At 42.1% G+C, this 115,343-nt stretch carries 101 protein-coding genes, 1 tRNA gene, 2 rRNA genes, 1 other RNA gene and 1 riboswitch; of the genes, 35 read left to right on the top strand and 70 right to left on the bottom strand.

What is annotated here, in order from left to right:
* Window positions 1-125 precede the first annotated feature (125 nt).
* The 4 genes from aceF to ampD form a co-directional block, all read right to left on the bottom strand.
* Window positions 126-2,003 carry a pyruvate dehydrogenase complex dihydrolipoyllysine-residue acetyltransferase gene (gene aceF, locus PPBDW_RS02380; RefSeq protein ID WP_036793235.1) on the bottom strand — a complete coding sequence of 626 codons (1,878 nt, stop codon included), beginning with the start codon at window positions 2,001-2,003 and terminating at the stop codon, window positions 126-128.
* A 12-nt stretch (window positions 2,004-2,015) separates the two neighbouring features.
* Window positions 2,016-4,682, bottom strand: coding sequence for a pyruvate dehydrogenase (acetyl-transferring), homodimeric type (gene aceE / locus PPBDW_RS02375; protein ID WP_036793234.1), 2,667 nt, complete (start codon window positions 4,680-4,682; stop codon window positions 2,016-2,018).
* A 77-nt stretch (window positions 4,683-4,759) separates the two neighbouring features.
* Window positions 4,760-5,533, bottom strand: coding sequence for a pyruvate dehydrogenase complex transcriptional repressor PdhR (gene pdhR, locus PPBDW_RS02370; RefSeq protein ID WP_036793233.1), 774 nt, complete (start codon window positions 5,531-5,533; stop codon window positions 4,760-4,762).
* A gap of 307 nt (window positions 5,534-5,840) precedes the next feature.
* Window positions 5,841-6,386: a 1,6-anhydro-N-acetylmuramyl-L-alanine amidase AmpD gene (gene ampD / locus PPBDW_RS02365; protein ID WP_036793232.1), complete on the bottom strand. Its 546-nt coding sequence runs from the start codon at window positions 6,384-6,386 to the stop codon at window positions 5,841-5,843.
* A 287-nt stretch (window positions 6,387-6,673) separates the two neighbouring features.
* Here ampD and nadC point away from each other — a divergent pair, with 287 nt between their 5' ends.
* The 9 genes from nadC to mutT all read left to right on the top strand — a co-directional run bounded on the left by nadC (window position 6,674) and on the right by mutT (window position 14,465).
* On the top strand, window positions 6,674-7,561 hold the full coding sequence (nadC, locus tag PPBDW_RS02360; protein ID WP_036796219.1) for a carboxylating nicotinate-nucleotide diphosphorylase: 888 nt from the start codon (window positions 6,674-6,676) through the stop codon (window positions 7,559-7,561).
* A 423-nt stretch (window positions 7,562-7,984) separates the two neighbouring features.
* On the top strand, window positions 7,985-8,398 hold the full coding sequence (locus tag PPBDW_RS02355) for a pilin (protein WP_036793231.1): 414 nt from the start codon (window positions 7,985-7,987) through the stop codon (window positions 8,396-8,398).
* A gap of 21 nt (window positions 8,399-8,419) precedes the next feature.
* The gene (gene pilB, locus PPBDW_RS02350) at window positions 8,420-10,105 is read left to right on the top strand and encodes a type IV-A pilus assembly ATPase PilB (protein ID WP_036793230.1); all 1,686 of its coding nucleotides are present in this window, start codon (window positions 8,420-8,422) and stop codon (window positions 10,103-10,105) included.
* A gap of 71 nt (window positions 10,106-10,176) precedes the next feature.
* Window positions 10,177-11,397: a type II secretion system F family protein gene (locus PPBDW_RS02345; protein ID WP_036793229.1), complete on the top strand. Its 1,221-nt coding sequence runs from the start codon at window positions 10,177-10,179 to the stop codon at window positions 11,395-11,397.
* 63 nt (window positions 11,398-11,460) lie between these two features.
* Window positions 11,461-12,336 carry a prepilin peptidase gene (locus PPBDW_RS02340; RefSeq protein WP_036793228.1) on the top strand — a complete coding sequence of 292 codons (876 nt, stop codon included), beginning with the start codon at window positions 11,461-11,463 and terminating at the stop codon, window positions 12,334-12,336.
* 3 nt (window positions 12,337-12,339) lie between these two features.
* On the top strand, window positions 12,340-12,945 hold the full coding sequence (coaE, locus tag PPBDW_RS02335; protein WP_036793227.1) for a dephospho-CoA kinase: 606 nt from the start codon (window positions 12,340-12,342) through the stop codon (window positions 12,943-12,945).
* A gap of 48 nt (window positions 12,946-12,993) precedes the next feature.
* Entirely contained in the window at window positions 12,994-13,731 is a 738-nt protein-coding gene (gene zapD, locus PPBDW_RS02330; RefSeq protein ID WP_036793226.1) for a cell division protein ZapD, read from the top strand.
* A gap of 7 nt (window positions 13,732-13,738) precedes the next feature.
* The gene (gene yacG, locus PPBDW_RS02325; protein WP_036793225.1) at window positions 13,739-13,939 is read left to right on the top strand and encodes a DNA gyrase inhibitor YacG; all 201 of its coding nucleotides are present in this window, start codon (window positions 13,739-13,741) and stop codon (window positions 13,937-13,939) included.
* Between the two features lie 118 nt (window positions 13,940-14,057).
* Window positions 14,058-14,465: an 8-oxo-dGTP diphosphatase MutT gene (gene mutT / locus PPBDW_RS02320; RefSeq protein WP_036793224.1), complete on the top strand. Its 408-nt coding sequence runs from the start codon at window positions 14,058-14,060 to the stop codon at window positions 14,463-14,465.
* A 236-nt stretch (window positions 14,466-14,701) separates the two neighbouring features.
* Here the strand turns inward: mutT and secA are convergent, their stop codons facing one another.
* The gene (secA, locus tag PPBDW_RS02315; protein ID WP_036793223.1) at window positions 14,702-17,437 is read right to left on the bottom strand and encodes a preprotein translocase subunit SecA; all 2,736 of its coding nucleotides are present in this window, start codon (window positions 17,435-17,437) and stop codon (window positions 14,702-14,704) included.
* Between the two features lie 447 nt (window positions 17,438-17,884).
* On the opposite strand from secA, the gene PPBDW_RS02310 reads away from it, so the two are divergent.
* Window positions 17,885-18,343: a DUF721 domain-containing protein gene (locus PPBDW_RS02310; protein WP_036793222.1), complete on the top strand. Its 459-nt coding sequence runs from the start codon at window positions 17,885-17,887 to the stop codon at window positions 18,341-18,343.
* Window positions 18,344-18,465: 122 nt separating this feature from the next.
* Here PPBDW_RS02310 and lpxC read toward each other — a convergent pair whose 3' ends face one another.
* The 17 genes from lpxC to rsmI form a co-directional block, all read right to left on the bottom strand.
* Window positions 18,466-19,383, bottom strand: a complete 918-nt coding sequence (gene lpxC, locus PPBDW_RS02305) for a UDP-3-O-acyl-N-acetylglucosamine deacetylase (protein ID WP_036793221.1) — start codon at window positions 19,381-19,383, stop codon at window positions 18,466-18,468.
* A gap of 223 nt (window positions 19,384-19,606) precedes the next feature.
* Entirely contained in the window at window positions 19,607-20,737 is a 1,131-nt protein-coding gene (gene ftsZ / locus PPBDW_RS02300; RefSeq protein WP_036793220.1) for a cell division protein FtsZ, read from the bottom strand.
* A gap of 32 nt (window positions 20,738-20,769) precedes the next feature.
* Window positions 20,770-22,026, bottom strand: coding sequence for a cell division protein FtsA (gene ftsA, locus PPBDW_RS02295; RefSeq protein WP_036793219.1), 1,257 nt, complete (start codon window positions 22,024-22,026; stop codon window positions 20,770-20,772).
* On the bottom strand, window positions 22,026-22,823 hold the full coding sequence (locus tag PPBDW_RS02290) for a cell division protein FtsQ/DivIB (RefSeq protein WP_036793217.1): 798 nt from the start codon (window positions 22,821-22,823) through the stop codon (window positions 22,026-22,028). The genes ftsA and PPBDW_RS02290 overlap by 1 nt, the downstream gene beginning before the upstream one ends.
* 273 nt (window positions 22,824-23,096) lie before the next feature.
* Entirely contained in the window at window positions 23,097-24,560 is a 1,464-nt protein-coding gene (gene murC / locus PPBDW_RS02285; RefSeq protein WP_036793215.1) for a UDP-N-acetylmuramate--L-alanine ligase, read from the bottom strand.
* 14 nt (window positions 24,561-24,574) lie between these two features.
* Window positions 24,575-25,639: an undecaprenyldiphospho-muramoylpentapeptide beta-N-acetylglucosaminyltransferase gene (gene murG, locus PPBDW_RS02280; protein ID WP_036793213.1), complete on the bottom strand. Its 1,065-nt coding sequence runs from the start codon at window positions 25,637-25,639 to the stop codon at window positions 24,575-24,577.
* A complete protein-coding gene (ftsW, locus tag PPBDW_RS02275) occupies window positions 25,626-26,939 on the bottom strand; it encodes a cell division protein FtsW (RefSeq protein ID WP_036793211.1) in 1,314 nt (437 codons plus the stop codon). Before ftsW ends, murG begins: the two co-directional genes overlap by 14 nt.
* Entirely contained in the window at window positions 26,939-28,276 is a 1,338-nt protein-coding gene (gene murD / locus PPBDW_RS02270) for a UDP-N-acetylmuramoyl-L-alanine--D-glutamate ligase (protein WP_036793209.1), read from the bottom strand. Before murD ends, ftsW begins: the two co-directional genes overlap by 1 nt.
* 1 nt (window position 28,277) lies before the next feature.
* Window positions 28,278-29,360 (bottom strand): phospho-N-acetylmuramoyl-pentapeptide-transferase, encoded by a 1,083-nt coding sequence (gene mraY, locus PPBDW_RS02265; protein ID WP_036793207.1) that lies wholly within the window; start codon window positions 29,358-29,360, stop codon window positions 28,278-28,280.
* Window positions 29,360-30,730, bottom strand: coding sequence for a UDP-N-acetylmuramoyl-tripeptide--D-alanyl-D-alanine ligase (gene murF, locus PPBDW_RS02260; protein ID WP_036793206.1), 1,371 nt, complete (start codon window positions 30,728-30,730; stop codon window positions 29,360-29,362). Before murF ends, mraY begins: the two co-directional genes overlap by 1 nt.
* Entirely contained in the window at window positions 30,727-32,250 is a 1,524-nt protein-coding gene (gene murE, locus PPBDW_RS02255; RefSeq protein WP_036793204.1) for a UDP-N-acetylmuramoyl-L-alanyl-D-glutamate--2,6-diaminopimelate ligase, read from the bottom strand. The genes murF and murE overlap by 4 nt, the downstream gene beginning before the upstream one ends.
* Before the next feature lie 8 nt (window positions 32,251-32,258).
* Window positions 32,259-34,001: a penicillin-binding transpeptidase domain-containing protein gene (locus tag PPBDW_RS02250; RefSeq protein WP_036793202.1), complete on the bottom strand. Its 1,743-nt coding sequence runs from the start codon at window positions 33,999-34,001 to the stop codon at window positions 32,259-32,261.
* 3 nt (window positions 34,002-34,004) lie between these two features.
* On the bottom strand, window positions 34,005-34,322 hold the full coding sequence (ftsL, locus tag PPBDW_RS02245; RefSeq protein WP_036793200.1) for a cell division protein FtsL: 318 nt from the start codon (window positions 34,320-34,322) through the stop codon (window positions 34,005-34,007).
* Window positions 34,319-35,266 carry a 16S rRNA (cytosine(1402)-N(4))-methyltransferase RsmH gene (gene rsmH, locus PPBDW_RS02240; protein ID WP_036793197.1) on the bottom strand — a complete coding sequence of 316 codons (948 nt, stop codon included), beginning with the start codon at window positions 35,264-35,266 and terminating at the stop codon, window positions 34,319-34,321. The genes ftsL and rsmH overlap by 4 nt, the downstream gene beginning before the upstream one ends.
* Window positions 35,267-35,280: 14 nt before the next feature.
* Window positions 35,281-35,739 (bottom strand): division/cell wall cluster transcriptional repressor MraZ, encoded by a 459-nt coding sequence (gene mraZ / locus PPBDW_RS02235; RefSeq protein WP_036793196.1) that lies wholly within the window; start codon window positions 35,737-35,739, stop codon window positions 35,281-35,283.
* A 270-nt stretch (window positions 35,740-36,009) separates the two neighbouring features.
* Window positions 36,010-36,398, bottom strand: an RNA gene (gene rnpB, locus PPBDW_RS02230) — RNase P RNA component class A.
* A gap of 154 nt (window positions 36,399-36,552) precedes the next feature.
* Window positions 36,553-37,413: a 16S rRNA (cytidine(1402)-2'-O)-methyltransferase gene (gene rsmI, locus PPBDW_RS02225; protein WP_036793194.1), complete on the bottom strand. Its 861-nt coding sequence runs from the start codon at window positions 37,411-37,413 to the stop codon at window positions 36,553-36,555.
* Between the two features lie 61 nt (window positions 37,414-37,474).
* Here rsmI and PPBDW_RS02220 point away from each other — a divergent pair, with 61 nt between their 5' ends.
* From PPBDW_RS02220 to PPBDW_RS02205, 4 genes are read left to right on the top strand one after another with little or no spacing between them, the layout of a single operon-like run.
* Window positions 37,475-39,322: a penicillin-binding protein activator gene (locus tag PPBDW_RS02220; protein ID WP_081045137.1), complete on the top strand. Its 1,848-nt coding sequence runs from the start codon at window positions 37,475-37,477 to the stop codon at window positions 39,320-39,322.
* Window positions 39,300-39,674 carry a YraN family protein gene (locus PPBDW_RS02215; RefSeq protein WP_036793192.1) on the top strand — a complete coding sequence of 125 codons (375 nt, stop codon included), beginning with the start codon at window positions 39,300-39,302 and terminating at the stop codon, window positions 39,672-39,674. The genes PPBDW_RS02220 and PPBDW_RS02215 overlap by 23 nt, the downstream gene beginning before the upstream one ends.
* 2 nt (window positions 39,675-39,676) lie before the next feature.
* A complete protein-coding gene (locus PPBDW_RS02210; RefSeq protein WP_036793190.1) occupies window positions 39,677-40,267 on the top strand; it encodes a phosphoheptose isomerase in 591 nt (196 codons plus the stop codon).
* Between the two features lie 3 nt (window positions 40,268-40,270).
* A complete protein-coding gene (locus tag PPBDW_RS02205) occupies window positions 40,271-40,813 on the top strand; it encodes a BON domain-containing protein (protein ID WP_036793188.1) in 543 nt (180 codons plus the stop codon).
* A 71-nt stretch (window positions 40,814-40,884) separates the two neighbouring features.
* Here the strand turns inward: PPBDW_RS02205 and sspB are convergent, their stop codons facing one another.
* From sspB to zapE, 8 genes are all read right to left on the bottom strand, one after another.
* Entirely contained in the window at window positions 40,885-41,391 is a 507-nt protein-coding gene (gene sspB / locus PPBDW_RS02200; protein WP_036793187.1) for a ClpXP protease specificity-enhancing factor, read from the bottom strand.
* A 2-nt stretch (window positions 41,392-41,393) separates the two neighbouring features.
* Complete coding sequence (gene sspA, locus PPBDW_RS02195) at window positions 41,394-42,032, bottom strand: stringent starvation protein SspA (RefSeq protein ID WP_036793185.1); 639 nt, start codon at window positions 42,030-42,032, stop codon at window positions 41,394-41,396.
* An 86-nt stretch (window positions 42,033-42,118) separates the two neighbouring features.
* A complete protein-coding gene (locus tag PPBDW_RS02190; RefSeq protein ID WP_036793183.1) occupies window positions 42,119-42,856 on the bottom strand; it encodes a cytochrome c1 in 738 nt (245 codons plus the stop codon).
* Window positions 42,853-44,118 carry a cytochrome b gene (locus PPBDW_RS02185; protein WP_036793181.1) on the bottom strand — a complete coding sequence of 422 codons (1,266 nt, stop codon included), beginning with the start codon at window positions 44,116-44,118 and terminating at the stop codon, window positions 42,853-42,855. The genes PPBDW_RS02190 and PPBDW_RS02185 overlap by 4 nt, the downstream gene beginning before the upstream one ends.
* Complete coding sequence (petA, locus tag PPBDW_RS02180; protein WP_036793179.1) at window positions 44,118-44,708, bottom strand: ubiquinol-cytochrome c reductase iron-sulfur subunit; 591 nt, start codon at window positions 44,706-44,708, stop codon at window positions 44,118-44,120. Before petA ends, PPBDW_RS02185 begins: the two co-directional genes overlap by 1 nt.
* A gap of 423 nt (window positions 44,709-45,131) precedes the next feature.
* The gene (gene rpsI / locus PPBDW_RS02175) at window positions 45,132-45,524 is read right to left on the bottom strand and encodes a 30S ribosomal protein S9 (RefSeq protein ID WP_036793177.1); all 393 of its coding nucleotides are present in this window, start codon (window positions 45,522-45,524) and stop codon (window positions 45,132-45,134) included.
* A gap of 15 nt (window positions 45,525-45,539) precedes the next feature.
* Complete coding sequence (rplM, locus tag PPBDW_RS02170) at window positions 45,540-45,968, bottom strand: 50S ribosomal protein L13 (protein ID WP_036793176.1); 429 nt, start codon at window positions 45,966-45,968, stop codon at window positions 45,540-45,542.
* Window positions 45,969-46,267: 299 nt separating this feature from the next.
* Window positions 46,268-47,404: a cell division protein ZapE gene (zapE, locus tag PPBDW_RS02165; protein WP_036793174.1), complete on the bottom strand. Its 1,137-nt coding sequence runs from the start codon at window positions 47,402-47,404 to the stop codon at window positions 46,268-46,270.
* A gap of 186 nt (window positions 47,405-47,590) precedes the next feature.
* Here zapE and zapG point away from each other — a divergent pair, with 186 nt between their 5' ends.
* From zapG to degS, 3 genes are all read left to right on the top strand, one after another.
* The gene (zapG, locus tag PPBDW_RS02160; RefSeq protein ID WP_036796216.1) at window positions 47,591-48,052 is read left to right on the top strand and encodes a Z-ring associated protein ZapG; all 462 of its coding nucleotides are present in this window, start codon (window positions 47,591-47,593) and stop codon (window positions 48,050-48,052) included.
* Between the two features lie 104 nt (window positions 48,053-48,156).
* The gene (locus tag PPBDW_RS02155; RefSeq protein ID WP_036793172.1) at window positions 48,157-49,527 is read left to right on the top strand and encodes a Do family serine endopeptidase; all 1,371 of its coding nucleotides are present in this window, start codon (window positions 48,157-48,159) and stop codon (window positions 49,525-49,527) included.
* Between the two features lie 133 nt (window positions 49,528-49,660).
* Window positions 49,661-50,737 carry an outer membrane-stress sensor serine endopeptidase DegS gene (gene degS, locus PPBDW_RS02150; protein WP_036793171.1) on the top strand — a complete coding sequence of 359 codons (1,077 nt, stop codon included), beginning with the start codon at window positions 49,661-49,663 and terminating at the stop codon, window positions 50,735-50,737.
* Between the two features lie 88 nt (window positions 50,738-50,825).
* On the opposite strand, the gene murA is transcribed toward degS, so the two are convergent.
* From murA to mlaF, 7 genes are read right to left on the bottom strand one after another with little or no spacing between them, the layout of a single operon-like run.
* Window positions 50,826-52,085 carry a UDP-N-acetylglucosamine 1-carboxyvinyltransferase gene (murA, locus tag PPBDW_RS02145; protein ID WP_036796215.1) on the bottom strand — a complete coding sequence of 420 codons (1,260 nt, stop codon included), beginning with the start codon at window positions 52,083-52,085 and terminating at the stop codon, window positions 50,826-50,828.
* A gap of 11 nt (window positions 52,086-52,096) precedes the next feature.
* Window positions 52,097-52,351: a BolA family iron metabolism protein IbaG gene (gene ibaG / locus PPBDW_RS02140; protein ID WP_036793169.1), complete on the bottom strand. Its 255-nt coding sequence runs from the start codon at window positions 52,349-52,351 to the stop codon at window positions 52,097-52,099.
* Window positions 52,352-52,370: 19 nt separating this feature from the next.
* The gene (locus tag PPBDW_RS02135; protein ID WP_036793167.1) at window positions 52,371-52,682 is read right to left on the bottom strand and encodes an STAS domain-containing protein; all 312 of its coding nucleotides are present in this window, start codon (window positions 52,680-52,682) and stop codon (window positions 52,371-52,373) included.
* 2 nt (window positions 52,683-52,684) lie between these two features.
* The gene (mlaC, locus tag PPBDW_RS02130; protein ID WP_036793165.1) at window positions 52,685-53,320 is read right to left on the bottom strand and encodes a phospholipid-binding protein MlaC; all 636 of its coding nucleotides are present in this window, start codon (window positions 53,318-53,320) and stop codon (window positions 52,685-52,687) included.
* Between the two features lie 14 nt (window positions 53,321-53,334).
* The gene (gene mlaD, locus PPBDW_RS02125; RefSeq protein ID WP_036793162.1) at window positions 53,335-53,811 is read right to left on the bottom strand and encodes an outer membrane lipid asymmetry maintenance protein MlaD; all 477 of its coding nucleotides are present in this window, start codon (window positions 53,809-53,811) and stop codon (window positions 53,335-53,337) included.
* A gap of 52 nt (window positions 53,812-53,863) precedes the next feature.
* On the bottom strand, window positions 53,864-54,646 hold the full coding sequence (mlaE, locus tag PPBDW_RS02120; protein ID WP_036796214.1) for a lipid asymmetry maintenance ABC transporter permease subunit MlaE: 783 nt from the start codon (window positions 54,644-54,646) through the stop codon (window positions 53,864-53,866).
* A 60-nt stretch (window positions 54,647-54,706) separates the two neighbouring features.
* On the bottom strand, window positions 54,707-55,507 hold the full coding sequence (gene mlaF, locus PPBDW_RS02115) for a phospholipid ABC transporter ATP-binding protein MlaF (protein WP_036793161.1): 801 nt from the start codon (window positions 55,505-55,507) through the stop codon (window positions 54,707-54,709).
* A gap of 529 nt (window positions 55,508-56,036) precedes the next feature.
* Between mlaF and PPBDW_RS02110 the strand changes: the two genes are divergently transcribed.
* From PPBDW_RS02110 to mgtE, 11 genes are all read left to right on the top strand, one after another.
* Entirely contained in the window at window positions 56,037-56,996 is a 960-nt protein-coding gene (locus tag PPBDW_RS02110; protein WP_036793159.1) for a calcium/sodium antiporter, read from the top strand.
* Between the two features lie 14 nt (window positions 56,997-57,010).
* Entirely contained in the window at window positions 57,011-57,982 is a 972-nt protein-coding gene (locus PPBDW_RS02105) for a KpsF/GutQ family sugar-phosphate isomerase (RefSeq protein WP_036793157.1), read from the top strand.
* A gap of 68 nt (window positions 57,983-58,050) precedes the next feature.
* Complete coding sequence (gene lptC / locus PPBDW_RS02100) at window positions 58,051-58,614, top strand: LPS export ABC transporter periplasmic protein LptC (protein WP_036793155.1); 564 nt, start codon at window positions 58,051-58,053, stop codon at window positions 58,612-58,614.
* Window positions 58,595-59,101 (top strand): lipopolysaccharide transport periplasmic protein LptA, encoded by a 507-nt coding sequence (gene lptA, locus PPBDW_RS02095; RefSeq protein ID WP_036793154.1) that lies wholly within the window; start codon window positions 58,595-58,597, stop codon window positions 59,099-59,101. The genes lptC and lptA overlap by 20 nt, the downstream gene beginning before the upstream one ends.
* 9 nt (window positions 59,102-59,110) lie before the next feature.
* Entirely contained in the window at window positions 59,111-59,836 is a 726-nt protein-coding gene (gene lptB, locus PPBDW_RS02090; RefSeq protein ID WP_036793152.1) for an LPS export ABC transporter ATP-binding protein, read from the top strand.
* 63 nt (window positions 59,837-59,899) lie between these two features.
* Entirely contained in the window at window positions 59,900-61,384 is a 1,485-nt protein-coding gene (locus PPBDW_RS02085) for an RNA polymerase factor sigma-54 (protein WP_036793150.1), read from the top strand.
* A gap of 32 nt (window positions 61,385-61,416) precedes the next feature.
* Complete coding sequence (gene hpf, locus PPBDW_RS02080; protein ID WP_036793148.1) at window positions 61,417-61,704, top strand: ribosome hibernation promoting factor; 288 nt, start codon at window positions 61,417-61,419, stop codon at window positions 61,702-61,704.
* A 2-nt stretch (window positions 61,705-61,706) separates the two neighbouring features.
* Window positions 61,707-62,156: a PTS IIA-like nitrogen regulatory protein PtsN gene (gene ptsN / locus PPBDW_RS02075; protein WP_036793146.1), complete on the top strand. Its 450-nt coding sequence runs from the start codon at window positions 61,707-61,709 to the stop codon at window positions 62,154-62,156.
* Between the two features lie 36 nt (window positions 62,157-62,192).
* Complete coding sequence (rapZ, locus tag PPBDW_RS02070) at window positions 62,193-63,044, top strand: RNase adapter RapZ (RefSeq protein ID WP_036793145.1); 852 nt, start codon at window positions 62,193-62,195, stop codon at window positions 63,042-63,044.
* Complete coding sequence (locus tag PPBDW_RS02065) at window positions 63,041-63,313, top strand: HPr family phosphocarrier protein (RefSeq protein ID WP_036793143.1); 273 nt, start codon at window positions 63,041-63,043, stop codon at window positions 63,311-63,313. Before rapZ ends, PPBDW_RS02065 begins: the two co-directional genes overlap by 4 nt.
* A 284-nt stretch (window positions 63,314-63,597) precedes the next feature.
* Window positions 63,598-64,959, top strand: a complete 1,362-nt coding sequence (mgtE, locus tag PPBDW_RS02060) for a magnesium transporter (protein WP_036793142.1) — start codon at window positions 63,598-63,600, stop codon at window positions 64,957-64,959.
* 87 nt (window positions 64,960-65,046) lie between these two features.
* On the opposite strand, the gene pmbA is transcribed toward mgtE, so the two are convergent.
* Window positions 65,047-66,390 (bottom strand): metalloprotease PmbA, encoded by a 1,344-nt coding sequence (pmbA, locus tag PPBDW_RS02055; protein WP_036793140.1) that lies wholly within the window; start codon window positions 66,388-66,390, stop codon window positions 65,047-65,049.
* A gap of 114 nt (window positions 66,391-66,504) precedes the next feature.
* On the opposite strand from pmbA, the gene yjgA reads away from it, so the two are divergent.
* On the top strand, window positions 66,505-67,029 hold the full coding sequence (gene yjgA, locus PPBDW_RS02050; protein WP_036793138.1) for a ribosome biogenesis factor YjgA: 525 nt from the start codon (window positions 66,505-66,507) through the stop codon (window positions 67,027-67,029).
* 85 nt (window positions 67,030-67,114) lie between these two features.
* On the opposite strand, the gene tldD is transcribed toward yjgA, so the two are convergent.
* The 24 genes from tldD to csrD all read right to left on the bottom strand — a co-directional run bounded on the left by tldD (window position 67,115) and on the right by csrD (window position 95,857).
* Window positions 67,115-68,563: a metalloprotease TldD gene (gene tldD / locus PPBDW_RS02045; protein WP_036793136.1), complete on the bottom strand. Its 1,449-nt coding sequence runs from the start codon at window positions 68,561-68,563 to the stop codon at window positions 67,115-67,117.
* 14 nt (window positions 68,564-68,577) lie between these two features.
* On the bottom strand, window positions 68,578-69,399 hold the full coding sequence (locus tag PPBDW_RS02040) for a carbon-nitrogen hydrolase family protein (RefSeq protein ID WP_036793134.1): 822 nt from the start codon (window positions 69,397-69,399) through the stop codon (window positions 68,578-68,580).
* A gap of 72 nt (window positions 69,400-69,471) precedes the next feature.
* Window positions 69,472-73,362 (bottom strand): YhdP family protein, encoded by a 3,891-nt coding sequence (locus tag PPBDW_RS02035; protein WP_036793132.1) that lies wholly within the window; start codon window positions 73,360-73,362, stop codon window positions 69,472-69,474.
* A 22-nt stretch (window positions 73,363-73,384) separates the two neighbouring features.
* Window positions 73,385-74,854 carry a ribonuclease G gene (gene rng, locus PPBDW_RS02030; RefSeq protein WP_036793130.1) on the bottom strand — a complete coding sequence of 490 codons (1,470 nt, stop codon included), beginning with the start codon at window positions 74,852-74,854 and terminating at the stop codon, window positions 73,385-73,387.
* A 12-nt stretch (window positions 74,855-74,866) separates the two neighbouring features.
* Complete coding sequence (locus tag PPBDW_RS02025; protein ID WP_036793127.1) at window positions 74,867-75,439, bottom strand: Maf family protein; 573 nt, start codon at window positions 75,437-75,439, stop codon at window positions 74,867-74,869.
* Window positions 75,440-75,541: 102 nt separating this feature from the next.
* A complete protein-coding gene (mreD, locus tag PPBDW_RS02020) occupies window positions 75,542-76,030 on the bottom strand; it encodes a rod shape-determining protein MreD (protein ID WP_036793125.1) in 489 nt (162 codons plus the stop codon).
* Entirely contained in the window at window positions 76,017-76,991 is a 975-nt protein-coding gene (gene mreC, locus PPBDW_RS02015) for a rod shape-determining protein MreC (RefSeq protein WP_036793123.1), read from the bottom strand. Before mreC ends, mreD begins: the two co-directional genes overlap by 14 nt.
* A 40-nt stretch (window positions 76,992-77,031) precedes the next feature.
* Window positions 77,032-78,075 (bottom strand): rod shape-determining protein MreB, encoded by a 1,044-nt coding sequence (gene mreB, locus PPBDW_RS02010; protein WP_036793121.1) that lies wholly within the window; start codon window positions 78,073-78,075, stop codon window positions 77,032-77,034.
* Window positions 78,076-78,190: 115 nt separating this feature from the next.
* Window positions 78,191-81,145 carry a DUF6701 domain-containing protein gene (locus tag PPBDW_RS02005; protein WP_036793119.1) on the bottom strand — a complete coding sequence of 985 codons (2,955 nt, stop codon included), beginning with the start codon at window positions 81,143-81,145 and terminating at the stop codon, window positions 78,191-78,193.
* Complete coding sequence (locus tag PPBDW_RS02000; protein ID WP_036793118.1) at window positions 81,145-81,585, bottom strand: pilus assembly PilX N-terminal domain-containing protein; 441 nt, start codon at window positions 81,583-81,585, stop codon at window positions 81,145-81,147. The genes PPBDW_RS02005 and PPBDW_RS02000 overlap by 1 nt, the downstream gene beginning before the upstream one ends.
* Window positions 81,575-82,336 carry a PilW family protein gene (locus tag PPBDW_RS01995; protein WP_054261969.1) on the bottom strand — a complete coding sequence of 254 codons (762 nt, stop codon included), beginning with the start codon at window positions 82,334-82,336 and terminating at the stop codon, window positions 81,575-81,577. Before PPBDW_RS01995 ends, PPBDW_RS02000 begins: the two co-directional genes overlap by 11 nt.
* Entirely contained in the window at window positions 82,336-82,935 is a 600-nt protein-coding gene (locus PPBDW_RS01990) for a type IV pilus modification PilV family protein (RefSeq protein ID WP_036793117.1), read from the bottom strand. The genes PPBDW_RS01995 and PPBDW_RS01990 overlap by 1 nt, the downstream gene beginning before the upstream one ends.
* On the bottom strand, window positions 82,932-83,381 hold the full coding sequence (locus PPBDW_RS01985) for a prepilin-type N-terminal cleavage/methylation domain-containing protein (protein ID WP_036793116.1): 450 nt from the start codon (window positions 83,379-83,381) through the stop codon (window positions 82,932-82,934). The genes PPBDW_RS01990 and PPBDW_RS01985 overlap by 4 nt, the downstream gene beginning before the upstream one ends.
* Before the next feature lie 95 nt (window positions 83,382-83,476).
* Complete coding sequence (locus PPBDW_RS01980; protein ID WP_036793115.1) at window positions 83,477-83,941, bottom strand: type II secretion system protein; 465 nt, start codon at window positions 83,939-83,941, stop codon at window positions 83,477-83,479.
* Between the two features lie 3 nt (window positions 83,942-83,944).
* Window positions 83,945-84,550, bottom strand: coding sequence for a prepilin-type N-terminal cleavage/methylation domain-containing protein (locus PPBDW_RS01975; RefSeq protein WP_243423000.1), 606 nt, complete (start codon window positions 84,548-84,550; stop codon window positions 83,945-83,947).
* Between the two features lie 272 nt (window positions 84,551-84,822).
* Window positions 84,823-86,043: a type II secretion system F family protein gene (locus PPBDW_RS01970; RefSeq protein ID WP_036793109.1), complete on the bottom strand. Its 1,221-nt coding sequence runs from the start codon at window positions 86,041-86,043 to the stop codon at window positions 84,823-84,825.
* Window positions 86,030-87,766 carry a GspE/PulE family protein gene (locus PPBDW_RS01965; protein ID WP_036793107.1) on the bottom strand — a complete coding sequence of 579 codons (1,737 nt, stop codon included), beginning with the start codon at window positions 87,764-87,766 and terminating at the stop codon, window positions 86,030-86,032. The genes PPBDW_RS01970 and PPBDW_RS01965 overlap by 14 nt, the downstream gene beginning before the upstream one ends.
* Before the next feature lie 3 nt (window positions 87,767-87,769).
* Window positions 87,770-88,843: a tetratricopeptide repeat protein gene (locus tag PPBDW_RS01960; protein ID WP_054261968.1), complete on the bottom strand. Its 1,074-nt coding sequence runs from the start codon at window positions 88,841-88,843 to the stop codon at window positions 87,770-87,772.
* The gene (locus PPBDW_RS01955; RefSeq protein ID WP_036793106.1) at window positions 88,840-89,688 is read right to left on the bottom strand and encodes an ExeA family protein; all 849 of its coding nucleotides are present in this window, start codon (window positions 89,686-89,688) and stop codon (window positions 88,840-88,842) included. The genes PPBDW_RS01960 and PPBDW_RS01955 overlap by 4 nt, the downstream gene beginning before the upstream one ends.
* Window positions 89,689-89,691: 3 nt before the next feature.
* Window positions 89,692-91,338: a pilus (MSHA type) biogenesis protein MshL gene (gene mshL, locus PPBDW_RS01950; protein ID WP_036793104.1), complete on the bottom strand. Its 1,647-nt coding sequence runs from the start codon at window positions 91,336-91,338 to the stop codon at window positions 89,692-89,694.
* Window positions 91,339-91,352: 14 nt separating this feature from the next.
* Window positions 91,353-91,676 carry a hypothetical protein gene (locus PPBDW_RS01945; protein WP_054261967.1) on the bottom strand — a complete coding sequence of 108 codons (324 nt, stop codon included), beginning with the start codon at window positions 91,674-91,676 and terminating at the stop codon, window positions 91,353-91,355.
* Window positions 91,669-92,307 (bottom strand): hypothetical protein, encoded by a 639-nt coding sequence (locus PPBDW_RS01940; RefSeq protein WP_036793100.1) that lies wholly within the window; start codon window positions 92,305-92,307, stop codon window positions 91,669-91,671. The genes PPBDW_RS01945 and PPBDW_RS01940 overlap by 8 nt, the downstream gene beginning before the upstream one ends.
* The gene (locus PPBDW_RS01935; protein ID WP_036793098.1) at window positions 92,307-93,776 is read right to left on the bottom strand and encodes a hypothetical protein; all 1,470 of its coding nucleotides are present in this window, start codon (window positions 93,774-93,776) and stop codon (window positions 92,307-92,309) included. The genes PPBDW_RS01940 and PPBDW_RS01935 overlap by 1 nt, the downstream gene beginning before the upstream one ends.
* A 137-nt stretch (window positions 93,777-93,913) precedes the next feature.
* A complete protein-coding gene (gene csrD, locus PPBDW_RS01930; RefSeq protein WP_036793093.1) occupies window positions 93,914-95,857 on the bottom strand; it encodes an RNase E specificity factor CsrD in 1,944 nt (647 codons plus the stop codon).
* 140 nt (window positions 95,858-95,997) lie between these two features.
* Here csrD and PPBDW_RS01925 point away from each other — a divergent pair, with 140 nt between their 5' ends.
* Window positions 95,998-96,897, top strand: coding sequence for a LysR family transcriptional regulator (locus tag PPBDW_RS01925; RefSeq protein ID WP_036793092.1), 900 nt, complete (start codon window positions 95,998-96,000; stop codon window positions 96,895-96,897).
* Between the two features lie 16 nt (window positions 96,898-96,913).
* Here PPBDW_RS01925 and PPBDW_RS01920 read toward each other — a convergent pair whose 3' ends face one another.
* Entirely contained in the window at window positions 96,914-98,383 is a 1,470-nt protein-coding gene (locus PPBDW_RS01920; RefSeq protein WP_054261966.1) for a phosphoethanolamine transferase, read from the bottom strand.
* A 139-nt stretch (window positions 98,384-98,522) separates the two neighbouring features.
* Window positions 98,523-99,092, bottom strand: coding sequence for a single-stranded DNA-binding protein (locus PPBDW_RS01915; RefSeq protein ID WP_036793091.1), 570 nt, complete (start codon window positions 99,090-99,092; stop codon window positions 98,523-98,525).
* A 683-nt stretch (window positions 99,093-99,775) separates the two neighbouring features.
* Here PPBDW_RS01915 and galU point away from each other — a divergent pair.
* From galU to PPBDW_RS01900, 3 genes are all read left to right on the top strand, one after another.
* Entirely contained in the window at window positions 99,776-100,642 is an 867-nt protein-coding gene (galU, locus tag PPBDW_RS01910; RefSeq protein WP_036793089.1) for a UTP--glucose-1-phosphate uridylyltransferase GalU, read from the top strand.
* A gap of 143 nt (window positions 100,643-100,785) precedes the next feature.
* Window positions 100,786-103,614 carry an excinuclease ABC subunit UvrA gene (uvrA, locus tag PPBDW_RS01905; protein WP_036793087.1) on the top strand — a complete coding sequence of 943 codons (2,829 nt, stop codon included), beginning with the start codon at window positions 100,786-100,788 and terminating at the stop codon, window positions 103,612-103,614.
* A gap of 74 nt (window positions 103,615-103,688) precedes the next feature.
* A complete protein-coding gene (locus tag PPBDW_RS01900) occupies window positions 103,689-105,434 on the top strand; it encodes a PglL family O-oligosaccharyltransferase (protein ID WP_036793086.1) in 1,746 nt (581 codons plus the stop codon).
* 53 nt (window positions 105,435-105,487) lie between these two features.
* On the opposite strand, the gene PPBDW_RS01895 is transcribed toward PPBDW_RS01900, so the two are convergent.
* The gene (locus PPBDW_RS01895; protein ID WP_036793084.1) at window positions 105,488-106,606 is read right to left on the bottom strand and encodes a pyridoxal-phosphate-dependent aminotransferase family protein; all 1,119 of its coding nucleotides are present in this window, start codon (window positions 106,604-106,606) and stop codon (window positions 105,488-105,490) included.
* Window positions 106,607-106,810: 204 nt separating this feature from the next.
* A riboswitch (Lysine riboswitch) is annotated at window positions 106,811-106,993 on the top strand.
* Between the two features lie 107 nt (window positions 106,994-107,100).
* Between PPBDW_RS01895 and lysC the strand changes: the two genes are divergently transcribed.
* Entirely contained in the window at window positions 107,101-108,474 is a 1,374-nt protein-coding gene (lysC, locus tag PPBDW_RS01890) for a lysine-sensitive aspartokinase 3 (protein ID WP_036793081.1), read from the top strand.
* A 67-nt stretch (window positions 108,475-108,541) separates the two neighbouring features.
* On the opposite strand, the gene metH is transcribed toward lysC, so the two are convergent.
* Window positions 108,542-112,210 (bottom strand): methionine synthase, encoded by a 3,669-nt coding sequence (gene metH / locus PPBDW_RS01885; RefSeq protein ID WP_036793079.1) that lies wholly within the window; start codon window positions 112,208-112,210, stop codon window positions 108,542-108,544.
* A 181-nt stretch (window positions 112,211-112,391) separates the two neighbouring features.
* Between metH and PPBDW_RS01880 the strand changes: the two genes are divergently transcribed.
* Window positions 112,392-113,675, top strand: a complete 1,284-nt coding sequence (locus tag PPBDW_RS01880) for a cation:proton antiporter (protein ID WP_036793077.1) — start codon at window positions 112,392-112,394, stop codon at window positions 113,673-113,675.
* Window positions 113,676-113,729: 54 nt separating this feature from the next.
* On the opposite strand, the gene metA is transcribed toward PPBDW_RS01880, so the two are convergent.
* From metA to rrf (PPBDW_RS01860), 4 genes are all read right to left on the bottom strand, one after another.
* Window positions 113,730-114,671 (bottom strand): homoserine O-acetyltransferase MetA, encoded by a 942-nt coding sequence (gene metA / locus PPBDW_RS01875; protein ID WP_036793075.1) that lies wholly within the window; start codon window positions 114,669-114,671, stop codon window positions 113,730-113,732.
* Between the two features lie 203 nt (window positions 114,672-114,874).
* Window positions 114,875-114,990, bottom strand: a 5S ribosomal RNA gene (gene rrf / locus PPBDW_RS01870).
* Between the two features lie 8 nt (window positions 114,991-114,998).
* Window positions 114,999-115,074 (bottom strand) — tRNA-Thr (locus tag PPBDW_RS01865).
* Between the two features lie 46 nt (window positions 115,075-115,120).
* Window positions 115,121-115,236 (bottom strand): 5S ribosomal RNA (gene rrf / locus PPBDW_RS01860).
* Between the last annotated feature and the right edge of the window lie 107 nt (window positions 115,237-115,343).

Genomic DNA, 115,343 nt, shown 5'->3' with positions numbered 1-115,343 from the left:
TCATCAAACTAATTAACAAGTTTACAGACCTGTTAACAACATGAGAAATAAATTACCGCAGCCTGTGAGCTAAACAACAATTCCATGCCTACTCAGGGTAGGCATGGCGTTGTGGATGTGAAACCTTATAGTACCAAACGGCGGATGTCTGATAGACAACCATTTAGGTAAGTAATGAAACGTGCACCTTCAGCACCATCAATCACACGGTGATCGTATGATAGTGATAATGGAAGTTGTAGACGCGGTTCAAACTCTTTACCGTTCCATACTGGCTTCATTTCAGACTTAGATACACCAAGGATACCTACTTCTGGTGCATTCACGATTGGTGTGAACGCAGTACCACCTAAGCCACCTAGGCTTGAGATAGTGAAACAGCCACCTTGCATATCAGATGCAGTTAGCTTACCAGCACGTGCTTTCTTAGAGATAGTCATTAGCTCTTCAGAAAGCTCGTAAATACCTTTCTTGTTCACGTCTTTAAATACAGGAACAACCAAGCCATTCGGGGTATCTACCGCGATGCCGATGTTGATGTATTTCTTCAGAATCAAGCTCTCGCCATCGTCAGATAGTGAAGAGTTGAATGAAGGGAACGCTTCCAATGCTTTCGCAGCAGCTTTAAGAATGAACACAAGTGGCGTGATCTTCATGCCAGAGTCTTTCTTCGCTTCGATAGCGTTTTGGTCTTTACGGAATGCTTCAAGCTCAGTGATATCAGCATTATCCCACTGTGTAACGTGCGGGATCATTACCCAGTTACGGTGTAGGTTAGCGCCAGAGATCTTCTTAATGCGAGAAAGAGGCTTAACTTCTGTGTCACCAAACTTGCTGAAGTCAATCTTCGGCCAAGGTAGTAGACCCAATGCTGCGCCGTCGCCTTTACCTGAAGCCGATGCTGCTGCACCAGACTCAAGACGCTTAAGTGCATCTTTAACGAAGCTTTGTACGTCTTCTTTAAGAACGCGGTTCTTACGGCCAGTACCTTTAACTTTCGCAAGGTTAACGCCAAACTCACGTGCTAGACGACGAACAACAGGTGATGCATGTGCATAATCGTTGTTTTCTTCAAAGTCGCCAGTTGTCGCGGCTGGAGCAGATGCAACTGGTGCTGAAGCTGGAGCTGCTGCTTGAGCTGGTGCTGCAACCGCTACTGCAACAGGTGCTGCGCCAGCAACTTCAAATACCATGATCAATGAACCAGTAGAAACCTTGTCGCCAGCGGCGATTTTGATTTCTTTGATAGTACCAGCGAAAGGTGCAGGTACTTCCATTGATGCTTTGTCGCCTTCAACAGTAATTAGAGATTGCTCTTCTTCTACTGTATCGCCAACAGCTACCATGATTTCAGTAACTTCAACTTCATCACCGCCGATATCAGGCACGTGAACATCTTTAGCTGCTGCAACAGCTGGAGCCGCTGCTACAGGTGCTGCTGCTTGCGCTGAAGCCGCTGCTGGTGCAGAGCCAGCAACTTCAAAGATCATCACAAGTGAGCCAGTTGACACTTTATCACCCGTTGCGATTTTGATTTCTTTTAGTACGCCAGCAAACGGTGCTGGTACTTCCATTGATGCTTTATCGCCTTCAACAGTAAGTAATGACTGCTCTTCTTCGATGCTGTCGCCGATAGCAACCATGATTTCAGTTACTTCAACTTCATCACCGCCAATGTCAGGCACGTGTACTTCTTTAAGTTCAGCCGCTGCTGCTGCAACAGGCGCAGCAACGGGTGCCGCTTCAGCGACAGGAGCTGCTACTGCAGCGCCTTCAGCTTCAAAGATCATGATCAATGAACCAGTAGATACTGTGTCACCAACAGCGATTTTAATTTCTTTAACAATACCCGCTTGTGAAGCAGGCACTTCCATTGATGCTTTATCGCCTTCAACAGTGATCAGTGATTGTTCTTCTTCAACCTTGTCGCCAACGCTAACAAGAATCTCAGTTACTTCAACCTCATCCGCACCGATATCTGGTACATTAATTTCGATTGCCATTATATTTGCCTCTTACGCGTATAGCGGGTTGATCTTGTCTGCGTCAATGTTAAATTTAGCGATTGCTTGAGCAACAACAGAATTCTCGATATCACCACGTTTTGCCAATTCAGAAAGTGCAGCAACAACAACGTAGCCTGCATTAACTTCAAAATGACGACGTAGGTTTGCACGGCTATCTGAACGACCGAAGCCATCAGTACCAAGTACTTTAAATGACTCTGAAGGCATGAACGCGCGAACTTGTTCTGCGTAGTTCTTCATGTAGTCAGTCGCAGCGATTGCAGGTTCAGTACCCATAACCGTTGTAATGTAAGCTACTTTCTGCTCAGCTTCAGGGTGAAGCATGTTGTAACGCTCTGCATCTTGACCGTCACGAGTCAATTCATTGAATGATGTTACTGAGTAAACATCAGATGCTACGCCGTAATCTTCACTTAGAATTTGTGCCGCTGCGCGTACTTCATTCATGATAGTACCAGAGCTCATTAACTGAACTTTAGACTTATCACCAGCGTAAGACTCAAGCTTGTAAATACCCTTACGAATACCTTCTTCTGCGCCTTCTGGCATACCAGGCATCGCATAGTTTTCATTCATTACGGTTAGGTAGTAATAAATGTTCTCTTGGTTCTCACCGTACATGCGACGAATACCGTCTTGCATGATAACCGCTAGCTCGTAAGCAAACGTTGGGTCATAAGAGATACAGTTAGGTACAGTGTTAGCCATGATGTGTGAATGGCCATCTTCGTGCTGTAGACCTTCACCGTTCAAGGTTGTACGACCTGCAGTAGCACCTAATAGGAAGCCACGTGCTTGTTGGTCACCTGCCATCCACGCCATGTCGCCTACACGTTGGAAGCCGAACATTGAGTAGTAGATGTAGAATGGAATCATTGGTAGATCGTTGGTGCTGTAAGATGTTGCAGCAGCAACCCAAGAAGCCATTGAACCTAGTTCGTTGATACCTTCTTGCAATACCTGACCTGAGTTTGCTTCTTTGTAGTAAGAAACAACGCCACGGTCTTCTGGAGTGTAAGTTTGACCCGCTGGGTTGTAGATACCCACTTGACGGAACAGACCTTCCATACCAAATGTACGTGCTTCATCACAAATGATTGGCACGATGTTCTTACCGATATTCTTATCTTTCAATAGAATATTTAGAGTACGAACGTAAGCCATAGTGGTAGAGATTTCACGCTTTTGCTCAACAAGCAATGGGGCGAATTCTTCAAGCTCAGGCACTTTAAATTCTTGAGTGAACTTAGGGTTACGCTTAGGCGTATAACCTAGTAGTGCATCACGACGAGCGTGCAAGTAGTTATACTCTGCAGAACCTTGTTCAAGCTCTAGGTAAGGCAATGATTTAATTGCTTCGTCAGAGATAAGGTCTTGTAGGCCTAAACGATCGCGTAGGTATTGAACATGAGTCATGTCCATTTTCTTCACGCCGTGAGCAATGTTTTTACCTTCAGCTGCTTCACCCATGCCGTAACCTTTAACAGTTTTAGCCAGGATTACAGTTGGTTTACCTTGAGTCTCTTTCGCATTCGTAAATGCAGCAAATAGTTTTGATGAATCGTGGCCACCACGTTTCAGTTCAAAGATTTGCTCATCAGTCATATCAGCAACAAGTGCTGCAGTCTCAGGGTACTTACCAAAGAAGTTCTCACGTACGTAAGCGCCATCTTTAGATTTAAATGTCTGGTAGTCACCATCGATAGTTTCGTTCATTAACTGAAGTAGTTTACCGCTAGTGTCTTTTGCTAGTAGTGAATCCCAGTTGTTACCCCAGATCACTTTAACCACATTCCAGCCAGCACCTTTAAATAGGCCTTCTAGCTCTTGAATGATCTTACCATTCCCCATAACTGGGCCATCTAGGCGCTGTAAGTTACAGTTGATAAGGAAACATAGGTTATCTAGCTTCTCACGTGCAGCGAAAGAAATCGCACCGCGTGATTCTGGCTCATCCATCTCGCCGTCACCTAGGAACGCGTAAACACGTTGCGCTGAAGTGTCTTTAAGACCACGGCCTTCTAAATATTTAAGGAAACGTGCTTGGTAGATCGCAGAAATAGGACCTAGACCCATAGATACCGTCGGGAACTGCCAGAATTCAGGCATTAACTTAGGGTGTGGGTATGAAGGAATACCTTTGCCATCAACTTCTTGACGGAAGTTATCAAGTTGCTCCGCAGTCAAACGACCTTCAACGAATGCACGAGAGTAGATCCCTGGAGAGATGTGACCTTGGTAATAAACCAAATCGCCGCCATCAACGTCATTAGGTGCACGGAAGAAGTGGTTAAAACATACTTCATAGAAAGCAGAAGCTGACTGGTAAGAAGCCATGTGGCCACCTAGGTCTAAATCTTTCTTTGAAGCACGCAATACGATCATGATTGCGTTCCAACGGATAATAGAACGGATACGACGCTCTAGCGTAATATCACCTGGGTATGCAGGCTGTTGCTCCGCAGGAATCGTATTAATGTAATTTGTGTTGATGCCAGTGGCCATATCAACGCCATCTAAACGTGCTTTGTCCAATACTTGCTCTAGTAAGTACTGGGCGCGTTCAACACCTTCTTCACGGACTACTGATTCAAGAGCTTCTAACCAATCTTGAGTTTCCAGTGCATCCACGTCACTCTTCATGACTTCAGACATGCGATCTATCCTTTCGTTATAATCTACTAAACTAACAATGTCGCGACTTGCAAATGGCCTTTGGCTGATAAAGAACCCTAGTCAAGCCCGTCCTTGCGTTGTTGAATTCGACGGAGAGAGCGTTCACGTCTGCTATCTTCTCGCGATAAATCCAACAAAGTCTCCTCAATGTAAGCCAAATGTGCGTGGGATGCTTCACGTGCCTTTTCAGGCTGTTTAGAAACAATCGCCTCAACAATATTGGCTCGATGCTTACTAACCTTATCCACCACCTCTTGACGACGATTAAGGTGTTCAAAATTCTGTAGTACGTTTTGTTCCAACAACGGCGCTAAACTGCGAATAATATGGAGTAACACCACATTATGCGCTGACTCTGTGACCGCAATAAGATATTGCATCACCGCAGCTGCTTCGGCGGCTAAATCGCCTTGCTGTTGGGCTTGTTGAATGCACACATGACAATCTTTAATTCGATTAAAATCATCATCATTACCACGCAGGGCCGCATAATATGCCGCTAATCCCTCTAGCGCATGGCGCGCTTCGACTAAATCTAATTGTGTTTCTGGGTGAGCGGCCAATAAATCTAATAGCGGCTCAGAGAAACTTTGCCACAAATCATCGGTGACAAATGTGCCACCACCTTGACGACGGGTCAGTAAATGTTTGGCTTCTAAGCGTTGAATCGCCTCTCGAACCGAAGGACGAGAAACATCAAATTGTTTTGCCAATTCGCGCTCTGGAGGCAATTGTTGTCCGGGCGATAATGTCCCCTCGACAATCAAACACTCAAGCTCTTGCTCGATAGCATCACAAAGTTTAGGTTGGCGAATACGTTTATACGTCATTATGATTAACGCTTCTTATAGTCAATCTGATTCATAACAAAACTAACAATACGGATAATTGGTATTACCAATTTACTGACGAGGAAAGTTTACAGAAATAATCGCGAAAGTCCACATTCAACTTGATTGAAATCATAGAATGCGGCTCGTTTAACAAAAAACACACATCAACATCAACTAACGCCAACAAACGTAATTAGATTAAGATACAGTCAGTACTTGAAAACAACCTTTAACCAACCGAAGCAAACCTTTGCTTTGCTTGTTTTATCAACAATATAATCAATAATTATGAATAAATAACCGCTTACAGCTGACTTTTATAACTCAGCCAATTAAACACTAATCCCGGATCTGTTTTACGCCCAGGCGCAATAAATTCATGCCCCGTTATTCGCTGGCGAGTAATAGCAGGATAATGCTGCATAATTTTTTTACTGAGTGCCGTCAGCGTCTGATACTGATTGCTGGTAAAGGGTAAATAATCGCAACCTTCAAGCTCAATCCCAATCGAGTAGTCATTACATTTATCTCGTCCTTCAAAACAAGAAACACCGGCATGCCATGCTCGAATATTAAATGGCACAAACTGAATAATACTGCCATCACGGCGGATCAAACAGTGAGCCGAAACGCGGAATTGATGAATTAATGCGAAATAAGCATGTTCATTCGGATCAAGCTGACCAGTAAACAATTGCTCAATGTAAGGCCCACCAAACTCCCCCGGTGGTAAGCTGATGTTGTGTACCACTAACAATGAAACTTCATCATCAGGGCGCGGATCACAAAATGGCGATGGCACTTGCTTTACGTTATCGAGCCAATGGTCGCTGTTAATAGTTAGGATCATATCAACCTCAGAGTAAAAAATAGGTATCGAGTATCGAGTATCGAGTATCGAGTATCGAGTATCGAGTATCGAGTATCGAGTATCGAGTATCGAGTATCGTAGAAAAAACTAAAACTATCCCCTTGTAAATAGTGACGGAAAAAAATATTCCACACCGTATCCCGCTCTTCCTCGTCCCTGCTTTCCCTCGCCCCTCGAAAACTGAATCTATTCCCTGTATGCTTTGGTTATCACTCGCGGTAACTCGATTACCGGCAAACTCATGCAATGGATACGACATGACAGCTATGGAACATAAACACGACAGCACCGCCCGCCTCACTTACCTTAAACAACAACTGCCACTAGAAATCACCCGTGCTGTTGCTGATACCCTACGGGAAGATTTAGGCGGCGAGATCGATGCCAGTCGCGATATTACCGCGAATTTAATTGCTGCTAACAGTATCAGTACCGCCACCATTATCACCCGTGAATATGGAGTGTTTTGTGGTCAATTATGGGCAGATGAAGTGTTTACTCAATTAGGTGGCGAAGTGGTGATTGAGTGGCATGTTAGCGATGGCGAAGTGGTTAAGCCTAATCAAGTTTTGTGTACTCTCACAGGGCCGTCGCGAGTGCTGCTAACTGGCGAGCGTAATGCGATGAACTTCATTCAAACCTTATCAGGCTGCGCGACCTTAACCGCAGAATATGTTAATCAACTGGTTGGCACTAACACCCGTTTACTCGATACCCGCAAAACGGTTCCCGGTCTGCGCAATGCGCTTAAATATGCGGTCAGTTGTGGTGGTGGTTTTAATCACCGCATTGGGGTATTTGATGCGTATTTAATTAAAGAAAATCACATCATGGCTTGCGGTGGCATTGATAAAGCCATTGCCACAGCTAAACAATTAAATCCTGGCAAACCGGTTGAAGTTGAAACCGAATCATTAGCCGAATTAGAACAAGCAATAGCCGCTGGCGCCGATATTATTATGCTGGATAATTTTAGCCTAGAGATGATGCGTGAAGCAGTAAAGATCAATGCTGGTCGTGCCGCGCTAGAGAATTCTGGCGATATTACCCTGAGCAATATTCGTGAATGTGCGTTAACTGGGGTGGATTATATCTCGGTTGGCGCATTGACTAAGCATGTGCGAGCAATGGATTTATCGATGCGGTTTAAATAGGACATAGGTTTCGAGGGGCGGGGTTTCTAGCTTTCGAGGAAGATCAATTTTTCTTACACCAGCCCCGTCATTCCCTACAGTGAGGTTACGAGCGAGATAGGGAATCTACTCACCGCGCGCTGTGACGTTAATATTTTCACTGACGTCTTTAAGGCTCAATCACGTGGTGAGTAGATCCCGAATAGTTCGTACCCCACTTCCGGGATGACGGATGGAATATTCCCTCATCAGCTCTTCCCTTGTTCTGCGCCCCAACTCCCGCGCTATTTTGCAACTTATGCAACAACCCCATAAATAATTCAACCTGTGCCGAGCAATCCTTTCCACCTTATTCTATCAATATCCTAAGCCTTTTATCCTACAGTCATTGCACTATCCCTTTTTGATTCGCAGCCGGCGAATTACACTTTCAAGGAATGGAAAATGAACAAGCAACAAGGCTTTACCCTGATTGAATTGATGATCGTAGTGGCGATCATTGGCGTGTTATCGGCAATTGCAATTCCTGCTTATAAAAACTACGTTACAAAATCGGAAGCATCTTCTGCTTTAGCTACAATAAAAGCACTTGTCACACCAGCTGAACTCTACATTCAAGAGACTGGCGATATAGAAACAGCAACATCAATAGCCTCAGCAGCAGGCTCTACATCTACCGCAAATTCTCTAGGGACAATAAGTTTTTCAGCTGTAAATACGATCAAATTTTTATTTAATGACACTAGCTCTCTTAATGGTTCATATTTAACATTAGCAAGAGATTCTGATACTGGTTGGACATGTACAGCAACAACAGTCGGAACAGCAACAATCCCAAAGATCGATGGCTGTCAGTAATACGACAATATAATCATAACCATGCAAACCAACCTCGCCTCGATCCTATTCCAAGCGGAGTTAATCAGCCGCGAACAGGAACAGCAAATCGTCGAGTCAGTAACGGCGGAAAGGATCAATGTCCCGACCGCCATTACGCGTTTGGGGATCATGGCAGATGATGAATTAGCACGTTCGCTATCGCACCTGTTCAACCTCGATCGGGTTGATGCCCACCACTATGACTTTCAAGGTTGTTGCCAAAGTGTCTACCAACGTGAGTTAGTCTTGCGCCATCGCGTATTACCACTGGCACAAGATAATAACACCCTGTTTGTTGGTCTGAGCGATCCTACCAATGTCGATGCTCAAGATGAGTTTCGCTTCGCCATTGGTAAGAACGTTGAACCATTATTATTAGATAATAAGCAGCTTGAATCCGCGATTCGGCGAGTTTATGGCAGTGACATCGGTGATGTTAGCCATAGCCGTCAAATCAGCGATGAAGATCTGGGGAACTTAATTGATATTCACGATCTGGAAATCGATGATGGTACGGATTTAAGCCAAGATAGCGCCCCTGTCACTCGCTATATCAACCAAGTCTTAATGGATGCCCTGCGACGTAAAGCATCTGATATTCACTTTGAACCCTATGAAACCAGTTATCGAATTCGCTTTCGCTGTGACGGTATATTGCACCAGCATTTAACCCCACCTTCAAGTTTATCGCGGCGGTTATCAACCCGTTTAAAAGTGATGTCAAAACTCAATATTGCCGAGCGTCGTCAACCACAAGATGGCCGTATCAAACTTAAGCTCTCGGAATCGCTGGCAATCGATCTGCGCGTATCGACACTGCCCACCTTGTGGGGAGAAAAAGTAGTACTGCGTATTTTAGACAGCTCCAACGCCAGCTTAAATATTGATATCTTGGGTTATAGCGACGCCCAAAAGCAGGCCTATTTAACCGCGCTACAGCGCCCGCAAGGGATGATTTTAATGACCGGTCCAACGGGCAGTGGTAAAACCGTGTCGTTATATACCGGCTTAAGTATTTTAAACACCGATGAGCGCAATATTTCCACCGCCGAAGATCCGGTAGAGATCAACCTCCAAGGGATTAACCAAGTGCAGATCAATAATCTTGCCGGACTTGGATTTGCAGCAGCACTACGATCTTTTTTGCGCCAAGATCCAGATGTGGTGATGGTGGGTGAAATTCGGGATTTAGAAACGGCGGCCATTGCAGTAAAAGCGGCGCAAACTGGTCACTTAGTATTATCGACCCTGCATACCAATTCAGCCGCGGAAACCATTACCCGCTTAACCAATATGGGGATTGAAGATTTTAACCTCGCCTCATCATTAAGTTTGATCATTGCCCAACGGTTAGCACGACGTTTATGTCACCACTGTAAGCAACCACATCTACTTGATGATCTCACTTGTGAGCGACTAAAGCTCCCCATCAACACCCGCGTTTATCAAGCTCATAAAGAAGGCTGCGATGATTGTAATAAAGGCTATGTCGGTCGAGTGGGTATTTATGAAGTGATGCCATTTAGTCGCGAAATTGCCGCAGCCTTAATGCAACACGCCACCAGCTTACAGTTAGAAGATATTGCTGCCAGCCAAGGCATGCAGCGGTTACGAGAATCAGGGATAGATAAACTGGTTGCAGGCATTACTAGCCTCACTGAATTACAGCGAGTATTGCAACTTTAACTTAGCCCGCAATACAACTTGGGTATTAACAGTAATACCTTTTTCTATCATCCAATTAAAGAGAGTTGATTATGGTTGCTGCCACTAAAATTCGTTACTACCAATGGCGTGGCATCAATCAAGCCGGACGTAAAGTCTCTGGTGTCACTATGGGATATCAAGAACAAGAAGTGCGCTACCAACTCACAGAACAAATGATCAATGTTAAAAAGATCAAGCGCACTAGACCTGGAACATTAAGCCGACTGCGTAACCAAATGAAGCCTGAAGATATCACTATGGTAACGCGCCAGTTATCAACCATGGTGGAGTCAGGCGTACCAATAGTACAAGCATTAACCTTAATGGCTAACAGCCACCATAAAGCAGAAATGCGCGCCACCTTAACTCAAATAACCACTCAAGTTGAAGCAGGATCATCGCTCTCTAAGGCAATGCGATCCAGTTCACCATTGTTTGATAAATTCTATTGCGACTTAGTTGATACTGGCGAGCAAACCGGTCATTTAGGGCAAGTGTTCGCCCGTATTGCGGTTTACCGTGAAAAAGCCGAAGCAATGCGTAAAAAAATCATTAAAGCGATGATCTACCCATCAATGGTATCGATCACCGCAGTGTTAGTTACGGTACTAATGTTGGTGTTTGTTATCCCTCAATTTGCGGCTATTTTCAGTGGTTTTGGTGCTGAACTGCCGTGGTTTACTCGCCAAGTGATGAAAGCTTCTGATTTTCTGGTTAACTACGGCAGTTTCCTTGGGATTGGAATAGTAATGGTGGTACTGCTGTATCGCTATTGTTATCAACATTATTACCGCTTTCACTATCGTGCTGACAAGCTCAGTCTTAAAATACCGCTGTTAGGTGATGTGTTACTTAAAGCAACTATCTCTCGTTTTGCTCGCACCCTTGCCACCACCTTTAATGCTGGCATTCCATTATTGACCGGGATTCAATCAGCAGCCAAAACCAGTAATAACGTTTATATCGAACAAGCGATTGATGAGGTCTATAACGGTACTGCGGCAGGAATGCCGTTATATTTAGCCTTACGTCAAGCTGATGTTTTTCCAGAATTAATGCTGCAAATGGTAATGATTGGTGAAGAATCTGGCGCACTTGATGATATGCTAAATAAAATGGCACAATTATACGAAGATGATGTCGATAATACCGTCGATAACCTTGGTCAAATTCTGGAGCCATTTATTATCATCATTCTTGGTACCATTATCGGTGGTTTATTAGTCGCGATGTACATGCCTATCTTTACGCTGATGAGCGTTATAGGCTGATCACAACTCAATCAATAACCATGACGTTAAAGGTTAATACATGCATTTTTTAGAGAACACTTCATGGCTGTATTGAGTTATTACCCGTGGTTATATCCACTATTTGCAACAATATTTGGTTTATTGATCGGCAGCTTTCTCAATGTGGTGATTTATCGACTACCTATAATGATGGAGCGCCAATGGCGTCAAGAATGTCATGATTGTTTTCCTGAATTGGATAATCCTCAGCATCATGATCCCGCCCCGTTTAACTTAAGTGTCCCCCGTTCACGGTGCCCACATTGTAATCATGCCATCAGTGCGCTGGAAAATATCCCTCTAATTAGTTGGTTAGTATTAAAAGGCAAATGCCGCGAGTGTCAGGCACCGATCAGTAAACGCTATCCTGCAATTGAGCTACTCACCGCCATCATTAGCTTAACGGTCGCGCTGGTGTTACCGCCGACATGGTGGGCTGTTGCTGTTCTCGGCTGTAGCTTTGCACTTATCGCACTGACATTTATTGATATCGATAAAATGCTACTGCCGGATCAAATCACGCTGCCATTAATGTGGGCTGGTATTTTATTAGCCGTCATCGGTATTAGTCCGATTTCATTAACCGATTCGATTATTGGTGCGATGACGGGTTACTTATCGCTATGGTCAATATTCTGGGCGTTTAAATTACTGACTAAAAAAGATGGCATGGGTTACGGTGATTTTAAGCTGTTAGCCGCTATCGGCGCCTGGGTTGGCTGGTCATTATTACCGTTTGTGGTGTTGCTTTCTTCACTTGTTGGTGCGATATGCGGCATTATCATGCTACGAATCAAGAATGAAGATCAACAAACGCCATTCTCTTTCGGACCATACCTTGCTGTCGCTGGCTGGATTGCTATTCTATGGGGCGAGCCAATCTTACATTGGTATGTTACTTCATATTTAGGATTCTAATTAATGGCAGTTGTGATTGGTTTAACGGGTGGAATTGGTAGTGGTAAAACAACGGTGGCTAACTTATTTGGCGACTATGGGATTGATTTGATCGATGCTGACATCATTGCCCGTGAGGTAGTGGCCATCGGCAGCATCGGCTTAGCACGCATCACTGAAAAATTCGGTGATAGCATACTACTTGTAGACGGAAATCTTGATCGAAGCCAATTAAGAGCGGCTATATTTAGTGATCCACACCTCAAAAACTGGCTCAATCAACTGCTTCATCCATTGATCCGTGAAAAGATGTTAGCTGATATAGATCGCGCTCGTTCACCGTATTGTCTGCTTATCGTGCCGTTAATGGTAGAAAATAATCTTCAAACCATGACCGATCGATTACTGGTGGTTGACGTTGACCAACAAACACAGATAATGCGTACCCAACAGCGTGACAATGTATCGCTTGAGCAAATAAAAAGTATTCTTTCAGCGCAAGCATCACGCCAGCAACGGCTCGATGCCGCCGATGATATCATTTGTAATAACGGTGATAATCAGGCACTGTTGACTCAAGTCGCTCAGCTACACCAACATTATCTCGCTCTCGCACAGGCCGCGAAATAACGCTCAGCGTGCATTCATTATTCTTTTTGGCTTCCACTGGTTTCCGTTATGCAAATACATCGCTATGAACATCCACTGAATGAAAAAGTGCGTATTTATCTTCGCCTAGAACACTTACTTAAACAATTACATGACAGCAGCGAACTTAGCGATCCATGGCAATATACGATTTTCTTTAATGCCTTATTTGATCTGCTGGAATTGATTGAGCAAATCCCGGTTAAAACCGATCTCGCCAAAGCACTCGATAAACAGAGCACTAAATTAAAAGCATGGTTAGATTATGATGGTGTTGATCCGACTGCGATTGAATCATTACTCAGCGACATGAGTCACGCTCAGAAAAACTTATTAGCTGCACCACGTTTAGGCCAAAGCCTACGTGAAGATCGTTTTCTAAGCTCTATTCGACAACGGTTCTCTATTCCTGGCGGCACCTGTAGTTTTGATCTGCCAGCGTTACATTACTGGCGTCAGTTACCACTTGAAGAACGTCAACAAACCACCCAAGCGTGGCTTGATCAATTATCTGAAGTTGATCAAGCATTAAGCTTATGGCTACATTTGGTTCGCCAATCTGCTCAATATCAACCGCAGTCTGCACATAATGGTTTTTTCCAAAATGATGCGAGCTTATCGTGTTTACTTAGAATTGAAATCGATGCAAGCTATGGGGTTTATCCTGTGGTATCAGGCCATCGTAGCCATTTCTCTATTCGGTTTTCGCCTTATGAAGATGGTTCGACAGTGGCAACGAATATCGACTTTAAATTAGCTATTTGCTGAGGTGACTATGTCGCAATCTCAACCTACTGTGGTGAAATGCCCAACGTGTAAAACTGATGTGGTCTGGGGCGAACAAAGTCCGTATCGCCCTTTCTGCTGTAAACGCTGCCAATTGATTGATCTTGGTGAATGGGCAGATGAAGAAAAATCCATTGCTGGCGCACCAGATATGTCAGATGCCGATGGTTGGTCTGAAGATAATTACTAAATCTTCCTAGTGCTATTTAGTAACCTATTGCTAATAAGGGCGAGTCAATGTTCACATTAGCTCGCCCTTTTTTAATGACTAAATTTTTAATAACTCGATTTTATTCAGGTACTGACTTATGACCAAAAAACGCATTTGGATCGCTGCGGGGATCATTTTAAATTCAGAGCAAGATCAGATCTTTATCACTCGTCGTGATGCCAATGCTCATCAAGGTGGGTTATGGGAATTTGCCGGTGGTAAAGTGGAGGCTAATGAAACCGCAGAGCAAGCAGTAATACGTGAACTTAATGAAGAAATTGGCATTCAAGTTACCACGCTAGCACCGTTAATTAGCCTCGCCCATGATTACCCAGATAAAGCGTTACAGTTCGATTTCTTTGCTATTACGGCATTCACCGGTGAAGCCTGCGGTAATGAGGGTCAAACTGGACTGTGGGTAGCAATTAATGAGCTTAATCAATATCCATTTCCTGAGGCGAATGCGGCTGTGCTGGCGAAGATAGTTGAGGTGTATGGGGGATAACTTATTCCATCATCCCGAAAATTGAGGCACGAAATTATTCGGGATCTACTCACAACGAGCTTGAGCCTAAAAGATACCAGAAATAATATTAACGCTACGGCGTATAGATAGTAGATTCCCTATCTCGTTCGTAACCTCGCTGTAGGGAATGACGGTAGTTTTCTTACACTGAAAATAATAACCATAAAAAAAGGTCGCTCTAGGGCGACCTTTTTTGTTACAGCTTAACGGTTATCTTAGTCGATCTTACCGTGACACTGCTTGTATTTCTTACCAGAACCACATGGACAAGGCTCATTACGGCCGATCTTACGCTCTTCACGTTCAAACGTACCTTGATGGCTATCGTCTTCTGCTTGAGATGATTCATCGACAATCTGGTTATCGGCGTTCTGATGTTGGAATTGTTGACGACGTGCTAGCATTTCAGCCATTTGACGACGCTCTTCTTCCATACGATCAACTTCTTCCTGCTGCTGTACTCGTACCTTACTTAAGATAGAGACTACATCACTCTTCAAGTTATCTAACATCTCTTCAAACAGTTCAAACGACTCGCGCTTGTACTCTTGCTTAGGGTTCTTTTGTGCATAACCGCGTAAGTGAATACCCTGACGAAGATGATCCATCGCCGCTAGGTGTTCTTTCCATAACGTATCAAGGTTTTGCAGCATTACCGTTTTTTCAAAGTTACGCAGTACTTCCGCACCAACAACTTGTTCTTTCTCACGGTAAAGCTCAAACGCTTGTTCGATAATTCTCTCACGTAACGCTTCTTCATAAAGCTTATCTTCAGTATCTAACCAATGCTTAATCGGTAGTTCTAAATCAAAGTCTTCTTTTAGACGCGCTTCTAGGCCTTCAATATCCCACATTTCTTCTAGTGATTGCTGTGGAATATAGTTATCAATAATTGCATTCAACACGTCTTCACGGTTGTGCTCAATCATCTCACTGATATCGTTAGCATTCATTAGCTCATCACGTAGTTCATATACTACCTGACGCTGATCGTTAGCCACATCATCAAATTCAAGCAATTGCTTACGAATATCAAAGTTACGTCCTTCAACTTTACGTTGCGCGTTCTCGATAGCTTTTGATACCCATGGGTGCTCAATTGCTTCACCTTCTTCCATACCTAGCTTCTTCATCATGCCTGAAACACGATCAGAGGCGAAGATACGCATGAGGCCATCTTCCATTGAAAGATAGAAACGTGAAGAACCAGCATCACCTTGACGACCAGCACGACCACGTAGCTGGTTATCGATACGACGAGATTCATGGCGCTCAGTACCAAGAATGTGCAAACCACCTGATGCTAATACTGCATCATGCTTAACCTGCCAATCAGCACGGATCTTAGCAATTTGCTCTTCAGTTGGGTTGCTAAGTTTTTCAACGTCTGTTTTCCATGAACCACCCAACATAATATCGGTACCACGACCGGCCATGTTGGTTGCGATAGTTACCGCGCCTGGCGCACCCGCTTCAGCGATAATATCAGCTTCTTTTTCGTGGAATTTAGCGTTTAGTACGTTGTGCTTGATACCGGCTTTTTTAAGTGCGTTTGATAGCATCTCTGATTTTTCAATCGAAACCGTACCCACTAGACATGGCTGACCATTTTTAACACGCTCAGTAATATCTTCACTGATCGCTGCGAATTTCTCCGCTTCAGTCATGTAGACTAAATCGCCATTATCGATACGTGCCATTGGACGGTTAGTTGGGAGTACTACCGTATCTAGGTTGTAAATAGATTGGAATTCAAACGCTTCAGTATCAGCTGTACCTGTCATACCAGATAACTTCTCGTATAGACGGAAGTAGTTCTGGAAGGTAATAGATGCCAAGGTTTGGTTTTCGTTTTGGATCTTAACGCCTTCTTTTGCTTCAACAGCTTGGTGAAGACCTTCAGACCAACGACGACCTGGCATAGTACGGCCAGTATGCTCATCGACAATGATAACTTCATCATCTTGCACGATATAATCGACGTCTTTTTCAAATAACACGTGTGCACGTAAACCGGCATTAACGTGGTGTAATAAACTAATATTAGCCGGAGAATATAGAGTGTCATTCTCAGCCATAATGTCATTTTTGATCAACAATTCTTCGATGAATTCTTGACCCGTTTCAGTAAAGTGCGCTTGCTTAGACTTTTCATCAACGGTGTAGTGACCTTCACCACGGTAATCAGCACTGTCTTCTTTATCTTGACGCACCAACAACGGGATCAGCTTGTTCACTTTGATGTACATTTCAGAGCTATCTTCAGCAGGGCCAGAGATAATCAATGGTGTACGCGCTTCATCGATTAGAATCGAGTCAACTTCATCGACAACCGCAAAGAAACGCTCACGCTGGACGCGATCTTCAGGGCGAAATGCCATGTTGTCACGCAGGTAATCAAAACCAAATTCGTTATTAGTTCCGTAAAGTATATCTGCTGCGTAAGCTTCTTTCTTCGCTGGCGGAGACATATTCGGTACGTTAACACCGACAGTCATGCCAAGGTATTCAAATAATTCGCGGTTAGTTTCGGCATCACGCGCAGCAAGATAGTCGTTCACAGTAACAATGTGAACACCTTTACCGGTTAAAGCATTAAGGTATGACGGCAATGTTGCTGTAAGAGTTTTACCCTCACCGGTACGCATTTCGGCAATTTTACAGTCATTTAAAACCATACCGCCAAGTAGCTGCACGTCAAAGTGACGCATGCCATAAACACGTTTTGATGCTTCACGAACAGTCGCGAAGGCTTCTGGTAGTAGTTGATCTAGCGTTTCGCCTTGATCTAAACGCTCACGAAATTCAGCTGTTTTTGCTTGCAGCTCATGATCTTGTAGGCTTTCAAACTGAGGTTCTAGCTTATTGATTTGATCAACAATTTTGCGCATACGACGCAGAGTGCGGTCGTTACGGCTACCGATAACTTTAGTCAGTAGTTTTGATAACATGGTGATGCCGTTTTCTCTTTGTTATATCAGCGTTTCTATTGCTGAATCGCTTAATTCGGGTTTCATTCCTTGGGGGACCTAAGCCATCCCTATCCCACAGGAATCGTCACAACGGTGACTAAGAGGTTAATCTAAAACATGTAGTAACTGATATTGTGTCGCGATAGTTGCTTTTCAAGGGCTATCATTACTATCCTAACAAAAAGCACCTTGCTCAATGCTAAACTAATACCCTTTTATTGCCATCTCAGCTAAAAAGACAATGGTCACTGACGCTTGGCAGACATATCACTCAACATATATTAACCTATACATCTGATATGATAAGTCATATTAATGTCATCGCCTATGATAAAAGCCACAGCAACGGTTTTTATCTGTGAAAAATTAAGATCGTATCCGCAAAAGTCACATTTTTATTCTGTTGAATATTCAGGAACTAAAATCATGAGAGATCATCGCCCGCAAACCCCTGCTCATCTGCTCGATAGTGATGGTCTAACGTCAATTCAACAACGCGCAGCTGCACTTAGCCAACTAGATACCGCAGTAAAAGCCCATCTAAATTGTGCCGAGCATTGTCGAGTCAGTAATTATCGCCAAGGAGTGCTGATCATTGAAACCGCATCGGCGGCGTGGTCAATGCGACTTAACTATGAACGCTACCAGTTAATGACTAAATTACGCGAAAAATTATTACCAAAATTACGCGATATCGAAGTGAAGGTAAATCCAGCACTAGCAGCAGTTGCAATTCGTAAACAAGATAAAATCCCTGACATTATTCAAAAACCGATCAGTGATGTAGCAGCACAACACTTGTTGGCAACAGCAGCTAATGCACCAGACAAAGTCAAAGCCTGTTTAGAAAGGTTGGCTAAATTAGCCCAAAAGAAAAAACACTAATGCATCTAAAGATAATCAGTTAATTGAGCATATTGCGATCACATCGCTAAGTGATAAACAACAGCTACAAAAACGCCGAACATAAATGCTCGGCGTTTTTTAATACAAGGCAATTGCGTGATTTACGCTAACACCATACCCGGTTGAGCAAAAGTGACTGGCACTTCACGCTCATCTTCAAAAGTCGACCACTCATAGGCTTCTTGGTCAGCCAATACTGCGCGCAGTAGTTGGTTGTTAAGCGCATGACCTGATTTATAAGCGCGCATCTCACCAATGATGTTATGACCACACATGTAAAGGTCGCCAATGGCATCCAATACTTTGTGAGTAACAAGTTCATTATCAAAACGCAAACCATCATCGTTCAGGATACGGTAGTCGTCCAATACAATTGCGTTATCAAAGCTACCACCAAGACACAGGTTTTGTGACTGAAGGTATTCGATATCACGCATGAAACCGAAAGTACGTGCGCGGCTAATCTTTTTAACAAAAGACTGGCTTGAAAAATCTAACACTAGACGCTGCTGATCTGAATCAATCGCAGGGTGGTTAAAGTCGATAGCAAAATCGAGACGGAAACCGTTATAAGGCACGAGTTCCGCCCACTTGTCGCCATCTTCAATGCGAACAGGCTTTTTAATACGTAAAAAACGCTTTGGCGCATTTAGCGTATCAATACCTGCTGATTGAAGCAGGTAAATAAATGGGCTTGCGCTACCATCCATAATAGGAATTTCAGGTGCATCAACTTCGATAATCACGTTATCGATACCCATACCGGCTAGTGCAGCATTCAAGTGCTCAACAGTTGAAATGCGCACGCCTTGTTCGTTAACAAGAGCTGTACATAACATGGTATCGCGCACTGAGTCTGCATTTGCAGGAAAATCCACAGGTGGATTAAGGTCAGTACGGCGATAAATCACGCCAGTATTTGCGGCTGCAGGACGCAGAATAAGCGTCACTTTACGTCCAGAGTGGAGGCCCACACCAGTCGTCTGCACAATGCTTTTAAGTGTACGTTGTCTGATCATCTGCTTTATATCTCAACGGTTAAACAAACTTTTGCTTGCAAACTAATTAGGTGAATAGAAACTATTCGCAACACCAAAATGGCGAATCGAACACTTATCATACCATAACCTAAAAAATATCCAAATAATTAACTGCGGGTGAAACAGCGCATCTTTTGTGGTGAAACAAAAGATGCAACTCTTACTTAGCTAAATTAGCTACCACAATCAATATGATGGCTATTTAGTCCGCTTGCTTACGCAAGAATGCTGGGATATCTAAGTAGTCATGATCAGCACCCTGAGATTTAGCTTGTGGTGTTTCAACAGGCTTTTCTTCAGCGATCGCAGCAGGTTTTTCCTGTGCAACAACAGGTGCTGGCTTAGATGACGTTACTAATGTGATATCTGGCTTGCACTCTTTACCAATGCCCGTTGCAACTACAGTTACACGTAGTTCATCAGTCATATCTGGGTCAAGTGAAGTACCAATAACCACGGTAGCGTTATCAGAAGCGAATGCTTTAACTGTGTTACCCACAGTTTCGAATTCGTCAAGACGCATATCCATACCAGCAGTGATGTTAACTAATACACCACGTGCGCCAGCTAGATCGATATCTTCTAGTAATGGGCTAGAAATTGCCATTTCAGCAGCTTCTTCAGCACGATCGTCACCAGCAGCAACACCACTACCCATCATTGCATGACCCATTTCCGACATTACGGTACGTACGTCCGCAAAGTCGACGTTAATCATGCCTGGGCGAGTGATTAGCTCAGCAATACCTTGAACGGCATTCTTAAGTACGTCGTTTGCTTTCGCAAAGGCATCGAGTAATGTGATACCACGACCAAGTACTTTAAGTAGCTTTTCGTTAGGAATCGTAATTAATGAATCAACATGCTTAGAAAGCTCATCAATACCTTGCTCTGCAAATGCCATACGCTTCTTACCTTCGAAGCTAAATGGTTTAGTCACAACAGCAACAGTAAGAATACCAAGCTCTTTAGCCACTTCAGCAATGATTGGCGCAGCACCAGTACCGGTACCACCACCCATGCCCGCTGCAATGAAGATCATGTCAGAGCCTTCAAGCTCTTTCTTGATTGCTTCACGATCTTCTAACGCTGAATCACGACCCACTTGTGGGTTTGCACCTGCACCCAAACCTTTAGTGATATCACCACCGATTTGAATAACAGTACTTACGCTTGTTTTACGAAGAGCTTGTGCATCAGTGTTAACACTAATGAACTGCACGCCTTCAATAGACTCACGTACCATGTGATCGACTGCATTACCGCCGCCGCCGCCAACGCCAATGACCTTAATTACAGCTTCATCAGACATTTCCATCATCGGTTCAAACATTTGTTCTCTCCGTTATCCTGTTCGCATCAGGTTTAAAAATTCTTTTCGAACCAACCACTGATTCGTGAAAATATCCCCGTTACCGAGCGTTTCGGTTCTGGTGCATTTTCATCAAATGATTGACTATCCTTTCCGTAGTGCAGTAATCCTACTGCAGTTGCATAAGGTGGAGACTGAACATAGTCAGTCAATCCACTCAGCTCAAGAGGCTGACCGATACGTACTTGATTGCGGAAAACCCGCTCAGCACATTCAGTTAAACCTTCCATCTGTGCAGCGCCCCCGGTAAGGACGATGCCTGCTGCTAGGTGGTGTTTAACACCAGCCTCTCGCAATTGATCTTGTACGGTTAGTAATTTTTGATTTACTAACCCTAGCAATTCACTATATCGAGGCTCTATCACTTCTGCTAGTGTTTGACTTTGCAAGCTCCTCGATGGACGACCACCCACACTGGGTACGTCTACCTTAGCATCTTTGCTCACCAACTCACTTAATGCACAACCGTATTTCACTTTAATATCTTCAGCGTCACCCGGCGGTGTACCAAACGCATAAGCAATATCACTAGTAACTACATTACCTGCATACGGAATCACTTCCGCATGACGTAATGCACCACCAGACCAAATAGCAAGATCCATTGTACCGCCGCCAATATCGACTACGCATACGCCGAGCTCACGCTCATCTGGGGTCAGTACAGCATGGCTTGCGGCTAACCCTGAAAAAATCAGATGATCAACACTTAAACCACAACGCTCTACTGCTTTAACGATGTTGCGCGCCATGTCGTTATGACAAGTGATCAAGTGAACACTTGCTTCCATACGAACACCTGATAAACCAACTGGGTTTTTAATACCCTCTTGGTAATCAATCGCAAATTCTTGTGGAATCACATGCAACGTACGTTGCTCATCGCTTATTTTTACTGATTTCGCCGTATGAATAACATTATCGACGTCATCTTGAGTCACTTCTTTATCAGAAATCGGCACCATGCCTTTTTCTGTTTGGCAACTAATATGTTTACCTGATAGCGACAAACACACGGAACCAATTTGGCAATCAGCCATGAGTTCAGCCTGATCAACAGCACGCTGAACTGACTTCACTACTGATTCAAGGTCATTAACCCCACCTTTATCCATTCCGCGTGACGGGCTGCTACCTACACCAATAACATTAACATTGCCATCGGGTAGGACCTCCCCAACCAAAGCACAAACTTTGGAAGTGCCGATATCAAGACCAACTATGAGTTTTTTATCTGCAGCCTTAGTCATCAGTGCACGCTCTTATTTTTTGTCGACGCATGATTATCATACTCCGACTTTGTTTTCCAACCCACAGCTGCGCCAGTATCATAACGCAAATCTACATAATCAATCGGTTTATCCTGCTTCAATAACTCAGGATAAATCTCGATAAAACGTTTTATACGTTGCATTCGAGCTTCATGCCCTAATTGAAGTATAATTCCATTTTTTAATACCACGCGCCAAGAACGACGTTCATTAAATGCTAATGACGCAATCCCAAAACCCGCTTTTTTCAGTACCGGACGCATTTCACGCAATCCAGCTAAAACTTCTTGGCTAGTGCCTTTCGGACCAATCAGGTTCGTTAACCCTAATCCTGCAACTTGTAATGCCGGCGCCTTAAAAACATCGCCAGCACGGTTAACTAGATAAGTTCCGTTCCATTCAGCGATAGGCTGATTTTCAACCAAAAACACTTTAATAGTATTCGGCCACTGTTTACGTACAGCAGCTTGAGCAACCCAAGGCAATGCCTCTACGGATGCTTGAATACTATTCACATCTTGGGTCATAAAAGTGCCCAGATGGTGAAGATTTAAAATTGACTGCCTAACATCATCTTTAGTCAGATAATGCAGCTGCCCTTGAATTACTAAATTTGACAATGGTAATCGATTTGCATCTGTCATCCAGTCTTTAGTAGCACTGACAAGCCAAACCGTAAAACCAATGACAAAGATAAAAAACGCTAATCCACCCCAGCGTTTTAAGCCACGAGGAGAGGATGATATATGCTCTTTATTTACGACTTGTTCAGTCATCGCGTGTCTATTTACCTTACCATTTCAGCCAAACCATTCCATAAAGGTATTTTATGATGGTGCGCTCAATCAGGTATAACGAGCAAAGTTAAACGATTATACCGAGCAACTCGACCCACTCCAACACTCATGAGGCGTTTTCCGAGCATAACCTGACAATAAATTTATCTATTTGTCGAGAAATCGCAAAAAATAGCGATCACTGGCGATGGAATATCCAATTTACAGCCAGTGATCAATAGTTACGACATCATCAGTAACAAATAATGCCCTCTAGGCATCATTCTGCATAACCGCGATATTCAACTGTAATTCAGCTAATTGGCGGGCTATTTTGCCAACATCGCCTGCACCTTGTGTCAGAACTAAATCATCATTTTGGATAATATTGGCTAAAATTGCAGGCAGATTCTCTGCTTGCGGTACAAATATAGGATCGATTTTAGCTCGAGAACGAATAGTACGACATAATGAACGGCTATCCGCACCAGCAATTGGGGTTTCACCAGCCGCATAAACATCAAGCATCACTAGCACATCAACTTGTTCTAGCACATTAGCAAAATCATCATATAAATCACGAGTACGGCTATAACGGTGCGGCTGGAATACCATTACTAAACGCTTATTCGGCCAACCAGCACGTGCGGCTTGAATCGTCACATCGACTTCACTCGGGTGATGACCATAATCATCCACCAACATCACGTTACCATTGCCAGTTTCAAACTCACCAAGGTGATCAAAGCGACGCCCCGTACCTTCAAACTCAATTAAAGCACGCATGATGGCATCATCACTAACACCTTCTTCAGTCGCGACAGCAATAGCAGCAGTCGCATTAAGTGCATTGTGTTTTCCCGGAATATTAAGGGTAATATTCAACGCTGGTTTGTCATTCCGCAGTACCGTGAAGTGACCTTGCTGACCAGTTTGAGTATAGTTAACTAATCGCACATCAGCATCTTCGGCAAAACCATAAGTCAACATTGGGCGACCAACACGTGGTAATAATTCACGCACCACAGGATCATCAATACACATCACAGCTAAACCATAAAATGGTAAGTTATGGATAAAATCAATGAAGGTCTGCTTGAGCACTTCAAAGTCACCACCATAAGTATCCATATGATCAGCTTCTATGTTAGTGACCACACACACCATCGGTTGCAAATGTAAAAACGAGGCATCACTTTCATCAGCTTCAGCAATTAAATAACGACTACAACCTAAGCGAGCATTAGTACCTGCACTTTTAACTAGACCACCATTAACAAACGTTGGATCAAGCCCAGCTTCAGAGTAAATTTGAGTAGCTAGAGCGGTAGTCGTCGTTTTCCCATGAGTACCCGCAATCGCAATACCATGACGATAGCGCATTAACTCAGCCAACATTTCAGCACGACGTACTACAGGAATACGTAATTCTGTTGCAGCTAATAATTCAGGGTTTTGCTTGTTGATAGCGGTTGATGCCACCACCACACTAGCACCAGTAACATTTTCAGCCGCATGACCAAAAAAGATCTCAGCACCTTTCGCTGTCAGACGATTGGTTACCGCATTAGGTGCAATATCTGAACCACTAATACGATAACCTTCATTTACTAATACTTCTGCGATGCCGCTCATGCCTGCACCACCAATACCAACAAAGTGAATACGTTCGACTCGGCGCATCTCGGGCACCATAGTTCGAATCTTTGCTAATTGCTGGTTATCCAGTTTACTCATCACTTTGTTCCTGTTTAATTCTTTGCTAGTGATTTGATCACATCAGCGACACGTTGGTCTGCGTCAATGATAGCAGCATTGCGCGCCGCACAAGCCATGTGCTCAAGCGCAATACGATTTAATAAATTAATTTGTTGAGCTAAACCGTCAACAGTTAATTGTGGTTGCTCAATCATTTTAGCTGCGCCACAAGCAACTAAATGTTCAGCATTTAATGCTTGCTGACGATCTTTGTGCATAAACGGAATAAAGATTGCTCCTACTCCAGCAGCCGATAGCTCTGAAACGGTTAATGCGCCTGAACGACAAACCACTAAATCAGCCCAGCCATAAGCAGCAGCAACATCATCAATAAACTCAGTCACCTTATGTGGTGTTTGAGTATCTTTGGCATAGGCCTGTTCAGTCGACTGCTGATTACCTTTACCAGCTTGATGCCAGATAGTCACATGCTCACCTAAGATTGCGGCAACTTCAGGCATAGTCTGGTTTAAAATACGTGCCCCTTGACTCCCCCCCATAACCAAAATGCGAATCGGTCCACTACGTTCAGCAAAACGTTGTTTAGGGTCAGCCAATAATGTCACATCTTCACGAACTGGGTTACCGACGACTTGCTTGTCTTTAAATGCGCCAGGGAAAGCTTGCAACACTTTACTGGCAATTTTCGCTAGCCATTGATTGGTTAAACCTGCGACTGCATTTTGTTCGTGCAGTACCACCGGAATACCAAGCGACCAAGCTGCTACACCACCGGGACCACTGACATACCCCCCCATGCCAAGCACCACATCAGGCTGCCATGCTTGCATGTATTTACGGGCTTGAAAAATCGCTTTGATAATTTTAAATGGTGCGCCGAGTAACGATACAATACCGCTGCCACGTAGGCCTTTTACTTTAATAAAATCAATATCAATACCATGCTTTGGTACTAACTCCGCTTCCATGCGATCCGCTGTGCCTAACCAGCGAATTTCCCAACCTTGTTGCTGTAATTGACGTGCAACTGCAAGTCCAGGGAATACGTGACCACCAGTACCACCAGCCATCACTAATAAACGTTTATTCTTTGTCATTAGAATGCTTTTTATCTTGTTCTAGTTGTGAATGATCAGCAGTTGCTAGGCTCTGTAAACCTAAAGATCCTTGCTCAACCGCTACTTCCATATTATCTAATGCTTCATCATCAACATCAGCCGGTTGCTCTGATGAGAATTTAGCGGCAACCCGTTGTTCAAAATCAATACGAATCAAAATCGCCACGGCGGCAGCCATAATAAATAAGCTCGAACCACCATAACTGATCAAGGGTAACGTTAAGCCTTTAGTCGGTACAATACCTGCCGCCGCACCAACGTTAACTAAAGTTTGGAATGCAAACCAAATACCAAATCCAGATGCCAGATAGCCACCAAAAAGCAAGCCATCTTCAAGACATTTGCGGCCAATCATGATCGCTTTAAACACTAACGCAAATAACAGCGTTAATACCACGATAACGCCAATCAAACCTAATTCTTCGGCTAACACGGCAAACACAAAGTCAGTATGTGCTTCAGGAAGGTAAGCCAGTTTTTGAATCGAGTTACCTAAGCCTTGACCAAACCAGTCACCGCGGCCAAATGCCATTAATGACTGGGTTAACTGATAGCCACTACCGTACGGATCTTGCCATGGATTTAAGAATGAGGTGACTCGTCGTAGACGATAGGGCTCAAATACGATCAACATCGTAATCCCTCCCATCGCGAGTCCAATCATGACTAAGAACTGCCATAACCGAGCACCAGCAAGAAACAGCATCCCAATCGTACCAACGAACATTACTACAAACGATCCTAAGTCAGGCTGTTGTAGTAATAGAAATCCCATAATACCAAGTACGGCAATAGGTTTAAGAAAACCAGCGACACTGCCTCTAACTTCTTTATTTTTACGGACTAAATAACCAGCCAGAAACACAAATAACGATAGTTTAGCGACTTCAGCAGGCTGCAAGTTAAACACTCCAAGTGGAATCCAACGTGCAGCACCATTAACCGAACGACCGATGACCAATACCACGATCAATAATAAGATCGAAGTGAGTAACATCGGTACGCTATATTTTTCCCATTTTGTTAATGGAACTTGCATTACAATCGCTGCAATCACTAATGAACACGCGAGAAAAAACGCATGTCGAAGTGCAAAGAAGAAAGGAATACCAGTAAGACGAGTAGCGACAGGTATAGATGCTGAGGTAACCATGACTAAACCAGTAATCATTAAGGCGATTGCTATCCACACTAATTGGCGATCATACAGAATCGGTTTAGCTGGCTTTAAAAACCAGCCTGACACTACCGATAATCCGTTACGGGCCATTTTAAACATTACATATTTCCTGAGACTGAATCTTGAAGCCGAATGGCTTGTTCAACAAAAGCATCACCGCGTGCCATAAAGTTGGCGAATTGATCCCAACTGGCACATGCCGGTGATAATAAAACCATATCGCCAGCGTGTACTGTTGCTGCTGCACGATCCATTGCTTCACTCATGGTGTCGACATTTATCGCATCCTCTACGAGTTCGCTAAATAAATGGCCATCACGCCCAAAACAATAAAGTTGTACATTTAAGTCAGCAAGAACAGGTTTAAGTTCACTGAAATCAGCACCTTTACCATCGCCGCCCATTAATAAATGCAGTTTACCAGCCAGTTGCAAGCCGGTTAATGCTGCCACAGTGCTCGCAAGATTGGTGGCTTTAGAGTCATTAACCCATTTAACACCATGCTGATTAACCGCAAGTTGGCAACGATGGGCAAGGCCGGTGTAACGACGCATTGCTTGGCAAGCAGAGTGGCGATCAATACCAACCGCATCAGCTAACGCTAATGCCGCTAAACAGTTAGCCACATTATGACGCCCAACTAAAGCGATCTCACTAACTGCCATCAATGGCTCACCCGCTATAGCGAGCCATTCCTCACCATCTACGATCACTAAACCATAATCGCTACTATCAAAACCAAAACTGGTCATGTTACCGCTAAATAACGGTTTAGTCGCGAGATCATCACGGTTATAAACGGCTAATTTGGCATGATTAAAAATGCGCATTTTAGCGTTACTATAATCCGTTAAACCGCCAGGATAGCGATCCATATGATCTTCAGACAGATTTAAATATACCGCCGCTTCAAGCACCAACGATGAGGTAGTTTCTAACTGAAAACTTGATAGCTCTAACACATAAAGATCATGATCCTGTGCCAGCATATCAAGCGCTGCAAAACCAATATTACCGCCAACACCAACATTAATGCCGGCTTCTTTAGCCATTTCACCGACTAAACTAGTAACAGTACTTTTGCCATTAGAACCAGTGATTGCAATCACTGGTTTATTAACCGCGCGTGCAAATAACTCAATATCACCCACCAGCTCAATCCCTGATTGAGCTGCTAATAATAATTCTGGCGTGGCTAATGCAATCCCAGGGCTCGCGACAATCAGATCAGCATCTAACAGCCACTGTAAGTTCCACTGCCCGGCACATAAATCAACACCAGCGGGCAATTGATCTTGGCCTAGTGGGTTATCACGAGTATCAATCACTTTAATATCCAGTGATTGCGGTAATCGTCCTAAATGGTGAACTACTGACAGACCAGTCATTCCAAGTCCAATCACCACAACCTTATTGATACCTACCAAGCCATTCATGTTAACGCACCTTCAATGTTGCTAATGCAATCAATACCAGCATCAACGTGATAATCCAAAAACGGACAATAACACGTGGTTCTGGCCAGCCTTTTAATTCATAGTGATGGTGAATCGGTGCCATTCTAAAGATACGTTGGCCACGTAATTTAAATGAGCCAACTTGTAAGATTACCGACACCGTTTCCATCACAAACACGCCACCCATGATCACCAATAAGAATTCTTGACGAACTAACACTGCAATCGTACCTAGCGCACCACCTAATGCTAATGAGCCGACATCACCCATAAATACTTGCGCAGGATAAGTGTTAAACCATAGGAAACCTAAACCTGCACCAACAATAGCTGTACATAGAATAACCAATTCACCGGCATTACTTAGGTAAGGAATATGCAGGTATTCTGCATAGTTGTAGTTACCAGTAGCCCACGCAATAAAAGCAAAACCTGCGGCAACCATTACCGTCGGCATAATTGCAAGACCGTCTAAGCCATCGGTTAAGTTAACCGCATTACTGGTACCAACAATCACAAAATAGGTCAGTACAATATAAGACAAACCTAACTGCGGCATCACATCTTTAAAAAACGGCAATACTAATTGCGTTGCTGCGGTATCTTTGCCGTAAGCATAAAGTGCAAAAGCAACCACGAGGGCGATAGCTGATTGCCAGAAATATTTCCAACGAGCAATTAAGCCATCAGTATTTTTATGTACGACTTTGCGATAATCATCAACAAAACCCACCACACCATAGCCCAGCATAACTACCAAAACAGCCCATACATAAGGGTTGCTAAGATCACACCACAGCAATACGGTTAAGGTAATTGCAGCTAAAATCATCAAGCCGCCCATGGTTGGCGTACCGCGCTTACTGAAATGTGACTCAGGGCCATCATGACGCACAACTTGACCAATTTGCAGCATCTGCAATCGAGCAATCATTCGAGGGCCTAACCACAACGAAAACAGTAGCGCCGTTAAAATACTCATGATGGCGCGGAACGTCAGGTATTCAAACAGACGGAAAAAAGGGATTGAGGACTGAAAGTGGTCAGCTAACCAGTAAATCATTATTTATCTTCCTGCAAGGCAATAATAACGTCTTCCATATGTGAACTACGCGCACCTTTGGCAAGCACAGTCACTTGTGAAGCATGTTGTTGGTGTAATTGTTGTTTAAGTTCATCGATCAACGCAGTTTTATCGCTAAAATGCTGACCATTATTTAATTCACTGACAACAGCACTGGCACGACCAAATGTCATCACACCATCAAACTGTTTATCGCGTGCATATTCGCCCACTTCTCGGTGTAAACTCTCACTTTCGTCACCAAGTTCAGCCATATCACCGAGAATAAAGTAGCGCTTACCACTGAAACTATGTAGCACATCAATCGCTGCTTTCACAGAAGCAACACTGGCATTATAGGTATCATCGATTAACCGTAACCCTGAACGTGGTTCAGAGATCGCTAACCGACCTTTAACATTAGTCACGGTTTCTAAACCCTGTTTTACCTCTGTTAAGCTGGCACCTAATGCCATGGTTAATGCCGCGGCTGCCAATGCATTACTAACATTATGAATGCCAGCTAAGGTTAACTTGATATCAATAGCACCCATCGGGGTTTGCATGGTAAAACACGCTAAACCTTGCTGGTTAAGATTTATCTCAGTCGCAAAATAATCAGCGCTATTCATCGTTGCCGAAAAGCTGACTACATTGTGGTTAGATAACGTTGGCTGCCACATTGCAAGTTGATTAGAATCAAGATTTATCACCGCCTGCCCTTGTGCGGCTAATCCTTCAAAAATTTCACCTTTGGCTTTAGCCACCCCGAGTAATGAACCAAATCCCTCAAGGTGAGCGGCAGCAAGATTATTAATCAAAGCCACATCAGGTTTAACTAACGCAGTCGTGTAAGCAATTTCGCCTAAATGATTAGCACCAAGCTCAATCACGGCATAGTTATCGGTAGGAGTTAAACGCAATAATGTTAATGGCACCCCTATATCATTATTAAAGTTTCCCGCAGTTGCTAACACTTTACCTTTGGTCGCTAAAATTGCTGCAGCCATTTCTTTAACGGTGGTTTTGCCACAACTTCCCGTTAATGCGAGGGTTTTTAATCCATACTCAGCCGTCATTTTAGCTTTTAACCATGCGCCTAACTGACCTAAAGCTTGATGAGTATCAGCAACCACTAATTGTGGAATATCTAATCCTAATGGCTTACTGACTAATAATGCTTTAGCACCGTTTTCAACCGCTTTGTGACAAAAGTCATGGGCATCAAAACGCTCACCAATAAGAGCAATAAATAAGGTATTATCGCCGATCACGCGAGTATCAGTTGATACCGCAGCAATCTCAATATCCTCACCAATTAACTCTGCGGCTAATACCGATTGTAAGTGACTCAGTTGAACCTTGATCATGGAAGTTCTCTAAATAATGCGGCCACAGTTTCGCGGTCTGAATAGTGGATCGTACGATCTGCAAGAATTTGGTAATCTTCATGGCCTTTACCTGCGACCAAAATAATATCATTAGCCTTCGCATGCGTAAGTGCATAAGCGCACGCTTGAGCACGATCATGAATGATCGTAGCAGCCGTCGCGACGGTTAATCCTGCTTGCATATCGAGCATAATTTGCTGTGGATCTTCACTGCGAGGATTGTCATCGACTAAAATAATATGATCAGCATACTGTTCTGCAATTGCAGCCATCATTGGTCGTTTACCGCTATCACGATCACCACCACAGCCAAATAAACACCACAGTTGACCATCACAGTGTACACGTAATGCTTGCAGTGCTTTGTCGAGCGCATCAGGGGTGTGCGCATAATCAACGACCATCATTGCTTTATCAGCTTGTGGTGCCTGAAAAACTTCCATACGGCCAATCACAGCTTGTAAGCGTGGTGCAACGGCTAACAGTTGTGGTAATGAGTGCCCACTAACTAATAACGTTGCCAATGCCAACAATAAGTTAGTCGCATTAAATGAACCCACTAATGGTGCGGTAAAGTTACCATTACCCCAGCTTGATTCGAAACAAATCGTCACACCTTGAGTACTAAAGTCGACGGCAGTCGCCCACAATTTTGGTCCAGAGTGTGCTACCACAGCCTCAGCATTCATCGCGACTGCAACCGCTTGTGGTAAATCAGCTAACCATTGCTGACCAATAGCGTCATCGGCATTAATCACCGCTACACCACTGTCATGTTCAGTAAATAAGCTTTTTTTCGCCGCTGCGTAATGAGCCATATCACCATGATAATCAAGATGATCACGACTCAGATTAGTAAAGATACTGGCAACAAAATGTAATGCACTAACACGGCCTTGTACTAAACCATGAGAGGACACTTCCATCGCAGCAAAATTAGCACCTTGAGTAACTAATTCCGCTAACGTTTGTTGAACTTCAATCGCACTACCGGTGGTGTTTGCCGCAGGCTGAAGATCGGTTAACAAACCATTGCCTGTCGTCCCCATCACACCAGCACGATAACCAATTAAATCAGCCCACTGTGCCAATAATTGGCTAATGGTCGTTTTACCATTGGTGCCCGTTACTGCATACAATTTAAGTTTACTATCAGGCTCGGCATAAAAACGCCCAGCAATAGCAGATAACTTATGGCCTAGATGGTGTAGATAGATAATGATGATCCCATCTTGAAACTGGATCTCTCCATCACTAGCAACACCTTCAGCTTCTGCAACAATGGCGCTCGCACCAGCTGCAATAGCATTGGCAATAAAACGACGCCCATCGACTGTATGGCCATTAACCGCGGCAAATAAACATCCTGCCGTTACTTGGCGGCTATCCAATGTCATCGTAGTTAACAACAATTGTGCATATTCAGCTGGCACATTTTTGGCTGTTAACCAAGGCGCTAACAAAGCGCCTAATTGTACTTCCTGCTTAACCAATGCCATGATCACACTCATTTATCTATTTTTAGCGTATCAGCATCTGGCGGCACGTTTAGGATCTGTAGTGCACCACCAAGTACTTTTGATAAAATTGGCGCAGCAACTGCACCACCATAGAATTTATCACCTTTAGGCTCATTCACCATTACCACTATCGCTAAGCGCGGATGACTGATCGGAGCCACACCAACAGTATATGAGAAGTAATCATTACCGTAACCACCAGCAATCGCTTTCTTCGCAGTACCGGTTTTAACACCAACGCGATAGCCTGGAACAGCAGCACGCCAACCACCACCACCACCGGCTTTATCGGTAACAGACTCAATCATCAACAGAATTTTCTTAGCAATTTTAGGATCGAGTACTTGCTCTCCCGGAACCACTTTTTCTGTTTTTAAAATTGATAATGGTCGTTTAATACCGTAAGCACCTAAGGTAGTGTAAGCATGCAGTAATTGAATTGGCGTTAACGAAATACCGTAACCATAAGCCAAGGTAGCGCGCCCAATATCTGACCAACGATAACGGTTAGGGAAGTGACCCGTCGTTTCACCAATTAAGTTGATCCCTGATGGCTCATCAAAGCCAACTTTACGGTAGGTATCAAGAATGTCTTCGACTGGCATTGCTAACGATAATTTACTTACACCGATATTACTCGATTTCTGTAAAATACGTTGTACGGTCGCTAGTGGTTCAATTCGTGATACGTCAGTGATCACTTTGCTACCTACACGGAAATGCTTACTTTGCGGAATATTAATTAGCGTATGTTCATTGACGACACCATTTTTGAGTGCGGTATAAACCACAAATGGCTTCACCGTTGAACCCGGTTCAAAAGTATCGGTGATCACCCGATTACGCATTTTATATGGCTGACGATCATTACGATCATTGGGGTTAAATGATGGCGCATTAACCATTGCGAGAATTTCACCAGTACGCACATCTGAAATCGCAATACTGACCGAAGTGGCAGGAATATCCATCACCCCTTCTTTCGCGGCACGATAAGCAATCGCTTGAATGCGCTGATCAATACTTAACTCTAACGGTTTACCTGGCTGACGGCTTTGCTGAGAAATATTTTCGACTACTCGACCATAGCGATCTTTACGTACAGTACGGCGTCCCGGCTCACCCGTTAACCAACCATCATAGGTTTTTTCGATACCATCAAGTCCATGACCATCAATACCAGTAAAACCGATTAATTGGGCACTAACTTCACCAGAAGGATAAAAACGACGTGACTCAGCTCGTAAGCCAATACCTGGTAATTTTAATTTCTCGACGTAATTAGCCATCGGTGGGCTAACTTGGCGCGCAAGATAAATGAATTTTCGATTTTTATTTTTTTCGAGTCGTTGCAGCAGTTTGGTGCGGTCAAGATCAAGCACATCGGCAAGCGCATTCCAACGCTTAGTTTCACTTAAACCACCGTGTTTAAAGATCTCAACTGGGTTAGCAAATACTGCCTGTACTGGCACACTAACGGCAAGTTGCTCACCGTTACGATCGGAAATAATACCACGTGCGGAAGGCATTAATTGCACTCGCAACGAACGGGCATCACCCTCTTGAATAAGACGGCCTGGTTCAAGCACTTGAATATAGGCAGCACGAGCAATTAGGCCAAAGAAACCTAATAAAATAAAACCACAGATGATCATAAAACGCCATTTTAAAAATGGCGTGCTCTTAGGACTAACCTTGGTATTTTTATTTGAACGATTAAATAATTTCATCTTTTAATGTATAACAATTTCATTATCGACAGATGGACGTTGCATTTTGAGTTCAGTTTCAGCTAATCGTTCAATACGACTGTGCTCTGCAAGTGAGTTTTCTTCAAGGATCTGATTTCGCCACTCGACATCATAGTTCTCACGTTGCATTAGCAATTTTTCTTGCTTGGCAATTAATTGACGAGATTCATGAGTAACATAAACAACAGATAAGGCAGATATGAGGATAGTAAAGGCTAGAATCAGCGGTACCAACCCGACCGTGACGAGGTCTCGTCCGATCAGGCTAGCCAGATTCATTGAAGATTCTGTTGGTTTCATAGACGCTCGGCCAAACGTAATACTGAACTACGAGCACGGGTATTATAACCAAGTTCATTTTGTGACGGTTTAATTGCTTTACCTACAGGTTTCATATCAGCACTACCAAGTGCTTTAATTTGATCTTCTGTCAATGGTAAGCCCGCGGGCACATCAGGCCCTTTACTTTGCTTACGGATAAAGCGTTTTACCATGCGATCTTCCAATGAATGGAAACTAATCACAGATAAACGGCCACCAGCAGCAAGCGTGTTCATTGCACCATGCAACGCAGTATCAATCTCTTCTAATTCGCTATTAATATAAATACGAATAGCCTGGAAGCTGCGGGTCGCAGGGTGCTTATGTTTATCTCTAAAAGGAGAGACTTCAGCAATAAGACTGGCCAATTCACGCGTACGTGTTAATGGCTCTTTCTCTGGGTTTTCACGATGTTCAACAATACCGCGTGCAATACGCTTAGCGAAACGTTCTTCGCCAAACTCTTTCAGTACCCATGCAATATCATCAGCATCAGCTTCTGCTAACCATTCAGCAGCAGACATACCTGAAGTAGGATCCATACGCATATCCAATGGACCATCACGCATAAAGCTAAAACCGCGTTCAGCATCATCAAGCTGTGGTGACGAAACACCTAAATCAAGTAGGACACCGTCAACACGACCAATAAGATCACGTTCTTGCATGTATTTTTCCATGCCAGAAAATGGGCCATGAATAATTTCAAAACGTGGATCATCAATTTTTTGTGCTTCTGCAATCGCTTGAGGATCGCGATCAATACTATAAAGGCGACCATTGTCACCCAATTTTGAAAGAATTAAACGGCTGTGACCGCCGCGACCGAAGGTTCCATCAATATAGATACCATCGGGTTTAATGGCTAACCCGTCTACTGATTCATTAAGTAAAACGGAGACGTGCTCAAATTGCTCAGACATAAATATAATTTCAGCTAAAGTGAAAGCTCACTAAGGCGCGGGGAAGATTCCGGCGCATCCTCAGCCTGAAGGTCGATATCATGTTCGATTTGCTGTTGCCATAAAGGCGCAGACCAGATTTCAAATTTATTTAACTGGCCGACGACCATAATTCTATTCGCTAACTGAGCATATTGTCTTAACGTCGGTGGAATTAATATCCTTCCCTGCGCATCCAATTCACATTCGCTAGCATGCCCAAGCAATAATCGTTGCAATCGGCGCTCTGCGGGGTGAAGGCTGGATAGACGTACTAATTTAGCTTCAATTCGTTCCCATTCATCGATGGGATATAGCAACAAGCAACAAAACTGGTGATCGATAGTACAAACAAAGTGTCCCTGACATTGCTCAATTAATGACGCTCGGTAACGCTTCGGCATTGCCCAACGACCTTTATCATCAATAACAACGTTAGTGGCACCTCTTAACATTTGGGGATCTCGGTTGAATTACACGATAAAAGAGTACGTTAATTACTCACTTTAGCAGAATAACAACAAAGATAATAAGACAACACCACTTTTCCCCACAAATTCCCACCACAAAGTGTACGTATGAGACAAAAACGATGTCAAGCAATTGGCTGTAATTCAGACACACTTCTAACAGTGGCGAATAAACCTGATTGCGAAATGTAATTTTGGCGGAAAATAAAACGAAAAAAAGGTGGTGCTTGTAATCAAACACCACCTTCTCTAAATGTAGGGAGTCGGTCGATAAGCCGGGTTTTGTTCCGCTTTCGCGGCGGCAATCATTCGTCTAGGTCTGCAATCGCTCACAGACTCAAGCAACCTACCCGTCCCCAACGCGGGCCGCGCCATTAGGGACCTATTTGGTCTTGCTCCGGGTGGAGTTTACCCTGCCACAAACTATTACTAGCCGCGCGGTGCGCTCTTACCGCACCCTTTCACCCTTACCTGTGCACCATTGCAAGCAATGGGCCATCGGCGGTTTGCTCTCTGCTGCACTTGTCGTGGGCTTGCGCCCCCCAGACGTTATCTGGCACCCTGCCCTGTGGAGCCCGGACTTTCCTCCCCTCCATTGATTTCCCGAAGGTTACCAACGAAGCAGCGATTACCTGACCAACTCCGCCGTGAATTGTATAAGACTACGCTCACAGTTACCAGTGAAAAAATCACCAAAGTTACAGCTTGAACAAAAAACCAACGTCTGATTTTAATTCGTTGATAAAAACCACGCCCTCGTCTCAAGTCAGCAAATTAACTGGCGTAAGCTAGGTCGCTTTACTCAAGATTTTCAAGACCCCATTTATACAAGGCATTTTTCTTGGCACCATGAATTTCAGCGGTTAGTGCTGCTGCTTTTTTAAGAGGCAACTCTTTAGCCAATAATGTTAGCGTCCGTAAAACCTCACTAGGCAGATCATCTTTCTGAGCACGATGACCAGCCACTAAAATTACCATCTCGCCACGAACACGATTACTGTCCTCAGCTAACCAGTCAATCAACTCGCCAAGTGGTGCGCCATGGATAGTTTCATAAGTTTTTGTTAACTCACGCGCTAATACTACTTGGCGATCAGGGCCAAGCACGGCTAACATATCACTTAGGGAATCATTAATACGATGTGGCGACTCATAAAAGATCAATGTTCGTGCATCGTCGGCTAATGCTTGAAAACAGTCGCGGCGACCTTTACTTTTTGGAGGAAGAAAACCTTCAAAACTGAAACGGTCAGAAGGCAAACCTGAACCACTCAACGCTGTAATCACAGCACATGGACCTGGTAATGGCACAACTTTAACACCCGCATGACGACAGCGATTAACAAGATGATACCCTGGATCACTGATCAGCGGCGTACCAGCATCTGATACAAGCGCGATGCTAGTACCTGCCTGAAGTTTCTCAATCAAAAAGTCAGCTTTTTGCTGTTCATTATGATCGTGAAGCGCAAAGGTGCGGGTCGAGATAGAGAAATGGGACAACAATCGCGATGTATGACGTGTATCTTCAGCAGCAATTAAATCTACGTTTGCTAATACGTCTAATGCACGCTGCGTTATATCAGCAAGATTACCGATAGGTGTCGGTACGATGTATAAAGTTGCGACATCTACCATGCCTGAATTGCTCTCACTCATTTGTCTAAGATCTCATCTGCAATTAATATCAAGAGTAATTTGTCACAGTTGAATAAATTCAATGCCCAATTTTACCCATAAGCGTAAAAGTGTATCACGACTGATGGCGCCTGTAGCCCTTGCTGTTGCTTTAGCAGGGTGTAGCACGCCAAACCTGTACAACCAGCAGGTTCCATTAACGGATATCACTGCGGTAGCCGCTCAAAGCTCAGCCGCCTATTTAAATAAAGTTAACACCAGTGATGGCGCAGAGCGCATTAACTGGGAGATCATGGCTGTTAAAGCGATGATCCTCGAAAATAAATGGCAACAAGCCGATCAATGGATTGCTAAATTATCTCAACAATCTATGAGCCCAACCCAAATTGCGGAGTGGCAACTCGCACGCGCAATGGTACGTGAGCATCAGGGTCAACCACAAGCGGCACTGAACAGCTTAAACTTTCAGCCATCGTGGCAACTAACCAAGAGCCAGTATCAACGTTATTACACTTTACGTGCAAATCTGTTGGAGCAGTTAAACCATCCGTTCCAAGCAGCACGTGAACGTACTAAGCTTGATTACTATTTAGAGCAAAGTCAAAAAGCCGCTAACTGGCAGCAAGTTTGGCATGATCTGTCTGGTTATACTAATGCTCAATTAGGCAGCGTTAAGCTCACCGATAATGATAGTGTCCTGAAAGGTTGGGTTGAACTCGCAATGTTGAAAAACAATGCGGCGATGCAGCCAATGCAACTAAAACAAGCACTTGAACAATGGCTACATCGCCATCCTTATCATCCCGCAAATCAATATTTACCGGCAGAGCTAAAAGCGTTAATCGACATGAAAGCGATTAAGCTGGATAATATCGCCTTATTGTTGCCACTCTCAGGTCGTTTTGCAGCTCAAGGTAAAGCCGTTCGTGATGGTTTTATTAATTCGATGATGGATGATAAAAATCGCGATGCGGATAGCGAGCTCAATATTTACGATACTGAAGCACAATCAATGCCAGATATCATGGCGCAGCTACAGCATAACGGTACTCAGTTTGTTGTCGGCCCGCTACGTAAAAATGTTATTACTGAGTTTCAACAAGACAATACCAGCCATATCAATATGCTGGCATTAAACATGCCACCACAAATCAGTAATAACAAACCCAATGCTTGCTATTTTGCTTTATCACCAGAACAAGAAGCACAGCAAGCCGCAGAACGTATTTACGCCCAAGGGCACCGCAATCCAGCGATATTAGTGCCATCTAATGGCTTCGGTCAACGAGTTGCACAAGCGTTTAACCAACAATGGTTACAGCTTGATAATCAACCAGCGCTAATCGTTAATTTTGGTAGCCGCGCTGAGATACCTCAGCAAATTAAAAGCGCTTTTACCAGCGGTGCAGGCAGCCATGTTGATGCTATTTATATGGTCGCCAGTCGTAACGAAGTAATGATGCTAAAACCTTTCATTGAAGCATCAATGCCTCCAAGTGGCGATCCAGCCCAAATATACGCAAGCTCACGCAGTAATCCAGATAGTCACAATACCAATCGTGAATTGCGAGGTATCGAAGTCAGTGATATTCCATTACTCATCAACCCACAACCGGGTTATATGGAACGCTTTAATCAACTGTGGCCAAATCAAGGTAATACCAGTATTCGTTTACATGCATTTGGCATGGATGCTTACTCAATAGCTAAAAAGTTACCTGAGATGCGTGCAAATAGTGATTACACCGTACAGGGTGAAACTGGACAATTATCCGTGAATAACTACTGTGTTGTTCAGCGTCAAATGGATTGGGGGAAGTTTAGTAGTCAAGGTATAACGCCGCTAACTGCAACGCATACGCCAACGGCACCTATCTCTAGTGCAGCTGATAATATTACTCTTATCAATGGTGAGACTTCTGCCCAATAAACGTCAAATTGGCCAAGCCTATGAACAAATGGCGGAACAATTTTTGTGCCGCCATAATTTGACGCCTATTGCACGAAATTTTAGCTGTCGCAGTGGTGAAATTGATTTAATCATGCGACAAGGTAAATGTTTGGTGTTTATTGAAGTAAAATACCGAACCCAAGCTCACTATGGATCAGCCGTTGAAGCGGTAAATTGGCGTAAACAACAAAAACTCAAACGCGCAGCTTTTTTTTGGTTACACAAAAATGGCTTCTCAATTGAGCATAGTCAATTTCGCTTTGATGTGATTGCTATCCAAGGTCATCACCACCACATTGAGTGGTTTACTAACATATTAGTTGAAGGTTAGTCATGCTAGATAGCATTCGAGAAAGTTTCACCGAAAGTATCCAAACCCAAATAGCTGCTGCTGAAGCACTGCCAGATGCAATTTCAAAAGCTGCTCAAGTGATGGTTCAAAGTTTATTAAATGGCAATAAGATTTTAAGTTGTGGTAATGGTGGTTCAGCAGCCAATGCCCAACAACTAGCCTCATGCCTAATCAATCGTTTTGAAATTGAACGTCCGAGCTTACCCGCATTAGCATTAACGGCAGATACTACCGTGTTAAGCGCCATAGCCAATGATTACCACCATGATGACGTTTTTTCAAAGCAAGTCCGCGCCTTAGGCCAAGCCGGTGATATTTTATTGGTACTATCCACAAGCGGTAATAGCAAGAACATCATTAAAGCGATGGAAGCTGCGCTAACTCGTGATATGAATATCATTGCCTTAACAGGTAAGGATGGTGGCGAAATGGCGGGATTATTAGGCGTACAAGATGTTGAAATTCGTATTCCATCCCAACGAACAGCTCGTATTCAAGAAGGCCATTTATTAACAGTCCATTGCCTATGCGATTTAATTGACCAAGTTTTATTTCCTCATCACGAAGGCTAACCGATGAAGTGGTTATTGGCGTTACTCATTATTTCGAGCTTATCACTCTCTGGATGTTCTGTTTTTTCAACCCAAGATCCACGCAATAACACCCAGCACTGGCAAGATCAAAAAACGGAAATGGATATTGCAGGTATTGCCCACACTCGTAAATATACCAAACAATTGAGTATTGATAGTGTTGCCTTAGACGGTACAGTATTGCTCGTTGGTCAAGCAACATCACAACCACTAAAGCAAGCATTTGTTACTCAAGTCCGTGCTATTAGCGATGTGAAGCGTATTTATGATCAAATCCAAGTACGGCCATTATTAACCATGACGAGTATCAGTAACGATGCGTGGTTAACCACTAAAGTGAAGTCGCAACTGATTGCCAGTAAACAACTAACCAATGTGGTCATTAAAGTGATCACTGAAAATAAACAAGTGTTTTTATTGGGTTATGTCGGACCAGAACAGGCTGCGATAGCCGCTAATATTGCTCGGAATGTTTCAGGTGTTAAACACGTTATTACACTATTTGAAAAACCACTTACCAGCTAATTAGTTCGCTTATTTGAGTCATAAAAAAACGCAGCCAATGGCTGCGTTTTTATTTTAGCTAATTGCCAATGTTATTTGACAACGCGTAAGCTTGGACGACCACGAGGACGTGGTGGCTCATCATCAGGCTCATCACCTTCAGCCGCTTCTGTAACGACTGCAAATGGTGAAACTGTAGGAGACACTACATCATCAGTGTTGTCGTCTTCTAACGCATGCTCATCATCATAGATAGGTGTTTCAGTATCATATGCAGCTTCTGGCTCGAACATTGTTCCTGCGCCGTTTTCACGTGCATAAATAGCTAAAACTGCATACATAGGTACGATAACTGAATGTGGGCGTCCACTAAAGCGAGCACTAAAGCTGACAGCTTCATTGCTCAGTTCGAGGTTACCCACTGCCATAGGGGCAATGTTAAGGATGATTTGACCATCACTAACAAACTCCATTGGCACCTTAACCCCAGGTAAAGTCGCATCAACGACTAAATGTGGTGTTAGGTCATTATCAACCAACCAATCATAAAACGCGCGCAACAAATAAGGGCGGCGCGGCGTCATATTTTCCATATCCATAATTACTGGCCAGCTAAACGCATTTCACGTTCAGCTTCAGTTAATGATGCAAGGAATGAATCACGTTCAAATACGCGAGTCATATATGCCTTCACTTCTTTAGCGCCAGTACCACTTAGCTCAATACCCATTTCAGGCAAACGCCATAATAGTGGAGCTAGGTAGCAATCAACTAAGCTAAATTCATCACTCATAAAGAATGGGTATTCAGCGAATACAGGTGCTAATGCTAATAGCTCTTCACGTAATTGCTTACGTGCTTTATCAGCTTCATCAGCATTGCCTGAGTTAATCTTGTCAGCTAGTGAGTACCAGTTACGCTCAACACGGTACATCATCAAACGACTATTACCACGAGCAACAGGATAAACAGGCATTAGAGGTGGGTGAGGGAAACGCTCATCCAAGTACTCCATGATAATGTTAGCTTGGTATAGCGCTAATTCGCGATCAACCAATGTTGGAACTGAACTGTATGGGTTCAATTCTAACAGATCTTCCGGCAGGCTCATTGGATCAACCAGCTCAATTTCAACACTAACGCCTTTTTCGGCTAGTACGATACGCACCTGATGGCTGTAGATGTCTGAAGCATCAGAATACAGAGTCATCACAGAGCGTTTATTGGCAGCAACAGCCATCAACCCCTCCAGTATATTTCAATACACAAAAAGCAATGGAGGCTCAAGCCCCCATTGCGAGATTCTTAACCCACTAGATTACCTTATCAGTGGACATCACGCCAATATTCTTTCTTCAACAATACTGTTAATACTAAGAATACACCAATAAATCCCATAACCCACAATCCTAAACGCCGACGCTCAAGCTTCATTGGCTCGGCGGAGTAATCTAAGAAATTCACCAAATCACGTACCGCAGTATCATATTGCTGTGGATTTAACTCACCGCTGCCATCGGTTTCGATCCCCATTAATACTTGAGTAGGACTACCATCGATCATCTGAGTCTCATAGATCCTACGTGGCACCCCTTGTAATTCTTCCAGTACATGTGGCATACCTACACTTGGAAAAAGGCTATTGTTGACGCCAAATGGACGGCTAGGATCAGCATAAAAAGAATGTAAATAAGTATATAGCCAATCAGTACCCCGCACTCTGGCAACCATCGTTAAATCGGGTGTAGGGGCACCAAATGAAGCCGCAGCATATTGCTCCGACATCGCATTGGTCATTAAATCACCGATCTTAGCATTAGGATTAAACATCAAATGCTGCTGCATTAATTCCAATGGAATACCTAAATCAGTAGCAACTCGCTCATAACGTTGATATTGAGTTGAATGACAACCAGCACAATAATTGGTAAATAATTGCGCTCCACGCTGTAAAGAGGCTTGATCTGTTAAATCATTATTCGCCGCTTGCAAACGTACATTTCCACCACCTGCAAATGCTAATGTCGGCACCAAAACCAGTAGTGTTACAATCCATTGCTTCATTTGAATGTTACCCTCTCTGGTAGCGGTTTAGTCGCTTCATTTTTACTGTAGAAAAACAACACAATAAAAAACATAAAATAGGTAAAGCTAAATATTTGAGCTAACAAGGTGAACATAGGAGTGACAGGTAAAGATCCAAGAATACCCAAGCCTATAAAGCTAATCGTAAATTGAACCAAATTAGCCAAGTGCCATTTACTGCGATAACGGAACGAGCGCACATTGCAGCGATCAAACCAAGGTAATAAGAATAAAAACACAATTGCAGCCCCCATTGCTGCAACACCCAGCAGTTTATCGGGTACGGCGCGCAAAATGGCATAAAATGGGGTGAAATACCAAACGGGGGCAATATGTTCAGGGGTTTTCATCGGATTAGCAGCTTCAAAATTTGGCGCTTCCAAAAAATAACCACCCATTTCAGGGGCAAAGAAGATCACATAACTGAAGAAAAGCGCAAACACTGCCACTCCAATTAGATCTTTAACGGTGCCATAAGGATGAAAAGGGATTGAATCAATAATGTCATATTTTTTGGTATAGTCTTCGTGAAAAGTAAACTGAGTCTGATAGTCATCCCCTTTACTGCCTTTAGGTAATTTAGTATCAATACCATCAGGATTATTTGAACCAACCTCATGCAGCGCTAACACATGCAATACCACCAACAATAGTAATACTAAGGGTAGCGCTATCACGTGTAAGGCAAAAAAACGGTTTAAGGTGGCTCCAGAAATAACATAATCACCTCGAATCCATAAGGTAAGATCATCACCAATCACAGGGATCGCACCAAACAGTGAAATGATAACTTGTGCTCCCCAGTAAGACATTTGTCCCCATGGCAACAAATATCCCATAAAGGCTTCAGCCATCAACACCAAAAATATCAGCATGCCAAATAACCACAATAACTCCCGTGGTTTTTGGTAAGAGCCATAAATTAAGCCACGGAACATGTGTAAATATATCACCACAAAAAATGCTGAAGCGCCGGTAGAATGCATATAACGCAGTAACCACCCATATTCAACATCTCGCATTATGTATTCAACCGAAGCAAAGGCACCTTCTGCTGATGGCACATAATTCATGGTCAACCAGATTCCAGTAATAATTTGATTGACTAGCACTAACATCGCTAACGAACCAAATACATACCAGAAATTAAAATTCTTTGGCATTGGATATTGAGACAAGTGCTTACGGTAGGCATTGATCACCGGTAAACGTTTATCGATCCAATCAACTAAACCCGCCATTATACCGTCTCCTTATCAAGCCCAACCAAAATGGTGTTATCGTCTAAGAATTGATACGGTGGAACCACCAGATTAAGAGGAGCAGGTACACCAGCAAATACCCGCCCTGCCATATCAAATGTAGAACCATGACATGGACAAAAAAAGCCAGCAGCAACGCCACTGACTTGATCACTAAAGCTATTCGGTAAATATGTCGGCGAACAACCAAGATGAGTACAAATACCCACTGCTAAAAAGATTTCTGGCTTTAATGAGCGATGTGAATTTTGCGCATAAGTGGGTTGTTGTGGTTCATCAGAGGCCGGATCACGAAGCTGATCATCGTGAGAGGCTAATTGCTGTAATACCGCTTGGCTGCGACGAACAATCCATACTGGTTTGCCGCGCCATTCAACACGGATCATTTGTCCATCGGCTAATTTACTGATATTGACTTCAACGGGTGCGCCTGCTGCTTTCGCTTTCTCGCTGGGATTCCATGATTTAATAAAAGGCACAGCAATTGCAATCGCACCTATACCTCCAACGATCGAGGTTGTTGCCGTTAGAAAGCGACGTCTTCCATTACTTATTCGCACATTGCTCATCCATTTTCTCCAATAGCTCCTGCTTGGATTTTTATATATCCCTAGCGCTTAGATGCAAACTTAGCTAAACATACCGTAGCAACAATATTGCTACAGTTTTAAATTATCGCCAACATTTAAAGAATAAGTAAAGGTCAATATATTCACAAGTTCAAGCTATTGTTTAGCCGCAAATATTGGATATATACCGTTTTTCATTATTATGCATCAAGGTTTATCGAAAAAGACGAAGTTAGATGCGAGATGCGAGATGCGAGATGCGAGATGCGAGATGCGAGATGCGAGATGCGAGATGCGAGATGCGAGAAAATAACCAATTGAAGCTAATGAGTACCTCTATTGGAAAAAAGGCCAAAAAAAAGCCCAACCCGAGGGCTGAGCTTTTCTGTACACAGTAACCAGATAAAATCTGGAAGCGAAATATTAACGCTTAGAGAACTGTGGACGACGACGTGCTTTACGTAGACCAACTTTCTTACGCTCAACGCAACGAGCGTCGCGAGTAACGTAGCCAGCTGCACGTAGAGCAGGACGTAGAGTTTCATCGTATTCCATAAGAGCACGAGTGATACCGTGACGGATAGCACCAGATTGACCAGTGATACCACCACCTTTAACAGTGATGTATAGGTCAAAATTCTCAGTCATACCTACAAGCTCAAGAGGCTGAAGAACTACCATGCGCGCTGTTGGGCGGCTGAAGTACTCTTCGATGCTACGCTTGTTGATTACGATGTTGCCAGTACCCGGTTTGATGAAAACGCGAGCTGCTGAGCTTTTACGGCGACCAGTGCCGTAGTATTGATTCTCTGCCATTGTCATAATTCCCAATTAGATGTCTAGTACTTTAGGCTGTTGTGCAGCATGGTTGTGCTCAGTACCTGCGTAAACTTTAAGCTTACGGAACATAGCACGGCCTAGAGGACCTTTTGGAAGCATGCCTTTAACAGCAGTTTCAATAACCATTTCTGGTTTCTTAGCAATTAGCTTATCAAAGCTGATTGACTTAAGGCCGCCGATGAAGCCAGTGTGGTGATGGTACATTTTATCTGTACGCTTATTACCAGTTACTGCTACTTTCTCAGCATTGATAACTACAATGTAGTCACCAGTGTCAACGTGCGGAGTGTACTCCGGCTTATGCTTACCACGTAGACGAGAAGCGATTTCAGTTGAAAGACGACCTAGAGTTTTACCTTCAGCGTCAACAACATACCAGTCACGTTTTACAGTTTCTGGTTTAGCAACGAAAGTTTTCATGCTAATTAATACCCATTATTTAAATAGTTTCACTTACTAGAACCATCAAATGATGATTCCTCTGTTAAGAGCCCAGTCATCACCCCTTCGAGTGGGTGGCACTCCTGGCTTTCGCCATACAGGTACGGTGGGTCGCAAGATTATAGAGAAGGGTGTGGAAAAAATCACCTTTTTTCCCAAAAAAAATGGTTTTTTTTCATATCCACGGTCATTAATTGCTAATTAGACCAATAAATCACAACTTAAAGTGTGCTAATCATACTAAAAGTGCAATAGACTTGAGTAATTCACAGCAATAATTAATCAGTTAGATGTGCTCTTGCTAAATATTGCTCACTTTGCATTTCAATTAAGCGTGAACAACAGCGCTCAAATTCAAATAACAATCGTCCTTCAGTATAAAGCTCAATTAATGGCACCGCCGCAGAAATAATCACCGTCACGTTACGCTCATAAAATTCATCGACCATGGCAATGAAACGCCGTGCGGCATCTTGCTCTTTCATCACCATCACATCTGCGATAAGCACGGTATGATATAACTGTGCAATTTCAATATAATCATTTTGACTACGCGCAGTTTGACATAGTTGATGAAAACTAAACTGCACCACCCCGCTAGCCTCTCGTTGAGTCGTTATTGGACGCTGATTAATAATAATATCTTTAGCGTAATACCGCGGTTCAAAGGTCAGTTGCTCAAAATAACGCGCTAAATTAGCATCCGCTTGTGGTCCTAATGGCGAATAGTAAATTTCAGCCTGTGCTAAAGAACGCAACCGGTAATCAATACCAGCATCAATATTAACCACCAGACAATGTTGTTCAATAAGAGCGATTGCAGGCAGAAAACGTGCACGTTGCAAACCATTTCGATATAAACAATCAGGCGCGATATTCGATGTCGCGACTAAAGTGATTCCCCGTCTAAACAACGCATCAAGTAAAGTAGCTAAAATCATCGCATCGGTAATATCACTAACAAAAAATTCATCGAAACAAATAATGTCAGTTTGTTGTTTAAAATTATCAGCCACATGCTCTAACGGATTTTCAGTCCCATCAAGCAGTTGCAACTGCTGATGAACCCGATACATAAAACGATGAAAATGGATCCGCATTTTTCGTTCTATTGGCAAGCAGTCATAAAAGGTATCAACCAAATACGTTTTCCCGCGCCCAACCCCTCCCCAAAAATACAATCCCGTTACTGGCACGATATCTGCTTGAGTGGTTGTGGTTTGAAATAATGTTTTAGTCGCCGACCATAATCGTTGCCATTCGGTTGTGGCAGGTAATGGGGCAACTGGCGCTATCAACCTATGGTATAAATCATTTAAATGAGTGACGGCCTGAGCCTGAGCAGGGTCTGCAAAAAAATCGAGACGTTGTAGATCTGCATGATATTTATTAAGCGGCGTCTGCTGCTGATTCATTTGAGGTTGTCCCTTTTTATCTTATTTGCCATAAAATTAGAGCATAAATAGTCACAATAGATGATTGAATTTGTTCCATGCGTAACCCGCTCAAGGTATAGTAATAGCGTTATTACCTATTAATAAACAGCACTCTGACTGAAAAAACACGTATTAACATCAAAATCACAAGGAATTATCATGGCTATGAGTTGGATTATTGCAGCTGCTATTTTTATTGCCGGAATCTTTATTGGTTCCATCGTAAGTCGCTTAACCAATAAAAATCAAAATCAACAAATATCATTAAAAAAAGATCTTGATAAATCAAAGTACGAGCTAGAACAATATCGACAAGAACTTGTTGATCATTTTGCTCGTAGCGCAGAGTTATTAGACAACGTATCTAAAGATTACAGTAAACTTTATGAGCATATGGCGAAAACATCTGCAGAGCTTATGCCTAATTTACCAACCCAAGATAACCCATTCGCACAACGAATAACCACCTTGGAACAAGTAAAGAATGACAAGCCAATTGAAGATGAAGTCATGGATCATCAACCGCGTGACTACGCAAATGGTGCCACAGGTCTCTTCAGTGATAAAGCAACTACCGTTAGAGAAGATGAAATTGCTACCCCTGAGCAGCAAGTAAAAGTCAGCTAACATTTAATCACCATATCAATACCTCCACCACAAAACATCACGGTAGAGGGAACTTAATTCCAGTTAACAAGTCATACTTTAACTTGTTAACTTGGAGTTAAATCATGCGTAAAAAAAATCTTTTCCTTATTAGTGCATTAGCTTTAACTGTTAGTGCTCTTTTATCACCAATCGCTGCTAATGCCGCATTACCAATAGCGGTAAATAGTCAACCACTACCCAGTCTTGCTCCCATGCTTGAACAAGTAACGCCTGCTGTTGTGAGTATCGCAATTGAAGGCAAACAAGTTTCAAAGCAACAAATTCCAGAAGCCTATCGCTTTTTCTTTGGCCCTAATTTTCCAGCCGAGCAAGTTCAAGAACGCCCTTTTCGTGGCTTAGGTTCTGGGGTTATTATTGATGCAGACAAAGGCTATATTGTTACCAACCAGCATGTTATCAATAACGCTGATAAAATAATGGTTCAACTTTATGATGGTAACGAAGTAACCGCGAAATTGATTGGTAGTGATAAATTATCCGATATCGCCTTGCTACAAATCGATACTCCACAAAAACTAACGGCTATAAAATTAGCCAATTCTGATAAGTTACGTGTGGGAGATTTTGCGATTGCAATTGGTAACCCTTTTGGCCTCGGACAAACTGTCACCTCCGGTATTGTATCAGCGTTAGGGCGTAGTGGTTTAAACCTTGAAAACATAGAGAATTTCATTCAAACAGATGCCGCAATTAATAGCGGTAACTCTGGTGGCGCACTGATTAACCTTAATGGCGAACTGATCGGTATTAATACTGCAATACTGGCTCCAGATAACGGTAACGTTGGAATTGGGTTTGCTATCCCTGCCAATATGGTTAATAACCTTACCGCGCAAATTATCAAATTTGGTCATGTGCAACGCGGTACATTAGGTGTACAAGGACGTGAACTGACCGCAGAATTAGCCAAAACATTTGGTTATGACACCAATCAAGGTGCGTTTGTAAACCAAGTAATGCCAAATTCTGCCGCACAAAAAGCAGGTCTAAAAGCAGGTGATATCATTACCACAGTTAATGGCAGTCCTATTCGTTCATTCAGTGAGTTACGCGCAAAAATAGCCACATTAGGTGCCGGTAAAACCCTGACACTGCAAGCAATGCGCAATGGTAAATTACAACAATTTACCGTCACTCTGAGTGCTAGCGCTGATAGTATCGTCAAAGCTGATGATCTTCACACTAGCTTAACTGGCGCCCAACTCACAAATGTTACTGTTAACGGTAAGGCCCGCGGCGTTGAAGTTAGCCAACTCACTAAAGGATCGTTAGCTGCACGTTCAGGACTACTCAAAGGTGACATTATTATTGGTCTCAATCGAACTGCAATTAATAACCTCGGCCAACTGCGTAAAGCTCTAGAGCATCCACCTAAAGTCATCGCGCTCGAAATTCAACGCAGTAATAATGTGCTGTATATTATCATTCGTTAGCCATAATTAGCGCTCACTGAGCTGATATTACTGCTTGGCTTTAACGGTGATAATCAACGTCAAAGTTGGTCTCACTCCAGAGGGGTGCTATTCTGTTAGCACCTTTTTATTACCCATTTTATAAGGACTGTTAATGCTGGCATTTATTGGTCGCTCTATTCTCCTCGGCCTTATCACTGCTATTATTGTGCTCATTGCCGTCCCTGATTTACGTCCGACGACGCCAGCGTCCTTATCATTACCCGATAGCGGTTCAACCCCACTTTCTTTTAATTATGCGGTTCGTCGTGCCTCGCCAGCAGTGGTTAATATTTATAATCGTCGTTATGACAATAATAATAGTGAAGAGCGTGAATTACGTACCCAAGGGTTAGGATCTGGCGTTATCATGAGCGATAAAGGCTATATCGTTACTAACTACCATGTTGTTGCTCATGCTGATCAAATTATTGTGGCCTTGCAGGATGGACGAGTACTCAATGCCCAATTAATTGGCTTAGATCAGCTCACTGATCTCGCAGTATTAAAAATCAATGCCGATAACTTGCCAGTGATCCCGGTTAATCCCCAATATAAAGCTGCCGTTGGCGATGTGGTACTGGCAATAGGCAACCCTTATAACCTTGGCCAAACCACTACTTTTGGAATTATCTCAGCCACAGGACGCTCTGGCATGAGTTTCTACGGCCCCCAAGATTTCCTCCAAACAGATGCTGCAATTAATAAAGGCAATTCTGGTGGCGCATTAGTCAATACACGTGGTGAACTAGTTGGCATTAATACCGCCTCTTTCCAACAAGCAACCAATATTGAAACTTATGGTATTTCGTTTGCGATTCCCTATCAGCTGACGATTAAGATCATGCAAAAATTGATTGCTGATGGGCGAGTTATTCGAGGTTGGATTGGTATTCAAGGTCGTGAAATCAACCCACTAATGGCACGACTTTATGACGTCGCTAAAGTCAATGGCATCATTGTTGATGGTCTAGATCCGACAGGCCCGGCATCAAAAGCTGGATTTAAGAAAAATGATATCGTGATTGAGATAGCGGGTAAGGAAGTGACTAATGTACAAAGTGTACGTGATATCGTGACTGATATTCGCCCAGGTACCCATATTCAAGTGAAGATATTACGTAATGGCAAACCACTGATGATTCCCGTTACCGTTGCGAATAGGCCACCAATGGCTAATCCGCCTAAATAAGTTCCTATCACGGTACGATTAACCAAAAAACGGCAATAAAAAACCTCGCATAATGCGAGGTTTTTTTATTGCTTAAAACGATAAGTGCTTATTCAGAGATACGCTCGATATTCATACCTAACGCACTGAATTTTTGCTCAATAAATTCGTAACCACGATCGATATGATAAATACGATCAACGATAGTTTCGCCTTTAGCAATACTACCAGCAATCACTAAACTCGCAGAGGCACGTAAATCAGTCGCCATGACTTGAGCGCCACTTAAACCATCAGTATCGCCACAAATCACAGTATTACCTTCGATTTCAGCGTGAGCACCCATACGGATCAATTCAGGAATATGCATAAAACGGTTTTCAAAAATCGTTTCAGTAATAATGCCTGTACCTTTAGCCATTAAATTTAATAGCGAGAATTGGGCTTGCATATCTGTCGGGAAGCCTGGGTGTGGTGCAGTGCGAATATTAACCGCTTTAAGCTCGCGATCCGTCATATCAAGACTGATCCAATCACTGCCAGTTTCAACTAATGCACCCGCTTCATCTAGCTTAGCAAGTACTGCTTCAAGTAATTCAGGCTTGGTATTGCGACATACAATCTTGCCACCAGATACCGCAGCTGCAACTAAAAAAGTACCCGTTTCAATTCGGTCAGCAACCACTTCATGATAGCCGCCAGCAAGACGTTCAACACCTTCAATGGTGATAGTTGCAGTACCAGCACCAGTAATTTTAGCGCCAATCGCATTTAAGAATGCAGCAGTATCTTCAATCTCTGGCTCACGGGCTGCGTTTTCAATCACAGTCGTGCCTTCAGCTAATGTTGCCGCTGACATAATCGTTACAGTTGCGCCAACACTGACTTTATCCATAACAATATGAGCGCCTTTAAGACGACCATCAACAGAGGCTTTAACATAACCTTCATCTAATGTGATAACAGCACCAAGTTGCTCAAGACCTGCAATATGTAAATCAACTGGACGTGCACCAATAGCGCAACCACCAGGTAATGACACTTGACCTTGACCAAAACGTGCCACTAATGGACCTAATGCCCAAATAGATGCACGCATGGTTTTCACGAGATCATAAGGGGCACAGAATTCATTAACATCACTCGCGTCGATATGAACCGAAGCACCATTACGGGAAACTTTCACGCCTAAACGCGACAGCAATTCCATGGTGGTATCAATATCACGTAACTGAGGTACATTAGCAATCTCTACTGGACCTTCAGCAAGTAACGCTGAGAATAGAATAGGCAATGCTGCATTTTTAGCACCAGAAATAGACACTTCACCGCTTAATGGGCCACTGCCCTGAATACGAAACTTTTGCATCATTTAGCTCTCTATAACGACATTAATTTTTTATCACGCGCCCATTCTTCAGGCGTAAATGTTTTAATACTTAACGCGTGAATGTCGTTTGCTGCAATACGATCCATTAATGGACCATAAATTGTTTGTTGTTTTTTAACACGGCTCATACCGTCAAATAAGGTACCCACTGCGATCACTTGATAGTGGCTACCTTCACCTTTAACGATGATTTCATCAACGTCTAAAGCGCTTTCTAGAATTTGTTTAATTTCAGAGATTTCCACAAGCTATCCTCTCTACAGCTTACTCCATGCAAGCTGCTAACATTGGTTCGATATGGCTTAAGCGAAACAGCGTCTTAAGCTGCTGAGGTACATTATGTAACATCACACCACTTCCCGCTTGCTCAAGTTGCTGGCACAAATGTAGCAACATTACCATGCCTGCGGAGTCAACTCGAGACAAGTCAGCAAGATCGATGGTTAAGCGCTTATTATGTGGCATCCATTGGTGTCTTTGACGCCAAAAATCAGGCACTGTGTCACGATCTAATACCCCTGACAAGCGGTATTGCCCTTCCACAATGACCTGCCAACAAATCTTATCAACAGCCATGGTTAGTTGTTCTCTATTTGGATCGGTTTCGCCGCCAAATCACGTAAACTTTGCGTCACAGCATCAATACCTTTGGTACGTAGCTGACCACTCCATTCACTTTGTTTAGTTGAAAGCATACTGACACCTTCAGCTACCATGTCAAATCCCTGCCATTCTTTGGTTTTTTTATTCAAACGTAATTTGAAATCAAGACGAATAGGCGGACGTTGTGGATCAACAATATCAACTCGAACAGAAATAATACTCCGATCAGCAGGTACTGGTTTTGGTGATTCTAATTCGATTTTTTGATCAGTATATTGAGTAAGAACTTGTGCATACGACGCAACTAAGTAATCAGTAAAAGCAGCAGTAAATGCATCACGTTGCTCAGCAGTTGTATTACGTAAATTAGAGCCTAATACTTTGTAAGCTGCATAACGGGTATTAATATATGGTAATAACTCTTGCTTAACGATCAGCCGTAATTCTTCTGGATTCGCTTTAATTTTTGTTTGTTCGGCTTTTAAGGTACCAAACAAATGTGCAGATACTTTATCCATCATTTGATAAGGGTTAGTCTGATCAATCGTCGCCGCTTGTGCTAGCATTGGTACTGCCAATAAACACAGCATTAAGCCTCGTACAAATTTCATAGTGGTTCTCCTCATTATTTCTTATCGCCGCCAAGGCTATACAGCACTTGACCAATCATATCTTCTAATACTAACGCGGATTTAGTGTCTTCAATTAAATCACCGTTATGTAGCATCTCAGTATCAGTATCTATAAACCCAGGACGAATACCTAAATACTGCTCCCCCAATAACCCTGAGGTTAGGATCGACGCAGAACTCGTTTCAGGGAAATACCCAAACTTTTTATTGATTTCTAAAGTCACAATCGGCACGTAAGTTTGCTTATCTAACGTAATCGCTGTTACTTCACCGACAGTAACGCCACCAACCTTGACCGGTGAACGTACTTTCAAACCACCAATATTGTCAAAATGGGCTTTGAGGGTATAAGTTTCTGTACTACCGAAACTTTGTACGTTAGCGACTTTAAACGCTAACACTAATAAGGCACTAATGCCGGCTAGCATAAATACGCCAACCCACAACTCTAATCGTCTATTTTGTTGCATTGTCTTTATCCATGTAATTTATGCCGTCGTATGCATGCGGCTAAGTGAATGTTTAGCTACCAAACATTAATGCTGTTAACACAAAATCAAGTCCCAGTACCGCCAATGATGAATTAACTACTGTACGAGTTGTTGCACGGCTGATCCCCTCCGACGTGGGTACGGCATCATAACCATTAAAGACTGCAATCCAAGTTATCACGATGGCAAACACGACTGACTTGATAATGCTATTACCAATATCAGTACTGAAATCAACAGATGATTGCATCACTGACCAGAAGCTACCGTAATCAATACCTTTCCAATCAACACCAACTAACTGTGCACCCCAAAGTCCAATTAAAGAGAACATCAGCGCCAATAATGGCATTGAAATTACCCCCGCCCAAAAACGTGGTGCAATCACTCGACGTAGTGGATCGACGGCCATCATTTCCATGCTCGATAATTGTTCTGTGGTTTTCATCAGTCCAATTTCAGCGGTCAATGCTGAGCCTGCTCGACCTGCAAATAACAAGGCTGTGACCACAGGCCCCAATTCACGCAGTAATGATAATGCCACCATTTGCCCAAGGCTAGTTTCGGCACCATAACCCGCTAGCACCAAATAACCTTGAAGGCTTAACACCATACCGATAAATAATCCCGAGACTAAAATAATCGCCATTGATAACACCCCAACTGAATACAGTTGTTTGATTAATAACGGCAACATTTTTTTCGGTTGTGGCTTACACACTAACGCGCCATATAACATCAAGCTTGCACGCCCGCATGCTTGACACTTTTCAATGGTCGCTCGTCCCAATCGGGAAATAGCATCAATAATCATTTTTTGCTCATATTCTTTGTTGTAATAGACTGATGCCATAACGACGATCAGAGCCACACATTAACCAAACAAATCATCACTTAATGGCTGTGCTGGAAATTGAAACGGCACAGGACCATCCGCATCACCATCTAAAAATTGACGTACCTGAGGATTAGTATCTGCACGTAATTGATTCGGTGTCCCACTGCCAATGATCTTAGCACCGGAGAGAATATACACATGATCAGCAATACTCATCACTTCAGGCACATCGTGCGATACGATTACTGAAGTAATATTTAATGCTTGATTAAGATCGCGGATTAATTTGACCAATACACCCATAGTAATCGGATCTTGACCAACAAAAGGTTCATCGTACATCATCAAATCAGGATCAAGTGCAATCGCACGAGCCAATGCCGCTCGACGTGCCATACCACCAGATAACTCATTGGGCATTAATTGTGCCGCACCACGTAACCCTACCGCTTCTAATTTTAAGAGCACTAAGGTGCGTAGCAAATCTTCAGGTAACTGAGCGTGTTCACGTAATGGAAACGCGACATTATCGAACACTGTCATATCAGTAAATAATGCCCCTGATTGAAATAGCATACTCATTCGTTTACGCGCTTGATAAAGTTCACTGCGACGTAATGTTGGTATATTCCATTGATCAAACCACACCTCACCACTATCAGGCGCAATCTGACCGCCAATTAAACGTAATAAGGTGGTTTTGCCGATCCCTGACGGCCCCATAATCGCGGTAACTTTTCCGCGTGGAATATCAAGGCTAATATCATCAAAAATAACTCGGCTTCCTCGAGAGAAGCTCATATTTTTAATCGAAACAAGTACATCATCATTGAGCATTATGTTTACGTTACCTCTAGCTAACTAGCTTGCGTAAGCGATGAATATTGATGTTATCTGACACAATTGTGTTTCATATCTCTTCATAATAACCACCTGAAAAACAATCAGTAGGTATTATAAAAATAGAGCGCCGATGATAGGAGGAATTAACTATCAACTCAACCTAAGCGCGGTATTATCACGCTTTAATGACGGATTTTTATCAAAAATAAAACATTTACTATAAAAACGGCACTAACAGCACGATTTCAGCCTAAAACAAATCACAGCGATTGTAATTTTGACACAATAAAACATCGTTTTAATAGTGTAAATAGTCAAACTGCTATTTCTCGCCTTAATTGGTTGTGATTCAGTGATGGTTTACCAAGATCGTTACTATAAAACCGCCTCAAGATGATAATTAGTATTGGCTTATGCTTCCCTTTTGCATGAGTTAACGTCAAAATTAGCAACTCAAATTGGAAATATTTCATCAATTGACTGAAATTCGCTCTTTAGCGAGTCGTACTGAAAAGGAATTAACATGCTAGAAGCCATTGTGTTGCTCTGTATCGGATTAGCTTTACTGGTTTGGAGTGCCGATAGATTAGTATATGGTGCGGCGGCACTAGCAAAAAACTTTGGTGTTGCACCGCTTGTTATTGGTATGACAATTCTAGCTATGGGATCATCTGCACCAGAAATGATGGTATCAGCTACCGCAGCCCTTGCTGACAAAACCGATACTGCAGTTGGTAACGTGTTAGGTTCAAATATTGCCAATATCGCGTTAATTCTCGGTATCACCGCAATAATCAAACCATTGTGCATTAGTTCAACCATTATTCGCCGCGAACTACCAATAATGCTTGGGGTTACGGTTATCGCTGGTGCCGTTCTATGGGATAATTATTTAAGCCGTAACGAAGGTATTATCTTAGCAGTACTGTTTGGCCTGTTCTTAATCGTAATGCTAAAAATCAGTCGTGGCAGTAAAAGTGATCCTTTAGTAGAAGAACAACAAGCAGATATTCCAACTGGGGTGAGCAATACTAAGGCTATTATTTGGGTTTTTATTGGCTTAGGTCTCTTATTATACTCTTCAGATATGGTGGTTGAGTCAGCAGTTACTATCGCTAAATACTTCGGCATGAGTGATTTAGTGATTGGCTTAACGATTATTGCTGTCGGTACCAGCTTACCAGAACTTGCCGCCTCAATTGCGAGTGTCTTTAAGGGCGAAGATGATATGGCAGTTGGTAATATTATCGGCTCCAATATTTTTAATATCTTAGCAGTAATGGGCATTCCCGGATTACTGAATCCATCCGCATTAAGTCCACTGGCTATGAGCCGTGACTTTTATGTTATGTTGGCTATTTCAATTTTATTACTGCTAATGGCACTCGGTAAACGACGCCAAATTAGCCGTATTGAAGGCGGAGTATTAGTGGTTTGCTTTATTGCTTATCAAGCATTCTTGTTTCTTAATATTGCCGCATAAAGGAGTTTTTTCTGATGTCTGGTCAATTTGATTTTTGCAGCTATGGTAAAAAGGTACTCGATACTGAGTTACAAGCCCTTGAAAAAATCCGTCATTATATTGATAACAGCTTTAGCCAAGCTTGTGAGTTAATCTTACATTGCCAAGGGAAAGTTATCGTGATGGGGATGGGGAAATCAGGTCACATTGGGCGAAAAATAGCAGCAACATTGGCCAGCACAGGAACCCCTGCTTTCTTTGTTCACCCTGGTGAAGCCAGCCATGGTGACTTAGGTATGATTAAAAAAAATGATGTCGTGATTGCGATTTCTAATTCAGGTGAAGCGACTGAAATCCTCGCTTTATTGCCCGTCATTAAACGGCTTGGTATTGCGATGATCAGCGTAACAGGTAAACCCGAATCTAGTATGGCAAAGATGGCGCAAGTGCATCTTCAAGTAACGGTAGATAAAGAAGCTTGCCCACTAAATCTAGCGCCAACCTCTAGTACTACAGCCACGCTGGTTATGGGTGATGCGGTCGCAATTGCAGTTATGGAAGCGCGCGGCTTTACTGCTGATGATTTTGCACTTTCTCACCCTGGCGGTGCGTTAGGTCGCAAATTATTACTTCGCATTGCAGATGTTATGCATAGTGGCGAGTTGCTACCTATGATTGAGGAGCATGCCAGCATCAAAGATGCGTTGTTAGAAATATCACACAAAGGCTTAGGCATGACGGCAATTGTTGATCATAACCAACAATTACGTGGTATTTTTACTGACGGTGATTTACGACGCTTACTGGATAATCATGTTGATATTCACAACACCAGTATTGGTACGGTGATGTCGAGTAATCCACGAACTATTTCGCCACAACTATTAGCCGCAGAAGGGCTAAAATTAATGGAAGATAACAAAATTAATGGCTTATTGGTGACCGAAAATAACCAATTAGTTGGGGCGCTAAATATGCACGATTTGCTTAAAGCCGGTGTCATGTAACGCTATCATAAAGCGTATACCTATCTAGAAACTATCGGTAACATCTAAGACAATAAAGGCTTAAGTCTATGACTTTTAAAAAGCTACTCTATGTACTGCTAATGATTATATGTGCATGGCTCAGCTACTATCTACTTGAACAACATTGGCGACAAGATGTCCAAGTAACACCTAATGACGAAAAACCGATGTTTATTGGTAATAAAGTCAGTAACACTAGTTTCAATTTGAAAGGCGTACGCCAATATCAAATTGATGCTGAGCACCTCGAGCATTTCAACGTTAGTGGCATCACTACGTTCACTAAACCAGTGCTATGGGTATTTAAGCAAGGTCAAGATGCTGAGTGGCGAGTAAGTGCTAACAACGCCAAACTAGAGTCAGATAAAATCTTACACCTTCAAGGTAATGTGCGTATTTTTAACTTATTACCTGATTCAGATATTCAGGTTATTAAAACAAATAATCTACGCTTAAATTTAGTTAATAAAGATTTTGATACCAATGATCATGTCACTATCAATGGCCCTGTTTTTCAAAATGAAGGCGATGGCATGAAAGGTAATATGGATCGTAATGTGGCAACTCTCTTAAAAAATGTAAAAGGTAGATATGAACCGACTAAAAATTAGTACTCTACTATGCTTGTTGTGTATCAGTGCACCAACATGGGCTATGAAAAGTGATACCAAGCAACCCATTTATATTGATTCAGACAGTCAACAAGTTGATATGCCGAATAATATTGTCACTTTTATCGGTAATGTTAAGTTGCGCCAAGGTACGATTGATATTCGCGCCAATAAAGTTGTTGTGACTCAACCAAATGCTAAATCCAAGCAGCAAACGATCATGGCATATGGAAAACCGGCAACTTTCCATCAAATAATGGAAGACGGTAAACCTCTTGATGGTGAAGCGCTTACGATGCGCTATGAAACAGCAACTGAACGCCTAAAAATGACAGGGAAAGCTCAACTTAATCAAGATGGTAGCAATATTAAAGGTAATATTATCACCTACAATATTCGTGACCAACGCCTAGTAGCAGAAAGCGGCAACAAAGAGCGTGTCACCACGGTGATACTACCAAGTCAATTAAACAATAATAAGAAATAAACATCATTTATGGCTATTCTAAAAGCTGAACACCTTGCAAAAAGTTACAACGGGCGCAAAGTCGTTTCCGATGTAAGTCTAGAGGTAGAATCAGGAAAAATTGTTGGTTTACTTGGTCCTAATGGCGCCGGTAAAACCACTTCATTTTATATGATCGTTGGCTTAGTTAGCCGCGATGAAGGCACTATCACCATCGATGGAGAAGATATTAGCCTACAACCAATGCATAACCGTTCACGAATGGGTATTGGCTATTTACCCCAAGAAGCATCAATCTTTCGTCGCTTAACGGTTTATGACAACTTAATGGCGGTGTTAGAAACCCGTAAAGAGCTCACCAAAGAAGGTCGACAAGACAAAGCTGAAGAGTTATTGGATGAGTTTAATATCCAACACATTCGCGATAGTTTAGGACAAGCATTATCAGGTGGTGAGCGTCGTCGAGTTGAAATCGCTCGCGCATTAGCAGCAAATCCAAAATTTATTCTACTTGATGAGCCATTTGCAGGTGTCGACCCTATTTCAGTTATCGATATCAAAAAGATCATTAAACATTTACGAGATCGTGGGTTAGGGGTATTAATTACTGACCATAATGTCCGTGAAACACTGGATGTCTGTGAACATGCTTATATTGTAAGCCAAGGCCATCTGATCGCTAATGGCACCCCGGATCATGTACTCAATCATGAGCACGTTAAACGGGTTTATCTTGGTGATCAGTTCCGTCTCTAGCATTCACCATTGGCTATTGATTACAGATACTAACAACAATAACAATAAGGTGTATCAACGTTAATGAAAACTTCGCTCCAACTTAAGCTCGGTCAACAGTTAGCAATGACGCCTCAGCTGCAACAAGCTATTCGCTTGTTGCAGCTATCTACGTTGGAACTCCAACAAGAAATTCAAGAAGCGCTTGATGGTAACCCTCTCCTAGAGCTCGATGAAACACTTGATGCGGATGAAGTCAGCACTAACAATGACACCTCCACCGCAGAAACCACCACTAACGACAGCAGTGAAAATCTCGACGATATTGAAAGCTTTGATACAGCAGATGCACTAGAAACGCGCGAACTACCCACTGAACTCCCTGTTGATAGCACTTGGGATGATGTTTACAGTGCAGGCACAGGTAGTGCTGGCATTGCGATTGATGACGACATTCCTGTGTATCAAGGTGAAACCACCGAATCACTACAAGATTACTTAATGTGGCAAGTGCATCTAACCCCATTTAGTGAAACGGATTTAGCCATTGCGACCGCCATTATCGATGCGGTTAATGAAAAAGGCTATCTCAGCTGCACCACCGCTGAAATTCTTGAAAACTTCGAAGATGAAGAGCTTGAGATTGAACTTGATGAAGTGGAAGCTGTACTTAAACGAGTACAGCAATTTGATCCACTCGGGGTCGCCTCTCGTAATTTACAAGAATGTTTATTACTGCAACTTGCCACTTATCCACCCCAGACCCAATGGCTTGCTGAAGCTAAAATGCTATTGCGCGAACACATTAATTTATTAGGCAATCGCGATTATCGTCAGCTAATGCGAGAGACCAAGCTCAAAGAGCCAGAACTTAAGGCGGTAATGGATCTGATCCATAGCTTAGATCCTCGCCCAGGTAACCGCGTAGTATCAACTGAAACTGAATACGTTATTCCCGATGTGTCAGTATTTAAAGAGAATGGCAAATGGGTAGTCAGTATTAACCCTGATAGCATTCCACGCATCAAAGTTAATCAGCAATATGCCGCATTGAGTAACAACACCCGTAATAGTGCTGATGGCCAATTTATCCGCACCCACCTACAAGACGCAAAATGGCTAATTAAAAGCCTTGAAAGTCGCAATGAAACCTTGCTGAAAGTTGCTCGTTGTATTGTTGAACAACAGCAAGATTTTTTTGAATTTGGTGAAGAAGCCATGAAACCGATGGTTCTTAACGACATCGCTCTCGCGGTTGAAATGCACGAATCCACCATATCCCGAGTCACTACACAAAAATATATGCATACACCTCGGGGTATTTTTGAATTGAAATACTTCTTCTCAAGTCATGTCAGTACGGATAATGGCGGTGAATGTTCATCGACAGCTATTCGCGCACTGGTGAAGAAACTTGTTGCTGCTGAAAATCAGGCTAAACCCCTGAGTGACAGCAAAATTGCGACTTTATTGGCAGAACAAGGAATCATGGTTGCGCGACGAACTATCGCTAAATACCGTGAATCTTTAGGAATTCCGCCATCAAATCAGCGAAAATGTCTGATCTAAATCGGATCAGCGCCAACAAAAGGAAGATGTCTATGCAAATCAATATTACCGGACACCATGTTGATGTAACCGATTCTTTACGAGAGTATGTCAGTACCAAATTTGAAAAATTAGAGCGATTCTTCGACAAAATCAATACTGTACAAGTGATCTTAAATGTCGAAAAGCTCCAACAAATTGCCGAAGCAACACTGCATATTAATTCAGGAGAAATCCACGCAAAGGCTGATTCTGAAAATATGTATGCCGCGATTGACGAATTGACTGATAAACTGGTCCGTCAATTAAACAAACATAAAGATAAACTCAATAGTCACTAATCATGCAACTGAGTAAAGTATTGAGCCTGGACTGCACCAAAAGTGCAGTCCCCTGCTCCAGCAAAAAACGCGCGCTAGAGCTCATCAGTGAGATCGCCGCAGCACATCTTGATCAAAACCCGCAGCCATTATTTGAATGTATGCTCAATCGTGAAAAATTGGGTACCACAGGTATTGGTAACGGCATTGCGATTCCGCATGGTCGAATCAGTAACAGTGATCACGCTATTGCGATCCTGATTCAATGCCAAGATCCAATCGACTTTGATGCCATTGATGGCCAACCGATTGATCTTTTATTTGCCCTTCTGGTTCCTGAAGAACAATGTAAAGAGCATTTATCGACCCTTGCAAGCATGGCTGAAAAACTTGGCAATAAGAAAATTTGCAAGCAATTACGCAATGCAACAACCGATCAAGAATTATATAACATACTGATTGGTGAAGAATAAATCAGTGAACCCCCACATAAAGAAGGTAGCTTAACCATGAGGTTAATGGTTGTTAGTGGCCGCTCAGGTTCTGGTAAATCGGTCGCACTACGCGTGCTAGAAGATTTAGGATATTACTGTGTTGATAACCTTCCCGTACACCTGCTGCCACAATTTGTAAATGACATAGCAAATAGCGAGCAAGACATAGCTGTTAGCATCGATATTCGTAATATGCCGCCGCATCAAGGTGAGCTCGAAGCCATTTTTAAAAATTTAGCCAGTGATGTTGATGTCAACGTTATCTTTCTCGATGCTGATGATAAAGAGTTGGTCAAACGCTACAGTGAAACACGCCGTTTACACCCGCTATCTCGCCACAACATGAGCTTGGAACAAGCTATCCAATCAGAAAGTGCCTTGTTAAGTGATCTTAAAGAGAATGCGGATCTTGTAATTGATACCACTAACCGTTCCATTCATGATTTAAGTGAAACTGTTCGTGCTCGAGTACTAGGCCGTGAAGCACGAGAATTGATCTTAGTGTTTGAATCTTTTGGTTTTAAACATGGTCTCCCTTCTGATGCTGACTATGTATTTGATGTGCGTTTTTTACCTAATCCACACTGGGTACCTGAGCTCAAACCCCAAACAGGTCTTGATCAAGGCGTAAAAGATTTTTTATCCGCGCATGCTGAAGTCAATAAGCTTAATTATCAATTGCGTAATTTCATCGAAACTTGGCTACCTATGTTAGAAAAAAATAACCGTAGTTATGTCACAGTAGCCATTGGCTGTACAGGCGGACAACACCGTTCGGTCTATATCGCCCAGCAACTTGCCGATTATTTTACGCAGCAAGGTCAGCAAGTGCAGGTACGTCATCGCACGCTGGAAAATTATAAATGACCATCAGCCGTGAATTATTTATTCGTAATCGCCTCGGGCTTCATGCTCGAGCGGCGATAAAGTTGGTTGAGTTAGCTCAAAGCTTTGAAGCCGTCATTACTATCTCTAATGGTGATAACAGTGCGACAGCTGATAGCGTAATGGGATTACTAATGCTTGACTCAGCACAAGGCCAAAAAATCATGGTCAGTGCTGAAGGCCAAGATGCTAAATCTGCTTTGATTGCCGTTTCAAGCCTAATTGAAGCGGGATTTGATGAAGAAAATTAACAAATTATCCCACTAACAATCGATTATTAGCTATAAGTCCTGATTTATTGTTCAACTTAATAACTTTTTTAGTGCGCGATACATTCTCGCCAAATACACTTTTTAGAGGTTCTTGGTAGAGAAAAAGCATGAAATGTAGATATATCACCATTATGATCATGCGTATCGCCCATACTTGATTGGTTTATGAGCTAATTAAATATCAATCAGCAGGAGACAAAGGCTAACTGATTACGTTAAAATTCAGCTTATTGCGCCATCAAATATAAGTGGGCCTAATACCTATGGCGGATGTATTAGAACAAGATCAAACCCATCACACACTCCAAGAAGTCAACAAAGCACTTGAAAATGGCATGTTTGTCCATGTTCGCCGATTACTCCAAGATATGGAGCCGGAGGATATTGCTCACCTGTTAGAAGCCTCGCCACCGAAAGAACGTCAAGTCTTATGGCAATTGACGGATCCGGAAGAGCAAGGGGAGATCCTTGATGAGCTTTCTGAAGATGTAAAAGATGGCATCGTCTCGCAAATGGAACCAGAAAAACTGGCAGCCGTTACCGAGGGGATGGAAAGCGATGATGTCGCATACGTACTTCGTAGCCTCTCTGATGAGCGTTACCAAGAAGTATTGGCACAAATGGATGCCACCGATCGTCATCGTATCGAAACAGCACTCGCCTACCCGGAAGATACTGCCGGTGGGATGATGAGTACCGATTTTATCACCATTCGTGGTGACGTAACGGCCGATGTGGTATTACGTTATTTACGTATGCGTGGTGAACTTCCAGAAGCAACTGATTCTTTATATGTTGTTGATGATAGCCAAGTATTAATTGGTCATCTATCTCTATCCACCTTGATCACTACCCAACCAGACATTGAAATTAAAGATGTGATGCAAGATGCTGATGAAGCAATTGCTGTTGATATGGCAGATAGTGAAATAGCGAATATCTTTGAGCGTCGAAATTGGCTATCTGCACCTGTTGTTGATGCTAACAACCATCTACTAGGTCGTATTACTATCGATGACGTGGTTGACTTGATCCGTGAAGAAGCAGAACACTCAATGATGACCATGGCAGGTATGGATGATGATGAAGATACTTTTGCTCCAGTATTAAAATCAGCAAAAAGTCGTAGCATTTGGTTAGGGGTTAATGTTCTGACAGCCTTAGCGGCAGCATCTGTTTCCAACATGTTTGAACACACTTTACAACAGATGGCGACCGTAGCGGTATTAATGACAATAGTGCCATCGATGGGTGGTGTCGCAGGTAACCAAACTGTAGCACTGGTTATTCGAGGCCTTGCTGTTGGCCATATCGGTGATACCAACACCCGCTGGCTACTGAGTAAAGAAGCACGGGTGGGGTTAATTAATGGCTTAGTTTGGGCATTAATTATCGGGGTCGTGGTCTTTGTTTGGAAAGGCAGCCTAATGCTGGGTGCCATTATGGCCGGAGCTATGCTAGCCAACCTGTTTATTGCTGGTGTTGCTGGAGTATTAATTCCAATCGGACTTAAAAAACTAAAGATAGACCCAGCACTCGCAGGTGGTATGGCACTCACGACCTGTACTGATATTGTCGGTTTAATGGTGTTCTTAGGTCTAGCAACGATCTTTATTACGCCTTAATTCCGAATAACTAACTCGATCAAAAAAGCCCGAATCAAGCAATTGATTCGGGCTTTTTATTGATAATTTATGCTAGGTTAAATACGATTATTCACCCGCAATTTTCATTGAATCTAACAGCATTGACCCCGTTAGAATCTGACTGCGCGTTTCAGTATCACTACCAATTGCGACAATATTCTGCATCATATCTTTAAGATTACCCGCAATCGTAATTTCAGATACAGGGTATTGAATTTGGCCATTCTCAACCCAGAAGCCAGCAGCACCGCGCGAGTAATCGCCAGTGATAATGTTAACCCCTTGACCCATCAATTCAGTAACAAGCAAGCCGCGATCCATCTTCTTCAGCATTTGCTCAAAGCTTTCACCACTTGATGATACTAACCAGTTGTGAATACCACCAGCATGGCCAGTCGGCTGCATTTTCATCTTACGCGCAGCATAACTGGTTAACAAATACGTCTGCAGTGCACCACCCGTAATGATTTCACGATCATAAGTCGCTAAGCCTTCACTATCAAACGGGGTACTTGCCATACCACGTAAAATATGAGGACGCTCGCTGATGTTTAACCATTCTGGAAAAATCTGCTCACCAAGTTTGTCTAACAAAAATGATGATTTACGGTATAGATTAGCACCGCTGATCCCCATCACTAAGTGGCCAAACAATCCCGTTGCGACATCAGCGGCAAACATCACTGGTGCTTCACGCGTAGTCAGTTTTTGTGGATCAATACGGCTAACCGTACGCTCTGCTGCATGACGACCAACCCGTTCAGGCGTCCACATTTCAGATGCTAGACGTGAAGTGGTATAGCTATAATCACGCTCCATATTGCCATTTTTACCTTCACTGATCACACAACAACTAATGCTATGACGACTAGAGGCATAACTGGCTAACATGCCATGACTATTACCATAAACACGTACACCGTAGTGACTATCGTAGCTAGCACCATCACTTTGTTTTACGCGCGGATCAAACGCAAGCGCAGCTTCTTCTGCGGCAATTGCGACGGCAGCAGCATGGTCAGGTTCAGGCTCATCTGGATGAAATAAGTCTAAATCAGGAATATTACGCGCCATTAATTCTGCTGGACCTGGACCTGCAAACGGATCTTCAGATGTGTAATTTGCAATATCTAAAGCGGCTGCAACAGTTTGAGCAATGGCTGCTTCGCTTAAATCTGAGGTTGATGCACTACCTTTACGGTTGCCACGGTACACAGTAATACCAAGCGCACCATCGCTATTAAATTCAACGTTTTCAACTTCACACATGCGAGTTGAAACACTGATACCTGTTGTTTTGTTAATGGCTACTTCGGCTGCATCAGCCTGTTTACCAGCAACTTCAAGCGCTTTTGCTACTGCAGCTTCAAGTTCAACACGCTGATGAGCAACCTGTTCTCTTACGTCCATACAATCACTTAAGGTTAGGGTTTAGCTTATTAGTTATAGAATAATGTAATTTACGCCCAAAATCGTTATTAAACTGATAAAATAGAACTATTGATACAATGAGTGAGCCCATTTATGAGCCGTAAAAACAAAAAAGCCCCTTGGGATGAAGAAGAAGAAATCATCTGGGTAAGTAAATCCGAGATGAAACGCGACATGGAAGAGTTACAAAAAATTGGTGAAGCGTTAGTTGAACTTACACCCAACGCGCTAGCAAAAGTGCCATTAGATGAAGAAATGATGGCAGCAATTAAAGACGCCCAGCGCTTTAGCAAAGAAGCTCGTCGTCGTCAGTTGCAATTTATTGGTAAGCAGATGCGTCATATGGATCTCGAGCCAATTCAAGCTGCACTCGACAAATTAAATAATAAGCACTCACAGCACACTGTTGCCCTTAAAAAGCTTGAAATCAAACGTGATAAGCTGATTGAAAATGGTGACAGCATGCTTAATGCTATTATGGTTGATCATCCAGATGCTGATCGCCAACACCTACGCCAATTGGTTCGTCAAGCAGCTAAAGAAAAAGCGCAGGAAAAACCAGGCAAAGCATGCCGTGAAATTTTTCAATATCTAAAATCTTTATACCTTGCTGATTAATCTCCTCGATTAATACCCTCAGCAATAACAAAAATGCCAGCATCTCTGCCGGCATTTTTATTTAAAATAAAGTAGTTACTGTTATTTATTCAGTGCCACCAACCGTCATTGAATCGATCTTCAATGTTGGTTGACCAACACCAACAGGCACGCTTTGACCCGCTTTACCACACACACCAACGCCACGGTCAATATCAAGATCATTACCGACCATCGACACTTGCTGCATCGCTTCAATACCACTACCAATTAAGGTCGCACCTTTAATCGGACGAGTAATTTTACCGTTTTCAATCAAGTAAGCTTCTGAAGCAGAGAAAACGAATTTGCCCGAAGTAATATCAACCTGACCGCCGCCAAAGTTAGGCGCATAAATACCACTTTTAACACTGGCAATAATTTCTTCTGGAGTATGTTCGCCTGGCAACATATAAGTATTGGTCATTCGCGGCATCGGTAAATGCGCATAGGATTCACGACGACCGTTACCTGTTGGTGCAACCCCCATTAAACGCGCATTGAGCTTATCTTGCATATAGCCTTTAAGCTTACCGCCTTCAATCAAGACATTATGTTGTGCTGGCGTACCCTCATCATCAATATTAATTGAACCTCGGCGATCGACTAGCGTACCATCATCAACAATAGTACATAACGGCGAAGTCACTTGCTGTCCTATTTGGCCAGCGAACATTGATGAGCCTTTACGATTAAAATCACCTTCTAAACCGTGACCTACCGCTTCATGCAATAACACCCCTGGCCAACCCGCCCCTAATACAATCGGCATAGTACCAGCAGGCGCAGCATCAGCTTCAAGGTTAACTAATGCTTGGCGAATCGCTTCATCAGCAAAAAAGATCGCTTGGCTTTTACCGGTTGCATCTTCAGTTAAAAACGTTTCATAGCCATAACGACCACCGCCACCAGCACTACCACGTTCACGCTTATCGCCTTTTTCAACCAAAACGCTAATAGATAAACGTACCAAGGGACGGATATCTGCCGCATAAGTACCATCTAATGCCGCAACTAATACTTCTTCATAGACACCATTGATACTGGCTGAAACTTCAGTGACCAATGGCTCTTTAGTACGAATATAACGATCAATTTCTTCAAGCAATGCGATTTTTTGGTATTTATCAAAACTACCTAATGGATTAATCGGTGAATAAATACCTGACGATGCCATTGGTGCAAATGTCTGAACTTTGCCATTACCGCCTTGACGAACAATTCCACGCGCAGCTTTAGCACTTTGGGTTAAGGCTAATAAATTGATTTGATCTGAGTAAGCAAAGCCGGTTTTCTCACCAGCAACAGCACGCACGCCCACACCACGATCAATGTTAAACGAGCCATCTTTGATAATACTGTCTTCTAAAACTAACGACTCATGCCAGCATGACTGAAAATATATATCAGCATAATCAACATCACGGGTAGCAATTAAGCCAAGAATGTTATGCAATTCATCACGACCAAGACCTGATTGGTCTAGCATGGTACTTTCTACAGTGTTAAGGGTCATTAATTTGCTCTTAATTATTGAATATGACTGAACACCAATCGGGCATGATCAGCCACTGGCATATTTGTGCGAATCTTATTAGCTAATTGTAAATCAACATTCGCTGTCAGAACACCCGTTCCTTGTTGTTGGCAAGCAACCACTTGTCCCCATGGATCAACAATCATGGAATGACCCCATGTTTCTCGCGTTTCATTATGCTCGCCCCACTGCGCTGCCGCGACCACCCAGCACTGAGTTTCAATCGCGCGCGCGCGCACTAACACTTCCCAGTGAGCTCGTCCCGTTAACTTAGTGAATGCTGCCGGAATAACTATAATATCAGCACCTTGCTGACGTAATTCACTGTAAAGTTGCGGAAAACGAATATCATAACAAATAGATAATCCTAGTTTACCAAAAGGAGTATCGATCACTTTAATGTCGTCACCCGCTTTAAAGGTATCAGATTCTCGGTAACTCTGATGTTTATCGGCAACATTAACATCAAACATATGCATTTTATTATAATGAGCTTGGATCTTACCTTGATCATCAAATAACACCGCAGTCGTCGTGATGCTGCCGTCAGCTTGTAAAATGGGCATCGATCCGATCAATAGCCAAATCCCTAACTGTTGTGAATACTGAGATAGTTGTTGCTGCAATGGGCCGTTGCCCAATGGCTCAGCCCAGCGTTGATAATCGGCTTTACTGCCAAAAACAACAGTATTTTCAGGGGTAACCACTAATTTAGCCCCCTGTAGCTGCAACCCTTGCATAAACTTCTTTAATTGGCTCAGGTTACGCTCAGGATCTGTGCCTGAGTTCATTTGTACTACACCAATCTTTGTCATGGCTATCTCCTGAACTATAACTGAAATTAATCAGATTCATCGACTATCACCGCAAAAGTAACAGCTTCAGCATTAAAGATTACTGCTCTCTGGTATTTTGTATTCACCCTCTAAACGTGATCGTTCAACCACTTTTGGGGAAGCTATCGGCCCCGTAACTTGATAATTAACTTGGGTAATAACGTCTAACACCGGCGACAATACGGTTGAGATCGCGAACACATACAATGCAACTTGTGGTGCAACTGCAAATGCCGTCATTACCGGTAATCCTGAGGTGAAATCAGGAATAAATTTAACGTTAGCATTCACTTTTTCATCAATCAGATTAACTTTACCGTTGATGTACATATCACCCGCTAACGCTTGCATCTTAATATTATCGCTATCAAAAATACCGTCTTTGATAATGCCGTTACCGCGAATATAATTAAAGGCTAAGCCGTTATCAAATACCCCAGAAAAATCGAGCTTCATTTTTCGTATAATCGAATCAAGACTAAATAAGCCCAGTAATCGCCCAGCACCACCAACACCACTAACGAGACCTTTACCGATATCAGTGGCCACGGTGCCATTTAATGTACTACGATCTATGCCCCAAGGTGTACCTTGCCAATTAACTATGACATGAGTATTAAACGGTGCATCCTGTACACCACCTGAAATTCCAAATCTATCAAGTAAATCAGTGCTATTACTACCACTAATAACGACATCGAGTTTAGTCTGATTATGTCGCTGACCTATACTCCAGTCACCAGATGCCTTTAATTTCACATTACCAGATTTAATATTAAACTGCTGCAACTGCAAGCTATTGTTGGTCTTAGTTAACTTTGCCGTTACCGCCCCCAACCGATAGCCTTGTAACCATGCATCAGCAATCGACAAATCTATTTTCGGTATTGCAGCCATAATGTGGCGATCGTTAGCGGTAACTAACGTTGATGGTAGTTTTGTGGCTAATATTGGTGTTAATAATGCAGCAGGTGGCTGCTGATTTAATTGCGGTAAATTAAGATGTAGCGATTTTAAAATGACATTTAATGGCCGATTCTTGTCCCATGAAATATAGCCATTCGCTTCACGTGATGCCAATTTTATTGACCAACCTTGACCACGCGTTGCAACGGTATCAACTTGGTGCCAATTAAGACCACCTAACGTTAATTGACCAATATTTGCCATCACTCGTGTAGGTAATGGCAACGAAAATGCTGCAGTGTTGGCTGTTGTCAGTGATGATAGTTTGGCGTTTTTATCCGTTAGTTGCTTCACCACCGCAAGCCATTGGTCAGCATTAAATTGACGACTATTAATCCGCACTAACTGGCCTTGTAATGGCTGAGTTAATAAGCGTTTTTTACCTATGCTAAGGTTACTGGCAGTAATTTTAGGCACTTTTGTCAATAACGACAGTTGTGCTTGATAGCTAACATCCGGCAATAAAGCCTGAGCATACAAGCGGGATTTGTCACCATTAACACGCACCGTTAGCGCTGCAGCAGTGTCTTGAGGTTGCTGGAGTGGATACGGTAATTTAGAACTAACATCATTTAAAGGGATCGTGACACCAACGTTATAATTAACCCCCTTAGGTTTAATATTAACCCCGACCTGAGCTTGCCAATCACTACTACCGCTAACATTATTTAAGACGACGGCTGGCAAATAATCTCTCAACTTAGCCAGTTGCCATCGGCCGCCAATATTAACATTGACCTTATAATCCGCCGCTTGATGACTATTATCGCCATTAAAGCCAAACCGAATTGGTTGCTGATATAATAGCCCTGTCAGTCCTTGTGCTTTAATCGCACTATTCGTAAAACGTAAACTACCACTAACATTATCTATCGCTAAATGCGGTGTGGTAAGTGTAATTGGATTATGCTTAAAATAAACTCGACCACTCGCATCAACCGCGGTGCCATTAAATGGAATATCTAAATTAAGCTTTGCAGTGACAGGTCCTGTCACATCAATCGTCGTCAAAGCACTACCAACAGAATTTGCTAATGGGCTATTAAGCATATATTGGCGAACTTGCGGTCCTGTAGCAGCAAGATCGATTGCTAATTTCAAATGACCATTGGGGGTTAAATCAGCCTCACCAATCACTTTGGAGCTTTGTGCTGCCATTGTTTTAACGTGATTGGCATCAATGTACATCTTGTCATTTTCAAACAATAAATCGAGCTGAAGGTCACGCAATAATGGCCAGCTAGGTTCAAAACTAAACTTGGCTTTGGTTAACGGCACAAATGCTTGAAAAACACCATCATGGTGATGATAAGGGAAATTATTTAAAGCGCCGTACCACAAAATACGCGCAGACTTTACTTGACCACCTTTAATCGCCCTCGATAAATAATCAGTGAGCGCATCACCTAATGCTGGTCGTGGTAAATAACGCCAAGTTTGCCCCGCATCAACCACATTCGCTTCGCCGTATAACGATAACCATGGTGCAGCATTATTAGCAATATCCACTCTTGCTTGTCCCGCAAAAGTTAAATCAGGCGTTGCCACTGCAAGTTGATCACTCCATAAGGTAGTACTTTTAGCATCTCGATGCCAATAAGCATGTATTTGAGCTTGGTTAATCTTTAATGGTTTGGCAAACACCCGTTCATAGGCAAAGCTGTCAGCCGCAACATTAAGGGTAATTTTTCCTTGCTGACCATCGCCTGCAATAGTCGCATTTAAATGATTGAGTCCCGGTACCCATTGCCATGGTTTAACACTTAATTGCTGAACCTTAAATGAAAAACGTGGCACCTTATTATGTTCACCAGCAACCCGAATCTGAGTCAATAACCCACTCGGTTGGAGGTGTTGCACCGCATTAACAATGTGATTCGTCGAGGGTAAAAAATTAATTAATGGTAATAATCGCTGTAAGGCAATATTACTTAAAGCGAGTTTCCATTGTTTTAATTGGTCGTGATCACTAAAAGCTAATTGTCCAGCAATATCAAATGTTGGCCACTCGACATCATCGGTATAAATAGAAAATTTTTCAGTATCAATCCGCCACGTTTTTGAGCCATCAGCTAATCGAATCGGCCTTAATGAAACCAGCCCATGTTTAATATTAATTTGATGCTGTTGCTTACCCGCCTGCCAATCAATAATACTGTTATTGATCTTCGCTTTGCTACTCTCTATCTGACCCTGTTTTAAGGTTAACCACGCCTCAACACCAATTTCACTATGGGTAATATTTGCTACCCCAGCAAGTTGTTTATTCAACCACGGCGTTACCGAAACGTGTTCACCTTTGATATACACCGAACCGGATAAACTGTTAAGTCCTCCTTGTTCATAGATATCGGCTTTAACCGCTAATTGTCCCAAATCAGTATTGGTAAAATTAATACTGCCTTGTGCTAAATGACGCCCTTCAACGTTCGCCCAATCAAGCTGCTTAATATTAAGTTGCTGCTGATTGCCGGATGGCGCAATAAAAGATACTGACGAATCAAGCAGTTTAAATTGACCTAAACGCGTAAAAAATAATTGCTCTAAATGTTGAGCGACATTGACATCAGCCCCATTAGACGATGATGAAGATGGTTTTATTTTTGTCAGATCAAGATCGACCTGACGAATAGTGACTTGTTTGAAAATGGGGCGTAAATGCAGCGCGGAATGCCAAATATCAAAATAAAATCCAACCTGGCCAATTTTAGCTAACGGTTGCGACTGATTTGGAGCGGAAAGCGTAATACCCGTTAAGGTTAAAGCCGGACCTGCCGCTTGCCAACGGCCTTCGATATGCGTCAATTTTAAAGAAATATCCGCCTGCTGAGACACCCATTGTGCTATCGGCTGACGGTAATCATTGAGGTGAGGAAGCAGTAACCTTAAGCCGGTGATTAACGACGCTAATAGTAACGATATAATCACTATCAACCATAAACCACCGCGTACAAGGCGTACGAGTATCTTGGGCACTGTTACTTCCTCACTGAGTACATTACATCATTACCACATCAAACTGCTCTTGCGTATAAAGAGGCTCTGGTTTGATTTTCACTTGTTTACCGATAAACACTTCTAGCTCGGCTAACGCATGATATTCATCACCCGCTAACGCATCACCGACAGCTGACGATACATAAACCACAAACCGCTCAGCATCATAAGCACGATTAACGCGAGTAATTTCACGTAGAATTTCGTAACACACACTCTCAACTGTTTTTACTGTACCGCGGCCTTCGCAAGATGGACAGGTATTACATAACACATGCTCAATACTCTCGCGGGTACGCTTACGCGTCATTTCAACCAAGCCCAACTGAGTAAAACCATTGATATTGGTTTTCACTCGATCAAACGACAGTGCTTGTTCTAACGCCTGTAGTACACGGCGTTGGTGCTCTTCTAATGCCATATCAATAAAGTCGATGATAATAATGCCACCAAGATTACGTAGACGTAATTGGCGTGCAATCGCTTTAGTGGCTTCAATATTAGTATTGAAAATTGTCTCATCTAAATTACGACGACCAACAAAAGCACCAGTATTAATATCAATAGTGGTCATGGCTTCAGTTTGATCAATAATTAAATAGCCACCAGATTTCATCTCGACTTTACGATCAAGTGAACGCTGAATTTCAGCTTCAGTATCATAAAGATCAAAAATAGGCTGATCACCAGAATAATATTCAATATTTTCGGTAACTTCAGGCACGAATTCATCGGTAAATTCTTTGAGCTTATCAAACGCAACCCGAGAATCGACCTGAATATGATTAATTTGAGTACCAACAAAATCACGTAAAATACGCTGCGCTAAACCCAATTCACCATATAACATTGACCGCGGCTTATATTTCGCACGACGCTCAATGACTTTACGCCATAAATGTTTTAAAAAGGCTGCATCTTGTGCCACTTCATCAGGATCAGCACCTTCAGCAGCAGTACGAATAATAAAGCCACCAAGGTGATCACAATGCTGCGCCACTGCTTTCTTCAGTCGATCGCGTTCTTTTTCACAGGCAATCCGCTGTGATACACCAACATGACTCGCCCCTGGCATAAACACTAAATAACGCGATGGTAGAGTAATATCAGTCGTTAAACGGGCGCCTTTGGTGCCGAGAGGATCTTTAACGACTTGCACCACAATATCTTGTCCTTGACGGACGAGTTCCGAGATATCACGGACTTTAAATTGTTTTTTTTCATTTTCCGCCACACATTCAGTGTGCGGAACTATATCTGACGCATGTAAAAACGCCGCTTTATCTAAACCGATATCAACAAATGCAGCCTGCATTCCCGGTAAGACACGACTAACACGTCCTTTATAAATATTGCCGACAATGCCTCGCTTCGATTCACGTTCAATGTGAATCTCTTGCAAAACACCCCCTTCAATCATTGCGACACGTGTTTCACTCGGCGTCACATTTATTAGCAGCTCAGTGCCCATGGTTGCCTCTACTTATAACTTTAAAAAATCTTGCACCATGATGTCGGTTTCCACTAATGGTAACCCCATCACAGCATAATAACTGCCATCAATACGGGTAATAAATTTGCCACCTAGACCTTGAATACCATAACTTCCAGCTTTGTCTTGCGGTTCACCACTTTGCCAGTATTTTTTAATATCGTTCTCAGACAAAGTTTTAAACCACACTTGGGTGGTCACTAAACAGGTTTGATTATGTGATGGTGTTGCTAAGGTGACAGCGGTCATCACTTGATGCTGCCTTCCTGATAATAACCTCAGCATACGCGCCGCATCCTCAAAATCGACAGGTTTTTCTAGAATTTGTTGATCTACCACAACAATAGTATCAGCACCGAGTACTGGAATATCATTATTAGCGGCTTTTACACCAGCAAAGGCTTTATCTCGTGACAGGCGTTGCACATATTGTGCTGCTGTTTCTTGAGCTTGATGACACTCTTCAACATCAACCACTATGCGCTCAAAGTTATAACCAAGTTGGGTCAAAAGCTCCATTCGACGTGGCGAACCAGAGGCAAGGTAAAGTTGAATAGCAGCCATAATTATCCTGTATTAAATAATAAATTGTTAAATTTGCAATTTTTGCGCCAAAAGCACAAAGGGGGAATACCTGTTGGCTTCCCCCTATAATGTTAATCGTTACTAGCGAATGGCTAATTTACGCCGAATTCGACGGAGTAATAAAAATAACCACGGCCATAATATAAAGTTTAATAACACCGCCCATAATTGCTGCGGATAAAAACTAATATTTGAGACTAAATATTCAGCCCAGAATTCAATTAATTTAGCGGCCAATGATAATAACGCAATCACAATTGCCTGCTGCCAGAGTGATAAATTGCGTAACACTCGAAAGTTAAGCGCAATAATATAAGCAATCACTGACAACATTAGCCCACGAACACCAAGTGTTGACCCTAAGGTTAAATCCCATAATAGACCAACAACTAACGCGGTACCGACATTAACTCGATGAGGTAATGCTAATACCCAATAGCAAGTTACTAATACTACCCATGATGGTCGAAAGGGCTCAAGTTCTCCAGGCCAAGGTACCGCTTGTAACACTAACGCAAATAAAAATGATAACCAAATCCAGATTCGGCCATGTGCTTTATTGGTTGGCATGATTCACCTTATTCGAAGCTGGTACTACAGGAGCAGTTGTCGTCGTTGTCGTTACAGGTGCGACTACTGGTGCGACTAAAGGTTCAACAACAGTTGCTGGAGCAGCCTCGGTAACAGCAGGTTCAGTGCTCATTTTAACGCGATCAGTTGGCCATACTAATAACAAATAACGCAAGCGATCAAATTGTACTGTTGCCTTAGCGGTAATTTGCGCAAATGGGCGTTTATTATCAAATGAGAACGATGTTACCCGCGCAACGGGATAACCTTCAGGATAACGTCCACCAAGACCTGAACTCACTAATAAATCACCTTTTTTAATATCCGTACTACTGGGTACATGCTCCAGTAAAATTTGATGATTACGACCACCACCAGTGGCAATAACACGAATATCATTACGAACAACTTGCACTGGAATCGCATTAGTCGGATCGATTAATAATAACACCCGACTATTATGCGCCCCGACATAAGAAACCTGGCCAACGATACCTTTATCATTAATTACCGGCTGACCTTCATAAACGCCATCAACACGGCCTTTATTTATCATTACTTGATAGCTATAAGGATCTGAATCAACCGCCATTACTTCTGCCACCATTTTACGCTCGTCACGAACAAATGGAGATCCAAGTAAACTTCTTAAACGCTGATTTTCTTGCTGTAATTGATCGAGTAATAACACATTACTTTTCATGACTAATAAATCACGTTTTAATGCTTTATTTTCTGTCAATAATCGTTGGTGAGAACTGAATTGCCCCCGCAGAACATCTAACATTTCACGCGGTAAATTGGCAGCATATTGCAGCGGCGCTACCGCCGAATTCAATAAATAACGAATATTGGCAAAAGCACCAAGACGACTATCGGCTAGCATTAAGCTAGCCGATAGTAATATGGCAAGAAACAGGCGTAATTGCAGAGATGGACCTCTGCCAAATATAGGTTTCATATAACGCTATAACCTGTTTAGTTGAAAACCCATGGTGGTATTATTCTTCGCTGAAGAGATCGCCACCATGCATATCGATCATTTCAAGCGCTTTACCGCCGCCACGAGCTACACACGTCAATGGATCTTCAGCCACAACGACTGGAATTCCGGTCTCTTCCGTTAGTAGACGATCAAGATCGCGCAATAATGCACCACCACCCGTTAGCACCATGCCGCGCTCTGAAATATCAGACGCTAGTTCAGGTGGGCATTGCTCAAGTGCAACCATAACCGCAGACACAATCCCCGTTAACGGCTCTTGCAATGCTTCTAAAATTTCATTGGAGTTCAATGTAAAGCTACGCGGTACACCTTCTGCAAGGTTACGACCACGCACTTCAATTTCACGCACTTCATCACCCGGATAAGCCGAGCCAATTTCATGCTTAATACGTTCAGCGGTTGCTTCACCAATCAAGCTACCGTAATTACGGCGCACATAGTTAATAATCGCTTCATCAAAACGGTCACCACCAATACGTACTGATGATGAATACACGACACCATTTAATGAAATAACCGCAACTTCAGTAGTACCACCACCGATATCGATCACCATTGAGCCAGTTGCTTCTGATACAGGCATGCCCGCACCAATTGCTGCCGCCATAGGCTCATCAATTAAATACACTTCACGCGCACCAGCACCTTGAGCCGATTCACGAATAGCGCGACGTTCAACTTGGGTGGAACCGCAAGGTACTGCCACTAATACACGTGGGCTTGGGCGTAAAAAACTATTATCATGCACTTGTTTAATAAAGTGCTGAAGCATTTTTTCTGTAACGTAAAAATCGGCAATAACGCCATCTTTCATTGGACGGATAGCAGCAATATTACCTGGCGTACGGCCAAGCATTAATTTGGCGTCATGGCCTACTGCGGCAACACTTTTGGTTGCCCCCGCGCGATCTTGACGAATAGCCACTACAGAGGGTTCATCAAGAACAATTCCTTGTCCTTTGACATAAATAAGGGTGTTGGCTGTGCCCAAGTCAATAGACAAGTCATTGGAAAACATGCCACGAAGCTTCTTAAACATAGTCTTCAGCTATTCCTGCAAGCGTTAAAAAATCGTAAATTGCGCTCAATGTATCAAGTGCAACCAAGTGAAACAAGATATGGATCGCTAAACCGCGCCTAGACACGCAATTTATTTACTCTATGGGTTGATTGAGGCCTTTTTCTGCACGATAAATGATTCTATCGTTACCACGGTAACTGCCAAAGGTCACCAACCCTGATGGATCCTCATCACCAACACCACGCCAGTTAAATGTTAACCATGGCTGATTTGCCATTTTATTTTCTGTACAACCAATATTACTCGCAGGCTGAGCGGCTATTCGTAACCAAAACCGTAATTGTTGCTTTATATAGGCTTCATTTTCACCGATGCCAGGTAATACCTGTAGCGAATTATTTTGACCTTGCGAGACACTATTGTTGGTCGCGACTAAACTGGCTTTATCATGTGGTTTAGAGGTATAGATAATTTGCTTACATGACCACTGACTATTAAATCGCGAGCGGCTATCGTCACTATTGATTATAAATTGCTCACCATTCCAATATTGCACTTTAAGTGGCATGGTTAACGGTTTATCAAACACACCATTGATATCTTGTAATACCATTCGGCCATAGCGACTACTGACTTGACCCGTAAGAGGAGCAATAGAGGCCGCCTGAGAAGTATTATATCCGCGTAACGGTAGCGTTTTAGCAATAAAATCCGTACAACCTAATGTCGAACATTGTGAACGAGGCTGTACCGACAAGCCCAATCCAACCTCATACGGACCATCTGCCGTGGTCATTTTCACGGTAGCATGAGTGCCATTTTTAGGTAGACGTTTAAATGTCAGTGCACCATTGGTAATCGTTAATTGTGCTTGCTGCCACTGTTGCTGCCAATCATTAGCTAAATTAGCTTGATCCAAGCGTGAACTGAGATCATTTATACTGGTTTGCGGATTAAGATCAACCGCCGTTAATAACAATGTTTCTTTCAATTGAGGCGCAAATTCGCCGTAATTAAACGTCGGCTCACCAATAACATTTTGTGCTTCGACGGTAACATTAGCAGTGAAAGCTTGATCCATATAAGTGAACGGCGATGATTCAGTATGGGCATTGGTGATTACGCTATCAGTGATAACTAACTGTTTGGGGTAAAAACGCCCAATAGCACGCTGACTTGGGTTGATCGTCATACCAAGATAACTATTAGCGGTCATTTTTAACGCCACACTGCCAACCTCACTCCAGCGCAAATTATTAAAAATCATTGCCACCTTATCATGAGATCCGCTGTTTGGTTGCGCTACAGTACCACTAAGCTCACCTCGATGGCCATTTGCTGGTGTATCAATACCAGCAATCGAAGCTGTTAAAGTTGTAATCGGCGCACCATTGGCAAAAAAATTGGGGGTAATTGGCCGTTGGCAGTAAGTTTTATTTGTGACATCAATAGGGTTATTTAAGCTATCACCCGCCTGCCATTGCAATGGTTTAGCTCGCACTACAAACGCTTCTCCCGCCGCAACTAAACCATCGCCACTCGTCGCAGTTCCAGTAAAACTGTCACCCACTTGAGGACACATGGCAAATGTCCAAGGACGGGAGGATATACTTACAGATCCAGTTAACTCAGTATTATTGGTAATCTTTCGATTTTTTGTTTTGGTTATAATACAACTATCATTAGTACAATTAGGATCAGTTATAATTAAATTAACGACGCCACTATCAGGATACATTATATTTAATGATGTTTTTCCATTTTCAAACTCAATATTTTTATTATTATTGTTAACATTAATAACACCGTTACCCTTTGTAGATGGTGTTATATATTTTGTTTTGAATTTTAAATAACGTATTCCTGAGTAACTCTTTTCAACATTAACTAAATTATTATTACAACTTAGGACACTTAGCTCAACGTTCTCTGGCTTACCGGCAATAATACGCTGTGCTTCAGCGTGAAATTTATAAGGAACAAATTTATATAGCTTAGATTTAACAACATCATTTATTTGTGCGAAAACTTTAACATCTGCAATTACATTTGCTTTAAGAAAAACACTCCCTTGTCCATTTTTTATTTTTATTTTTATTTCTTTTTCTACATCGATTTTATTACCATTATCTATCCAAAATGCAATATCACTCTGAATAACATTAGTTCTTAAAGTTACTTTTCCATTATGATTAATATCAACATTACCTTTATCATCTAATACATTAATGACAATTGGTACCATATCACAAGTTAAAAATATCGTATCATTCGGTAATAGCTCAAAACCAATTGGTTTAGTTTCTATTTCACAACTGTTTTCTCCAAAATAGTTAACAGTAGAGTTAAACTCAAGTTTACTAGCTATTATAGAACCATAAAACTCTACTGTATTAGTAAGTTGCAATTGCTGCTCAGATTCAGAATATATATAGGCTTTAATTTTTGCATTATTACTTACAACAGCCATATAATTACTATTATATATAAAAACCTGAAAATCAGAGCTTTTACCTGACATATTAATATCCGAATCACCAATATTCATTCTCTTTATGAACAGACGAACATTACCTTCAATAATAATTTCACTTTTACTGTGAATGCTGATTTTATCAATGAAATAGTCACCACTAGAAAATATAACACTTGATAACCCTATATCCATACTCGTATATTTTCCAGGAAGAATTTTTTTATATTTATCATTCCAACTAGATATTACACCGCCACCAGTTACATCAAACACAGGTAATTTTATTTTATTTACTTGTTTATCTGGATTAATTACACATCGATTACCATTACAATAATCATTATCTGTTGGGTTTCCACTTCCTGAATTAAATTCAGCCTTTGAAAAACCTAACATGTTATTATTTAATCCTTTAATATTAACATTATTACTAATCGTTATAACTGAGTCGTTTTTTATTCCTTGCAGAGGCAAGGATAAAATATCACATATATTAATATCACTTGATTTAAAATCTGAGTTTATATTATACGACTCAGTAGTCGTTGCTTGCACCGCCCAAGGCATTAACCATAATAATAAAACACATTTAAGCCATAATTTATATTTCATTACAACAATCCCTTAACCCACACTTGTTGCTGGCGAGCCACTTGATATTGACCACTACCACAGTATCCAGTACTACTTAACTTTATGCGTCGTTCGGCACTACCCACAGTATTATCATTAGCTGAATATTCATTACATGTTACGGTTACACGACACCCATTAAAATCCACCAATGGGATCGGAGTAGGAATAGCTTCACAAGTTAACATTTGATTCGGATCACCAATCGGGAATAATTTATTTAAGCTAATTTCAATCCCGCTGTGAGCAGCAAACCATGCTCGAGTACCGAGTATTTCTTGAGTGGTGGTTACCGCTTGCGACGCATTAATTTTGATCATTGCAGCAGCCATCATCGACATCACAGTAATAATAAAAATAGCCACCACTAAGGCGCTACCCGTTTGGGAAGCCAATGATGAAGAGTAATTACGGCGCATTCATCACCTGTACAGTATGGTTATAACGGCTAGTTTCACCATTACGAGTAAACGTTAATTGCCAAGCCACTAACGCACTACGCGCAAGGGCGGCATTGTCGAGCTCAAAAGCAGACAAATTAGTATCGATATATTGTGCCAGTAATATTGGCTGTGATTCGATTCCCGAATTATTGATGGTCATGCGTGTGAGGCTATTACTTTTAATACAGAACTTAACGCTATGAGTGTAAATATAGAAACGCTGTGCCAATGAACCACTGCCAAAACTATGTTGGCCATCAAGTTCAAATTGCCATTGATTACTTTCAGTGCCTTTATTTATCGCTTTCACTTTAGCAGCTTGATCACTAACACCATCAAAATCCTGAGCTTTATGAGGGTTAATCACTAATATCATATCGGATTGAAATTGCGGAGCTATTGTCTGAGTAATAAAACCGGTAATCACATCGATATTCGTTAGACTTGGGTTAACATAATCACCATTGTATTGAATCGGCTTAAACGCCAAACATTGCCCATCACTAGTGATTTCAAGGCTATTTGGCACCGCATCACGTAATTCGCGACTTATTCTCTCAACCGCAAATCGAGCTTGGGATTGTAATTGTTCCCGATCACGAGTTTGTAAATAGCCCTCAGTACCGAGACTGACAAAGCGGCCAATACCAATGGTAATAATTGCCATCACCACGATCACCATGATCAATTCGATCAATGTAAATCCTTGCGAGCGCCGTGATAACATTAATAATTACCTCGATAAGCTGCAAATTGATAACGCCCATATCGGCCGCTATCAACCACCATATTGATACGCTTATAATTATGAGGGGTTTCTGCTGCGATAGGATTAGGCGTATTAGTTAAATTGTTATCGTAAAAAACAGCCACCGTCACGGTAAAATGGCTATAGTCTGCTGCAATCGAATCACCAAGTGCATTACTCAACGCCATTCCATTACCGCCGTCACAATGGGCACTCTTGCCCTGCCAACAGCCAATATAATCATCAACGCTCGAAAACTGTTGTCTATCCGAGATTGCTACTAGGTTTAATGAGCATGGATTATTAATCGCTTTGCCCTGCAAATCTTGAGTATCATCACAGCGAATTTGCTCACCATTATCATCACTGTTGGCATCAAATTTACGCGCTAAAATTTCACTCATCATCGCATTCGCTAACGCCGCAGCTCGAGCTTGATAATGCGGTTGAGCTGATAATGCGATTTGCGGAAATAAAAAGCGGCTTAAAATAAGCATTGCCACCACAAAAATGACAATCGTAATAATCATTTCAATTAGAGTAAATCCACGCTGAGTTCGACGACCAAAGCAGGTCATAAACAAGCCCCCGCGTGAATGTAACCTTGCTGATTAATACACATTTTCGCGTAATTGTTATTATTAGCAGTAAAGGCAATCTCACATCCAGTCATACATTGAGGCTCACCGTGGGCATTTAATGGCTGCCCAAGTAAATTAAAAGCAATAATATAATTTGGGGTAATGGTGACCAGATCATTTATGGTCGTAAGGTAATTGGTGGCGTTTTGACGAGTCGCACAACCGAATAACTGCTGATTAATCGTTAACGTTGCACAACCGCGTTGTTGCTGCATCGCCGTAATTTGAATTTGACGCGCAATAGCTATCGCTTGATCACGAGCAAGTTGGGCACTAAAGCTCGATTTACTGGCATAACGACTGGCAGCAGTAACTGAGATAATCGCCAGTACAATAATCACCATCACTAATTCAATTAAGGTGAATCCATGTTGTCGCGCCACAGCCCTAACCTTTTATGATGATTATTTAGTGATGCTATTTCAAATAAAATAACATCACTAAATAGCGCTCCACAGAGCGCTAGATATTAATCAGCTTATTTAGATGAAGGTGTACAACCAGTACCTGGAATAACTACTGTTGTTGCTGCAGCTGAACTCGTCGCTTGAGAATAAGTAACGATACACTCATCAGCTTTATCATTACTTTTATATGTGTAAGCAATTTTGCCATCTTTTGGATAATCAGTTACTACTTTCCAATCTTGCGCTAAGCCTGTTACTGCTGAATTTAACGCAGCAGAAGTTGCCTCTGGGTAGCCATAAACAACTGCAATATCATCTACAGTAGCTGTATCTTTAGACTCAACGCCCTGAATCGCAGCCTTACCATAAGTAATCCCTGCCGCACCATCAATCGCGCCTTTCAACCCTTGTAGTGATGACGCACGCGCATCATCTTGCAAGTTTAAAAACTTAGGTGCTGCAGTTACGGCTAAAATACCGAGAATTACAATCACCACCACCAATTCAATTAATGTAAAACCGTTTTGACGTTTCATAACTTAGTCCTTTTTCTGATGTAAATTCACTTCAACTCGACCTTGAGCCGGTATGTAAGTAAATGAATGCCCGGCAGTCACATTAATTGCGCCTGAGCGATGGTTGCTAGCAGATGCTAACTGATAATATCGACACTGTTGATGCGCTTGTTGTCGTTCAACCGTGACGAAAAATATATATTTTCCCATTGCAACGTTGGCGATTAATGCCGTTGCTGGCGGTGGGATTTGTAATAAGTTCTCAATTAAATCAACACAATCTTGGGCCGTTAATTGTTCAACATCCGTGGTCATACTAGTTAGTAATGCAAATGGATATCCAATTAATACCGAACTGTTAGTGGTTGCTGAGGTTAATCTAAAAATACTGCCGTCATAGTTAACCGTATTATTATCGTTAGGTGTTCGTGGGTGACCATCTGCTTCCCATTGCACCCGTGCAGAAATAACCGCCGTCGCAAAATTACCACTAACTGTTTCAATAGCGGCTTGTTTTGCTTGTTGAATAATATTAATAAATCGCGGTAACGCTACTGCCATTAATAAACCAATAACCACAATGACAATAACCAACTCAATAAATGAGAAACCTTTAGGTCGTATTGACAATGGTTATTCCTAACAACATAAACTGTCAAAAAACTATCTTAATAGTTTCTCACTTAGTCAAAATATTGCCAACAATTATTTGCAACCAATTAATATATAATAAAAAAACAACAATTAAATACCAATTAACAATATTGTTATTCTTTATTAGAATACAACTAATGTTGTATTTAATAATAATGACGAGTAGATAGTTAATATAATCGTAAATAAAAAATTAATATTTCCATCAATGGTAATTAATAGTGTAATCACCTTGGAGTTTATAAATATTAGCCTGCATTAGCGACATCTAACATCCCCCACATTGGTAAGAAAATACCGAGAGCCAGTAAGAGCACCATTGCCGATACCACTAATAATAATAATGGCTCGATACGAGCAGTTAAGGTCGTTAAATCATAATCAACTTCACGATCATAAAAATCGGCAGCCTCTAATAATAAATCATCTATTTGACCCGTTTCTTCACCCACCGCGATCATTTGCAATACTAACGGAGTAAAAATATGCGTATTTGCGGCTGTCGTAGCAATACTACTACCACTTTCAATACCAAGCTTCATTTCCAACAACCGTTGCTCTAAAAATCGATTATCTAATGCTTCGGCTGCCATTTTTAAAGCCTGATTTAGCGGTAACCCCGCACGTACCATTAACGCAAATGTACGCGAAAAACGTGCCATTAGAGCTCGATTGATAATACTGCCAACGATAGGCACTCGCAGTCGCCATAGATCCCACCGCTGTTGGCCAGCAATAGTATTACGCCACATTCGAACACTCATCCAAAGTGCGACGCTAATGGCGATCATTAATGGCCAATAATGAACAAATACGTTTGAGGTGGTAATCAATACCTTGGTCGGCCACGGTAAATCAACCCCAAACCGAGCAAACATGCCTGCAAATTGTGGAATAACTTGAGTATTCAACACCACCATCGCCAGTCCAATCGCAATAATGACAAACATTGGATAGCGCATTGCAGATTTAATCTGGCGTCGAGTATCCATCTCTTGCTGATAATAATTAGCAAGCTGCAATAAAGTTTGATCCAAGCGACCAGTATTCTCTCCAACATGGATCATGGACACAAATAAATCAGAAAACACTCGAGGATGTTGTTTCATAGCTGCAGATAACGAATGACCATTGGTTAATTCTGTTGCGACTTCCGCTAGCGTTGAGCGTAATAATGGATGACTAGCACTTTGTTCTAAGCCTTTAAATGCACGTAATAACGGCACTCCCGCCTTAGTTAAGCTGTATAACTGCCGACAAAAAATAACCAACACTTCAATCGGTAATGACCGTTGCCACCAACCACTAACAGCAAATAATGAGTGGTTATTAGGCGCCAGTTTGATCTCTAGCGGAATAATACCTTGGCGTAATAATTGATCGGCCGCCGCTGATTGGGTTAATGCTTCCAACTGACCACGCTGAATATTACCCTGTGCGCCACGACCACGATAATTAAATAGTTTCATTTACTGGCAACCCAATATGGCCATCATCAAAATCACCTTCGGCTAAGATCATGACTTCATCTAAACTGGTGACCCCAGCTAAAGCCAGTGCCAATGCCGACTCAACCAATGGTTTATAACCGTCACTCTCTCGTGCAATTTGGCTAAATAGCACCGCATTATTATTGCGTAAAGCATCCATCATCGGTTGATCGATTTCTAATAATTCAAACACGCCAACTCGGCCTTTATAACCGGTAAAGTTACAACTTTGACAGCCTTGACCAAGCTTAAACACACTATGATCATCACCGAAATGGCATGCTCGTAACCATAACTGCTGCTCCGCTTCTAATACTGCTACTTGAGCACAGTCGCGACACACTCGACGCACTAATCGTTGCGCTAATACAGCCCTTACCGCACTAGCGACCAGATAGCCTGGCGCCTGCATATCAATCATTCGTAAGGCACTATCAATCGCATTATTGGTATGCAAAGTCGATAACACTAAATGACCAGTTAAAGCGGCACGTAAACCAATTTCAACGGTTTCCTGATCACGCATTTCACCGACCAAAATCACATCTGGATCTTGGCGTAAGAAAGTCCGTAGAATCGAAGAAAAAGTTAACCCTATTTTATTATTCACCTGCACCTGATTGACTCGCGGTAAGCGATACTCAACCGGATCTTCTGCGGTAATTAATTTTTTACTGGGCTTATTCAGTTCATTTAGCGCCCCATATAGGGTGGTGGTTTTTCCTGAGCCCGTCGGCCCAGTAACTAAGATCATTCCATGGGGACGTTTTAATTGGCGTCTAACCCGTGATAAAAGATCCGCAGGCATGCCGACATGATCTAAATCGAGAATTCCCGCCGATTGATCCAATAAGCGCATAACTACCGACTCACCATATTGGACTGGCATTGTCGATACACGAATATCAACCGAGTGATCGCGAACTTTAACATTAAAGCGTCCATCTTGAGGTAAGCGCTTTTCTGATATATCAAGACCACTCATCAACTTAAGTCGTAATACTAAAGCTGCTGCAACGCTATTTTCGTTAAGTAGGGTCTCATGCAAAATGCCATCAATACGCTGTCGAATCCGCAATACATCTTCATCGGGTTCAATATGGATATCTGACGCCCCCACTTGCAATGCATCCTCAAATAATGAATTGATCAGCTTTACCACTGTCATCTCATCATTATCAGAATCTTCAATAGCAAACCCATAATGTTGTTGAGTTTTATGTTCGGCGTTAAGTTGCTCGGCAAACGAAGCGATTTCTTTAGTACGGCGATAATAACGATCAAAAGCGGTGATCAATTGCCGTTCGGGGGCAATCACAAACTCAATTTGATATTGCTGCAACTGGTTAAGTAGTGCTTCTTGCATCGCTAGATCAGCGGGATCACTCATCGCCACCCGGACCACATCACCACGATGGCTGATCACTAAAGCGCGTAAACGACGGGCATGAACTTCTGATAATAGGTTCACCACCTCACTCTCAACCACAATTCGGCTTAAATCGACCAAAGGAATATCTAATTGGCGCGCTAAAAATTGCAACAGTTGTTGTTCACTGAGGAAACCCATTCCAATCAGCGTATCCCCCAATTTACGACCTGTGGTTCGCTGTTGAGTAAGGGCTTGATCCAATTGCTGCTGTGCAATAATGTGCTCATCAACCAACAGATCGCCTAAACGTTTACGTAATCGAATTTGCACCTGTTAGCTCCTTTGGGTTTGTAACGCCATAATACGTTGTTGAATAAAGTGTTGTGATGCCGCTGATAACCCACCATGGGTTAATCCGGTTCGATAAGAAGCTAAGGCCGCGGTCTGTTGTTGGCTACGCTCTTGAGCAATGGCTAATCCCAGCCACCAGCGCCCATCGCTAGCATCATGCAATAACAATTGTTGATAACTCGTCAGTGCTAAGGCGGTATTATTTAACTGCTGAGCAAGTGCCGCCCGCATCGCTAAAAAAGCGATTGAATCGACTTTCAACGGTTGTTCTAATACCGTTAACGCCGTTTGAAATTGTTTTTCATTCACCAATAATTTAGCTAGCGTTAATCGCAATTCAGTATTCTGCGGTTGCTGCTGTAATCCTTGTTGTAACATTGCAACGGCTTGGCGATTATCACCACGACCATAATATAATGCTGCCAATTTTTGACGAGCTACCACCCATTGAGGGCGATACTTTAATGCCGCTTCAAGATGAATAATCGCCTGACGACTATTCGCCTGACGCAATACTTTTTCCGCTTTACGATATTCAACCTCAGCTAATTGTGATGGTGTTAACGCCACGGTTTTTATCGATAAACTACTTGGTAATGGTTTTGAGACTAAAGCGACTTTAGCCTCTTGTGGAGGCTCAATCGCAATATCTTTCGCTTGTTGCTCAGCTAATGCTTGTTGATAACCACTGTCATAGCCTTGTTCATACGAACTTGCGAGTTCTTGTTCCATCTCAAGGGTTTCAATAGCAGGCTCAGCCTCTGGCATCGCAGTTAAAACAACACGATCGGAATCAGTTAGACTGGCGACAGCTTGAGGCTGTGCAGCCACAGCAACTGCTGCTACCGAAGCTGATGATGCAAGTGCAACAACTTCGGCTGACTGTTGTCGCCAATAACTCAGCACAACCATTAACATTACCGCTATCAAAATCGCCACCACACCATACCACCAGCGTTTTTTAGGTAATGGTTTGATCGTAGCTGGCTGTAATACAACTGCCGCATCATGAGACTGCTGTGTTAACGCGCTCAAACGACGATTTAATTCACTCATAAATATTTCCATCTCAGCCATCGCCACCACAACCGACTTGATTGCCGAGCCGCGACAGTATCAGCAATCGCTATCTTAATATCTTGCTGACGAACAGACTGACGCTGCTGGCTATAGGCTGCGAGTAATGCTTTATGGGCTAATTGATTAATCAATCTTGGAATACCACCACTCGCAAACCAAATCGCGCGCGCTTGGGCCACTGAAAATAATCCCGGCTTCCCCCCAGCGAATAACACTCGGTGTTCAATATAAGCAACGGCTTCTGCTTCAGTTAATGGTAATAAAATGGCACGTAAAGTAATTCGCTGTTGCAATTGGCGCAATTGATAATGCGCTAAACGCTGATCTAATTCTGGCTGACCAACTAACACAATATGGAGTAACTTTTCTGATTCTGTCTCAAGGTTACCTAATAGACGGATCATTTCTAATGCGTCATCAGGCAATGCTTGAGCTTCATCAATAAGTACTACTACCGCACGTCCATTCGCTTTCCGCTGCAGTAATTGATCCTGAATATCGATAGTGAGTCGATGCCGATCAGCATCGATATTCAGTCCTAATTCATGCGCTAACGCCAGTTGTAACGTCACTCCACATTGCGCGGGAGTCGGTAAATACACTAAATCAAATTTTGCCGGTAAGCGATTGATTAACATTCGACAAACGAGGGTCTTTCCGGTTCCAACTTCACCTGATACCTGAATAATGCCATCCCCCATTGCCAGCCCAACTAACACTGTATCGATTGCAGTTAAATGAGTTGATAAAGCATGAAATAAGGCGGTATTAGGCGTTAATAAAAACGGGGCCGAATGAAGCTCAAAGTGCGATAAATACATCGGCTACTTATCTTCTGGAAACCATTCATTAACCAATGCTCGTGAGCGTTCGATCTCTTTTTGCCAAGTTTGATCACTTATCACGGTTGGCTTCAATAAAATAACCAATTCGGTTTTTTGCTTCACTTTATTGATGTTACGAAACAAATTACCCAGCAGCGGAATATCACCTAACAACGGTACTTTTGATACTTGATCTGTCATCGCTGTTTTCATTAAGCCGCCGATCACTACTACGTCACCACTGCGAGCATGAATAATGGAATCTGATTCACGAATGGTGCTTTTCGCCAATGGCAATTGATAAACCCCAAACTTTTCCCCCAGATCTACGGCTTTGATTTCATTTTTAATATCAACCACCGCTGGATGAACATGTAATAACACCCCACCTTGATCATCAATTTGCGGCGTTACATCCAATGAAATACCGGAGAAAAATGGCGTTAATTCAATATCAGGGGCCGCGGTACTGTTATCTCCCGAAACATTACTACTCGAAACATTCGTTACAAAATATTCATCACCACCCACTTTGATCACCGCTTTTTGGTTATTAGCCGCAGTCACACGTGGGCTTGAGAGCACATTAAGATCACCTTGGGTTTCCAGAAAGCTCAGTACTGAAGTAAAGTTACCATCACTAATGGTGATATTAGTTTGGCCGCCTAACAAATTTGAAATGGCGTTACCACCAGGCAATGCTGCAATTGCTGCGGCATCAACTATCGGGGTTGAACCCACAACAATATTAGTGCCACCAATGCTACGGGTGATATTTTGCCAATTAATCCCCTGCTGATAACTATCATTAAGGGTCACTTCCATAATCTTGGCTTCTAATACCACCTGACGTACTAAGCGCTGTTGTGAAATCCCCAAAAACTGTTTCACTTCACGCAATTCGTTTGGAAATGCCCGCACAGAAATTAAACCCGCTTGCGGTGATATCATTACATTACGGCCTTCACCGTGACCAATCATACCGCGTACCACTTTTTCTAACTGTTGCCAGAAATCACTTTCAGAAGTGGTTTTAATAGTAGTGCCACCCGTCGTCGTGCTTACGCCTTCTGTCGTGTTGTCATCATCATTAGCGCCTGAATTTGAATCAGAGCTATTGCCGTTAGCGATAGATCCCGTTGTTATCGAGGTCAACGACACCCCTTGACGCTGCAATTGTAAATAATCTACTGGAATAATATCAGTCCGCAAAGTAGCCGGAAATACCTGAATAATATTACCTTTACGGGTAATGCTATAACCATAAACATCATCAACAACATCCAGCACTTCATCAAGTGTGACATCTTTTAATTGCAAACTAATCAAGCCACTTACACCGGGATGAATCACGATATTAAACGGTGTTCCTTGAACTAAACTAGAAAAAAACGCATTGGCATCAACATTACGCGCATTGACTCGAAAGCGTTTCTCTAAGGCTTGAGGTGTCTGAAAATCACTCGTAGCCAATGTCGGCATCAAATCACTGTTAACAGCAGCTGGTAACTCAAACATAGGTTGACTTACCGCATCATTCGCAGCTTGATTAAGTGCTTGTTTAATCGCCACTGGGGACTTATGTCCCATTTGGGTTGAACAGCCAACTAACGAAGCGATAACTACACCAAGTATGATCCGTTGCATATTTTTACGTACCTTCACTGCTTAATATCTGCGCTAAATAGTGACAATTGCCACTGTTTTTTATTGCGGGTTAACATCACTGAACTATCACTGATTCGACTTACGGTGTAGCCTTTTATATAACTACCAACCCTCACCGTTTGACCACTTAAAATGGCGCGACAACGTTGCTGTTCACAAATAACACTTTGTAACTGTGGTAATGATGGTGCTGAGACAACTGCTGATGGCGATTTTTTTTGCCACCCTAATGGTGCTGTTGGATCTTGCTGAGCCTGTACATTTACCGCACGCAATAAACAGCTGATCGCTAACCCTGCCGCAATATATTTAACCACCAATAAAGTCCTTACTTTCACCTAAGGTATAGAGCTCAAGCTCAATTTTTGCCCATGGATATTGCATTACTTGATAGTTTAAATTGCGCCAATAATAATTAACCGGTAACGCCTCTAACTGAGTTAAATAGCGAATAACATCAAAATACTTTCCTTCAAACGTCATCCGTAATGGATGAATGTAATAACCTTGCTCTTCACCACTTATTAGCTGAGCTGCGGGTAATGACACGATACTCTGCAACCGTAATTCTTTACTGTGGCGCAACACTTGCTCAAGGATATTTGGCATTTGTGTCGGGGTAACTAAGCCGCCAATCTTTTGTTGTAGCTGTTGTACTAACTGAGTATTTTTTTGAGTCAGTTGCGCTATTTTAACCTCAATATCTTTATTAGGATCTTGGGCTAATTGACGTTGCAATACCGTAATATTATTACGGATAGCAATAGTATTATTCATCGTGGTCTGGACGTTATTCATTTGGCTTTTCAGCTGTAACCATTGTGGTTCTAGCACCATCAACACGCCAATAAAGCCGATCGCAACCCAACCTGAAATAGCAATCAGCCATTGCTCTCGTGATGACAAGCCACTGAATCTTTGTTGGCATTCAATCCAGGTTATTCTCATCAATTTGCCCCTTGTATGCGCTGGGCTTGCAATGTAAAAGTGACCTGATTGGTATCATCTCGGCCAATATTGAGTAACTGGAATCGCCGCTCAGCCAAAGTGGAATAACGATTAAATGTCCCTAACCATCCAGGTACTGCCTCCGGCGTTCGAGCAACACCGTTTAAATCCAGCGCATTACCTGAAATCGAAATACGTTCAATAGCTATATTGTTTGAGCCAGCAGCTGCAAGTTGGGTTAATACTTGACCATAGCCAACCATTAAACTTACATCATGATTAGCAACAGCCTTTAATGTCGATTGTTTAGCAATGATTTCTTGTTCTAAGGCACTAACACGCTGCTGCTTTATTGGGCTAACGATATGGAGCTGTAATTGTTTTTGAGTCAACGTCAGTTGGCTTTGTGCCGCCGTTAATTGGGCTTTACTCGATGCTAATTTAGGTGCTAACTGACGAGATTTATAGGTATAAACGCCACTAACGACACTGATTAACACTATGAGAACTAACCAACTTGCCACCATATTATTAAGGGTTAACCGCTGTCGTTTAGGTTGTAGATGTTGTGAGTAGAAATTAATTGAAGATGATAATCCTTGCCTAAGTCCCGCCCAAGCAACACGCGCTCCTGTGGAGGTTAATAATGACACCGGTGGTTCAAGCGCTTCAACAGTAACATTTAAGCGAACATTTAATTCCTGCGCTAATTGGTGATTATCATCATTATCACAGCTAATTAATAACTGACTGATCGAGTTATCACGTAATTGCGCACTAAGAAAATCCAACGAGCGCTGAAGTTCTAACGCTAAACTATCCAGTTGTAATGCTTGGATATCAGAACTTGGGGTTGCCACGAGAGGTACATCAAACCCGCGCAATTGGCGTTGAAAAAACAATTTATACTGACTAAATGCCGTTAATTGTAAGTTGCCATTGCCATAGCGATGCACGACTAATTGACTGCGATTTTCAGCGGTAAATTCACTCAAAACCACGCTGTCAACTGTCATACAGCCAACACTACAGCCTGCAGATTGACAGGCTAAGACAATCTTATTCATTTGTTGACGATTGCTCACAAACACTTGAATACGATCGTTATTTAAACTGTTAAAGCCATCAACAACGATATCTTCTGGCGACTCATTAACTAAATCTTTAACCAGATAAGGCAGCGCGAGAGCCAATTCATCACCGCTCAGCTCAGGCTTATCAATCAATAAACTTTGATATAGCCCCGGCCCTAAAATGATAGCAAGTTGACTACCCGCTAATTGATGCTTAGCGATCAACATCTCAATCGCACTTTGCCACTCGGTTACCGATGTAATTGACACTGAATCAGCGATAACATCAGCTTCATTATCAGCAACTAAAACAACCGTGTCAGAAAACAGAGCAAGCGCAGCATTTAATATAGAATTTTTACGGGAAAAAAGAGGAGAAAGTAAGCGCTGGATCATGATAAAAGTAAGCCGAAAGTTAGAGCCGAATAACAGCTCGCACTTTAGGTAAAGAGTTAGTGCTTCACAATATTAATCTATTAAATGTAAGACCTACATCACTTTAAATAATACCTTCCACATTAACTCTTTAATAATTATACCTTTAAAGTATTTACAGTTGGAGATATTGGTCGCTCAGCAGCAAAAAGGCGCCCTTGTGCAGCGACCACACCGAGCTGTTGTAGCACCCGCCATTCCTTGTTGGTTTCAACACCGACAGCAATCACTTGGGCATCACTATTGGCACACGCTCCCAGCATACTTCGAACAAATAACTGATTCTCTTGCCGCTGATGTATATCACGTACTAAGCCACGATGTAATTTAATATAATCAGCCTTAATATCTTTAATATAGTAAGTACTAACTATAGTTCGACCCGCTTGTGAAACAACAAGCTTACAACCAAGCCCCGTTAATACGCGTAATATAGGTCGTATCGCGTCAAGATGTTTCACCAACATACTTTCTGATACTTCAAACAATAACCGATTCAGTACCGGACGTGGTAATTGTAATAATTCATCTCGTAGCCATTTAACAAATTTTTTGTCACGTAAACTGATAGTAGTAATATTAACCGCGTAACTATTATCCGCCGATTGCTGCTTGAGCAACATCAAGGTTTGACGAATAACCGCCCGATCAAAACGCACCGAATAACCTACTTGCTCTACAGCGGACATAAAATGTGATGCTTTAATAATGTCACCATTATCATCGTTAATACGAGCAAGTAAGGCATAACTCATCACCTCTTCATCAACCGCCATAATAATCGGCTGTTGATATAATAGCGGCCCACCTTGCACCAACGTTTTATCAAACAAACTACGCCAGCGTACATTACCGCGCGATTTATCCCATTGATGATCTTTCTTAAAACTATTCCAGCTATTTGCGCCTTGTAACTGTGAACTGCGTAAAGCGGTATCGACTTCATCCATAATCCGTCCACGGCGATCACCACCATGAAAATATGTCACTCCGATGTGGCACCAATTGTCTTGTTCCATCGGTGATGGTGGCGATATACGCTCAACGGCATTCAATAATTGATTAGTAAATATTTTAATTTCTTTGGCGGGTTGCTGGGGAATAAGAATCGCAAATTCAGCATCAAAATAACGCGCTAATACCGTATCTGGAAAACGCTGAATAAAGTTAGATAAAATTACGCTGATATCTTGTAGCAACTCATCTGCAATCGTTTTTCCCTGCAGAGAGCACAGCTCATCCCAGTCACTTAAACGCAATAGAATTACTGCACCATGGCTATCTTGATCTTGCACCATTGACTGTAAACGGCTATCAAATAACACGCGATTAGCGGTACCCGTTAATTGATCTAAAAAAGTGTGAGTACGAATAAACGTATCAAATCGACTCCGTTCTTGACGAGCATCTTTAAGTTCACTAATTAATTGATCAAGGGCTAAACTGGCTGTTGCTGGCCACTCATAATCATTGCCTTCAGCATATTGATCGACGCGACCAGCTAAAATCATTCGGCCACGCTCTTCTAACAATTCAGAACCATATAATTGCGTACGTAACCAATGCACACCTCGAATTAAGCCGAGTATTACAATCAGCAATGCTAATGAAATGGATGACATCGCTCCAAGAGAATAGGTAAATTCACTATAAAGTGGAATTGCCGCAATTGTTACTTGATAGCGAGGATGTAATGGCAGTAAGTATTGATGATGATACAGAATATTAGGATCAGGAACGATTTGGTGACCTTCAAAACCAAACAGTTGTTTATCACCATCATTAATCGTTAACGTCACCACATTACTCGCCTCTAATAACGTCGGCAACCAACGAGATAACGCCTGAGGTCCTTGAGGCTCAGAAAGTTCTTGATCAATAACGCTAACAACGCCATCAAGATAATGCACTAATGAGTCTTGGCCGAGTTTACGGAAACTCAAGGCTCCACCGATAAAAATAACTAAAATCGCGCAAATCACGATCATGGTAACAAAGGCAACTAAGCGATTTGTTAACTTCATCCTTGAGGCTTTTCTCATAGCATCCTTATTTCATATATGCCATTAATATCAATATGTAAAACGTCAAAACGATCTTAATCATTTTCTCATCGCTAAGCATACGCTACATTAGACCAGTTAATCGATTATTAATATTGTAACAAAGGAATAATACATTTATGGATTGGATCACTTGCGCGAATAGCTTTATCACCGTGGTAGAACACGGCTCATTGGCGCAAGCCGCTAATAAACTCAACACTTCCAGCTCCGCATTATCAAAACGATTATCTTGGTTAGAAAAACAACTTGGTGTACAGCTTTTAAAACGCACTACTCGCCACTTAACCGTGACAGATGCAGGCCAATTGTTTTATCAACGCAGTGCATTATTGGTCAATGACTGGCAACAAATGCTGGCAGAAACAACCGCTACCTATGGTGAGGTCGGCGGCATATTACGTATTGGCGCCCCACTAGCAACAGGCAGTCGCTTATTGGTTAATTACTTAACTGAATTTAGTCAATGTTACCCAAAAATAAAAATTGAGCTCCATACCGTAACTGCAGGGCAACTTCCCGATCTCAACCTCGATGTATTTATCAGCCGAGAAATCACTGAATTTAACTCTTGCAGTTATATAGCAACTAAACTGTTGAATTATCGTAATGGTTTTTATGCCGCCCCTGCCTACCTTGAAAATAATGAGCCAATCACTACCCCCGAGCAATTATGTCAGCATAATTACCTATTATTTGGCGATCAAGGTCATCAACAAGATCATATTTTTGAGCATAATCAGCGGCTGCGATTACAAGGCAATTTTATTACCACCAACCCAGAAGTGCTGGTTGCGGGTGCTGTTGCTGGAATGGGGCTAATTTTAACCAGCCGCCAAACCATCAAACGAGAATTAGATAATGGCTTACTTGTCCCAGTGCTACCAACATTAAAGCAGCCGACAAATGCAATTTATGCCTACTACCCCAAATTAAACTATCATCATGTTAAAACGAAATTATTTATTGATTTCATTAAACAAAAATCGGCAACGAACTCATTCAGTACTGAAAAATAACGTTAATAAATGCCAATTAATGCGGTTCAATAATTTCATCTGGATCATTTTTTAATGAGTTAAAAGGCACCATTTTATTACCACTCAATACGTGAATACTGTTCACTCGAGGTGCCTGATAAACACTGAATGCTGGTAATTGAGTCGTTTTAACGCCAATCCAGTTAGAGAAAATAGACATAAAATCAAAAGCACTTATTTTTTTATTCAGCATAGTATGCTGCTTAATATCACTGGCTATTTCAATCAATGGAACTTCATAATTTTGTTTATATAAATCACCATGGACTAATTGTGTTTGCCCTTTAACAGTGCTGACATTATCAAGACCATGATCTGAGAAATAAAATAATGAATAACTTTCTTGAGTCGATTTTAAATCATCAACTACCGTTTTAATAATGCTATCTGTTTGATTATAAGTAGATAAATAACAGGATAGATCTTTATCTTTCAAACCATATATGTCTTTTTTAATTCGATCACAAAAATTTTCATGTGATCCCATAATATGCAATACAATTAATTTAGATCCATTATAAGGCTGTGCTAATGCCTGCTTAAATAACGGTAGTAATGCATAATCACTCGTATTATTAGTTAGAAAATTACCTTTTTTCAAAAATTGTTTTTCTGCTGCATGCATCGCTATTACTGAAACAGCTGTATCATATTTTCCAATAAAACCTTGGTTTGATAGCCATATTGTTTTCATTTTAGCGGCATTGGCTAACGTAATTATATTATTAACCGGATGTAAATCTAATCCGTTACTGATACCTAAAGTTCTCGGTAATGATACTGCCGTATGGGATGCTGTCGACAAATAACCATTAACCAATATTGCCGGTGTTTGAGCTAAGAAAGGAGTGGTATTAATCGGGTAGCCATACGCAGACATATAATCTTTACGCATGCTCTCACCAATGATTAACACATAATTTTTATACTTCGGCTTGGCACTTAAAACCGTCCAATTAGCCGTCTGATGAATGCTATTTCTGATTGCATTTATCTGGATAATATAATGTTCAGTACTGATATAAATATGATTAACAAACAAACTTAAAGAAGAAAAATAAAGGCAAACCCCACCTAATAAAACAGTAGATTTATACCATTTAAATACAATTTCAATCCTAATTAGATAATAACAAAATACGATTAACAAAATAGCATTTAATAGCCATACTTTTATTGGCACTGCTAATAAAAATTCTATACTTTCACGTTTAGTGGTTTCAACTAATGAGGCAATAATACCTATATTAGGATGACCGTAAATATATCCAGACTGAAAATATAATACTGCAACAAAACCAATTGGAAATATAACCAACCATTTTAACCAACGTTTAGATGACAAAAAAATCAATGCTAAAAATAAGCATCCACTTACTACAATCATTTCATTGCCATTATATCCAACCCCAATGGTAAGTAATAAAGATAATAAAAGAGTAATAACGACATTTAAACGTTTCATAAATACAACAAGATAAATAGTGATAATAATATTAATAGTTTAGCTTAGGTATAATATTTTTGATACACAAAAAAACCCAGCAATAATGCTGGGTTAATGGATATTAGTAAGCTAAATATAATCGCTTCTTTTTTCAGGATCAGAACGGAATATCGTCGTCAAAATCCATTGGTGGCTCATTATATTGTTGCTGCGGTTGCTGTGGAGCAGACTGCTGCGGTGCTGACTGATGTTGCTGTGGTTGTTGTGGTGCATAATTTTGCTGTGGTGCAGCAGCAGGTTGTTGAGGCTGACCCCAGTTACCTTGATTCTGCTGTTGTTGCTGCTGGCCACCCATAGGAGCACCTTGGCCACCATTACGGCCACCTAGCATCTGCATTACGCCGTTAAAACCTTGAACAACAACTTCAGTAGTATATTGATCTTGGCCTTGCTGATTTTGCCACTTACGCGTTTGTAATTGGCCTTCAATGTACACTTGTGAGCCTTTACGTAAGTACTCACCAGCGACTTCTGCTAATTTCCCAAACAATGCAACACGGTGCCACTCAGTTTTTTCACGTTGCTCACCGGTAGCTTTATCACGCCAAGATTCAGAGGTTGCAATAGTAATGTTAGCTACTGCACCACCGCTAGGCATGTAACGAATTTCTGGATCATTTCCTAAGTTACCGATTAAGATAACTTTATTTACGCCACGACTGGCCATAGTTCACTCCAAAGCTGATAGCGACGGTATTGGGTGTTAATAGCCGCTTAGTCAAAGTTTATACTCAATCACGCAGTTTATCATGTCAGCAAGGTCAAGGCATAGCGTCAAAATAGGTTATAGCCCCCAATTATCCATACCAAATACAACTAACCAACAGTAAAACCATAACCAGAATCAATATAAAAATCCACAAACAAGCTCTACTGCATCAAGACTGTCATTTTTATGACACTTCGGTGATTTAAAAATATATACTATGGAAATATTAATAATGTACTCAGCTGTCATTATATAAACATTCGCTAAGATCATATAATAAATAGAGTAATCATTGACGAAAATATTAAAGGTAATAGTAAACATATTAAAAACAAATAAATAGCATACGATAATAAGTTAAATTATAAAATTAATAACAACTAGAGTTTAAAAAACAATATAAGGATTATCATTAGGGTTAATAATTAAAGATTATACATCTTCAACTTATTGTTATAGTTTGCGAACACAAGGATGATATAAAGTTGATTTATTGATTAAAATCTCTAACAATACAATGCTATTAAGCGTTAACAAAACAATAATAACTATTGTTTTGTTAATTCTCACTAACGAATTTATCAGCAAGATTTAAATTTGCACTCAACACATAATCAATTACATTAAATCTAGGAAACACTATGATCAAGAAATGTCTATTTCCAGCAGCAGGCTACGGTACTCGATTTCTTCCAGCAACAAAATCAATGCCAAAAGAGATGATGCCAATCGTAAACAAACCTTTAATTGAATATGGTGTTGAGGAAGCGATTCAAGCAGGCATGAACGGGATGTGTATTGTTACTGGTCGTGGTAAAAATACCTTGATGGATCACTTTGATAAGAACTATGAACTAGAACATCAAATAAGTGGTACTAACAAAGAAGATCTTTTATTTGATATCCGTCGCGTTATTGACTCAGCTAACTTCACTTACATTCGTCAAGGTGAAATGAAAGGCTTAGGTCACGCTATCCTTATGGGTCGTGAACTAGTAGGTAACGAACCTTTTGCTGTTGTACTTGCCGATGACCTTTGTGTTAACGAAGAAAAAGGCGTGTTAGCTCAAATGGCGGCTCTTTATAAGCAATTCCGTTGTTCAATCGTTGCCGTTGAAGAAGTACCTGAAGAAGATACTCATAAATACGGTGTAATTGCAGGTCAAATGATCCGTGATGATCTATTCCGTGTAGACAACATGGTAGAAAAACCTGAGCCAGGAACAGCACCAAGTAACCTTGCTATTATTGGTCGTTACATCCTAACACCAGATATTTTTGATATTATCGAGCAAACAGAACCAGGTAAAGGCGGCGAAATCCAAATTACTGACGCCCTACTAAAACAAGCACAATCTGGTTGTGTACTGGCATACAAATTTAAAGGTAAGCGTTTTGACTGTGGTAGTGTTGATGGTTACATTGAAGCAACTAACTACTGTTACGAAAACATTTATAAGAAAGACCAATCATCTAAGCTAGCTAAACAACAAACAACTAAAAAATAAGCCCGCTAAATATTTAAAAAATCCCGCGCTATAGCGGGATTTTTTTATTTGAGCTACTGTGTTTTTATTCAGTATCTTTTGCTCATTAAAAGCGGCTATGAAATACTACTCGCTTACAATCTAGCAAAAGAATAGTGATTGGTATGGATTACATCGAAGTACAGGGCGCACGCACCCATAATCTCAAAAACATTAATATTTCCATTCCTCGCGACAAGCTCGTTGTTATCACGGGCTTATCTGGTTCGGGAAAATCATCGTTAGCATTTGATACTTTATATGCTGAAGGTCAACGCCGCTATGTCGAATCACTATCGGCTTATGCTCGTCAGTTTCTATCGTTAATGGAAAAGCCCGATGTTGATCATATTGAAGGCTTATCACCTGCCATTTCAATTGAACAAAAATCAACCTCACACAATCCTCGCTCTACTGTCGGCACCATTACTGAAATTTATGACTATTTACGCTTACTCTATGCGCGCGTAGGTGAACCACGCTGTCCAACCCATAACGTCACCCTTGCCGCTCAAACGGTTAGCCAAATGGTTGATCAAGTGCTCGCTATGGATGAAGGCAGTAAGCTAATGTTACTTGCACCTATCATCAAAGAACGTAAAGGCGAACACCTAAAAACCCTCGCCAACCTCTCTGCTCAAGGTTATATTCGCGCCCGCATCGATGGTGAAGTGTGTGATCTATCAGATCCACCGACATTAGAACTTCATAAAAAACACACCATTGAAGTCGTGGTTGATCGGTTTAAAGTCCGTGATGATCTGCAATTACGCTTAGCTGAATCTTTTGAAACTGCATTAGAGCTTTCAGGCGGCACGGTGATAATCGCTCCAATGACAGCCGGTGAAGCGAGCGAACAAGTATTTTCAGCTAACTTTGCCTGTCCACATTGTGGTTATAGCATGCAAGAGCTTGAGCCGCGGCTGTTCTCATTCAATAACCCTGCCGGAGCGTGTGGCACCTGTGATGGTTTAGGCGTTCAACAGTATTTTGACCCAGAACGAGTGCTACAAAATGGTGAACTCAGTTTAGCTGGCGGCGCAATTCGCGGTTGGGATAAACGTAATTTTTACTACTTTCAAATGCTCAAATCATTAGCTGAACATTTTAAATTTGATGTTGAAGCACCTTTTAATACCCTATCAAAGAAAATCCAAACCTTGATCCTCTCGGGTTCTGGTAGCACTGATATTGAATTTAAATATATTAATGATCGCGGTGACATTACCGTTAGACGACATCCGTTTGAAGGTATTTTAAATAATATGGAACGCCGTTATCACGAAACAGAATCTAATTCTGTCCGTGAAGAACTGGCTAAATTTGTATCGACCAAACCTTGTTCTAGCTGCCACGGTTCACGTTTACGCCAAGAAGCACGTCACGTATTTATCGGTGAAACTAACCTGCCCCATATCTGTGATATGAGTATCAATGAAGCATTTACTTTCTTTGATGAGTTGGCATTAACAGGTCAACGGGCTCAGATCGCTGCCAAAATTTTAAAAGAAATTAATGAACGTTTAAGTTTCTTAATCAATGTTGGCCTCAATTATCTCAGCCTATCTCGCAGTGCCGACACCCTTTCGGGCGGTGAAGCTCAGCGTATTCGTTTGGCAAGCCAAATTGGTGCAGGTTTAATGGGGGTGATGTATGTACTTGATGAACCATCCATTGGCCTCCATCAGCGGGATAATGAACGCTTACTCAAAACGCTGATCCATCTCCGTGATCTTGGTAATACCGTGATTGTGGTTGAGCATGATGAAGACGCGATTCGCGCCGCTGATTATGTGATAGATATCGGCCCAGGTGCTGGCGTACATGGCGGGGAAATTATTGCCGAAGGTAGCCTTAAAGACATCCTAAAATCAAAGAAATCTTTAACTGGTCAATATCTTAGCGGGAAAAAATCAATTGCTATTCCAGCACAACGAGTACCATTTGATGCCACTAAAACAGTCAAATTACTGGGTGCCAGCGGTAATAACCTTAAAGATGTTAATGTCGAAATTCCAGTCGGATTACTGACCTGTATTACTGGTGTTTCTGGATCAGGTAAATCAACCTTGATCAATGATACCTTCTTTAGAATCGCCCACCAGCGACTTAATGGCGCGACTACCGGTACGCCAGCCCCTTACAAAGAAATTCAAGATTTAGAACACTTTGATAAAGTGATCGATATTGATCAAAGCCCAATTGGTCGTACGCCACGTTCAAATCCTGCTACCTACACGGGTATTTTCACTCCCATTCGTGAATTATTTGCTGGTACTCAAGAATCTCGTTCTCGAGGCTATAAACCAGGTCGGTTTAGCTTTAATGTCCGTGGTGGTCGTTGTGAGGCTTGCCAAGGTGATGGGGTAATTAAAGTAGAAATGCACTTTTTACCCGATGTTTATGTACCGTGTGATGCCTGTAAGGGTAAGCGCTATAACCGTGAAACCTTAGAAGTACGCTACAAAGGAAAAAGCATTGATGAAGTATTACAACTAACGGTTGAAGATGCGCATCAATTTTTTGAACCGGTTCCAGCAATTGCGCGAAAATTAAAAACATTAATTGATGTCGGCTTATCGTATATTCGTCTCGGCCAAGCAGCAACAACCTTGTCCGGCGGTGAAGCACAACGGGTTAAACTCGCGAAAGAATTATCTAAACGTGATACAGGAAAAACCTTATATATTTTAGATGAGCCAACCACTGGCTTACACTTTCACGATATTCAGCAATTGTTAACTGTATTACATAAGCTACGAGATCGTGGCAATACTATTGTAGTGATCGAACATAATCTGGATGTGGTTAAAACGGCGGATTGGGTGATCGACCTTGGCCCAGAGGGAGGAAACGGTGGTGGTGAAATTATCGCTACAGGTACTCCTGAACAAGTGGCACTGGTTGCTGGATCGCATACGGCAAGGTTTCTTAAACCACTGCTTAACATCTAATTGTAAAACGTAATTAGGCCCTACAAGCAGGTTGACATCAGTCAGCCTGTTTGCTTTTTCACTCAGGACTCACCATGACAGTGTTACAACTTCAAGGTACGAAATTAGAACAGAAACGGATTTCTAAGCCTTTACCTTTAGTACGTTTTTTCTTAGCCAGTGTGGGCTTATTATTTATCGTTGCTATGCATTATTTTCAGCATAACCCCGGCGGCTCAGGGCTTGAGCTGTCATTTAATGCAGCAGCATGGATTCCATTTAGCGTCGCTATTAGCTGTGGTCTATTAGAAATATGTCGTCAAAAAGTCTGGCGTTATTCTCGTATGACACTGCTTTTATTTAGCTGTTGCGTGCTACTGACATTACCGGTGTTTTACCCCAATGCTGATGGCTTCGCAGCTTCAAACCGCTTGCTAACTCTCTGGGCAGGATTTTTATTTTTCACCAGCTTACAACAATTTGTTTTTACCCATAGTCAACGGCAACGATTATTATGGTTTATCACTATTGCTGTCTTAATCGAAGCCGTGTTTGGCTGGTACCAATTTTTATGGCTTACGGCTAATAATCGTTTTGGTTATGACATTATCGCTAACCGTCCCTATGGTATTTTCCAACAACCAAACGTAATGGCGAGTTTCTTAGCCACCGGACTGGTTATTGCCGCCTATTTATTAGCCCGCCTACCGCGTTATCGTGGTAAATGGGTCTGGCAACATATGATCTTGCTGGCAGTACCAGTACTAACAATTCCGTTACTGGTGGTACTTAATTCGCGCACAGGCTGGTTAGGTGCAACTATCGGCTCATTACTGATGCTACCTTATCTATATCGATTTGCGGCTAAGTATCAACAACGTATGTGGGGATTAATGCTACTGTTAGGACTCGCATTAGCGTGGCAAGTTAGCAGCACAACCGACAGTTCTTTTTCTCATCAAGCGCGTATCACATTAGACAGCCAACGCTCAATTATGATGCCGCAAGCTTATGAAATGTTTACCTCCAAGCCACTAACGGGTTATGGCTATGGTAAATTTGAAGCCGCATATATCACTCAAACTGCATTATGGCATCATCAGGATCCGCAACAATATCCAGCCGGTGTAGCAAGTTTAGATCATCCTCATAATGAATTACTGTATTGGGCAGCTGAAGGCGGCATCATCCCGTTACTGGGTTTAATACTGGCAGCATTAGCGGTACTGGTTAGCATCAAAAAAGCCCCGAATGGTACTCAATTAGCGTTAGTCGGATTATTTTTTCCTATCGTGTTACATACTCAACTTGAATACCCGTTTTATCATTCGCTCGCCCATTGGATCGTCTTTATTATTTTGATCTTTTGGGTTGATAATCTCACCGCCAAGTATCATCGCTATCAAACTCAGTATGTACTCGCACTTAAAGTCAGCGCGATCGCATTACCCGTAATGATCACTAGTTTTATGATCACTACTTTATATTCAGGTTGGTTACTGACTAAGTTTGAAACCACCCGCCCCGTTGATATCAATTATTTAGTCAAAGTAAATAATCCATGGGCATGGCAACACCGCTTTGAGTGGGATTTACATCTCACCCAATTACAACTTGGTATCGCGACGGATAAGCCACAACTGGTTGCTGACTATGTTCGCTGGGCTAACCAAAAAGCCCAAACATGGCCACGACCGGCGTTATATCAGAACTTAATCTTAGCCTATTACAATCAAGGTAAAACAGCACAAGCTGAGCAAGTTGCTACCGAAGCACAACAATTATTTCCGGGGATCAGCCTACCTAGCACCACTACAGCAGCAACTTCGTCAGCAAAATAATCACTGTTTAACCATCAATGGCGATCACGATTGCCATTGATGGCTCCATCGAGTTATTTCAACGTACTTTCAAGCGCTTTAAGACACAAAGCAACATTTTCACTACGAGCAGCATAACCCATTAACCCAATCCGCCATGCTTTACCTGCTAATGTTCCCAACCCTGCACCAATCTCAAGGTTATAACGTTCTAATAAAGTTGATCTTACTACTGCATCAACAACGCCATCAGGAATATAAACCGCATTAAGCTGTGGTAGTCGATAGGCTTCTGCGACTACAAATTTAATTCCTAAAGCTTCAAGTCCTGTTTTTAATTCTAAATGAACACGTTGATGTCGCTGCCAAGCTTGCTCGAGCCCCTCATTTCGCAATAGTACTAACGCTTCATGTAACGCATATAAACTATTCACAGGCGCGGTATGATGATAGCTGCGTTTACCTTCGCCACTCCAATAGCCAAGTACTAAACTTTGATCCAAAAACCAACTTTGCACTGGTGTTTGGCGCTGCTGAATTTTAGCTAATGCTTTTTCAGAAAACGTTAACGGTGATAGCCCTGGTACACACGATAAACATTTTTGACTGCCAGAATAGACAGCATCCAGTTGCCACTCATCCACCAGCAATGGCACCCCACCTAATGAGGTCACTGCATCAACAATGGTTAGGCAGTCATAACGACGCGCAATTTCAGCCAATACTTTCGCATCAGATAATGCCCCAGTTGAGGTTTCAGCATGTACAAATGCAACAATTTTAATCTCAGGATCGGCCTGTAATGCTTGTTCAACCAAAACGGGTGATACAGGTTCACCCCATGCATTATCAACCATAACCGCGATGCCACCGCAGCGTTCTACATTTTCACGCATTCGATCGCCAAACACGCCATTACGGCAAACTAATACCTTATCACCTACCTCAACTAAGTTAACAAAACACGCTTCCATACCCGCACTACCTGGAGCAGACACTGCAATCGTAAACGCATTGTTTGTTTGAAAAGCGTATTGCAACAACTGCTTGATCTCATCCATCATTTTAATAAATAACGGATCAAGATGACCAATTGTCGGTCGGCTCAACGCTTGCAAAACCTGCGGATAAATATCAGAAGGACCTGGCCCCATAAGGGTTCTTTGGGGAGGCATAAAACTGGTGATAGGCATAGATTCAACTCCATTAAATCATGATTATTATCAATAAGGTGTGCACGTTAGTGGTTATTACAGAATATTAGAGCAATACCAAAGCCGCAAGTAATACCCCCAAACCCTGTTCGCTACACATACTTTTTGTTAACTATCGAGAAATTATCATTTAACAATTGACAACCAAGGCGAATTTCCTATTCAATGATAACAGTGTTTATTCACTACAGAAGAGGTGCGTTACCCAGGTATCAATATTGTAGGTCCCAATCCTTAAACCATATTGAGAGGGGGGAGTAACGCCGAGATATAACGCGTTTGGGGCACGTTATATCGGCTATGAAAGTTGAATCTTTCAGGCTGTCATCTAAGTCAGGTTGACTATGATGGGGAGCTTCTGGGTAGCCGCTACCAGCGTTACTGCCTATTACCTCCTCGACAATGGACGTCGGGAATTCTTCCGAAGTAAATAACCTACCTTGCAGCATTTACGATAAAGGGAGAACACCGTAATGAGCATTACTCCAGCAGCAGCTATAAACCAGTTAATTGTCGCTAAATTTGGCGGTACTAGTGTTGCCGATTACGCAGCAATGTGTCGCAGTGCTGACATCGTTATCACTAACCCACACACTAAAATAGTATTAATTAGTGCCTGTTCGGGAGTAACTAACTTATTAGTTGCATTAGCCAATGGTATTAGTGATATCACTTCACGCCAGCAGCATTTACAGCAATTAACCAATATTCATCAACAGATCCTTGATCAACTGCAACACCCAAATACTGTTAGCGATGCTATTTATGCATTACTCGATGACATTGCTTCTGCCGCAACCCAAGCCGCAACTAAACCGTCACCACAACTAACCGATCAACTGGTCAGCCACGGCGAATTATTATCGACCCATCTGTTTAACCAAATTTTAGTTGAAATGAATGCTGCCGCGATTAGATTTGATATTCGTACTGTGATGCGAACTGACGCTCAATTTGGCAAAGCGATTCCACAACCAGAGATTATTCGTCAATTAGCTCAGCAACATTTAATACCACTCTTAGCTACCCATGTAGTGGTCTCACAAGGTTTTATTGGTAGTGATAGCCAAGGCAATACCACCACGCTTGGTCGAGGTGGCAGTGATTACAGCGCGGCATTAATTGCAGAAGCGACGGATGCTACTACCTTAGAAATCTGGACCGATGTACCAGGGATGTACACCACTGATCCACGTATTACCACCGCCGCTAAGCCGATTAAAGAAATCAGTTTTAGTGAAGCTTCTGAAATGGCAAACTTTGGCGCTAAAATACTCCATCCATCGACACTGGTACCAGCGGTACGGCAACAGATCCCAGTATTTGTCGGCTCATCAAAAGCTCCCCAGCAAGGCGGGACTTGGATTCGAAAAACAGTTGACCAAGCGCCGTTATTTAGAGCATTGGCACTGCGTGGTAATCAAACCATGGTGACCCTAACTAGCCTTAATATGTTTCATGCTTATGGCTTTCTAGCAGAAGTCTTCCGCATTCTGGCTGAGCATAAAATATCCGTCGATTTAATTACTACCTCAGAAGTCAGCGTATCATTAACACTTGATCAAACCGACACTGGCGGCGGAGCACCAACACTACCACTCGCTGCAGTAGAACAGCTCAATCAATTATGTCGTGTTGACATCGAACAAGGATTATCGCTAGTCGCATTAATTGGTAATCGTATGAGCAATAGTAAAGGCTCAGCTAAACATATTTTTGGCGCACTCGATGCTTATAATTTACGGCTAATTTGTTATGGCGCTAGCCCGCACAATTTATGCTTCTTGGTTGATGAGGCTGATGCAAAATCGGTGGTGAGCACGCTCCATCAACAACTCTTAGAATAATAGCCACTACCAGAAATAAAAAAGGCGCAAACTTTGCGCCTTATTTATTTTTAGCCGAAGAATATCATTATAAATTAGGCCCGAGCCACTTCTCAGCCTCGATCATATTCCACCCCTTACGATCGGCATAACTGGCTAACTGATCATGTTGGATCTGCGCCACCGCAAAATAGCGTGCATCAGGATGCGAAAAATACCAACCCGATACCGCCGCCCCCGGCCACATAGCATAACTCTCGGTTAGCACCATGCCAGTGTTAGCTTCAGCATCCAATAACTGCCAAATAGCACCTTTTTCTGTGTGCTCAGGACAAGCGGCATAGCCAGGAGCTGGACGAATACCTTGATATTTTTCACGGATCAAATCATCATTTGCTAGATCTTCATCCGCAGCATAACCCCAAATCTGCTTTCGCACGATTTGATGCATACATTCAGCAAACGCTTCTGCTAATCGATCTGCCACCGCTTGAATCATGATCGCGTTATAATCGTCACCTTGCGCTTTAAACTGAGCAGCTATTTCATACTCACCAATACCACCCGTTACAGCAAAAGCACCAATCCAGTCGGCTTTGCCACTTTCTTTAGGGGCAATATAATCTGACAAACAATAATTTGGCCCTTTCGGCTTCTTGGTTTGTTGGCGTAATCCATGCAATACTGTTAACACTTCAGTACGGGTTTCATCAGTGTAAACCTCAACATCATCGCCAATATTATTTGCAGGGAATAACCCACAGACGCCATTGGCTTTAATCATTCCTGTCCGTTCAATATCATCAAGAATTTTATTGGCGTCTTCAAATAACTTAGTCGCTTCAACCCCTACCACCTCATGCCGTAAAATAGTTGGATATTTACCACTTAATGACCAAGTCATAAAAAAGGGCGTCCAATCGATATATTTACGTAACTCAGCAATAGGAAAATCAGTAAAAGTATGTACCCCAGCTTGTTTCGGTGCTGGCGGCGTGTAGTTAACCCAATCAAGTGCAACGGCGTTTGCTCGTGCTTGGTCGAGTGTGATCGGTGCTGTTCGTGGTTTTTTACGCGCATGTTGTTCACGTACAACATCATATTCAGCGGTTAATCGCTCTACAAATGCTGGTTTTTGTTGTTCGGATAACAGCGCTGAACATACACCGACAGCACGCGATGCATTAGATACATATACCACTGGCTGTTGATAATTTTGTTCAATCTTGACTGCGGTATGCGCTTTTGAAGTAGTGGCACCGCCAATTAATAACGGAATATCAAATCCGCGCCGCTGCATTTCTTTCGCTACATGCACCATTTCATCCAATGACGGTGTAATCAAACCACTCAAACCAATAATATCGACATTCTGTTCTTGCGCGACCTGCAAAATTTGATCGCATGAGACCATTACACCTAAATCAATGATTTCATAGTTATTACATTGAAGCACGACCCCGACAATATTTTTACCAATATCGTGCACATCACCTTTTACGGTGGCTAATAGAATCTTACCGTTGGTGTATCCGACTTGTTTTTCAGCATTAATATACGGCTCTAAATGGGCAACAGCCTGCTTCATGACTCGCGCTGATTTAACCACTTGTGGTAAAAACATCTTACCTTCACCAAACAGATCACCCACCACATTCATACCAGCCATTAAAGGCCCTTCAATAACATCTAACGGCTTAGTGGCATTGACACGAGCTTGTTCAGTATCTTCAATAATAAACTCAGTAATACCTTTGACCAGGGCATGCTCTAACCGTTTTTCAACTGACCAACTACGCCATTCTTGCTGACTACGATCTTCTTCAACGGCACCACTATCACGATAGTTGGCAGCAATATCGAGCAGTCGATCAGTACTGTCATCACGCCGATTAAGCACCACATCTTCAACCGCATTGCGTAATTCATCAGATAGATCATCATAAATCGCTAACTGGCCCGCATTAACGATCCCCATATCCATGCCATTTTTAAAACAGTAATATAAAAACACCGCATGGATCGCTTCTCGAACAGGGTTATTACCTCGAAATGAAAACGATACATTAGATACCCCGCCAGAAACCATCGCATGAGGTAAGGTACGTTTAATATCAGCAACGGCTTCAATAAAATCGACCGCATAATTATTATGTTCTTCGATACCGGTCGCGACAGCAAAAATATTAGGATCGAAAATAATATCTTCTGCGGGAAAACCTACTTCATCGACCAAAATATGATACGCATTGGTACAAATTTCAATTTTACGCTCACGTGTATCAGCCTGACCAACTTCATCAAATGCCATCACAATCACAGCAGCGCCATAACGACGTAACAGCTTAGCTTGAGCAATAAAATTCTCTTTGCCTTCTTTGAGTGAAATTGAGTTAACAATTGGCTTACCCTGAACACATTTAAGTCCAGCTTCAATAATTTCCCATTTTGAAGAATCAACCATGATCGGTACTTTCGCGATCTCAGGCTCCGTTGCACACAAATTAAGAAAACGCACCATTGCCGCTTTAGCATCCAACATGCCTTCATCCATGTTGATATCAATAATTTGTGCACCGGCTTCAACTTGCTGACGAGCAACCTCTAACGCCTCATCATACAGCTCGTCTTTAATTAAACGTTTAAAACGTGCTGAACCGGTGACATTGGTACGCTCACCAACATTAACAAATAAGCTATCAGCCTCAATAATCAGCGGTTCTAATCCCGATAATCGACACGCAATTTTAATTTCAGGTAACAGGCGAGGTTTAATATTCTTGGTGGCTTGATACATTTGTCGAATATGTTCAGGGGTAGTACCACAACATCCACCGACCAAATTTAAAAAGCCTTGCTGAGCCCACTCTTTAATATGTTCAGCCATTTCCTCGGCTTCAAGATCATACTCACCAAACGCATTAGGTAAACCAGCATTCGGGTGCGCCGAAACCGCACACTCAGAAATCCGAGATAACTCAGCCACATACTGGCGTAGTTCATCCGGTCCAAGTGCACAATTTAAGCCAAAAGATATCGGCTTTACATGGCGTAATGAATTATAAAAAGCTTCGGTAGTTTGGCCTGAAAGAGTGCGGCCGGAGGCATCAGTGATCGTTCCTGAAATCATCACCGGGAGCTCATAACCCAGCTCTTCAAATACACCTGTTACCGCAAAAGCACAGGCTTTAGCATTAAGGGTATCAAAAATGGTCTCGATCAAAATAATATCGACCCCACCTTTAATTAACGCATGCGTTGACTCGCTATAAGCGATCACTAATTGATCAAAGGTGACATTACGGAACCCAGGATCATTAACATCAGGGGAGATAGAACAGGTGCGGTTAGTCGGGCCTAATACCCCAGCCACAAAACGCGGCTTATCTGGTGTTTGTGCAGTCCATTCATCTGCTGCTTCACGGGCAAGCGTTGCGGCTGCAAAATTAATTTCGGCACTGAGGCTTTCCATATCATAGTCAGCCATTGCAATGGTAGTCGCGTTAAAGGTATTGGTTTCTAAAATATCAGCGCCAGCTTCTAAGTACTCAAGATGAATATCTTTAATTAATTGTGGCTGGGTTAAAACTAATAGATCGTTATTACCTTTAAGATCTGCATGCCAATCACTAAAGCGTTGACCTCGATAATCTTGCTCATCAAGTTTATAGCCTTGGATCATCGTGCCCATGCCGCCATCAATGATCAAAATTTGCTGTTCGAGTCGCTTATGCAGTACATCCTTGCTTTTTAACACTACATTATATCCTTATAATCCATTACAGCCTGATAACATCCTATCACAATTCAAATAGGAATCTAGACGTCTAAACAGGTAGAATGGCAAAATAAGTTAATTAACGGTAGCCATTACTAACTGATGGTTTTACTATCACAAATAATTAAGTCTAATCAATAATTTAATCTAGAGGTTTGGTATGTCGGTTTACAACACCCTCTGCTTCCTAGCTGCAGCAGCAATGCTTATAGCTTTTATAAACAGTAAGATAGGTAAGATGCAAACGACCATTGCCATTACGGCTGGCTCACTCATCTTATCGTTACTGATTATTTTTGCAGGTCATAATGGTTGGTTTCATCTCGAAGATATTGCCTCAACCCAAATGGGAAAAATCAACTTTGAAAACTTTTTGTTAAAAGGGATTTTAGGATTTTTGCTCTTTGCAGGTGGGCTTGGTATAAAATTACCTCACCTCAAAGAGCAAAAATGGGAAATCACTACTCTAGCATTAGGCTCAACCCTGTTTTCAACCTTTTTTATTGGTTTTAGCTTATGGGGTATTTGTCAGCTACTTGGGATCCAACTTGATCTTATTTACTGCTTACTTTTTGGCTCACTGATCTCACCGACAGATCCAATTGCAGTACTTGCTATTGTTAAAAAGATGAATGCGCCGCGCCGAATCTCAACCCAAATCGAAGGTGAGTCACTATTTAATGATGGCTTTGGTTTAGTTATTTTTGTCACTCTATTTACCATTGCCTTTGGTGATCAAAGCCCAACCGTTGTCAGCGTAAGCCAATTATTCTTACAAGAAGCGATTGGCGGCATTGTGTATGGCTTTATTCTTGGTCTCATTTTCCATTACCTCATCTGCTCAACCGATGATCACTCGATGGAACTCCTACTTACCATTGGTATTCCAACTGCAGGTTATGCTTTTGCTGAAATCATTCACGTTTCAGGCCCACTGGCGATGGTAGTTTCAGGGATTATGATCGGTAACTGGACCCGTTATATCGGTTTCTCAAAAGAAAGTGAGGAGCATCTTGATCACTTTTGGGAACTCGTCGATGAATTCCTTAACGGCCTATTATTCTTGCTCATTGGTATGACCATGCTTGAGTTCAGTTTTCACCAAGAAGACTGGATTCTAATGGCAATTGCAATTCCACTAGTATTACTAAGCCGCTACTTAAGCGTGAAATTACCTTATCTTGGCTTTAGCCATTATCGTCAATACAATCCAATGTCAGTTAAAATCCTTACTTGGGGTGGCTTGCGCGGTGGGCTTGCACTTGCCATGGCAATGGCCGTACCGGCAGGGGTAATGGTTATTCCAGAAAAAGACATTGATGTCAGAGAAATTATACTGGTAATGACTTACTCAGTTGTGGTGTTCTCAATCTTAATTCAAGGCTCGACCATTACCTCATTAATTGAAAAAGCCAAGTTGTGGGAAAACCAGAATAAACATTAATTTTTCCCTTAACCATCAATAATAAAAAGGCCTGCTAATAAGCAGGCCTTTTTATTATTGATCTTTAGTAAAACTCGCTTCTGAGAAATGCTCCAAGTCATAAGGCGTCTGTTGATAGACACAGTAATTAAGCCAATTACTAAACAATAAATGACCATGACTGCGCCAACTTGCAACAGGATCACAATTAATATCATCATTTGGATAATAATTAACAGGTATCGTAGGTTCTATCCCTTGTTCACGATCACGCACAAATTCATTGTGTAACGTATCGACATCATACTCAGGATGACCAGTGACAAACACATTGCGTTTATCTTTGGTTGCAGCCAAATAGACCCCAGCCTTATCTGACGTTGCCAATATATCTAAATCAGTATGTTTGCCAAGATAGTCAGCTGAGAAATCAGCATAACGAGAATGAGGAGCAAAGAAGGTATCATCAAAACCACGTAGAATAGGGTGATGACAGTCATGTATACGATGATGATAGACACCAGAAAGCTTTTCTTTACGTGTACGCTTAGGCAAATCATATAACAGCTTTAAGCCAGCTTGCGCCGCCCAACAAACAAATAATGTAGAAGTTACATGATCCTTAGCCCAATTCATGATTAACTGAATTTCTTCCCAATACAGTACATCTTCAAATTGCACTAAACCTAATGGTGCTCCAGTTACAATCAAGCCATCAAAATTACGATCTTTAACCATTTCGAATTGACGATAGAAAGTATCTAAATGTTCTTGAGGAGTATTTTTTGTTGGTCGGTTATCGATTCGTAATAGTTCCACATCAACCTGTAATGGACTATTCGATAACAACCGCAAAAACTGAGTTTCAGTCTCAATCTTCTTGGGCATTAAATTTAGTAATAAAACTTTAAGCGGTCGAATTCCCTGACTAGCAGCACGAGCTTCCGTCATCACAAAGATATTCTCACTTCTCAAAATATCTGTAGCTGGTAAACGATCCGGTATTTTAATTGGCACTTTGGTTTTCTCCTTACCCCAAAATAGCTTTAGCCGTCTAGATATCCAGTTAAAACTATAGAAAAAACAATAATGGTGCAAGTAAAATTAAACCATCTCAACCGAGACTATAGTGTAATTGTAATAAAGAGATGAAGAATAACGAGGAATATTGATACGTCAGAACTGAAAAAACCCAGCCGAAGGCTGGGTTTTAAAGAGGTATTTAGCAATGTCCTACTCTCACATGGGGAGACCCCACACTACCATCGGCGCTACAACGTTTCACTTCTGAGTTCGGCATGGGATCAGGTGGTACCGCTGTGCTATGGTTGCTAAAAAAATAAATGGTGCTAGTACCCAGAGTCGAACTGGGGACCTCACCCTTACCAAGGGTGCGCTCTACCAACTGAGCCATACCAGCACACAAAGCTGTTATGAATCTGCAAGTGCAAATTCTAAAATTTGAAGCCTGGCGATGTCCTACTCTCACATGGGGAGACCCCACACTACCATCGGCGCTATTACGTTTCACTACTGAGTTCGGCAAGGGATCAGGTGGGTCCATAACGCTATGGTCGCCAAGCAAATTCTGTTTTATTTATCGCCTTATGGCAATAAATAGCAATCTGGGAAAATCTAACTAGTTGTTCTCAACACGCATTCAAGCGTTTGCAGAGTCCGTCTCTTCTC

This window comes from Photobacterium kishitanii (genome assembly GCF_000613045.3).
GTDB classification, from domain to species: Bacteria; Pseudomonadota; Gammaproteobacteria; order Enterobacterales; family Vibrionaceae; genus Photobacterium; species Photobacterium kishitanii.
Note: the sequence above shows the minus strand (reverse complement) of the source record. Positions and strands in the feature narration are given on the sequence as shown.

Bases quoted from the DNA above. Each gene is read 5' to 3' on its own strand.
- aceF (WP_036793235.1), bottom strand. From the start codon at position 2,003: ATGGCAATCGAAATTAATGTACCAGATATCGGTGCGGATGAGGTTGAA.
- aceE (WP_036793234.1), bottom strand. From the start codon at position 4,682: ATGTCTGAAGTCATGAAGAGTGACGTGGATGCACTGGAAACTCAAGAT.
- pdhR (WP_036793233.1), bottom strand. From the start codon at position 5,533: ATGACGTATAAACGTATTCGCCAACCTAAACTTTGTGATGCTATCGAG.
- ampD (WP_036793232.1), bottom strand. From the start codon at position 6,386: ATGATCCTAACTATTAACAGCGACCATTGGCTCGATAACGTAAAGCAA.
- nadC (WP_036796219.1), top strand. From the start codon at position 6,674: ATGGAACATAAACACGACAGCACCGCCCGCCTCACTTACCTTAAACAA.
- PPBDW_RS02355 (WP_036793231.1), top strand. From the start codon at position 7,985: ATGAACAAGCAACAAGGCTTTACCCTGATTGAATTGATGATCGTAGTG.
- pilB (WP_036793230.1), top strand. From the start codon at position 8,420: ATGCAAACCAACCTCGCCTCGATCCTATTCCAAGCGGAGTTAATCAGC.
- PPBDW_RS02345 (WP_036793229.1), top strand. From the start codon at position 10,177: ATGGTTGCTGCCACTAAAATTCGTTACTACCAATGGCGTGGCATCAAT.
- PPBDW_RS02340 (WP_036793228.1), top strand. From the start codon at position 11,461: ATGGCTGTATTGAGTTATTACCCGTGGTTATATCCACTATTTGCAACA.
- coaE (WP_036793227.1), top strand. From the start codon at position 12,340: ATGGCAGTTGTGATTGGTTTAACGGGTGGAATTGGTAGTGGTAAAACA.
- zapD (WP_036793226.1), top strand. From the start codon at position 12,994: ATGCAAATACATCGCTATGAACATCCACTGAATGAAAAAGTGCGTATT.
- yacG (WP_036793225.1), top strand. From the start codon at position 13,739: ATGTCGCAATCTCAACCTACTGTGGTGAAATGCCCAACGTGTAAAACT.
- mutT (WP_036793224.1), top strand. From the start codon at position 14,058: ATGACCAAAAAACGCATTTGGATCGCTGCGGGGATCATTTTAAATTCA.
- secA (WP_036793223.1), bottom strand. From the start codon at position 17,437: ATGTTATCAAAACTACTGACTAAAGTTATCGGTAGCCGTAACGACCGC.
- PPBDW_RS02310 (WP_036793222.1), top strand. From the start codon at position 17,885: ATGAGAGATCATCGCCCGCAAACCCCTGCTCATCTGCTCGATAGTGAT.
- lpxC (WP_036793221.1), bottom strand. From the start codon at position 19,383: ATGATCAGACAACGTACACTTAAAAGCATTGTGCAGACGACTGGTGTG.
- ftsZ (WP_036793220.1), bottom strand. From the start codon at position 20,737: ATGTTTGAACCGATGATGGAAATGTCTGATGAAGCTGTAATTAAGGTC.
- ftsA (WP_036793219.1), bottom strand. From the start codon at position 22,026: ATGACTAAGGCTGCAGATAAAAAACTCATAGTTGGTCTTGATATCGGC.
- PPBDW_RS02290 (WP_036793217.1), bottom strand. From the start codon at position 22,823: ATGACTGAACAAGTCGTAAATAAAGAGCATATATCATCCTCTCCTCGT.
- murC (WP_036793215.1), bottom strand. From the start codon at position 24,560: ATGAGTAAACTGGATAACCAGCAATTAGCAAAGATTCGAACTATGGTG.
- murG (WP_036793213.1), bottom strand. From the start codon at position 25,639: ATGACAAAGAATAAACGTTTATTAGTGATGGCTGGTGGTACTGGTGGT.
- ftsW (WP_036793211.1), bottom strand. From the start codon at position 26,939: ATGTTTAAAATGGCCCGTAACGGATTATCGGTAGTGTCAGGCTGGTTT.
- murD (WP_036793209.1), bottom strand. From the start codon at position 28,276: ATGAATGGCTTGGTAGGTATCAATAAGGTTGTGGTGATTGGACTTGGA.
- mraY (WP_036793207.1), bottom strand. From the start codon at position 29,360: ATGATTTACTGGTTAGCTGACCACTTTCAGTCCTCAATCCCTTTTTTC.
- murF (WP_036793206.1), bottom strand. From the start codon at position 30,730: ATGATCAAGGTTCAACTGAGTCACTTACAATCGGTATTAGCCGCAGAG.
- murE (WP_036793204.1), bottom strand. From the start codon at position 32,250: ATGGCATTGGTTAAGCAGGAAGTACAATTAGGCGCTTTGTTAGCGCCT.
- PPBDW_RS02250 (WP_036793202.1), bottom strand. From the start codon at position 34,001: ATGAAATTATTTAATCGTTCAAATAAAAATACCAAGGTTAGTCCTAAG.
- ftsL (WP_036793200.1), bottom strand. From the start codon at position 34,322: ATGAAACCAACAGAATCTTCAATGAATCTGGCTAGCCTGATCGGACGA.
- rsmH (WP_036793197.1), bottom strand. From the start codon at position 35,266: ATGTCTGAGCAATTTGAGCACGTCTCCGTTTTACTTAATGAATCAGTA.
- mraZ (WP_036793196.1), bottom strand. From the start codon at position 35,739: ATGTTAAGAGGTGCCACTAACGTTGTTATTGATGATAAAGGTCGTTGG.
- rsmI (WP_036793194.1), bottom strand. From the start codon at position 37,413: ATGAGTGAGAGCAATTCAGGCATGGTAGATGTCGCAACTTTATACATC.
- PPBDW_RS02220 (WP_081045137.1), top strand. From the start codon at position 37,475: ATGCCCAATTTTACCCATAAGCGTAAAAGTGTATCACGACTGATGGCG.
- PPBDW_RS02215 (WP_036793192.1), top strand. From the start codon at position 39,300: ATGGTGAGACTTCTGCCCAATAAACGTCAAATTGGCCAAGCCTATGAA.
- PPBDW_RS02210 (WP_036793190.1), top strand. From the start codon at position 39,677: ATGCTAGATAGCATTCGAGAAAGTTTCACCGAAAGTATCCAAACCCAA.
- PPBDW_RS02205 (WP_036793188.1), top strand. From the start codon at position 40,271: ATGAAGTGGTTATTGGCGTTACTCATTATTTCGAGCTTATCACTCTCT.
- sspB (WP_036793187.1), bottom strand. From the start codon at position 41,391: ATGGATATGGAAAATATGACGCCGCGCCGCCCTTATTTGTTGCGCGCG.
- sspA (WP_036793185.1), bottom strand. From the start codon at position 42,032: ATGGCTGTTGCTGCCAATAAACGCTCTGTGATGACTCTGTATTCTGAT.
- PPBDW_RS02190 (WP_036793183.1), bottom strand. From the start codon at position 42,856: ATGAAGCAATGGATTGTAACACTACTGGTTTTGGTGCCGACATTAGCA.
- PPBDW_RS02185 (WP_036793181.1), bottom strand. From the start codon at position 44,118: ATGGCGGGTTTAGTTGATTGGATCGATAAACGTTTACCGGTGATCAAT.
- petA (WP_036793179.1), bottom strand. From the start codon at position 44,708: ATGAGCAATGTGCGAATAAGTAATGGAAGACGTCGCTTTCTAACGGCA.
- rpsI (WP_036793177.1), bottom strand. From the start codon at position 45,524: ATGGCAGAGAATCAATACTACGGCACTGGTCGCCGTAAAAGCTCAGCA.
- rplM (WP_036793176.1), bottom strand. From the start codon at position 45,968: ATGAAAACTTTCGTTGCTAAACCAGAAACTGTAAAACGTGACTGGTAT.
- zapE (WP_036793174.1), bottom strand. From the start codon at position 47,404: ATGAATCAGCAGCAGACGCCGCTTAATAAATATCATGCAGATCTACAA.
- zapG (WP_036796216.1), top strand. From the start codon at position 47,591: ATGAGTTGGATTATTGCAGCTGCTATTTTTATTGCCGGAATCTTTATT.
- PPBDW_RS02155 (WP_036793172.1), top strand. From the start codon at position 48,157: ATGCGTAAAAAAAATCTTTTCCTTATTAGTGCATTAGCTTTAACTGTT.
- degS (WP_036793171.1), top strand. From the start codon at position 49,661: ATGCTGGCATTTATTGGTCGCTCTATTCTCCTCGGCCTTATCACTGCT.
- murA (WP_036796215.1), bottom strand. From the start codon at position 52,085: ATGCAAAAGTTTCGTATTCAGGGCAGTGGCCCATTAAGCGGTGAAGTG.
- PPBDW_RS02135 (WP_036793167.1), bottom strand. From the start codon at position 52,682: ATGGCTGTTGATAAGATTTGTTGGCAGGTCATTGTGGAAGGGCAATAC.
- mlaC (WP_036793165.1), bottom strand. From the start codon at position 53,320: ATGAAATTTGTACGAGGCTTAATGCTGTGTTTATTGGCAGTACCAATG.
- mlaD (WP_036793162.1), bottom strand. From the start codon at position 53,811: ATGCAACAAAATAGACGATTAGAGTTGTGGGTTGGCGTATTTATGCTA.
- mlaE (WP_036796214.1), bottom strand. From the start codon at position 54,646: ATGATTATTGATGCTATTTCCCGATTGGGACGAGCGACCATTGAAAAG.
- mlaF (WP_036793161.1), bottom strand. From the start codon at position 55,507: ATGCTCAATGATGATGTACTTGTTTCGATTAAAAATATGAGCTTCTCT.
- PPBDW_RS02110 (WP_036793159.1), top strand. From the start codon at position 56,037: ATGCTAGAAGCCATTGTGTTGCTCTGTATCGGATTAGCTTTACTGGTT.
- PPBDW_RS02105 (WP_036793157.1), top strand. From the start codon at position 57,011: ATGTCTGGTCAATTTGATTTTTGCAGCTATGGTAAAAAGGTACTCGAT.
- lptC (WP_036793155.1), top strand. From the start codon at position 58,051: ATGACTTTTAAAAAGCTACTCTATGTACTGCTAATGATTATATGTGCA.
- lptA (WP_036793154.1), top strand. From the start codon at position 58,595: ATGAACCGACTAAAAATTAGTACTCTACTATGCTTGTTGTGTATCAGT.
- lptB (WP_036793152.1), top strand. From the start codon at position 59,111: ATGGCTATTCTAAAAGCTGAACACCTTGCAAAAAGTTACAACGGGCGC.
- PPBDW_RS02085 (WP_036793150.1), top strand. From the start codon at position 59,900: ATGAAAACTTCGCTCCAACTTAAGCTCGGTCAACAGTTAGCAATGACG.
- hpf (WP_036793148.1), top strand. From the start codon at position 61,417: ATGCAAATCAATATTACCGGACACCATGTTGATGTAACCGATTCTTTA.
- ptsN (WP_036793146.1), top strand. From the start codon at position 61,707: ATGCAACTGAGTAAAGTATTGAGCCTGGACTGCACCAAAAGTGCAGTC.
- rapZ (WP_036793145.1), top strand. From the start codon at position 62,193: ATGAGGTTAATGGTTGTTAGTGGCCGCTCAGGTTCTGGTAAATCGGTC.
- PPBDW_RS02065 (WP_036793143.1), top strand. From the start codon at position 63,041: ATGACCATCAGCCGTGAATTATTTATTCGTAATCGCCTCGGGCTTCAT.
- mgtE (WP_036793142.1), top strand. From the start codon at position 63,598: ATGGCGGATGTATTAGAACAAGATCAAACCCATCACACACTCCAAGAA.
- pmbA (WP_036793140.1), bottom strand. From the start codon at position 66,390: ATGGACGTAAGAGAACAGGTTGCTCATCAGCGTGTTGAACTTGAAGCT.
- yjgA (WP_036793138.1), top strand. From the start codon at position 66,505: ATGAGCCGTAAAAACAAAAAAGCCCCTTGGGATGAAGAAGAAGAAATC.
- tldD (WP_036793136.1), bottom strand. From the start codon at position 68,563: ATGACCCTTAACACTGTAGAAAGTACCATGCTAGACCAATCAGGTCTT.
- PPBDW_RS02040 (WP_036793134.1), bottom strand. From the start codon at position 69,399: ATGACAAAGATTGGTGTAGTACAAATGAACTCAGGCACAGATCCTGAG.
- rng (WP_036793130.1), bottom strand. From the start codon at position 74,854: ATGGGCACTGAGCTGCTAATAAATGTGACGCCGAGTGAAACACGTGTC.
- PPBDW_RS02025 (WP_036793127.1), bottom strand. From the start codon at position 75,439: ATGGCTGCTATTCAACTTTACCTTGCCTCTGGTTCGCCACGTCGAATG.
- mreD (WP_036793125.1), bottom strand. From the start codon at position 76,030: ATGCCAACCAATAAAGCACATGGCCGAATCTGGATTTGGTTATCATTT.
- mreC (WP_036793123.1), bottom strand. From the start codon at position 76,991: ATGAAACCTATATTTGGCAGAGGTCCATCTCTGCAATTACGCCTGTTT.
- mreB (WP_036793121.1), bottom strand. From the start codon at position 78,075: ATGTTTAAGAAGCTTCGTGGCATGTTTTCCAATGACTTGTCTATTGAC.
- PPBDW_RS02005 (WP_036793119.1), bottom strand. From the start codon at position 81,145: ATGAAATATAAATTATGGCTTAAATGTGTTTTATTATTATGGTTAATG.
- PPBDW_RS02000 (WP_036793118.1), bottom strand. From the start codon at position 81,585: ATGCGCCGTAATTACTCTTCATCATTGGCTTCCCAAACGGGTAGCGCC.
- PPBDW_RS01995 (WP_054261969.1), bottom strand. From the start codon at position 82,336: ATGTTATCACGGCGCTCGCAAGGATTTACATTGATCGAATTGATCATG.
- PPBDW_RS01990 (WP_036793117.1), bottom strand. From the start codon at position 82,935: ATGACCTGCTTTGGTCGTCGAACTCAGCGTGGATTTACTCTAATTGAA.
- PPBDW_RS01980 (WP_036793115.1), bottom strand. From the start codon at position 83,941: ATGAAACGTCAAAACGGTTTTACATTAATTGAATTGGTGGTGGTGATT.
- PPBDW_RS01970 (WP_036793109.1), bottom strand. From the start codon at position 86,043: ATGAAACTATTTAATTATCGTGGTCGTGGCGCACAGGGTAATATTCAG.
- PPBDW_RS01960 (WP_054261968.1), bottom strand. From the start codon at position 88,843: ATGAGTGAATTAAATCGTCGTTTGAGCGCGTTAACACAGCAGTCTCAT.
- PPBDW_RS01955 (WP_036793106.1), bottom strand. From the start codon at position 89,688: ATGTATTTATCGCACTTTGAGCTTCATTCGGCCCCGTTTTTATTAACG.
- mshL (WP_036793104.1), bottom strand. From the start codon at position 91,338: ATGCAACGGATCATACTTGGTGTAGTTATCGCTTCGTTAGTTGGCTGT.
- PPBDW_RS01940 (WP_036793100.1), bottom strand. From the start codon at position 92,307: ATGAGAATAACCTGGATTGAATGCCAACAAAGATTCAGTGGCTTGTCA.
- PPBDW_RS01935 (WP_036793098.1), bottom strand. From the start codon at position 93,776: ATGATCCAGCGCTTACTTTCTCCTCTTTTTTCCCGTAAAAATTCTATA.
- csrD (WP_036793093.1), bottom strand. From the start codon at position 95,857: ATGAGAAAAGCCTCAAGGATGAAGTTAACAAATCGCTTAGTTGCCTTT.
- PPBDW_RS01925 (WP_036793092.1), top strand. From the start codon at position 95,998: ATGGATTGGATCACTTGCGCGAATAGCTTTATCACCGTGGTAGAACAC.
- PPBDW_RS01920 (WP_054261966.1), bottom strand. From the start codon at position 98,383: ATGAAACGTTTAAATGTCGTTATTACTCTTTTATTATCTTTATTACTT.
- PPBDW_RS01915 (WP_036793091.1), bottom strand. From the start codon at position 99,092: ATGGCCAGTCGTGGCGTAAATAAAGTTATCTTAATCGGTAACTTAGGA.
- galU (WP_036793089.1), top strand. From the start codon at position 99,776: ATGATCAAGAAATGTCTATTTCCAGCAGCAGGCTACGGTACTCGATTT.
- uvrA (WP_036793087.1), top strand. From the start codon at position 100,786: ATGGATTACATCGAAGTACAGGGCGCACGCACCCATAATCTCAAAAAC.
- PPBDW_RS01900 (WP_036793086.1), top strand. From the start codon at position 103,689: ATGACAGTGTTACAACTTCAAGGTACGAAATTAGAACAGAAACGGATT.
- PPBDW_RS01895 (WP_036793084.1), bottom strand. From the start codon at position 106,606: ATGCCTATCACCAGTTTTATGCCTCCCCAAAGAACCCTTATGGGGCCA.
- lysC (WP_036793081.1), top strand. From the start codon at position 107,101: ATGAGCATTACTCCAGCAGCAGCTATAAACCAGTTAATTGTCGCTAAA.
- PPBDW_RS01880 (WP_036793077.1), top strand. From the start codon at position 112,392: ATGTCGGTTTACAACACCCTCTGCTTCCTAGCTGCAGCAGCAATGCTT.